109 protein-coding genes, 22 tRNA genes, 3 rRNA genes, 10 pseudogenes and 1 riboswitch (2 of these 145 cut by a window edge) are annotated in these 115,343 nt (G+C 36.7%); of the genes and pseudogenes, 42 read left to right on the forward strand and 102 right to left on the reverse strand.

Translation table 11 applies throughout. The annotated features are described in order from the left end of the window. A protein-coding gene (locus tag NSQ69_RS23540) for an ATP-binding protein (protein ID WP_243514043.1) crosses the window boundary here: on the reverse strand, positions 1 to 1,181 show its 5' portion. It extends 49 nt beyond the left edge of the window; only the first 1,181 of its 1,230 coding nucleotides appear in the window; its start codon is at positions 1,179 to 1,181; the stop codon falls past the left edge of the window. 172 nt (positions 1,182 to 1,353) lie between these two features. Between NSQ69_RS23540 and NSQ69_RS23545 the strand changes: the two genes are divergently transcribed. Further along, positions 1,354 to 3,381, forward strand: coding sequence for a catalase (locus NSQ69_RS23545; RefSeq protein WP_003193647.1), 2,028 nt, complete (start codon positions 1,354 to 1,356; stop codon positions 3,379 to 3,381). A gap of 21 nt (positions 3,382 to 3,402) precedes the next feature. Next, a complete protein-coding gene (locus tag NSQ69_RS23550) occupies positions 3,403 to 4,212 on the forward strand; it encodes an alpha/beta fold hydrolase (protein ID WP_341099737.1) in 810 nt (269 codons plus the stop codon). Positions 4,213 to 4,261: 49 nt separating this feature from the next. On the opposite strand, the gene NSQ69_RS23555 is transcribed toward NSQ69_RS23550, so the two are convergent. Further along, complete coding sequence (locus NSQ69_RS23555; RefSeq protein WP_307838869.1) at positions 4,262 to 4,546, reverse strand: ABC transporter permease subunit; 285 nt, start codon at positions 4,544 to 4,546, stop codon at positions 4,262 to 4,264. A gap of 152 nt (positions 4,547 to 4,698) precedes the next feature. Continuing rightward, positions 4,699 to 6,765 (reverse strand): LTA synthase family protein, encoded by a 2,067-nt coding sequence (locus tag NSQ69_RS23560; protein WP_002129556.1) that lies wholly within the window; start codon positions 6,763 to 6,765, stop codon positions 4,699 to 4,701. Positions 6,766 to 7,055: 290 nt separating this feature from the next. Between NSQ69_RS23560 and NSQ69_RS23565 the strand changes: the two genes are divergently transcribed. Beyond that, positions 7,056 to 8,309, forward strand: a complete 1,254-nt coding sequence (locus NSQ69_RS23565) for a glycosyltransferase family 39 protein (RefSeq protein ID WP_063226024.1) — start codon at positions 7,056 to 7,058, stop codon at positions 8,307 to 8,309. 43 nt (positions 8,310 to 8,352) lie between these two features. On the opposite strand, the gene NSQ69_RS23570 is transcribed toward NSQ69_RS23565, so the two are convergent. From NSQ69_RS23570 to NSQ69_RS23580, 3 genes are all read right to left on the reverse strand, one after another. After that, positions 8,353 to 8,970: a YwbE family protein gene (locus NSQ69_RS23570; protein WP_050000947.1), complete on the reverse strand. Its 618-nt coding sequence runs from the start codon at positions 8,968 to 8,970 to the stop codon at positions 8,353 to 8,355. 193 nt (positions 8,971 to 9,163) lie between these two features. Next, the gene (locus NSQ69_RS23575; RefSeq protein WP_048517045.1) at positions 9,164 to 9,451 is read right to left on the reverse strand and encodes a hypothetical protein; all 288 of its coding nucleotides are present in this window, start codon (positions 9,449 to 9,451) and stop codon (positions 9,164 to 9,166) included. After that, on the reverse strand, positions 9,406 to 9,702 hold the full coding sequence (locus tag NSQ69_RS23580) for a DUF3986 family protein (protein ID WP_002089138.1): 297 nt from the start codon (positions 9,700 to 9,702) through the stop codon (positions 9,406 to 9,408). Before NSQ69_RS23580 ends, NSQ69_RS23575 begins: the two co-directional genes overlap by 46 nt. A 120-nt stretch (positions 9,703 to 9,822) precedes the next feature. Between NSQ69_RS23580 and NSQ69_RS23585 the strand changes: the two genes are divergently transcribed. From NSQ69_RS23585 to NSQ69_RS23595, 3 genes are read left to right on the forward strand one after another with little or no spacing between them, the layout of a single operon-like run. Next, complete coding sequence (locus NSQ69_RS23585; protein WP_002089139.1) at positions 9,823 to 10,830, forward strand: ABC transporter substrate-binding protein; 1,008 nt, start codon at positions 9,823 to 9,825, stop codon at positions 10,828 to 10,830. Between the two features lie 11 nt (positions 10,831 to 10,841). Beyond that, the gene (locus tag NSQ69_RS23590) at positions 10,842 to 11,606 is read left to right on the forward strand and encodes an ABC transporter ATP-binding protein (RefSeq protein WP_002015726.1); all 765 of its coding nucleotides are present in this window, start codon (positions 10,842 to 10,844) and stop codon (positions 11,604 to 11,606) included. Further along, on the forward strand, positions 11,599 to 12,405 hold the full coding sequence (locus NSQ69_RS23595; protein ID WP_002129566.1) for an ABC transporter permease: 807 nt from the start codon (positions 11,599 to 11,601) through the stop codon (positions 12,403 to 12,405). Before NSQ69_RS23590 ends, NSQ69_RS23595 begins: the two co-directional genes overlap by 8 nt. A 34-nt stretch (positions 12,406 to 12,439) precedes the next feature. Here the strand turns inward: NSQ69_RS23595 and NSQ69_RS23600 are convergent, their stop codons facing one another. Both NSQ69_RS23600 and NSQ69_RS23605 read right to left on the reverse strand, forming a co-directional pair. After that, positions 12,440 to 12,667, reverse strand: a complete 228-nt coding sequence (locus NSQ69_RS23600; RefSeq protein ID WP_002129567.1) for a hypothetical protein — start codon at positions 12,665 to 12,667, stop codon at positions 12,440 to 12,442. A 226-nt stretch (positions 12,668 to 12,893) separates the two neighbouring features. Then, positions 12,894 to 14,012, reverse strand: a complete 1,119-nt coding sequence (locus NSQ69_RS23605; protein WP_002129569.1) for a hypothetical protein — start codon at positions 14,010 to 14,012, stop codon at positions 12,894 to 12,896. A 93-nt stretch (positions 14,013 to 14,105) separates the two neighbouring features. Here NSQ69_RS23605 and NSQ69_RS23610 point away from each other — a divergent pair, with 93 nt between their 5' ends. Beyond that, entirely contained in the window at positions 14,106 to 14,780 is a 675-nt protein-coding gene (locus NSQ69_RS23610) for an HAD family hydrolase (protein WP_002143495.1), read from the forward strand. 108 nt (positions 14,781 to 14,888) lie between these two features. On the opposite strand, the gene NSQ69_RS23615 is transcribed toward NSQ69_RS23610, so the two are convergent. The 3 genes from NSQ69_RS23615 to NSQ69_RS23625 all read right to left on the reverse strand — a co-directional run bounded on the left by NSQ69_RS23615 (position 14,889) and on the right by NSQ69_RS23625 (position 16,415). After that, complete coding sequence (locus tag NSQ69_RS23615; protein ID WP_050000943.1) at positions 14,889 to 15,425, reverse strand: DUF3267 domain-containing protein; 537 nt, start codon at positions 15,423 to 15,425, stop codon at positions 14,889 to 14,891. Positions 15,426 to 15,533: 108 nt separating this feature from the next. Further along, the gene (gene mutTA, locus NSQ69_RS23620; protein WP_002015736.1) at positions 15,534 to 16,013 is read right to left on the reverse strand and encodes an antimutator 8-oxo-(dGTP/GTP)ase; all 480 of its coding nucleotides are present in this window, start codon (positions 16,011 to 16,013) and stop codon (positions 15,534 to 15,536) included. Positions 16,014 to 16,097: 84 nt separating this feature from the next. Continuing rightward, positions 16,098 to 16,415, reverse strand: a complete 318-nt coding sequence (locus NSQ69_RS23625; RefSeq protein ID WP_002089150.1) for a hypothetical protein — start codon at positions 16,413 to 16,415, stop codon at positions 16,098 to 16,100. An 83-nt stretch (positions 16,416 to 16,498) separates the two neighbouring features. Between NSQ69_RS23625 and ytzI the strand changes: the two genes are divergently transcribed. From ytzI to NSQ69_RS23650, 5 genes and pseudogenes are all read left to right on the forward strand, one after another. After that, the gene (gene ytzI / locus NSQ69_RS23630) at positions 16,499 to 16,648 is read left to right on the forward strand and encodes a YtzI protein (protein ID WP_002129575.1); all 150 of its coding nucleotides are present in this window, start codon (positions 16,499 to 16,501) and stop codon (positions 16,646 to 16,648) included. Further along, complete coding sequence (locus NSQ69_RS23635; RefSeq protein WP_048517047.1) at positions 16,641 to 16,871, forward strand: DUF3953 domain-containing protein; 231 nt, start codon at positions 16,641 to 16,643, stop codon at positions 16,869 to 16,871. The genes ytzI and NSQ69_RS23635 overlap by 8 nt, the downstream gene beginning before the upstream one ends. A gap of 13 nt (positions 16,872 to 16,884) precedes the next feature. Next, positions 16,885 to 17,115 (forward strand): DUF3953 domain-containing protein, encoded by a 231-nt coding sequence (locus NSQ69_RS23640; RefSeq protein WP_002089156.1) that lies wholly within the window; start codon positions 16,885 to 16,887, stop codon positions 17,113 to 17,115. 340 nt (positions 17,116 to 17,455) lie between these two features. Continuing rightward, on the forward strand, positions 17,456 to 17,689 hold the full coding sequence (locus tag NSQ69_RS23645) for a hypothetical protein (RefSeq protein WP_002129577.1): 234 nt from the start codon (positions 17,456 to 17,458) through the stop codon (positions 17,687 to 17,689). 29 nt (positions 17,690 to 17,718) lie between these two features. After that, positions 17,719 to 17,941, forward strand: a pseudogene (locus NSQ69_RS23650) (hypothetical protein). A 31-nt stretch (positions 17,942 to 17,972) separates the two neighbouring features. On the opposite strand, the pseudogene NSQ69_RS23655 reads toward NSQ69_RS23650, so the two are convergent. From NSQ69_RS23655 to NSQ69_RS23665, 3 genes and pseudogenes are all read right to left on the reverse strand, one after another. After that, positions 17,973 to 18,443 (reverse strand): annotated as a pseudogene (locus NSQ69_RS23655) (DMT family transporter); the annotation flags it as partial. A gap of 127 nt (positions 18,444 to 18,570) precedes the next feature. Next, entirely contained in the window at positions 18,571 to 20,001 is a 1,431-nt protein-coding gene (locus tag NSQ69_RS23660; RefSeq protein ID WP_341099459.1) for an IS4 family transposase, read from the reverse strand. A 128-nt stretch (positions 20,002 to 20,129) separates the two neighbouring features. After that, on the reverse strand, positions 20,130 to 21,302 hold the full coding sequence (locus NSQ69_RS23665; protein ID WP_341099458.1) for an MDR family MFS transporter: 1,173 nt from the start codon (positions 21,300 to 21,302) through the stop codon (positions 20,130 to 20,132). Between the two features lie 84 nt (positions 21,303 to 21,386). Between NSQ69_RS23665 and NSQ69_RS23670 the strand changes: the two genes are divergently transcribed. Beyond that, positions 21,387 to 22,199: a MerR family transcriptional regulator gene (locus NSQ69_RS23670; protein ID WP_000440177.1), complete on the forward strand. Its 813-nt coding sequence runs from the start codon at positions 21,387 to 21,389 to the stop codon at positions 22,197 to 22,199. Between the two features lie 233 nt (positions 22,200 to 22,432). Here NSQ69_RS23670 and NSQ69_RS23675 read toward each other — a convergent pair. The 3 genes and pseudogenes from NSQ69_RS23675 to luxS all read right to left on the reverse strand — a co-directional run. Beyond that, positions 22,433 to 22,564, reverse strand: a pseudogene (locus tag NSQ69_RS23675) (DMT family transporter); the annotation flags it as partial. After that, a complete protein-coding gene (locus tag NSQ69_RS23680) occupies positions 22,561 to 23,322 on the reverse strand; it encodes a MerR family transcriptional regulator (protein ID WP_002034457.1) in 762 nt (253 codons plus the stop codon). The gene NSQ69_RS23680 and the pseudogene NSQ69_RS23675, both read right to left, overlap by 4 nt. 236 nt (positions 23,323 to 23,558) lie before the next feature. After that, positions 23,559 to 24,032: an S-ribosylhomocysteine lyase LuxS gene (gene luxS, locus NSQ69_RS23685; protein WP_001141371.1), complete on the reverse strand. Its 474-nt coding sequence runs from the start codon at positions 24,030 to 24,032 to the stop codon at positions 23,559 to 23,561. A 128-nt stretch (positions 24,033 to 24,160) separates the two neighbouring features. On the opposite strand from luxS, the gene yidD reads away from it, so the two are divergent. Then, positions 24,161 to 24,397, forward strand: coding sequence for a membrane protein insertion efficiency factor YidD (gene yidD, locus NSQ69_RS23690; protein ID WP_002112460.1), 237 nt, complete (start codon positions 24,161 to 24,163; stop codon positions 24,395 to 24,397). Here yidD and NSQ69_RS23695 read toward each other — a convergent pair. Beyond that, positions 24,394 to 24,957 carry a beta-class carbonic anhydrase gene (locus NSQ69_RS23695; RefSeq protein WP_002015742.1) on the reverse strand — a complete coding sequence of 188 codons (564 nt, stop codon included), beginning with the start codon at positions 24,955 to 24,957 and terminating at the stop codon, positions 24,394 to 24,396. The two genes, yidD and NSQ69_RS23695, sit on opposite strands and share 4 nt — an antisense overlap. A gap of 224 nt (positions 24,958 to 25,181) precedes the next feature. Between NSQ69_RS23695 and cydA the strand changes: the two genes are divergently transcribed. Both cydA and cydB read left to right on the forward strand, forming a co-directional pair. Continuing rightward, positions 25,182 to 26,531, forward strand: a complete 1,350-nt coding sequence (cydA, locus tag NSQ69_RS23700; protein ID WP_002129584.1) for a cytochrome ubiquinol oxidase subunit I — start codon at positions 25,182 to 25,184, stop codon at positions 26,529 to 26,531. After that, positions 26,521 to 27,549 (forward strand): cytochrome d ubiquinol oxidase subunit II, encoded by a 1,029-nt coding sequence (cydB, locus tag NSQ69_RS23705; protein WP_002129586.1) that lies wholly within the window; start codon positions 26,521 to 26,523, stop codon positions 27,547 to 27,549. Before cydA ends, cydB begins: the two co-directional genes overlap by 11 nt. 169 nt (positions 27,550 to 27,718) lie before the next feature. Here the strand turns inward: cydB and NSQ69_RS23710 are convergent, their stop codons facing one another. Together NSQ69_RS23710 and NSQ69_RS23715 are read right to left on the reverse strand one after the other, a co-directional pair. Continuing rightward, positions 27,719 to 27,952, reverse strand: coding sequence for a spore germination protein (locus tag NSQ69_RS23710; protein WP_276569564.1), 234 nt, complete (start codon positions 27,950 to 27,952; stop codon positions 27,719 to 27,721). 84 nt (positions 27,953 to 28,036) lie between these two features. After that, positions 28,037 to 28,849: an S-layer homology domain-containing protein gene (locus tag NSQ69_RS23715; protein WP_341099741.1), complete on the reverse strand. Its 813-nt coding sequence runs from the start codon at positions 28,847 to 28,849 to the stop codon at positions 28,037 to 28,039. Positions 28,850 to 29,594: 745 nt separating this feature from the next. On the opposite strand from NSQ69_RS23715, the gene NSQ69_RS23720 reads away from it, so the two are divergent. Together NSQ69_RS23720 and NSQ69_RS23725 are read left to right on the forward strand one after the other, a co-directional pair. Continuing rightward, positions 29,595 to 30,629, forward strand: coding sequence for a YdcF family protein (locus NSQ69_RS23720; protein WP_002129589.1), 1,035 nt, complete (start codon positions 29,595 to 29,597; stop codon positions 30,627 to 30,629). Between the two features lie 202 nt (positions 30,630 to 30,831). Further along, positions 30,832 to 31,704 carry a YitT family protein gene (locus NSQ69_RS23725; protein ID WP_000738210.1) on the forward strand — a complete coding sequence of 291 codons (873 nt, stop codon included), beginning with the start codon at positions 30,832 to 30,834 and terminating at the stop codon, positions 31,702 to 31,704. Between the two features lie 143 nt (positions 31,705 to 31,847). On the opposite strand, the pseudogene NSQ69_RS23730 reads toward NSQ69_RS23725, so the two are convergent. The 5 genes and pseudogenes from NSQ69_RS23730 to NSQ69_RS23750 form a co-directional block, all read right to left on the reverse strand. Continuing rightward, a pseudogene (locus NSQ69_RS23730) lies at positions 31,848 to 32,060 on the reverse strand (hypothetical protein); the annotation flags it as partial. 97 nt (positions 32,061 to 32,157) lie between these two features. Then, positions 32,158 to 32,976, reverse strand: coding sequence for a DUF4247 domain-containing protein (locus tag NSQ69_RS23735; RefSeq protein WP_002129590.1), 819 nt, complete (start codon positions 32,974 to 32,976; stop codon positions 32,158 to 32,160). 13 nt (positions 32,977 to 32,989) lie between these two features. Continuing rightward, entirely contained in the window at positions 32,990 to 33,496 is a 507-nt protein-coding gene (locus tag NSQ69_RS23740) for a DUF4178 domain-containing protein (RefSeq protein ID WP_002015752.1), read from the reverse strand. Positions 33,497 to 33,517: 21 nt separating this feature from the next. Next, on the reverse strand, positions 33,518 to 33,922 hold the full coding sequence (locus NSQ69_RS23745) for a DUF350 domain-containing protein (protein WP_002015753.1): 405 nt from the start codon (positions 33,920 to 33,922) through the stop codon (positions 33,518 to 33,520). An 80-nt stretch (positions 33,923 to 34,002) separates the two neighbouring features. After that, the gene (locus NSQ69_RS23750) at positions 34,003 to 34,668 is read right to left on the reverse strand and encodes a PspA/IM30 family protein (RefSeq protein ID WP_002015754.1); all 666 of its coding nucleotides are present in this window, start codon (positions 34,666 to 34,668) and stop codon (positions 34,003 to 34,005) included. Between the two features lie 403 nt (positions 34,669 to 35,071). Here NSQ69_RS23750 and NSQ69_RS23755 point away from each other — a divergent pair, with 403 nt between their 5' ends. After that, on the forward strand, positions 35,072 to 35,650 hold the full coding sequence (locus NSQ69_RS23755) for a lipoprotein BA_5634 family protein (protein ID WP_002129594.1): 579 nt from the start codon (positions 35,072 to 35,074) through the stop codon (positions 35,648 to 35,650). Positions 35,651 to 35,685: 35 nt separating this feature from the next. On the opposite strand, the gene NSQ69_RS23760 is transcribed toward NSQ69_RS23755, so the two are convergent. The 3 genes from NSQ69_RS23760 to NSQ69_RS23770 are packed head-to-tail and all read right to left on the reverse strand — an operon-like array spanning position 35,686 to position 38,082. Then, on the reverse strand, positions 35,686 to 35,853 hold the full coding sequence (locus NSQ69_RS23760) for a FeoB-associated Cys-rich membrane protein (RefSeq protein ID WP_000989601.1): 168 nt from the start codon (positions 35,851 to 35,853) through the stop codon (positions 35,686 to 35,688). A gap of 16 nt (positions 35,854 to 35,869) precedes the next feature. Continuing rightward, positions 35,870 to 37,858 (reverse strand): ferrous iron transport protein B, encoded by a 1,989-nt coding sequence (feoB, locus tag NSQ69_RS23765; RefSeq protein ID WP_002129597.1) that lies wholly within the window; start codon positions 37,856 to 37,858, stop codon positions 35,870 to 35,872. Beyond that, positions 37,855 to 38,082, reverse strand: coding sequence for a FeoA family protein (locus NSQ69_RS23770; RefSeq protein ID WP_000060512.1), 228 nt, complete (start codon positions 38,080 to 38,082; stop codon positions 37,855 to 37,857). The genes feoB and NSQ69_RS23770 overlap by 4 nt, the downstream gene beginning before the upstream one ends. Positions 38,083 to 38,276: 194 nt before the next feature. After that, positions 38,277 to 38,378, forward strand: a riboswitch (TPP riboswitch). A gap of 85 nt (positions 38,379 to 38,463) precedes the next feature. Between NSQ69_RS23770 and NSQ69_RS23775 the strand changes: the two genes are divergently transcribed. Then, the gene (locus NSQ69_RS23775; RefSeq protein WP_002015759.1) at positions 38,464 to 39,135 is read left to right on the forward strand and encodes an energy-coupled thiamine transporter ThiT; all 672 of its coding nucleotides are present in this window, start codon (positions 38,464 to 38,466) and stop codon (positions 39,133 to 39,135) included. A gap of 208 nt (positions 39,136 to 39,343) precedes the next feature. On the opposite strand, the gene NSQ69_RS23780 is transcribed toward NSQ69_RS23775, so the two are convergent. The 6 genes from NSQ69_RS23780 to NSQ69_RS23805 form a co-directional block, all read right to left on the reverse strand. Further along, positions 39,344 to 41,197 (reverse strand): sensor histidine kinase, encoded by a 1,854-nt coding sequence (locus tag NSQ69_RS23780; protein ID WP_341099742.1) that lies wholly within the window; start codon positions 41,195 to 41,197, stop codon positions 39,344 to 39,346. Next, positions 41,194 to 41,883, reverse strand: a complete 690-nt coding sequence (locus NSQ69_RS23785; RefSeq protein WP_016130401.1) for a response regulator transcription factor — start codon at positions 41,881 to 41,883, stop codon at positions 41,194 to 41,196. Before NSQ69_RS23785 ends, NSQ69_RS23780 begins: the two co-directional genes overlap by 4 nt. A 53-nt stretch (positions 41,884 to 41,936) precedes the next feature. Continuing rightward, complete coding sequence (locus tag NSQ69_RS23790) at positions 41,937 to 42,557, reverse strand: class D sortase (RefSeq protein WP_341099743.1); 621 nt, start codon at positions 42,555 to 42,557, stop codon at positions 41,937 to 41,939. Between the two features lie 89 nt (positions 42,558 to 42,646). Continuing rightward, positions 42,647 to 43,141 carry an LPXTG cell wall anchor domain-containing protein gene (locus NSQ69_RS23795; RefSeq protein ID WP_341099744.1) on the reverse strand — a complete coding sequence of 165 codons (495 nt, stop codon included), beginning with the start codon at positions 43,139 to 43,141 and terminating at the stop codon, positions 42,647 to 42,649. A 186-nt stretch (positions 43,142 to 43,327) separates the two neighbouring features. Beyond that, positions 43,328 to 43,660: a hypothetical protein gene (locus NSQ69_RS23800; RefSeq protein WP_000410949.1), complete on the reverse strand. Its 333-nt coding sequence runs from the start codon at positions 43,658 to 43,660 to the stop codon at positions 43,328 to 43,330. Positions 43,661 to 43,844: 184 nt separating this feature from the next. Next, positions 43,845 to 44,060 (reverse strand): hypothetical protein, encoded by a 216-nt coding sequence (locus tag NSQ69_RS23805; RefSeq protein WP_002129607.1) that lies wholly within the window; start codon positions 44,058 to 44,060, stop codon positions 43,845 to 43,847. 161 nt (positions 44,061 to 44,221) lie between these two features. Between NSQ69_RS23805 and hpt the strand changes: the two genes are divergently transcribed. Beyond that, positions 44,222 to 44,749 (forward strand): hypoxanthine phosphoribosyltransferase, encoded by a 528-nt coding sequence (gene hpt, locus NSQ69_RS23810; protein WP_000687586.1) that lies wholly within the window; start codon positions 44,222 to 44,224, stop codon positions 44,747 to 44,749. Positions 44,750 to 44,833: 84 nt separating this feature from the next. Beyond that, positions 44,834 to 45,736 carry a diacylglycerol/lipid kinase family protein gene (locus tag NSQ69_RS23815; RefSeq protein ID WP_341099745.1) on the forward strand — a complete coding sequence of 301 codons (903 nt, stop codon included), beginning with the start codon at positions 44,834 to 44,836 and terminating at the stop codon, positions 45,734 to 45,736. Positions 45,737 to 45,814: 78 nt separating this feature from the next. Here the strand turns inward: NSQ69_RS23815 and NSQ69_RS23820 are convergent, their stop codons facing one another. Next, complete coding sequence (locus NSQ69_RS23820; RefSeq protein WP_002034480.1) at positions 45,815 to 46,495, reverse strand: DUF7003 family protein; 681 nt, start codon at positions 46,493 to 46,495, stop codon at positions 45,815 to 45,817. Between the two features lie 192 nt (positions 46,496 to 46,687). Here NSQ69_RS23820 and NSQ69_RS23825 point away from each other — a divergent pair. The 3 genes and pseudogenes from NSQ69_RS23825 to NSQ69_RS23835 all read left to right on the forward strand — a co-directional run. Next, positions 46,688 to 46,936 (forward strand): annotated as a pseudogene (locus NSQ69_RS23825) (Rpn family recombination-promoting nuclease/putative transposase); the annotation flags it as partial. 603 nt (positions 46,937 to 47,539) lie between these two features. Beyond that, positions 47,540 to 49,366 (forward strand): group II intron reverse transcriptase/maturase, encoded by a 1,827-nt coding sequence (gene ltrA / locus NSQ69_RS23830; RefSeq protein WP_341099888.1) that lies wholly within the window; start codon positions 47,540 to 47,542, stop codon positions 49,364 to 49,366. Between the two features lie 73 nt (positions 49,367 to 49,439). Beyond that, positions 49,440 to 50,186 (forward strand): annotated as a pseudogene (locus NSQ69_RS23835) (Rpn family recombination-promoting nuclease/putative transposase); the annotation flags it as partial. A gap of 39 nt (positions 50,187 to 50,225) precedes the next feature. Here NSQ69_RS23835 and NSQ69_RS23840 read toward each other — a convergent pair. The 3 genes from NSQ69_RS23840 to NSQ69_RS23850 form a co-directional block, all read right to left on the reverse strand. Further along, entirely contained in the window at positions 50,226 to 50,990 is a 765-nt protein-coding gene (locus NSQ69_RS23840; protein WP_341099747.1) for a hypothetical protein, read from the reverse strand. 422 nt (positions 50,991 to 51,412) lie between these two features. Then, complete coding sequence (locus NSQ69_RS23845) at positions 51,413 to 51,592, reverse strand: hypothetical protein (RefSeq protein WP_033709536.1); 180 nt, start codon at positions 51,590 to 51,592, stop codon at positions 51,413 to 51,415. Between the two features lie 75 nt (positions 51,593 to 51,667). Further along, positions 51,668 to 52,015: a YxeA family protein gene (locus tag NSQ69_RS23850; RefSeq protein WP_002129615.1), complete on the reverse strand. Its 348-nt coding sequence runs from the start codon at positions 52,013 to 52,015 to the stop codon at positions 51,668 to 51,670. A gap of 217 nt (positions 52,016 to 52,232) precedes the next feature. Here NSQ69_RS23850 and NSQ69_RS23855 point away from each other — a divergent pair, with 217 nt between their 5' ends. Together NSQ69_RS23855 and NSQ69_RS23860 are read left to right on the forward strand one after the other, a co-directional pair. Beyond that, entirely contained in the window at positions 52,233 to 52,691 is a 459-nt protein-coding gene (locus NSQ69_RS23855) for a helix-turn-helix transcriptional regulator (protein ID WP_002191017.1), read from the forward strand. Positions 52,692 to 52,715: 24 nt separating this feature from the next. Then, positions 52,716 to 53,099, forward strand: coding sequence for a hypothetical protein (locus NSQ69_RS23860; protein ID WP_002129618.1), 384 nt, complete (start codon positions 52,716 to 52,718; stop codon positions 53,097 to 53,099). Positions 53,100 to 53,149: 50 nt separating this feature from the next. On the opposite strand, the gene NSQ69_RS23865 is transcribed toward NSQ69_RS23860, so the two are convergent. After that, positions 53,150 to 53,749 carry a DedA family protein gene (locus NSQ69_RS23865; protein ID WP_002191018.1) on the reverse strand — a complete coding sequence of 200 codons (600 nt, stop codon included), beginning with the start codon at positions 53,747 to 53,749 and terminating at the stop codon, positions 53,150 to 53,152. Then, the gene (locus tag NSQ69_RS23870) at positions 53,749 to 54,327 is read right to left on the reverse strand and encodes a class I SAM-dependent methyltransferase (RefSeq protein ID WP_341099748.1); all 579 of its coding nucleotides are present in this window, start codon (positions 54,325 to 54,327) and stop codon (positions 53,749 to 53,751) included. The genes NSQ69_RS23865 and NSQ69_RS23870 overlap by 1 nt, the downstream gene beginning before the upstream one ends. A gap of 308 nt (positions 54,328 to 54,635) precedes the next feature. Here NSQ69_RS23870 and NSQ69_RS23875 point away from each other — a divergent pair, with 308 nt between their 5' ends. Further along, positions 54,636 to 55,094, forward strand: coding sequence for a hypothetical protein (locus tag NSQ69_RS23875; protein ID WP_001064712.1), 459 nt, complete (start codon positions 54,636 to 54,638; stop codon positions 55,092 to 55,094). Positions 55,095 to 55,159: 65 nt separating this feature from the next. Here NSQ69_RS23875 and NSQ69_RS23880 read toward each other — a convergent pair whose 3' ends face one another. Together NSQ69_RS23880 and NSQ69_RS23885 are read right to left on the reverse strand one after the other, a co-directional pair. After that, positions 55,160 to 57,109 (reverse strand): ABC transporter permease, encoded by a 1,950-nt coding sequence (locus NSQ69_RS23880; RefSeq protein WP_033731526.1) that lies wholly within the window; start codon positions 57,107 to 57,109, stop codon positions 55,160 to 55,162. Continuing rightward, a complete protein-coding gene (locus NSQ69_RS23885; RefSeq protein ID WP_000859658.1) occupies positions 57,096 to 57,866 on the reverse strand; it encodes an ABC transporter ATP-binding protein in 771 nt (256 codons plus the stop codon). The genes NSQ69_RS23880 and NSQ69_RS23885 overlap by 14 nt, the downstream gene beginning before the upstream one ends. Before the next feature lie 305 nt (positions 57,867 to 58,171). On the opposite strand from NSQ69_RS23885, the gene NSQ69_RS23890 reads away from it, so the two are divergent. Next, positions 58,172 to 59,044, forward strand: a complete 873-nt coding sequence (locus tag NSQ69_RS23890; protein WP_243514074.1) for an AraC family transcriptional regulator — start codon at positions 58,172 to 58,174, stop codon at positions 59,042 to 59,044. 65 nt (positions 59,045 to 59,109) lie between these two features. Here the strand turns inward: NSQ69_RS23890 and NSQ69_RS23895 are convergent, their stop codons facing one another. From NSQ69_RS23895 to NSQ69_RS23915, 5 genes are all read right to left on the reverse strand, one after another. After that, entirely contained in the window at positions 59,110 to 60,684 is a 1,575-nt protein-coding gene (locus NSQ69_RS23895) for a putative ABC transporter permease subunit (RefSeq protein WP_341099749.1), read from the reverse strand. Further along, a complete protein-coding gene (locus tag NSQ69_RS23900) occupies positions 60,674 to 61,390 on the reverse strand; it encodes an ABC transporter ATP-binding protein (protein WP_002167491.1) in 717 nt (238 codons plus the stop codon). Before NSQ69_RS23900 ends, NSQ69_RS23895 begins: the two co-directional genes overlap by 11 nt. A 168-nt stretch (positions 61,391 to 61,558) precedes the next feature. After that, positions 61,559 to 62,197 (reverse strand): SdpI family protein, encoded by a 639-nt coding sequence (locus NSQ69_RS23905; protein WP_002167490.1) that lies wholly within the window; start codon positions 62,195 to 62,197, stop codon positions 61,559 to 61,561. A 24-nt stretch (positions 62,198 to 62,221) separates the two neighbouring features. Then, positions 62,222 to 62,860, reverse strand: a complete 639-nt coding sequence (locus NSQ69_RS23910) for an SdpI family protein (RefSeq protein ID WP_341099750.1) — start codon at positions 62,858 to 62,860, stop codon at positions 62,222 to 62,224. Then, positions 62,857 to 63,129 (reverse strand): autorepressor SdpR family transcription factor, encoded by a 273-nt coding sequence (locus NSQ69_RS23915; RefSeq protein ID WP_002089211.1) that lies wholly within the window; start codon positions 63,127 to 63,129, stop codon positions 62,857 to 62,859. The genes NSQ69_RS23910 and NSQ69_RS23915 overlap by 4 nt, the downstream gene beginning before the upstream one ends. 208 nt (positions 63,130 to 63,337) lie before the next feature. On the opposite strand from NSQ69_RS23915, the gene NSQ69_RS23920 reads away from it, so the two are divergent. The 6 genes from NSQ69_RS23920 to NSQ69_RS23945 all read left to right on the forward strand — a co-directional run bounded on the left by NSQ69_RS23920 (position 63,338) and on the right by NSQ69_RS23945 (position 71,909). Further along, positions 63,338 to 64,033, forward strand: a complete 696-nt coding sequence (locus tag NSQ69_RS23920) for a response regulator transcription factor (protein ID WP_000276730.1) — start codon at positions 63,338 to 63,340, stop codon at positions 64,031 to 64,033. A gap of 2 nt (positions 64,034 to 64,035) precedes the next feature. After that, on the forward strand, positions 64,036 to 65,058 hold the full coding sequence (locus NSQ69_RS23925; protein WP_341099751.1) for a sensor histidine kinase: 1,023 nt from the start codon (positions 64,036 to 64,038) through the stop codon (positions 65,056 to 65,058). 94 nt (positions 65,059 to 65,152) lie between these two features. After that, a complete protein-coding gene (locus tag NSQ69_RS23930) occupies positions 65,153 to 67,123 on the forward strand; it encodes an ABC transporter permease (RefSeq protein ID WP_341099752.1) in 1,971 nt (656 codons plus the stop codon). Positions 67,124 to 67,202: 79 nt separating this feature from the next. After that, positions 67,203 to 69,161: an FtsX-like permease family protein gene (locus NSQ69_RS23935; protein WP_098632316.1), complete on the forward strand. Its 1,959-nt coding sequence runs from the start codon at positions 67,203 to 67,205 to the stop codon at positions 69,159 to 69,161. 19 nt (positions 69,162 to 69,180) lie between these two features. After that, positions 69,181 to 69,933: an ABC transporter ATP-binding protein gene (locus NSQ69_RS23940; RefSeq protein ID WP_000393251.1), complete on the forward strand. Its 753-nt coding sequence runs from the start codon at positions 69,181 to 69,183 to the stop codon at positions 69,931 to 69,933. Further along, positions 69,930 to 71,909, forward strand: a complete 1,980-nt coding sequence (locus NSQ69_RS23945) for an ABC transporter permease (protein ID WP_341099755.1) — start codon at positions 69,930 to 69,932, stop codon at positions 71,907 to 71,909. The genes NSQ69_RS23940 and NSQ69_RS23945 overlap by 4 nt, the downstream gene beginning before the upstream one ends. Positions 71,910 to 71,963: 54 nt before the next feature. On the opposite strand, the gene NSQ69_RS23950 is transcribed toward NSQ69_RS23945, so the two are convergent. From NSQ69_RS23950 to NSQ69_RS24030, 17 genes are all read right to left on the reverse strand, one after another. After that, entirely contained in the window at positions 71,964 to 72,155 is a 192-nt protein-coding gene (locus NSQ69_RS23950) for a YjcZ family sporulation protein (RefSeq protein ID WP_002167484.1), read from the reverse strand. Positions 72,156 to 72,334: 179 nt separating this feature from the next. After that, on the reverse strand, positions 72,335 to 73,660 hold the full coding sequence (gene gntP / locus NSQ69_RS23955; RefSeq protein WP_002167483.1) for a gluconate permease GntP: 1,326 nt from the start codon (positions 73,658 to 73,660) through the stop codon (positions 72,335 to 72,337). A 65-nt stretch (positions 73,661 to 73,725) separates the two neighbouring features. Next, a complete protein-coding gene (locus NSQ69_RS23960) occupies positions 73,726 to 74,451 on the reverse strand; it encodes a GntR family transcriptional regulator (RefSeq protein ID WP_002015828.1) in 726 nt (241 codons plus the stop codon). Continuing rightward, entirely contained in the window at positions 74,451 to 75,467 is a 1,017-nt protein-coding gene (locus NSQ69_RS23965) for a sugar kinase (protein ID WP_002129637.1), read from the reverse strand. The genes NSQ69_RS23960 and NSQ69_RS23965 overlap by 1 nt, the downstream gene beginning before the upstream one ends. Further along, positions 75,460 to 76,215 (reverse strand): 2-dehydro-3-deoxy-phosphogluconate aldolase, encoded by a 756-nt coding sequence (gene dagF / locus NSQ69_RS23970; RefSeq protein ID WP_002129639.1) that lies wholly within the window; start codon positions 76,213 to 76,215, stop codon positions 75,460 to 75,462. Before dagF ends, NSQ69_RS23965 begins: the two co-directional genes overlap by 8 nt. A 1-nt stretch (position 76,216) precedes the next feature. Next, entirely contained in the window at positions 76,217 to 77,320 is a 1,104-nt protein-coding gene (locus tag NSQ69_RS23975; RefSeq protein WP_002184764.1) for a DgaE family pyridoxal phosphate-dependent ammonia lyase, read from the reverse strand. Further along, complete coding sequence (locus NSQ69_RS23980) at positions 77,298 to 78,398, reverse strand: amidohydrolase/deacetylase family metallohydrolase (protein ID WP_341099756.1); 1,101 nt, start codon at positions 78,396 to 78,398, stop codon at positions 77,298 to 77,300. Before NSQ69_RS23980 ends, NSQ69_RS23975 begins: the two co-directional genes overlap by 23 nt. A gap of 276 nt (positions 78,399 to 78,674) precedes the next feature. Continuing rightward, the gene (locus NSQ69_RS23985) at positions 78,675 to 79,535 is read right to left on the reverse strand and encodes a D-Ala-D-Ala carboxypeptidase VanY (RefSeq protein ID WP_002167478.1); all 861 of its coding nucleotides are present in this window, start codon (positions 79,533 to 79,535) and stop codon (positions 78,675 to 78,677) included. A gap of 82 nt (positions 79,536 to 79,617) precedes the next feature. Then, a complete protein-coding gene (locus tag NSQ69_RS23990; protein ID WP_002164874.1) occupies positions 79,618 to 80,724 on the reverse strand; it encodes a HAMP domain-containing sensor histidine kinase in 1,107 nt (368 codons plus the stop codon). Next, positions 80,717 to 81,415: a response regulator transcription factor gene (locus tag NSQ69_RS23995; protein ID WP_002015820.1), complete on the reverse strand. Its 699-nt coding sequence runs from the start codon at positions 81,413 to 81,415 to the stop codon at positions 80,717 to 80,719. The genes NSQ69_RS23990 and NSQ69_RS23995 overlap by 8 nt, the downstream gene beginning before the upstream one ends. 246 nt (positions 81,416 to 81,661) lie before the next feature. Further along, the gene (menC, locus tag NSQ69_RS24000) at positions 81,662 to 82,768 is read right to left on the reverse strand and encodes an o-succinylbenzoate synthase (protein WP_016120967.1); all 1,107 of its coding nucleotides are present in this window, start codon (positions 82,766 to 82,768) and stop codon (positions 81,662 to 81,664) included. Next, positions 82,769 to 84,214 carry an o-succinylbenzoate--CoA ligase gene (locus NSQ69_RS24005; protein WP_063226033.1) on the reverse strand — a complete coding sequence of 482 codons (1,446 nt, stop codon included), beginning with the start codon at positions 84,212 to 84,214 and terminating at the stop codon, positions 82,769 to 82,771. 212 nt (positions 84,215 to 84,426) lie between these two features. Next, on the reverse strand, positions 84,427 to 84,585 hold the full coding sequence (locus NSQ69_RS24010) for a hypothetical protein (protein ID WP_033713152.1): 159 nt from the start codon (positions 84,583 to 84,585) through the stop codon (positions 84,427 to 84,429). Between the two features lie 243 nt (positions 84,586 to 84,828). Continuing rightward, the gene (menB, locus tag NSQ69_RS24015; protein ID WP_305926800.1) at positions 84,829 to 85,647 is read right to left on the reverse strand and encodes a 1,4-dihydroxy-2-naphthoyl-CoA synthase; all 819 of its coding nucleotides are present in this window, start codon (positions 85,645 to 85,647) and stop codon (positions 84,829 to 84,831) included. 68 nt (positions 85,648 to 85,715) lie between these two features. After that, positions 85,716 to 86,528 carry a 2-succinyl-6-hydroxy-2,4-cyclohexadiene-1-carboxylate synthase gene (gene menH / locus NSQ69_RS24020; protein ID WP_002129651.1) on the reverse strand — a complete coding sequence of 271 codons (813 nt, stop codon included), beginning with the start codon at positions 86,526 to 86,528 and terminating at the stop codon, positions 85,716 to 85,718. Then, the gene (menD, locus tag NSQ69_RS24025; RefSeq protein ID WP_002129652.1) at positions 86,525 to 88,279 is read right to left on the reverse strand and encodes a 2-succinyl-5-enolpyruvyl-6-hydroxy-3-cyclohexene-1-carboxylic-acid synthase; all 1,755 of its coding nucleotides are present in this window, start codon (positions 88,277 to 88,279) and stop codon (positions 86,525 to 86,527) included. The genes menH and menD overlap by 4 nt, the downstream gene beginning before the upstream one ends. Then, positions 88,276 to 89,670 (reverse strand): isochorismate synthase, encoded by a 1,395-nt coding sequence (locus NSQ69_RS24030; RefSeq protein ID WP_002191042.1) that lies wholly within the window; start codon positions 89,668 to 89,670, stop codon positions 88,276 to 88,278. Before NSQ69_RS24030 ends, menD begins: the two co-directional genes overlap by 4 nt. Before the next feature lie 193 nt (positions 89,671 to 89,863). Here NSQ69_RS24030 and NSQ69_RS24035 point away from each other — a divergent pair, with 193 nt between their 5' ends. Both NSQ69_RS24035 and NSQ69_RS24040 read left to right on the forward strand, forming a co-directional pair. After that, complete coding sequence (locus NSQ69_RS24035; RefSeq protein WP_341099758.1) at positions 89,864 to 90,817, forward strand: 1,4-dihydroxy-2-naphthoate polyprenyltransferase; 954 nt, start codon at positions 89,864 to 89,866, stop codon at positions 90,815 to 90,817. Positions 90,818 to 90,941: 124 nt separating this feature from the next. Then, entirely contained in the window at positions 90,942 to 91,673 is a 732-nt protein-coding gene (locus NSQ69_RS24040; protein ID WP_002129658.1) for a yteA family sporulation protein, read from the forward strand. A 43-nt stretch (positions 91,674 to 91,716) separates the two neighbouring features. Here NSQ69_RS24040 and cspD read toward each other — a convergent pair whose 3' ends face one another. Then, the gene (cspD, locus tag NSQ69_RS24045) at positions 91,717 to 91,917 is read right to left on the reverse strand and encodes a cold-shock protein CspD (protein WP_001193051.1); all 201 of its coding nucleotides are present in this window, start codon (positions 91,915 to 91,917) and stop codon (positions 91,717 to 91,719) included. Positions 91,918 to 92,238: 321 nt separating this feature from the next. Here cspD and NSQ69_RS24050 point away from each other — a divergent pair, with 321 nt between their 5' ends. Then, positions 92,239 to 93,021 carry a TIGR00266 family protein gene (locus tag NSQ69_RS24050; RefSeq protein ID WP_002015806.1) on the forward strand — a complete coding sequence of 261 codons (783 nt, stop codon included), beginning with the start codon at positions 92,239 to 92,241 and terminating at the stop codon, positions 93,019 to 93,021. Positions 93,022 to 93,044: 23 nt separating this feature from the next. Here the strand turns inward: NSQ69_RS24050 and NSQ69_RS24055 are convergent, their stop codons facing one another. Next, positions 93,045 to 93,815, reverse strand: coding sequence for a MerR family transcriptional regulator (locus NSQ69_RS24055; protein ID WP_002167472.1), 771 nt, complete (start codon positions 93,813 to 93,815; stop codon positions 93,045 to 93,047). Between the two features lie 141 nt (positions 93,816 to 93,956). Here NSQ69_RS24055 and NSQ69_RS24060 point away from each other — a divergent pair, with 141 nt between their 5' ends. Then, complete coding sequence (locus NSQ69_RS24060) at positions 93,957 to 94,679, forward strand: lipase family protein (protein ID WP_002089241.1); 723 nt, start codon at positions 93,957 to 93,959, stop codon at positions 94,677 to 94,679. 72 nt (positions 94,680 to 94,751) lie between these two features. Here NSQ69_RS24060 and NSQ69_RS24065 read toward each other — a convergent pair whose 3' ends face one another. The 6 genes from NSQ69_RS24065 to glgB form a co-directional block, all read right to left on the reverse strand. Then, positions 94,752 to 94,874: a hypothetical protein gene (locus NSQ69_RS24065; RefSeq protein ID WP_003192091.1), complete on the reverse strand. Its 123-nt coding sequence runs from the start codon at positions 94,872 to 94,874 to the stop codon at positions 94,752 to 94,754. Between the two features lie 54 nt (positions 94,875 to 94,928). Then, complete coding sequence (glgP, locus tag NSQ69_RS24070) at positions 94,929 to 97,337, reverse strand: glycogen phosphorylase (RefSeq protein WP_002129667.1); 2,409 nt, start codon at positions 97,335 to 97,337, stop codon at positions 94,929 to 94,931. Between the two features lie 18 nt (positions 97,338 to 97,355). Beyond that, entirely contained in the window at positions 97,356 to 98,786 is a 1,431-nt protein-coding gene (gene glgA, locus NSQ69_RS24075; RefSeq protein WP_002167471.1) for a glycogen synthase GlgA, read from the reverse strand. A 137-nt stretch (positions 98,787 to 98,923) separates the two neighbouring features. Continuing rightward, on the reverse strand, positions 98,924 to 99,958 hold the full coding sequence (gene glgD / locus NSQ69_RS24080; RefSeq protein ID WP_078203714.1) for a glucose-1-phosphate adenylyltransferase subunit GlgD: 1,035 nt from the start codon (positions 99,956 to 99,958) through the stop codon (positions 98,924 to 98,926). Positions 99,959 to 99,976: 18 nt separating this feature from the next. After that, complete coding sequence (gene glgC, locus NSQ69_RS24085; protein ID WP_002129671.1) at positions 99,977 to 101,107, reverse strand: glucose-1-phosphate adenylyltransferase; 1,131 nt, start codon at positions 101,105 to 101,107, stop codon at positions 99,977 to 99,979. Then, positions 101,055 to 102,992, reverse strand: a complete 1,938-nt coding sequence (glgB, locus tag NSQ69_RS24090; protein WP_341099760.1) for a 1,4-alpha-glucan branching protein GlgB — start codon at positions 102,990 to 102,992, stop codon at positions 101,055 to 101,057. Before glgB ends, glgC begins: the two co-directional genes overlap by 53 nt. A 470-nt stretch (positions 102,993 to 103,462) precedes the next feature. Between glgB and NSQ69_RS24095 the strand changes: the two are divergent. Then, a pseudogene (locus NSQ69_RS24095) lies at positions 103,463 to 103,582 on the forward strand (TasA family protein); the annotation flags it as partial. Further along, positions 103,576 to 103,929, forward strand: a pseudogene (locus NSQ69_RS24100) (dockerin type I domain-containing protein); the annotation flags it as partial. The pseudogenes NSQ69_RS24095 and NSQ69_RS24100, both read left to right, overlap by 7 nt. A 173-nt stretch (positions 103,930 to 104,102) precedes the next feature. Here NSQ69_RS24100 and NSQ69_RS24105 read toward each other — a convergent pair. The 30 genes and pseudogenes from NSQ69_RS24105 to NSQ69_RS24250 all read right to left on the reverse strand — a co-directional run bounded on the left by NSQ69_RS24105 (position 104,103) and on the right by NSQ69_RS24250 (position 114,770). Next, entirely contained in the window at positions 104,103 to 105,047 is a 945-nt protein-coding gene (locus NSQ69_RS24105; protein ID WP_002129674.1) for an L-lactate dehydrogenase, read from the reverse strand. Positions 105,048 to 105,470: 423 nt separating this feature from the next. Further along, positions 105,471 to 105,727, reverse strand: a pseudogene (locus NSQ69_RS24110) (IS4 family transposase); the annotation flags it as partial. A 170-nt stretch (positions 105,728 to 105,897) separates the two neighbouring features. Next, positions 105,898 to 106,926 carry a DUF4179 domain-containing protein gene (locus tag NSQ69_RS24115; protein WP_012261906.1) on the reverse strand — a complete coding sequence of 343 codons (1,029 nt, stop codon included), beginning with the start codon at positions 106,924 to 106,926 and terminating at the stop codon, positions 105,898 to 105,900. Continuing rightward, positions 106,919 to 107,449, reverse strand: coding sequence for a sigma-70 family RNA polymerase sigma factor (locus tag NSQ69_RS24120; RefSeq protein WP_012261907.1), 531 nt, complete (start codon positions 107,447 to 107,449; stop codon positions 106,919 to 106,921). The genes NSQ69_RS24115 and NSQ69_RS24120 overlap by 8 nt, the downstream gene beginning before the upstream one ends. A 309-nt stretch (positions 107,450 to 107,758) precedes the next feature. Further along, positions 107,759 to 107,821, reverse strand: a pseudogene (locus NSQ69_RS24125) (RNA polymerase sigma factor); the annotation flags it as partial. A gap of 137 nt (positions 107,822 to 107,958) precedes the next feature. Beyond that, positions 107,959 to 108,030: transfer RNA gene (locus NSQ69_RS24130), tRNA-Glu, on the reverse strand. Positions 108,031 to 108,036: 6 nt separating this feature from the next. Then, positions 108,037 to 108,127, reverse strand: a tRNA-Ser gene (locus NSQ69_RS24135). A gap of 6 nt (positions 108,128 to 108,133) precedes the next feature. Then, positions 108,134 to 108,208 (reverse strand) — tRNA-Asn (locus tag NSQ69_RS24140). Positions 108,209 to 108,215: 7 nt separating this feature from the next. Next, positions 108,216 to 108,292: transfer RNA gene (locus tag NSQ69_RS24145), tRNA-Ile, on the reverse strand. A 10-nt stretch (positions 108,293 to 108,302) separates the two neighbouring features. Further along, positions 108,303 to 108,373, reverse strand: a tRNA-Gly gene (locus NSQ69_RS24150). Positions 108,374 to 108,386: 13 nt separating this feature from the next. Then, positions 108,387 to 108,462 (reverse strand) — tRNA-Lys (locus NSQ69_RS24155). A 10-nt stretch (positions 108,463 to 108,472) separates the two neighbouring features. Then, positions 108,473 to 108,548, reverse strand: a tRNA-Thr gene (locus NSQ69_RS24160). Positions 108,549 to 108,562: 14 nt separating this feature from the next. After that, positions 108,563 to 108,638, reverse strand: a tRNA-Phe gene (locus NSQ69_RS24165). Positions 108,639 to 108,652: 14 nt separating this feature from the next. Next, positions 108,653 to 108,728 (reverse strand) — tRNA-Asp (locus NSQ69_RS24170). A 3-nt stretch (positions 108,729 to 108,731) separates the two neighbouring features. Further along, positions 108,732 to 108,808, reverse strand: a tRNA-Met gene (locus NSQ69_RS24175). 27 nt (positions 108,809 to 108,835) lie between these two features. Beyond that, positions 108,836 to 108,928 (reverse strand) — tRNA-Ser (locus tag NSQ69_RS24180). A 17-nt stretch (positions 108,929 to 108,945) separates the two neighbouring features. Then, positions 108,946 to 109,022: transfer RNA gene (locus NSQ69_RS24185), tRNA-Ile, on the reverse strand. Positions 109,023 to 109,026: 4 nt separating this feature from the next. Continuing rightward, positions 109,027 to 109,103 (reverse strand) — tRNA-Met (locus NSQ69_RS24190). 20 nt (positions 109,104 to 109,123) lie between these two features. Then, positions 109,124 to 109,196: transfer RNA gene (locus NSQ69_RS24195), tRNA-Ala, on the reverse strand. 14 nt (positions 109,197 to 109,210) lie between these two features. Then, a tRNA-Pro gene (locus NSQ69_RS24200) sits at positions 109,211 to 109,284 on the reverse strand. An 11-nt stretch (positions 109,285 to 109,295) separates the two neighbouring features. Further along, positions 109,296 to 109,369 (reverse strand) — tRNA-Arg (locus tag NSQ69_RS24205). A 3-nt stretch (positions 109,370 to 109,372) separates the two neighbouring features. Then, positions 109,373 to 109,461: transfer RNA gene (locus tag NSQ69_RS24210), tRNA-Leu, on the reverse strand. A gap of 16 nt (positions 109,462 to 109,477) precedes the next feature. Continuing rightward, a tRNA-Gly gene (locus tag NSQ69_RS24215) sits at positions 109,478 to 109,552 on the reverse strand. A gap of 29 nt (positions 109,553 to 109,581) precedes the next feature. Then, positions 109,582 to 109,662: transfer RNA gene (locus NSQ69_RS24220), tRNA-Leu, on the reverse strand. Positions 109,663 to 109,686: 24 nt separating this feature from the next. After that, positions 109,687 to 109,762 (reverse strand) — tRNA-His (locus tag NSQ69_RS24225). A 10-nt stretch (positions 109,763 to 109,772) separates the two neighbouring features. Continuing rightward, positions 109,773 to 109,848: transfer RNA gene (locus tag NSQ69_RS24230), tRNA-Thr, on the reverse strand. A gap of 4 nt (positions 109,849 to 109,852) precedes the next feature. Then, positions 109,853 to 109,928, reverse strand: a tRNA-Val gene (locus NSQ69_RS24235). A 5-nt stretch (positions 109,929 to 109,933) separates the two neighbouring features. Continuing rightward, positions 109,934 to 110,049: ribosomal RNA gene (gene rrf / locus NSQ69_RS24240) — 5S ribosomal RNA — on the reverse strand. Positions 110,050 to 110,150: 101 nt separating this feature from the next. Further along, positions 110,151 to 113,072 (reverse strand): 23S ribosomal RNA (locus tag NSQ69_RS24245). Between the two features lie 146 nt (positions 113,073 to 113,218). Then, a 16S ribosomal RNA gene (locus NSQ69_RS24250) occupies positions 113,219 to 114,770 on the reverse strand. The 16S, 23S and 5S rRNA genes sit together here with 22 tRNA genes alongside, the layout of an rRNA operon. Before the next feature lie 552 nt (positions 114,771 to 115,322). On the opposite strand from NSQ69_RS24250, the gene NSQ69_RS24255 reads away from it, so the two are divergent. Continuing rightward, positions 115,323 to 115,343 carry the 5' end (the start) of an MgtC/SapB family protein gene (locus NSQ69_RS24255; RefSeq protein ID WP_002034530.1) on the forward strand. Its footprint extends 663 nt past the window's final position, so only the first 21 of its 684 coding nucleotides appear in the window; the start codon lies at positions 115,323 to 115,325; its stop codon lies off the right edge, out of view.

A 115,343-nucleotide genomic window follows, 5' to 3' on the forward strand; every position in this document is an offset into this window, starting at 1 on the left:
ACTCTCGTTCCTTTCTTTACTTCACTAGAAATGTGTAATTCTCCAAGGTGCTCTGTCACAATTCGCTCTGCTACCGTAAGACCTAATCCAATTCTATCTTGCTTCGTTGTATAAAAAGCATCCTTAACTCGTCCTAAATTATCCTTTTTTATCCCAAAACCACTATCTACTATACTTACTATTACATAATCTCTTTTTTTATTTTCAACTTGTATTTTTAATGTTCCGCCATGTTCCATTGCCTCTAAAGCATTTTTAATAATATACAAAAATACTCCTTTTAATTTGCGTTTATCACATTCAATTTCGCTTCTATTTTGCTCTTCATTAAAGGTACAATTTATATTTAACTCGTTCATTTTTCCGCGCATGTTTTCTACCGCTTGTACTAAAACATCACTTACAATGTGTTTTTCATAAACAGAAGGTTTACATGCAGCAACCTCCATTAATTCACTAATCATATTATTCATATTTTCGATTTCAAGAATCATTTGTTCATATGTTGCATCTTTTTCGTGTTTCTCTTTTTGTAATTGCGTAAACCCTTTTAATGAAGCAAGTGGGTTTTTAATTTCATGTCCGACTGTCGCTGCCATTTTTCCGATAACCGCCAATTTTTGTGACTGACTTGCCTCTGCAATACGTCCCTTTACTGCTGAAAGATATTGTAAAAATCGATTTAAAATAATAAATGACACGAAAAGTAACACCATATTTATAACAAGAGACATAAACAGGTTAAGTTCTCCAAATACAAATAGGTATATCATATATTTCCCTATAAGGAATGGCGCTAAGACAAATAAATATCTTTTACTCAAAAAGATCGGTACGAAGAAAATGAAAATATATTCAATTACATTCCCTTCATCAAATGCTATTGTATTATGAAAAGCATACCATCCAATATTAAAAGTCTCTGCGATCATGTATGCAAATAAATATGTATATTTAACTAAATATGCTTTTTCTCTCTCAAATAAGTAAACACTAATACCTAATATAGCCATAATATATGCAAGCTTCCATATCCCTTTATGCCAATTTGCTAAAGGCATTGTATCTTCTAATATAATCGCGTATGCAACCTCGTATACAATTAACATAACATGTATTACCCATAAGAAAATCTTAGCGTTTTTCTTTTCTTCTTTAGCTGATAGAAAACTCTCTTCCACTTCAACACCCCTTCAAAAGAATACCATTTATTATAATAAATGATTTTCATAGACAAACAAAGATAAATTGAACAAATGAGGAAAATCAATCCATAGATAATATACTTCCCCATACCATATGTAAGCATAAAAACCATGAACAATAATACGTATAATATGGGAGGTGCTTTATATGGACGGTCGTGAAAATAAGAAGATAGAACAGTTACAATCCTTTACGAAAAACAATGAAGGAAAAGAGATGACAACGAATACGGGTGTCAAAATTTCAAATGATGAAAACTCTTTAACCGCCGGCGATCGTGGTCCTACACTTTTAGAAGATTTCCTGATGCGAGAAAAACTCGCTCATTTTGACCGTGAACGAATTCCTGAAAGAGTCGTTCATGCCCGCGGTTACGGAGCACATGGTGTTTTTGAGCTATATGATTCTTTAGAAGACTTAACAATGGCTCATTTTTTACAAGACCCATCTAAAAAGACACCTATTTTTATTCGTTTTTCTGAAGTTGCTGGATCAAAAGGTGCAAATGAAACGAACCGAGATGTACGAGGATTCGCTGTTAAGTTTTATACAGAGGAAGGAAATTTCGATTTAGTGGGTAATAACATTCCGATTTTCTTCATTCAAGATGGTATTAAATTTCCGGATCTTATTCATGCTCTTAAACCAGAGCCACATAATGAGATTCCCCAAGGACAAACAGCACACGATACTTTTTGGGACTTTATCGCCAATAATCAAGAATCAGCTGCGATGATGATGTGGATTATGTCGGATCGCACAATTCCGAGAAGTTTTCGAATGATGCAAGGGTTCGGCGTTCATACATTTCGTTTAGTTAATAAACATGGGAAGTCACGATTCGTAAAATTCCACTGGAAGCCAAAGCTTGGCGTTCACTCGTTAATTTGGGATGAAGCTCAAAAACTAGGTGGCGCTGATCCAGATTATCATCGCCGTGATTTATGGGAAAATATTAATGCCGGAAACTACCCTGAGTACGAACTTGGCGTTCAAATTTTAGAAGAAGAGGATGAATTTAAATACGATTTCGATATATTAGATGCAACAAAAATTTGGCCGGAAGAAGACTTCCCTGTTAAGATCATCGGAAAAATGACGTTAAACCGAAACGTTGATAACGTATTTGCGGAAACAGAACAAGTCGCACTGCACCCTGGAAGCATCGTCCGCGGTATCGATTTTACAAATGATCCTCTCTTACAAGGTAGACTCTTTTCTTATACAGATACACAATTAGCACGCGTCGGTACAAACTATCAAGAGTTACCGATTAATCGTCCGGTATGTCCTTTTCATAACAATCAAAGAGATGGTGCGTCTAAATATATAATTGATAAAGGAAAAGTCGCTTACCATAATAACTCTTTAGCTAATAACTCTCCCTTTACTGTACCTGGTACGAAAGGCGGTTTCGTTACATATCCTTCTACTGTTTCTGGACATAAAACAAGAGAAACAGCCGCTAGTTTTAAAGACCATTTCTCACAAGCCCGTTTATTTTGGAATAGTATGAGCCACGTCGAAAAAATCCATATTATGCAGGCCTTTTCCTTTGAATTAGGAAAAGTAAAAAGTAAATCAGTTCGCCAACAAGTCGTAGGTATGATTGGTCATATAAGTACAGAATTAGCTACTTTAGTAGCTGAAGCAGTCGGGGCAACAGTGCCAAATGTTCAAGAATCAAATGTTACAAAATCCTCACCAGCACTAAGTATGGAACATACAACATTCAGCCCAAATACATTACGAGTAGGCGTCATTGTCGCAAACGGATATGACGGTCAAAACGCACAATATATTATAAATCAATTCAAACAAGCCGGTCTTCAGCCCGTTATTATTTCCGAACGATTAGGTTTTGTGCAAGGCTCTCAAAATGGACAGTGGGAAGTGAATGATACTTTCTTAACAGGATCACCACTTCTTTATGATGGGCTACTTCTTATTGGCGGAAATATTAATGATCATTTTCTTAACAAGGCAAGTTCATTCGTCGTAGAATCGTATAATCACTTTAAGCCAATTGGCGCTTTCCAAAATGGAACTACTATTGTTCAATCTTTAAACATCGAAGGAAAACCTGGCGTTATAACAGAACAAAATCCTATCTTACTTGCGAATGAATTTATTCAGGCAATGACAAAACAGCGATTTTGGGAGAGAGCCTACTAAAATGCATGAGGAGGATACATCATGTTCGTTACAGTGGAAAAAGATGTACACATTTTTGTTGAGGATATTAACCCAGGCCCTGGAAGTAAACCTGTCTTCTTCGTTCATGGCTGGCCTTTAAATCATCAAATGTACCAATATCAATTTAATATCTTACCACAACATGGTTTCCGCTGCATCGCCATGGATATACGAGGAAACGGACAGTCTGATAAACCATGGACTGGTTACACTTATGATCGTTTAGCTGATGATATCGCAATTGTATTAGATGCACTTCAAATAGAAAATGCTACGTTAGTCGGCTTCTCAGTCGGTGGCGCTCTCTCTATTCGGTATATGTCACGATATAATGGGCGTCGTATTTCCAAACTTGCATTAGTGGATGCTGTCTCTCCTTCTTTCGTGAAAAACCAAGAATCCCCTTACGGCGTACCGAAAGAACAAGCAGATGCTCTGATTGCTCAAATGTATGTAAATTCACCTAAGTTTCTAAGTGATGTATCTTTATCATTTTTTAATAGAAACTTAGGCGCTGCCACGTTAGAATGGTTTTCTTATCTCGGTATGCAGTCCGCTTCTTATGCTCTCATCAAAATTTTGCAAGCTGCTGCAAACGAAGACGTAACGAAAGACTTAAGTAAAATTAACGTCCCAACAAAAATATTCCACGGTGTTCACGACCAACTCATCCCTTATAAAAGTGCTGAGCTAACAAAAGAGCGAATTAAAAACTCTGAACTATATCCTCTTACAAATAGTGGCCACGGCTCTCCAATCGATCAAGCGGATGAATTAAATAAGGAACTGATAAAATTTTTAAATTCATAGTTCCTTTACAGTAAAAAAAGAATTTGCCCTTACGGCAAATTCTTTTTTCTTAACTACCTTTTGCACGAGCAAATTCCACATATGACTTATTCTTCTCTTCCATTAAAAATAAAACGATAATGCGGAAAAAATGAAGAGTTGGAACAATAGTCATACAAAGAATAGATAAAAAATAAACACGCTCATCGTTAAACGTATAAATACTAACAACTCGAAATCTTGTTTGTTTATAAATCCATACAACAAATAATTGCAAACTAAAAATTAATAACAAATCTGGAACTGATTCTATTAAAATTAAACAAATTGTCCAATTATATACTAGATGAAAAATTCACATACTTCTCACAAATCAATTATTAAAACGACTCTATTTTAATTTATACTAAATGTACAAGTAATACTCCCTAAACCTAGCTTGTCTGGTTATCCCGTTAAATACTATGAAAAAAGAACTTGTATCGTATACAAGTTCTTTTTTGTCGCCTATTTAAATAATATATCCTTACTATATTGCTTTCCGATGAGTAAGTCATATTGAATAAACTCATATTGCTTTAACATTTCTTTTTGTTTTTCTGTTAAACTTTTTATTGCTTCTCCGTCTTTTCCTATCTTCAATTCATCACGAAGTACGGGAATTTCTCCATATAACTTCGATAAAAATTGATAGAACGGTACCTTATTTAATCCAGCATAATCAAAGACAAGATTTGAAAAATAGATTGGACTTACTAAACCTAAATTGTCATTTGGCATATCAAAATTTGCATACATTAATAACGGCGTTTGCGCCATCGCTAATCGTTCACTTGGCGTTTTTTCATTTGTTATATAACCAGTCTCTTTATAAAGAGATTTATTTGTTCCTAGTGATGGGAGATGGTCCCCAAAGAATACTAATAATGTAGGTCTATCTAAATTATCTAGCTCCTCTATTAAATATTGAAGAGCTTCATCTGAACGTCTTAACCCTTCTGTATAAGTCTCTAATTCAGCCTTCGACTCTTCATTTTCTAATCCACTAATCTCTATTTGATTTTCACCAAATCTTCCTTCTGTAAATGGAAAATGATTTTGCATCGTAACTGCATGAACAAACGTAGGTTTCTTTTGCTTCTCTAATTCAGCTATTATCTCTTTACTCATAGATAGATCGCTAATATAATCTCCATCAACTTCTACATTTTCCATCGTATCTTGTGCATTAAACTTATCAAATCCTAACACTTTATATACATCATCCCGTTTAAAGAATGAGCGACCGAACGAATGAATTGCACTTGTATAATACCCTTCTTTTTTCAATGCTCGAGGAATTGATGGAATTTCTTTCTTATTTGTAACGACTTGCTGATATGGTATAGAGCCTGGTTTTAACAAACTCATTGAATAACTCGTTAATGCCTCAAATTCAACGTTTGCAGTATTTCCTCCAAATGCAGGAGAAATAGTTTGTCCACCAGGAAAACTTTCTATATAATGATGCAAATTAGGTAAAGGATCTTCACTAAAGGACAGGTTCGTTAACTTCGTTGGATCCCAAAACGATTCACTCATTACAAAAATAATATTCGGTTTCTCTTTTTGCTTCTGCGCCCCTATATTGCTACTATATTGTTTCTTTATATCGTTTGCTATTTGAAGCATATTTTCTTTTGAATAATCTTTCGGCTTTTCAATGACTGTCGTATCTAAATTACTTATAAATCCTAGCACAAAACCATTTGAAGCATAATTTTCATTTTGATTCCACAAAACGAACTCTATACCTGACTTTTGAAACCATTTATTCATAAACGTATTCGTAAAATTACCATACACATATAAAATAAAAACGGATCCTATTATAAATAGAACTCGTACGCCTGCATGAACTTTTACATTTTGAATATACTTCCTCACATACATACCCGCCAAAATACAGACAACAACACTTACAATAACGAGAAGAATATAACCCCAACTAAAATAATCCATCACCATTGGTATAACAGATTGCATATGTCCAATCTGTGTAAAATCAGAAGGATATAGTGGGTCTCCCCTAAAAACAATTTTGAAGTGATTTACAATAACCAAAATGATTAGCAAAATGCTTGTCAAAATAGTACTCAAAAAAACTTTCCCAAGCACGTTATACACCAAAACATATATCGCATAAATTACAATTAAACTAAATATAAACTGTGCGTTATAATTGTAAATCCAATTCAGTGTATTTACGAGATTCATATTATTTTGCGTGAAGATAAAAAGCAAAGTAACCACATGCGCTACTAAAAACATTCTAATATAAATCCTAATAATCCGTTTAAATTTATTAACAATATCTTTATTCAAATGCGCAACATACAATAGTACAACCCACATCAAAATTGTCATTATACTTAAAACAATTTTTTGATTTAACATATCTTTCATCGCATCTAAACTAAAATATTTTAAAATCAAGAAAAGTGTGGGTACAATATATAAGGTTACTAAACCACTTAAAACCGCCGAAATTAATATACTTCTTCTTGGCTGATGAAATGAATAATTATCCCTCAATTCACTCCCTCTTTTCTGTTTATTAATTTCACCCCGCACCGTAAAAACAGTTTCTATTAAGATAACATACTTCATGCATTTCGTCTTCACACTGGATTCTACTATAACTGTAGTTTCTTAATTCTCCCTTAATCAACAGTTAATTTTGGAATACCAACTATCCATTCTAAAAAAACTAAATTCCTTCATTCCACTTTATGATATAATAACTATGTTTTGGAAAACCTTAATGCTATTAGGGTTTTATCATGAAAATAAGAAAGAATTAATAAAAAAGGAGCTGCTCATTTTTGTTAAATAAGTTTAAAAATTTGCCTAAAGCGGTATATGTAATTTTGGCGCTTTCTTTCCTGTTGCACGTTTTTTGTCTAGTAAAACAACCAGGATTAAATGGAGAGGTAGTCAAAGTAACATATGGTGCAAATGATGCGTTCAACTATTCGTTAACAGCTGAACAGTTACTAAAACACGGTGTCTTCGGATATGTTTATTTGGAGCCTAGTGAAGTTCCTGGAAAAAATGCATACATCACACCAGGTCAGCCGCTATTATTAGCTGGCGCTATGATTATTTCTGATGTTACATCACTTCCTTACTATTACGTGGCAACTGTTATTAATATGATACTGAACCTCGGCACAGTGTTATTAGTATTCTTAATAGGGAAAGAGTTATTTGAAAAGAATATTTATGGAATTGTCGCAAGTATTTTATATGCTATTTATCCAAGTAACTATACATACTTCCGTACATTACTAACAGAAGTTCCTTCAATATTCTTATTATCGTTAAGCGTGTATGTATTTGTTCTCGCATGGAAATACAATAAAGCAAAATTCCATATATGGTTTGGAATTGTTGTTTCCATTTTACTTATGTTCCGCCCAAATCCAGCTCCAATGATGCTCATTCCTGTTCTTGTCGTCTTGTTCACATATGGATTTAAAGACTCAATTCGAATTGGATTATTATGGCTCATTGGCCCGTTCTTTATTATCGGTGCCTGGGTTGTTCGTAACTATTTAGCGTTCAATCAATTTATTTTATTCTCAACCCAAGGTGCGGACCCATTAATTGCCGGTGCAGATCCATTTAACAAAATTGGCTATGAAAATGTAGTTAACCAAATGAAAGCCCAGGGCTTAGATGATAAAAATGCATATGCAAAAGATTTAATCAAAAATGGATTTAAAACGGACTTCACATATTGGTTCTCTTGGTTCACTGTCGGTAAAACAATTGAGTTATTCAAAACAGCTCCTGCTGTAGACCAATACCATATTCATAAATTTATGCAAATGTGTCATAGAGTCTTCATCATAGGCACATTCTTGAGCAGTTTCTGTTTCATGCTAAATTCATTTAAGCATAAGCGCGTTATGATGCTAGTAGCAAGTTCTGTTATTTACATCATCTTCTCAAACTTATTCTTAGCGATTAATCGCTACGGATTTTTCATTAACCCTCTTATGTGCTTAATTCTTGCATACGGGTTAGTTTACGCTGTGCAGAAGCTTCCATTTTTCCGCACTAGTCAAGCATAATAAAAAAAGAGGTCGTCCAAAAATGGACGACCTCTTTTTTTATTTATCCAACACTTTGAACACGGCCAATTTGTCCATCTTGTAATCGGACTTTAATTCCGTACGTATGTGTTTCCGTGTTTGTTAAAATATCTTTCACAACACCGCTCACTGTTTTACTATAATCTTTATCTAATTGAATAACTACATGTGAACCAACCGAAATTTGTGATCTTGTCGGTTTCCCACCTCTTGCTTCTGTTGTTTTTTCTTGTTTCTGTGTTCTCTCTTGTTGTGCCGACTGCTGTTGCTGAGCCTTCTGCTCTTCTTGCTTACGTTTCTCTTCCTCTACTCTTTGCTGCTCTTCTTGCTTACGTTTTTCTTCCTCTACTCTTTGTTGCTCTTCTTGCTTACGCTTTTCTTCTTCTATTTTTTGTTGCTCTTCTTGCTTACGTTTCTCTTCCTCTACTCTTTGCTGCTCTTCCTGCTTACGTTTTTCTTCCTCTTCCTTTTGCTGCTCTTCTTGTTTGCTTTCCTCTTCTACCTTCTTATCTTCTTCAACTTTCTTCTCATCTATTTTCTGTTCTTCCGCTACCTTCAGCTTTTCCTCTTCATCTTTACAAGCTGTTAAAACAACTACACATAAGCCCGTAAGTAAAAATAATAATAATTTTTTTAACATTAAAAAATCCTCCTATATATACATTACAAATAATGACCTTTAATAGAATAACAAATATGTATGAATCCCTTTGTCGTAATTTGTCGTATATATTGGATTTTCCATGTAACACTACATGCTCCAAATAGAGAAGAACCTGTCGTGTGACAGGTTCTTCTCGTTATTTATTAGGATACGATGATTAGCATGTTTACTATACAAGAGGAAGCATCCATATTTTCCATATGATACTTACGATTACTATAAGTACAAAATCAAACAAATCTAATCTCGGACCCTTTTTCATAGTCATGTCTAGCCACATATAAATCCATTTCATTTCCTTATATTTATGAATATTTTTCTTTGCGAATCGGTAAGTAAGCACTTGCATGATGTAAATTCCAATTACGCAAATAAGCAATAAGATGAGAAATTCAAATACAAAATTCCTCCCTATTTTTGAAGCGTTCTTTCTACTATACGGTTCTTCAAAACCCATTCCTCAAACTGAGCACTTCCAAATTCCCAGCTCAAATCACGAGCATGTACAGAAAAAACGTAATAACCAGCATATTCGTCCATAAACCGACCTGTCTCTATCTCCTCTTTCTGAAGACCGTATACTCCAAAATTAAAATACACATCCCACACGTCTTCATGCTTCCTCTTATAAGCAATCGATTCCATATCACATTCAGTTCCGAAATAATCAAGATGTAAATGTACGCTATCATCGTATTCGTAATCCATTTTATCACCCCTTATATTTGTACTTCTTTACTACCCAAAAAATTCCTGCTATATATACTCACATATGGGCACTTACCTACATATTATGCTTGTAGATTGACTTCTAGGAGGTGTCATATAGTGAAAAAATTAATAACCGTTTTTTGCATCATGTTACTAGCTGTTTTCACATTCGCTGCTTGTAGTAGTACAAAGGAAAGTACGAAAGAACAAGCTCAAAAAATTCGCGTTGGCGAAGTTACACACTCTCTTTTCTACGCACCATTATATGTTGGAATTGAAAAAGGATTTTTTAAAGATGAAGGCTTAAATATTGACTTACAAACAACAGCTGGCGGAGATAAAACGATGACCACCCTTTTATCTGGCGGAATTGATATTGCTCTCGTTGGTTCAGAAACGTCTATTTATGTTCATCAACAAGGAGCAAAAGATCCTGTCATTAATTTTGCACAGCTTACACAAACAGATGGCACATTTTTAGTTTCCCGTAAAAAATTAGACTCTTTTAATTGGAACGACGTAAAAGGCGTTACGTTTTTAGGACAGCGTAAAGGCGGCATGCCGCAAATGGTTGGTGAATACGTTTTAAAGAAAAATGGCATTGACCCTCGCAAAGATACGAACTTAATTCAAAATATCGAGTTTGCTAATATTGCAAATGCCTTTGCATCTGGTACGGGAGAATTTGTACAGCTCTTTGAACCGACTGCAAGTATACTTGAAAAAGAAGGAAAAGGTTATATCGTCGCGTCTTTCGGAGCTGAATCTGGTACTGTCCCTTATACAACGTTTATGGCAAAAGAAAGTTTCTTAAAGAAAGATAAAGCTGCTGCAGAAAAATTCACGCGCGCACTATATAAAGCACAGCAATGGGTTGATACACATAGTCCAGAAGAGATTGCCGATGCCGTTTCACCACTATTTAAAGACACTTCAAAAGACATTTCAGTAAAAGTAATTGAGCGCTACAAAAAACAACATTCTTATGCGACAAATCCATTATTAGATGATGCAGAATGGAAACAACTCCAAACGATTATGAAAGAATCTGGTGAATTACAAAAAGAAGTTCCACATGAAGCGCTCGTCAATACAAAAATTGCCGAAAGCGTTATTAAGAAATAGAGGCGAAGTGTATGAGCTTTTTACAAATACGTAACGTTTCTCACTGCTTTTTTGCAAAAGAAAATGCCAAACTTATTCTTGAAGATATGAGTTTGCAAGTAGACGAAGGCGAATTTATTTCAATCCTTGGTCCAAGTGGTTGCGGAAAAACAACGCTCCTCTCCATCATCGCAGGTCTACTCGATCCAATTGAAGGTATCGTATTTTTAGATGGTGAACCGATTACAAGTAAGACCCCCTCTATGGGCTATATGCTCCAGCAAGATTACTTGTTTCCGTGGAAAACAATTGAAGAAAATATTATGCTCGGACTTCATATTCGGAAGGTTTATGATGAAAATACGAAAGAACATACATTAAAGCTTTTAAAACAAGTCGGCCTATATGATATAGAACAGCAATACCCTCGTGAACTATCCGGTGGTATGCGCCAACGTGCTGCACTCGTTCGAACATTAGCGACCGACCCAAAAATTTTATTGTTAGATGAACCATTTTCCGCTCTTGATTATCAAACAAAATTAAAACTAGAAGATCTCGTCTTCACATTACTACGTAACTATAAGAAAACATCCCTACTTGTGACACATGATATTGAAGAAGCAATTGCGATGAGTGATCGTATTTATTTACTGCAGGCGAACCCTGGAAAAATCGCAAAAACATTCATCGTCCCAGAAAGTATCCGTTCCTTATCGCCGTTAGAAGCACGCCACCACCATGACTTCCCATCCCTCTTCCAAGAAATATGGAAGGAGCTGGAACGACTTGGATAATATAAAACAACTACATGAACAGTTTCGAAAAAAAGAAAGACAACATGCATGGTTAGCTCGCTCTTTACAACTTGTACTTCTTGTTCTTTTCTTTGCACTATGGGAAATAGCTAGTAAAAAAGAATGGATTGATCCTTTACTCTTTAGTTCTCCTTCAAGTATTTGGGATCTCTTTTTAACGAAATGGATTGACGGTTCACTTTTGGTCCACATATGGACGACATTACTTGAAACAGGAGTAGGTTTTATTCTCGGAACTGTACTTGGAGCTATTATTGCTACTCTCCTTTGGTGGATGCCACTTTTGGCCCGCGTACTTGATCCTTATCTCGTCGTCCTAAATGCAATGCCAAAAGTTGCACTCGGTCCAATCATCATTGTTATTTTCGGTCCAAATATTTCATCCTCTATCGCAATGGGGGTAATCATCTCTATCATCATTACCATTCTCGTTATTTACAGCGCATTTCAAGAAGTCGATTCCAACTATATTAAGGTCATGGACACATTTGGCGCAAATAAATGGCAATGCTATAAGCACGTTATTCTCCCTTCATCTTTCCCTGCAATTATTTCAACGTTAAAAGTGAATGTTGGCTTATCATGGGTCGGTGTTATTTTCGGGGAACTCCTCGTTTCTAAACAAGGACTTGGCTATTTAATTAGCTACGGATTCCAAGTCTTTAACTTCACACTCGTCTTGCTCAGTGTATTGCTCACTTGCGTCCTCGCAACTCTTATGTATGTATTTGTCGAGGCATTTGAAAAACTCCTTATTGGAAAACGAAAAAAAAGCTGACTTAGAGCGATATGCTAGAGTCAGCTTCTTTCTCTTACCTTTTATCACACATTTTCGAATCGTCTGCAATATTCCCATTAGCAACCGTAACTGTATGGAAACAATCTTTCACACGCACCGTAACGACATTATCTTTTCGATCAATAATATGATAATCATTAAACTCTTTATTTAATGCACTACGAATTTGCTCCCCTTCAAAAATCGGAAAACCGTGAGACATTACCCAAATGAGACCAGCAACAGCAAGAATCGTTTTCATACGTTTCATTACCTCCTCGAGAGTAAACTTATAGCCCCTATACTATGCGCATTATAATTGTGTCTAATTTGTGACGTTTTTATACTAATTCTATTTTAATGATTCAGTTCCTTCTTCTTTTTTTAAAAAAGACAGAATTTTCAATTTTATCAACATGAAGAAACGCAAAGAACTACAATTCTTCACGTTTTCCCTTGGCTAAAATATATCGAACACATAATTCGCATTAGTGTCCACTTGGTTGTTCCATCGTTTTCGACACATTATATAACCCAGCTAACACTTCCGCTCTCATTTTTACAAGCTCGGAGAATTGATAGAAGAAGGCAATTTTTTTATATTTTAATTCTGTTCCTTCTTTCACCTTTTTTGAATCTTGTAAAATAAACGCTGTAAATGTATCCGCAATATCCTCTGCTACATTTGTCGTCCCATACAGTGAAACAAACTCACCATGCTTTTCCTTAAAAAATTCAATTTGAGCTTCTTCGCTTTCTTCCACTTTCTTTTCTGTCCACTCCTGGTCAATTGGTTTCCAGAAAGAATTATAAAATTGATTTATATAAGAGCTCTCCTTCGCACATCCTTCTTGTAAGAAAAGAGATTTACATTTATTTTGGTATGATGAAATATCTTTATCTTCTTCAAAAGCCTTTAAGTACTTTTCATTTACTGGTATTTGTTTATGTCCCAGTGTCAATACGTGAGCCGTCTCATGTATTAATGTTTTCATCACTTGATCGATATTTACTGCAGAATCAAGCGTATCTAAGCTAATGGTCCACTCTTTCGGATACTCCATACTCGGCATAACATGAGCGACAATTCCATCGTATCCATCTGTTACCATATCAAACTCTTTTATGTCAGTGCGATACTTAGCAGGAATAAGCGTGCTATACATCTCCCATAACGATTCATGATAATCCCTATCTTGACGTTGCTTTAATACTTCTTCTTTCGCGTCCTTATCCTCCGCAAAAGCCTTATTCAATCGTTTGCGATCTAGTTTATCGAAATAAGGATCTACAATTTCATCACCATCAATATAATAAGAAGCTAAAAAGAAATAATTTTCATCATCCTTTTTTTTCATTTCTGCTTCTTTCATATCGTTACTTGAATGTCCTTCTAAATCATAATCCTCTAGTACTTCAAGTTCTGAAAGTCCATCTATCTTTTTATATACTTTTTGAAGTGTTTTATCACCTATTTGTGTGCATTCTTCTGTCGTTTCGCACACATCTTTTTTCTCTCTTTTCGAAGTTTGCTCCGACATATCACATCCAGCTACTAAGCCCATTGAAATCATAAAACACATTAACTTGCCATACAGTTTCTTCATACGTCCCTCCATTATTCCATTCTACAAAAATATCATAATCATTTTTTAACGAATATGCGATAATTAATTATAAAAACTGTATGGAGGTTTCCCATGATTCGAGCAGTCTTATTTGACTTAGATGGAACACTATTAGATCGTCGTCAATCTTTAGAGCAATTTATTCGTGATCAATATAATCGCTTCGCCTTTCATTTGATAAACATAGAAAAATTCGAGTATTGCTCTCGTTTTCTCGAACTCGACAATAATGGTTACACGTGGAAAGATAAGGTATATTCCACTCTCCTTTGCGAATACAACATTACCACTTTAACGCAAGAGCAACTGCTGCACGACTACATTACAAACTTCCAACATCATTGTATTCCTTTCCAAAACATGCATGAACTACTTCAACAATTAAAACAGCGAAACATTAAAATTGGTATTATTACAAACGGCTTTACTAAATTTCAGATGAGCAACCTTCGAGCACTAAACATACATACGTATACAAGCACGATTCTTGTTTCAGAAGCAGAAGGAATTAAAAAGCCTCACCCTGAGATTTTCGAACGGGCTTTACAAAAGCTAAACGTAAAAGCAGAAGAATGCCTTTACGTTGGGGACCATCCAGAAAATGATGTGCTTGGTTCTGAACAAGTAGGGATTCTTGGCGTTTGGAAGAGAGATTCATTTTGGGGTGACTTTGAACATTCACGTGTGGTGGATGATTTGTTAGAGGTGCTTTCGTTTTTAGAGGTGGAGAGAAAAACAAGACGATAGTAAATGAAATTTCACTTTATCAGCGATTCAACAAGAAACATCGGCTTACCGACAAAAGCTGACAAACAAAAAAGAGGCCATTTTTCAAAAATGCCTCCTCTTCCTTTATTATTCATATACTGTAAACTGCGGTTTGCTCGGATGATCTTTAACTAGCGCATCATCTGGAAACTTTGAAACTTTTTTATATAAAGCAATGTCACCGATACAACCTGCTGTTAGTAGAATCCCTAAAAATGAGAGTGGCTCCAGATTCATAGCTAATCCCAATACAATTGGTAAAATTCCAGTTGGTAAAAACGGAAGCATTAACACTGTCTTCATTTTCTTTACTGTAATCACCTGTTTAGAATGAGCATATGCAGCACCTAATTTCCAATTGACGCCCCATTTTAGTTCACTCCACGGAACACCTCCGATATAACGAAATCCAATTAAATGTATTGCCTCATGAATACAAACGAGAATAATCATTCCAATAATCAAAAGAAACATAATCGGCAATGTAATTTCAATTTGAAACTCACCTGAAAAAAGCGCATGTAAATAACCAATTCCAATCGCCAGAGCAAATATTATAAAAAATGAATAAATATTTAATTTAACCATTGAAACAGAGACAGTTGTTTCTTTTCTGTTATCCACCTTTTCACCTCCTAAAATGTAAATATATCTTTACAAAATTGTATAATATACCCAAAATAATATAAAGATATATTTACATTTTGAACATAAAAAAAGAAACCGGCCATTTTACTTCGTAAAACAGCCGATTTCTTCTATATGTTTCATCGTACGCGCTAATACATCATCGCGCATAATAAAGCTAAATTTTCTATCAGTTTTAATATTATCAGGAATGTCTTTTAATAACACAGACCCTTTCGTTTCTTCGTAATGCGTATGTTGCTCTACCGCACTAATTGTTGCAAAATAAATGTTTTTAATGATTATTTTGTCTTTTCCGGATACTTTGTATTGCCCTAAGTAAGTTAAATCAGAAACTATGCCGCCGGTTTCCTCATGAACTTCTCGAACTGCCGCTTCTTCCGGTGTTTCCCCGAGTTCTACTTTACCACCTGGAAATTCAAGACCACGGCGTAAATGATGCGTTAATAACCATTGATCCCCGTACCGGCATACAACCCAAACATGCTTTGGCTCAGGAGAAAATGGGTAACGTTCAAACGATAATTGTACAGTGTTGTGGTAATAATCTTTAAATTTGTACATGCCATTACTCCCCTATTGATGATTACAAGTTTTTCCTACCACAAATTGTAGCATATTCTCGCTTTTCTGCATAATATTATCCAATTACAATCCATTGATTATTCCCATTTGTGCGACTAATTCTTTCGTTTCATGATTCCCTAGATCATAAATCATTTTATATGCTTTTTGTAGTTGTTCATCATATCGATCATTATTCGAATCGTGATGATACTCAACGAATGGAACGTGAGAGCGTACATACGAACCTAAGTCCTCTTCATACGCTTGATCAAAATACTCTCTTAACTCCGTAATCTCTTCGTCATTTGCATAAATTTCAAAATTATACGTATCCGCCGTCTTCACTTGCGAAATTTGACCATTTCCAACTGATATATAATATGTTTTTTTATTCTCCATGTAACACCCTTCTTTCATCCTTTTAATTTCTATTGTTTTCATCAATTACAAAATTATGTAAAATAAAGAAAAGGAGGGATTTCATGCTCAAAATATTAATTATCGGCATTATAATCGTACTGATCGTATTAGTACTCTCCGTTATGACGATTAATAAAGGCTATTCTTACAAACATTCGATTGATAAACCAGAAGATAACCCTTATACAAAAAACAGTAAAGAGCATTCATAATATACTACGCATTTTAATCGCACTCAGTGTCATCATCATATCCGCTATTAGTTTACTGACAGGTCAAAATAACTTTCTACCACTTTCACAATTTCTATTAGGAGCTTTAATGTTTCTCATCGCAATTGAGCAAATAAAAAAGAAGGATTCAGGAACCGGATTTATTTGCATTGTTGCTGGTGCTTTCATTTGGCTTGTTTTTATCATTACCTACATAAAATAGAGGAGGGTCTTTTATGCTGAAAGGATTACGGATTACTTTATCACTTATTGCTTTATCTATAGCAATCTATAGCTTTTTTACTGGTAATAGGGAAATCATGCCTTATATGTTCATCTTTTTAGGGGGGATGGCTTTCATTATTAGTATAGAGGAAATCTTAAAACAGCAAAAAGGTGGTAGCATACTTGCTCTGTTAGCAGGAGCTGTTGCTTTATTTCTTGGCTTCTCAGAAATATTTCGATAAATAGTCTCTTTAAAGGAGGAATTCGATGCTAACTGGAATACGCTATTTTTTCATGCTTCTCACAATCTCTCTTTGCACTTATTCTCTTGCTACCGATAATTTCACACTTCTCCCATACATGCAATTTGCTCTCAGTTGTTTCTTTATTCTTCTAGGAATTAATGAACTGAAATCCGGAAGAAAATCAATGGGTATCTCGCATTTTTTCGTTTCTATTCTTATGCTCTTCATTGTAATATCGAACTACCTTCGTTACATGTAGAATGAAACTTTAAATACCAACTACGAACTGTTATTACATTGAAGGCTAATTTAAAACTACAAGAAGATAGGTGGTAGTATGCTAAAAACATTTCGCATCATATCCGCTCTTATTGTCATCTCTCTCGCTCTATATGGAATATCTACAAACCCGCTTGTTACGATGCCCTATATGCTTATTGCCTTATCTATTATGACTTTCATCATGAGCGCAGAAGAAAAACAGAAAGGAAAGAAAGTACATAGTACACTCTCCTTCTTTTCTGGCGTATTTACTTTAATCGTCGCTATTATAATTATTATCTCCAGGTAACTAACTCTTTCTACTTAAAAGGGGCTAAAATGCACATAAAACAAATACAACTAATCATCGTTTTTATTACTTTGATTCTATGTTTATACAGTACATTTACAATGCCATACAAATCTTTTCACCTACCATTTGTATGGCATTTTAGTAGGAATTGAGACGATTCAAAAACAACAAAAACAAATTGGAGCTATTAGCATCGGTTTAAGTCTTTTTACGATTGTTTTTGTTATTCCATTTATACTGTTCTTCTAAAGGAGGATTTCATGTTAAAAAACATTCGAATTATAATAGCGACTACTATCGTTCCCACTGTCCCAATTCCAGTAAATACTGCATATGCCGTTCCAATTGGGATTCTTTTAGTTGCTTCAATTAATAGATGAAAGCTAGATAAAATTGCAATAAGTGTCAAAATACTCATCGAATTTGTTTTTAATCCTGTTGCCCAATATATTTCGATTAAGCCTCCAAATACTAAATACAGCCACGCCCTATTTGTACTAATCTCCTTTTTCTTTTTCACTTCTTCTTTTACCTCTTGTCGCATTTCTTGTTTTGAAGAGCTACGTTTCTTTTTCGGAAAAAGAATGTAAGACATCGCCCATATAAAATGAATCATAAGTACCGATGTCCAAACACTGACAATGGTATTAATAGTTTCATTTTTATAAAAGCCTATTTGTTTATTCAAAATCCATTCTTTCATATGAAGAATATAAGATCCACTTGGTAACTCTTGAGCTGGTACAAGCCCATCGCTATCAAGCTAAGCTTATGCAAAGTCAATTTTAGGCGAGATTGTTTCTTTTTCTAAAGGGCAAGTGTAGGTGATTGAAAGATTTGCATACGAAATAAACCCTAACGGGTTTCACTTTTTTGAATTAAGCGGCTTGATTATCAGACATGGTACAATTGTAAACGACACCTAATATATCAAAGACCGTTTTTTTCTCATATCGATGAGATTTCCGCCCGTTTTGCTGTAGGAGATTGAACAGGCGGAGTAACACCTTTGATAGCTCTTGGGTGTTTTTTTGTATAGTTTGGAATAGAAGAAGAAAATAGTCTTTAATCATATATATGGCTTTATACTCACTAAGCTCTCGTTTTTTCTTCATGAGGAGCAATTGGCGCATTTGAAACATGATAGAAGAACAGAGTAGAATGGCAATCAATTGGCCATATAAATGGCACTCCAATCGTTCTGATTTTATCTTTTTACAATGATGGATTTGAAAGAATGACTTCCACGTTTTAAATAAAATTTCGATTTGCCAACGCAAAGAATACCAGTCATGTACCTGTCCCATCGGGACAATATCTGTAGAAGTGTTTGTCATATATACATTGATACCACTGAGTCGTTTACTACGAGGAGAATACTTCATTCCTTTCTTTTTTTCTCTTACAGCTTGATCTTGTAATCGTTTTTGTTGCTGTTGTTTTGTTAATCGATGGACAATTACACGAGCTGACACTTTATCAATCATTCCTACATAAGCATTAGCTATTTCCCATGTTTGTCCTGGCTGAAGGGAGTTCATTACCGTCTCCATATCTAACTGTATATACTCTGTACCTTTCTTAATTCTTCCATCTTGAAAATAATCAGGGTTAGGATTTTTTTGATAAATACGTGTATTCGACTTGATACGAGAAATATAGTAGGCCTCTTGATCTTGTATATATTGAAGGTCTTTTAAATGAAAATAACCTAAATCTCGGATACATAAATCATTCGCTGCCACAGTTGGGGCACACAGAGAGCCGTAAGTGCGATCATGTTGTTTACCTGGACCTGTATGAATATGTAGGAACTGTCCGCTTAACAAATCATACTCAAGCTGAATTTTTATCCGAGCTGTATGGCTGCATCCTCCTGCACCTGGATAAACCGATGAAAATACATCCGGGAGTTGAAATGCAGTTGAATCTAAGATACGAATACGCTTGAAAATAGAAGTATATGGAGAAGAAATTAGCTTAGCTGAAGATAACTTTTGGTTTAGAAGTTTGGCTAAAACTTGTTGTAGAAACTGGACGGCTGCGGCGTTAAATCTTTGATTTAGTCCTTCAGGACTGATGAGTACTTCTGTTGATACTTCTAAACAACTACATAACTGGGTTAAGGAAGTTTTTGCTACACTTTGGCTTAGCCATACGCATAAAGCTACTAACTCTTGTGCTTGATACTTACTTGTTCGCTGTACAAATCCAACATCTCTAGCTAGATTCTGTAAGGTATTTGGGGATAAAAGACTCTTTATCTCCTGTGCAAATAATTGTAAGTCGTCAGATACAGAATTAGACATACAAAAAACGCCATCCTTTCCTATAATTCTACAGTAAGAATAACGTCTTTTTTGCTTAATGAATAGTGTGAAACCTTAGCTTTATGGTAATGTGACCGTACCTCATGTAGTCACAGTTTTTATTTGTATTAAGACATTCGAAATGATTTGCCACGTAAAGCTGCTATGTAGCAAATAATAACTACTAAGCATAGGCTAACCATCACCAAATACAATTGTGGTGCAAAATGGATAATCAACCAGCCACCAAGCACTGGGCCTAAGAAGCCACCTAAGTTTTGAAATTGCATAAAACCAAGATATGTTGCTTTTTGATGCGCGGGTGCAATCATTTCGACTATAGCACTCGTCATTGGGAAAACAAAAATTTCACCAAGTGAGAACACAACCATACCGACAATAAAAAGTGTCCAATTATCAGCGAAGTGGAAGATTAACATACCAAGTGCTAATAGTCCGCCCCCGAAAATAAGACTTGTTTTGATTGCTACTTTTTCGCTTAAAATGCCGAGTGGCAATTGAAGAATTACGATTGTTGCAGCATTAATCACAATTAGAACTGAATATAATGCTACTCCGTCTGCCATAGTTAAATTAAGCAATTGTGGCATTGTTGCCTCTGTTTGCATATATACGAAATTGCAAATAACACTCGCAATAATGAGCAACATAAGTGTGCTATCTTGTAAAAGAACACGCATCAAGTCGCCAATATCTTGCGTAACATTGACCGTATTCTGCTCCTCTATAAGTCGTAAAGTGATGACTAAGAAAATCGCATACAATAAGTACATCGTTGCAGTAATAAGGAATGGAAAACTTATTGATGATGCTTTTGAAATGACAATACCGAGCAAAAGGCCGATCACAGCTGATAAATTGATGGCAGTATATCGAATTGAAAATAGGCGACGACGCCTATCTTCGTCAGTATAGTCAATCATCAAAGCTTGTGAAGCTGGTTCAAAAAATGCACGACAGATACCGTTGAGAGCATTGCATAGAACGAATATCCAAACAGAGTTTGCGAATGCAAAGCCATAAAAGACTATACTCCAACAGAACATCGATATGATGATAATTTTTTTTCGGCCAAACCGGTCAGTAAAGAAACCACCGAAGAAGCCACCAAATGTCGCAGTCAATTGTGAAATACCGACTGCTAAACCAATCATAATTGGTGAGGCATGTAAATCATTTTGTAAATAAAGTGCTAAAAATGGTATCGTCATAAAGCTAGCTGTGCGGGCGAAGGTCGTACCACCGAGCAGCTGCCAGACGAGGGGGTGAAAATAATCCATAATAAAAACCTCCTGTATTAACATGCGTTTGCTTATGCTAGTATGAAGTGTGGAGTTAGTCTATAGTCAAGAGGAGTTTTTAACTTGGAGAGAAAAAACCTTAAAACCTTAAGTACAGGAGAATTTGCTAGTTATTTTGGGGTGAAAAAAGACACCTTGTTTTATTATGATAGAATCAATCTTTTTAAACCTGCCGGTAAACTTCCCAATGGTTATCGATATTATACCTACGATCAAATTAATACATTCTCAACACTCCAATCTCTTCGGAAAGTGGGAGTTTCGATTGAGGAACTAAAAGAATATCTTAATTCTCCCAACACTTACAAACTTGTTGAAATGGCAAAACAGCAGACAGTTCTGGTGGAAGAAGAAATTGAGAAATTAATTCAAATTCGTCGTTTCTTTAAGGGTATTATTTCAATGGAAGAAGAAAGAAAAAACGTTGAAGTTGGGAAGGTTTATATCCAAAAGACACAGAAAAAATCTATTTTCTTAAGCGATGTAAATTCGAAAAATAGCATGACCGATTTCGATTGGGTAAAACATTTTAGCAAGCAAATAGGCTTGTTTGTTCCTGCTCCTATTGGATCTGTGATAACAAGAGAGAGCCTGATTCAAGAAAGATATGAGGAGGTAGATCACTTATTTTGTTATAGTGATTTAGAAACAGGTCAATCAAAACCAGGAGGAATTTATGTCATATATTATCACCAAGGATCTTATAAAGATATTGAATCCGCATACCACAATATCACGGAATTTATCAAATCAGAGGGCTATGTTATTGAAGGAAATGCCTATGAAGATTACTTCTACAATCCATTAAGAACTAATAATAAGGAGGAATATCTTACTAAAATTAGTATACAGGTAACAAAGTGTTTAAAGAGTTAAAGCTATAATGTTATCTTTGTTTAGTAAAAATTAAAAATAGGAAAAACAATTGCAGCGAGTACTTTTAAAAAAAGTGATAAAAAGAGAATCGAACTTTATGTTTAGTAGGGCATACCCCATCATCAAGTTGAAATTTTAAAATACCCCTAGAACGAAATTTTGTGCTAACTTTTAACAGAAAAGCTCATTTTTTCGTTTTGGGGTGAATCTATTTTCTTAAGTTGATGGGCATGTGGTACAAGCCCTATTACAAAAATAAATAAAAGCTGTGCAAGAATGAAAATGCTCACATGTTTATAAAAGTATTGCCGCTCTAATCGTGCGTGCTCCTTTCCATATAGCTTCTCTTTTTGCATAGCTGTCATTTATCTTCCTCCTTTTTCAAATAATACTCTACCATTTCATCTATATACTCCATTGTTTCCGAATCAAGTCCATATACTTTTGCAATCTCCCCCTCTTCAGGTCTAATTAATTCCCAATACTTATTTATTAATTGTTCATCCTCTTGAAATACGTGCATGGAAAAATCCACTACTTTTTCCGCCAATTGTTGAACTTCTGGTGAATCTACTGGTTCATTTATACGCTCACGAATTTCTCTTAATACTTGCAACCACTCTTTCGTTCTTTTATCGTTTTCTTCAAATGTTGGTAAGCCCTGAATAATCTGCTGCTCTTCCTCATTAAAATACCTTTTCCAAAATTTCTCCCTCTGATCAATTCCCTGTACGGATTTTATAAATAACATTAAATCCTCTGTTTTAAGCTCCCCTGTTAATTCAATGGAATGAAATGTTGTATATAATAGTTTTTCTAAGTCCTGTAATCTTTTTACTTCTGCTTGTATTGTTCGAATCTCATTTTGAATTGCACTTTTCCATCTTTCTTCTGAATTTCCCTTTTCCTCTTTTAACACTTTTTTTATTTCCGAAAGCTTAAAACCAAGCTTTTTAAACGTTGTTATTTGTTGCAATGTAATTACATCATCTTTTGAATAGTAACGATATCCTGACTCGGCAACGTACGACGGTTTTAATAATCCAATTTCCTCATAATATCTAAGTGTTCTCGTCGTTACATTCGTTTCTTTTGAAATTTCACCAATGCTATACTTATCCATCGTTTCCTCCTCACGCCTTATTTATCTTCACTATAAACTTTGACGTATACGTTAAAGTCAATACTCCATTCACACAAAAAACTCCTGTTTTTTAAACAGGAGCTTTCATTAATATATTCACCTACTGCCTTTCATTTCTTAAAAATGCTCATAAGTGAAACTCATTGTTTTTATATAAAATCTGTACCTTTCTCTTTTACAAATAAAAAAACTGCCCTTTCACAGGCAGTTTTTCTTTATCCAAATACTTTTTCAAGTTCATCTTTATCTTGGCTTAGCCAGAAGTTCATTAAGCGTTGTGCTCCTTCTAAGTCGTGAAGCTTCGCTTGGCCACATTGTGTTTCATTTGCAGCTGGAATTTCTGTAATTTGAACCGCATCTTTTAATGTTAGTTCTAATAAATCAATGATTTCTCGAACCGTCGGTGTTCCGCTTACTACAAGATAATATCCTGTTTGGCAACCCATTGGTGAAATATCGATAATATCAAAATGCGGATAACGATCAATATATTTACGTAAATTAAATGCTAATAAATGTTCTAACGTATGAATAACATCTGGTTTCATTGCTTGTTTATTCGGTTGGCAAAAACGAATATCGAATTTATTTACAATACCGTCGCTACCTACGTTGTGAACTCCGCAATGTCTTACATAAGGTGCCTTTACAATCGTATGATCTAATTCAAAGCTTTCTACTGATGGCATACAACATCTCTCCCGCTTTTAATTTAATTCCGTTATATCCAATATGATATAACGGAAATGCACATTAGTAAAGTATTATGTACTGTCGTGCTATAATACTTTAAGACTATGCTGAAAAGGAGACCATTATGAAACAGATTTTTATCGGTATTATACGCTTTTATCAAAAGTTCATTTCTCCGATGACACCGCCAACGTGCCGCTTTCATCCGACTTGCTCTCATTATGGATTAGAAGCGTTTCAAAAACACGGTGCCTTCAAAGGATTTTGGCTTACATGTAAGCGTATATTAAAATGTCACCCTTTCCATCCAGGAGGATTTGATCCTGTCCCAGATAAAAAGGATGACAAAGTAAATTCTTAATTGTCGTAACCATTTACAACTAAATCTAATTTTCCTGTGTCAGGATCTATAACAAGACCGTGAACAGGTACTTCTTCCGGAAGTAACGGATGGTTGCGGAGTATTGACACACTATGTTCTACACTTTCTTCTACACTAGAGAACCCTTGTAAGAATCTTTCTAAATCGATTCCAGAATAACGAAGTGTATCTAATTTCTCTTCTGTTACGCCGCGCTCTTTCATTTTTTCAATTGTACTGCTTGCTTGAATTTTTGCCATACCACAATCATGATGACCGACAACACATACTTCATCAGCTCCAAGCTCATATACAGCGACTAAAATACTACGCATAATACTTCCGAATGGATGTGAAATAACAGCGCCTGCTACTTTAATAATTTTCACATCACCGTTACGCATATTCATTGCTTTCGGTAATAATTCAACAAGACGAGTATCCATACAAGAGATAATTACCATTTTTTTATTTGGAAATTTTCCTGTTTCATACTCTTCGTATTTTTTCTCTTCAACGAATTTTTCATTGTATTGTAAAATCTCTTCTAATGACTTCATAGTAAAGAACCCTCTTTTCTCTCATTTACATTACATATGTAGTGTACCAAAATTTGAAAAACTCAAAAAGGATATTGCTTTATAGTAAAAATAGGATATTTTCAGATAATCGACATAATTCTTTCAAAATATACACACACCTTTGTAACAAGTCTCACATACTTTAAACGTTTTTTCACTATAAACTGATTGTAGATAATGTAAAAAAGGAGTGAATATTTATTATGTCCGACGTTCTGTTACTAAGTCGTTTTCAATTTGCAATTACTATTTTTTATCACTTTTTATTTGTACCTTTGACAATCGGACTTGTTATTTTAGTAGCATGTATGGAAACTCAATACGCCCGCACATTGAATCCAACATACCGCAAAATGGCAAATTTCTGGGGAAAACTTTTTACAATTAACTTCGTAATGGGGATTATAACTGGGATTACGATGGAATTCCAATTTGGAACAAACTGGTCTGAGTACTCCAAATATATGGGGGATATTTTCGGATCACCTCTCGCAATCGAAGCACTCGTTGCCTTCTTCTTAGAATCTACTTTCATGGGAATATGGTTATTCGGTAAAGACAAAATCTCACCAAAATTCCGTGCTTTCTGTATGTGGATGGTTGCACTTGGAACAAATATTTCTGCCCTTTGGATTATTACTGCAAACGGATTCATGCAAAATCCTGTTGGGTACGTAGTACGTAACGGCCGCGCTGAATTAAATGACTTCTGGGCACTTGTTACAAATCCATATGCATGGAATATGTTCTTCCACACTGTAATTGGTTGTTATATTGTCGGTGCTTTCTTCGTTATGGCAATTAGTGCATATCACTTACTACGTAAAAACGAAGTGGAATTCTTCAAAAAATCATTTAAATTTGGTTTAATGTTAGGTTTATTCGCCGCAACAATTACACCATTTATGGGCCATCAATCCGGTGTATCAGCTGCTAAATATCAACCAGCAAAAGGAGCTGCGATGGAAGCTGTTTGGGAAACCGGAAAAGGACAAGGCTTCTCAATCATTCAAATTCCTGATGTGAAAAATGAAAAAAACTTTGAACTACTTACTATTCCAAAGCTCGGAAGTTTCTTCTATACAAACTCATTTGATGGAGAAATTGTTGGTTTAAAAGATATTCCAAAAGAAGATCGTCCAAATGTTAACCTCGTGTACTATAGCTTCCGCTTAATGGTTGCACTTGGCATGTTCTTTATGGCATTAACTTGGTACGGTTTCTATTTAAACCGAAAAGGAAAACTAGAAAACTCAAAACGTTATTTAAAAATTACAATGTGGTCTGTTTTACTTCCATATATCGCAATTAATGCTGGCTGGATTGTCGCTGAAGTAGGTCGTCAACCGTGGACAGTTTATAAACTAATGCGTACAGCAGAATCCGTGTCACCTATATCAGTTCCACAAATTTGGTTCTCATTAATCAGTTTAATATTGTTCTACACTTTACTCTTAATTGCAGACGTATACTTAATGCTGAAGTTCGCGAAAAAAGGACCCGCTGCATTAGAAGAACCTGCTACTGAAGGAGGTGCGGCTCATGTCTCATGATATGCTTGCAATTATCTGGTTCGGTTTATGGGGCGTAATTTGGACAGTGTACTTCATTCTTGATGGCTACGCACTCGGTAACGGAATGATTTTCCCATTCGTTGCGAAAGACCGACAAGAACGAAATCAATTACAAGAAGCTATCGGCCCGTTCTGGGGTGGTAATGAAGTATGGTTAATTACAGCTGGTGGTGCAACATTTGCTGCCTTTCCAGTCACATATGCAAATATGTTTAGCTACCTATATACACCACTATTTTTAGTATTACTTGCACTATTTGCTCGTGCCGCTGGACTTGAATTTATGCATAAAGACGATTCACCAATTTGGCAAAAAACTTGTAAATGGGCATTTACAATTGGTAGTTTCCTAATCGCCTTCTTATTCGGCGTTACATTCGCTAACCTGTATTACGGGCTGCAAATCGGAAAAGATGGTTATGAAGGAACTTTACTTAGCTTACTAAACCATTATGGTATTTTAGGTGGTCTTTTCTTCACTGCTATATTCGTCGTATCTGGTGCCCTTTGGATTATGATTAAAACAACTGGCGAAGTATCTGATCGTGCTTATAAAATTGCAAGACCATTTTCAATGGCAGCTGCTATCATTTTAGCTATCTTCTATGTCGCAACTGCAAATCGTACAAATTTATTCCAAAACTTCACGGAATATCCTGTACTATTCATTCTTCCAGTACTTGCAATGTTAATGAGTGTACTCACACTTATTATGGTGTACAAACATAAAATCGGCCTTGCATTCACATTCGTTTGCTTAACAATCGCAATGTTTATGACAACTGGTTTTGCAGGTATGTTCCCAAGAATGTTACCATCTCGTATTAACGACGCTTATAGTACAACGTTATACAACGCAGCTGGTAGTCAATTAAATTTAAAAATTATGTTCTTCGTTGCAATCGTCATGGTACCAATCGTTATTGGATATCAGCTTTGGAGCTACAGCATATTTAAAAATAAAATTCATAAAGACTCTGCTAAAGGATATCACTAAAATAAAAAAGACACTTCGAGCGAAGTGTCTTTTTTATTTTACGTATGATTTTCGATAAGATGTTACATTTCTAATCTAACAACTATGATAAAGAAGAATCACTAACAGCTCACAACTAAATTGTATCACAGGGCAAGCACATCATTTTATGCAATTTTACATATAAAAATTATAACGTAGATTGAATTACTTGGTCATACACATCGTTATCCGTTACATCTGCCGTACTAATACCACTGAATGTCCTCACATTTAATCCGGTATTTGAAGATCCCGATCCATTATAAGCTTTCGTTTTTTCAATTGGATTTACGTTATATTTATCACCTAAGTTAATTGTCCCATTACAGTTCTCAATAATAACCCCTTCCACAATAGCTGGCATTTTATCACCTACTTTCATTTCGTTACTCCCATTCTATGAGAATCGCCTAAAAAAATAGCATGTGTGAATAAGAAAAAAGCACTCAGGCTGAGTGCTTTTTTCTTATTTACCGCTCTTCTTTCTCTCACAAGCAATTCCATCGCCATCACGATCTAAATGCTTACCGTAATACGGACTATCTCTTGTAATATCGTAAACTCCAGCATCATTTGCTTCTTTACAGTTAGCAAAGCGTTTTGGTTCTGGCTTTTGTTCCGGCTTCACCTCTGGTTGTGGTTGTTCTTGTCTTGCTCCTGGTCTTTCTTCAAGTGGTAATGTCGCGTTATATAAGAACTGAACATATTGCTCACGACTTACATGCATTCTAGGTGCGAATTTACCATCACCAGTTCCAGCTGTAATATAATTTGATTTAACTGCAGTAATCGCAGGATTCGCCCATCCATTTCTATCTACATCCGGGAAATTATGATCCCCTCTAATTTGCAATTGAAACCCTTTTGTTAAAATTTGTGCCATTTCATCGCGAGTTAACGAATCTTTCGGCCTAAAGTTCCCTGTGTCATCTCCAGCAAATACACCGATCTCTGTTAAAGCAAGAATCTCTTTTTTAAACTGAGTCGAACGATCAGTAACATCTTTATACGGATTATTATACTGTTCTTTTACTGCTGGCTTTAATTGACGGAACATAAGGGCTGCAACTTGCTCACGAGTTACATCATCACCAAATCCAAAAATCCCATTTCCATATCCAGCAACAATGTTTTTATTTGCTAAATCCATAATTGCCTTATAAGCCCAATGATTGTTTGGAACATCTTTAAACTGAGTACTTGCCTGCGCTGTCCCGATTGAAGTAAATGCTGTAGTTACAACAATTGCACCTGTTAAAAGTAATTTTTTAAATCCCATACTTAAGTCTCCTTCTCTTTTCCATAATAACCATTTAACAATATAACAAATTATATAAATTCATTTTGTCATATTCTGTCGAATACAAAAAAAGAACCCCGAAGGATTCTTTTTTTGCTAAGCACAAATGGCAATTTTGGAGACAGTTGACTCTTTCAAAATTTATTAGGGGTAATATTTTGAAAAAGAAAGCCTTTCATATGTAGCTTAACACCACTGGAATATATAGTAAATTGATAATCTTTATACGGAAGATTGCTAATGTTTAGTATAGATAGTTTGCACTACGTTAATAGTGGAAATTATCTATACTAAGAAACAAAAAGACGCCTTTCAAGAAGACGTCCTTTCCCCTGTTTATATATACCCCATCCCGCTTTTTGTAAACACACACTAGAAAACAGAATCATGAATTGTTACAAGATTGTTAGGTACAAAAAGAGTAGAGGTAAATATTAATATAAAATTCTGCTTTATAGCGTGTATCCACAACTTATATTTTAATCCTCTTCCCTTGAAAATAAACATAATATGCATAATTACATACCAAAAAGAAAAAGACACTCCACAGAGTGCCTCTTCAACCATTTTACTTTTAATATATCACTTTGAATACATTTTACCATATTTAACTATATCGATTGTTGAGAAAATTCGAAATCGTTATTTTTTTATCAACATCTTCAAAATCATGTAATATTAAGGATGCAATAAAACATTATACAAATTGAGGTGTACTATATTTATGTTTTTCGGAATCATTCCTCTTATATTGTTTATTATTTTTCTTATCTCTTACTTAAAAGATCCACGAAAAATAATAAATGGCTTTTTATTTAATGCCTTTTTCTGTTCATTTCTATTATTTTGTGCAATCGCCTCGTTTGCATCTGGTAGTAACACTTTACATTTCATCGTTATTCTACCCATGTTAGCTCTACTTTTCATGATACCTTTTGGCATCGTTGCTCTAATGTTTGGACTATTTCTTAATGCGAGAATCTTGATGAGGCGTGAAGGAAGACGCTTTACAAACTCTTTAACTTTAATTGCTGCTTTAGGGATTTTATTCTGTATACTAATCCCTATCATAAATCCAGCAAGTTTATTCTCAGAGCATTTTCAATTTATTTTTGCTGCTATTTCTCTTGTAACTATGTATTTCTTTATACATTTATCTAACTTCTTAAGCGCTTATTTTCTATACCAATTCAATAGACCGAGACGTAATCAAGATTTCATCATCGTTCTTGGTAGCGGCTTAATTAATGACAAAGTGCCACCCTTACTTGCAAGTCGCATTAATAAAGCAATCGACTTTTATTGGAAGCAAGCCGCTGTGAATACACCACCAACAATCATTTTCTCTGGTGGGCAAGGGCCTGATGAAGGTCTTCCGGAAGCAGAAGCGATGCAAAATTATGCTGTTGAAAAAGGCATTCCGCTTGAACATACGGTACAAGAAAATCGTTCTGTAAACACATATCAAAACATGTCGTTCTCTAAAGAAATTATGGATTCTTTAAAACCAGAAGGTAAGTATAAAAGTATTTTTACAACGAATAATTTCCATCTTTTCCGTGCTGGCATATATGCAAGACAAGCTGGCCTTAATAGCCAAGGAATCGGATCAAAAACAGCCTTTTATTACTGGCCTAATGCAATGATTCGCGAATATGTCGCAATTGTCGTTATGGGGCGTAAGCGCCATATGAAAATATGTGGAACTATTTTAGGTTTCGCTTTATTCCTAACAGTCGTTAGTTTTATACTTTCTTAACAACATCCCATCCTTTAAAAGGATGGGATTTCTTATACGAATTTCAAAAATATTTTAATGGTACTATGGTGATAATATTCCCTGCATACATCCATTAAAGGAGAATTTTTTCAAATATAATGTTAAAATGGTTGTTAGGCATGAATCGAACTGATTAGCAAACATGTAAGAAAAAGAAACTAGTTTGAAACGAGGAAATTATATGAAAAAAATGATCAAGAGTAAGCCCAATAAGCTGAAAATTGCTTCAAAAGCTTTGATGATTATTATTGGGGCATTTATCACAGCGTACGGATTAGAAGCTGTCTTAATTCCAAATAACGTATCCGACGGTGGTGTGACTGGTTTAAGTATCGTTAGTTCAAGATTATTTGGATTGCCATTAGGAGCTCTAATCGCAGTTATTAACATTCCTTTCGTTTGGTTAGGATATAAACAAATCGGTAAAAGCTTTGCAATTTATTCCATCATCGGGATTGCTTCATTAGCAATAGGTACCGTTGTCATGCACGGAATACCAACTATTATTGAAGGCGATACACTACTCGTTACAGTTGTTGGTGGTATTATTATCGGTTTCGGTATGGGACTAGCCTTACGTAACGGCGGCGCATTAGATGGAATCGATATGCTAGCTGTATTACTTTCTCGTAAGTTACCTTTTGGAACAAGTGACCTTATTTTATTCTTAAATATGTTTGTCTTTATTTTTGTTTCAACAGTATTTGGTCTTCAAGGGGCTATCCTTTCGGCAATTGCTTACTTTATCGCTTCGAAAGTGATTCATATCGTTGAAGTTGGTTTAAGTGGTTCGAAAACATTTAAAATCATCACGAAAGAGCCTGAATTAATGGTAGAAACAATTCGCGATCGTTTAGGCCGAAGCGCAACGTATAACGAAGTATATGGTGGTTATTCAAGAGAGAAATTCAAAGAAATTTCTTGTGTAATTAACCGTTTAGAAGAAAGTAAAATGAAGGATCTGATTAATGAAATCGATCCTAATGCCTTTATTACAGTTTATGACGTAGCTGAAGTAAAAGGCGGTAACTTTAAGAAACGTGATATTCATTAATCATTATGAAAAAAGAGGGTGTGCCAAAATATTGGTGCAGCCTCTTTTTATTATGAAGTTGGTAAATCGATATTCCTTTTCGAATCGTTGATATATTTTGAGCTACGATAGATATAATCGAAAAACCGTTGATATATTTTACTCCCCCATCTTCCCCCGCTTTTAATCCAATCGACGTACTTTTGAAAGGCGGGCACTTCATGCTGAAAGCGAAGCGGAACATATAGAAAGAGAGTACATGTACACAGTATCCATAGAATACCTACTATAAAGTGAAATTTCATCGTTGTGCTAATAAACAAACTGAGGAATAAGACGAGGAACATAATCAAACTAAACCTTTTATATATACTCATAATAAACTCCTCCTTATAACTTAATTGTACCAGCTATAAGGAATTAATTCCCATAATAAAAAGACCGAAAAGCAAATTCCACTTTTCGGTCTCTATACTATCTTCTCTTCATAATTTTCCCTGAACCGCCAACCCTTGTTTTCGGGGGCGACGTATTCTTTGGTGGGGTTTTAATGGATGATTTCGGCTTCACATCAGATCCACTCGAGCCACCCGGGTTTTTCGTAATTTTCCCTTTGCTTCCGGTAGAAGGCGGTGGCGTCGTTTTACTTCCTTTTTCCGTAATACTTCCTTTATCACCTACAGATGATTTCGGATCTACATTATCGCCTCGCTTAATAATAGATCCTTTCCCTTCCTTCGTAATTGGAGGCGGGGTTTTCTTTTCCTCTTTCGTAGGTGGTCTTTCCGGGATCACCGGTTTATGATTTTGTCTGTCATTATATCCGCGATAATCACCGTATGATGATTTGCGTGAACCGAATATATCGTTTAATATACTCCCCATGATATATCCTTGTAAGAAGGATGGTTGGTAATTTTGACGGACAAATTCTTCATTGCTTATTTCAATTAACGTATCAGATGGTTTCTCTTTATCCTTTTGTAAATTATACATTTTATCAGAATAAACGAGGAACATTTGATTTTCGTCTTCTTTAGATGCTTGCTTCGGTTTCCTTTCGGCTATAAGTTCCTTTGCAACTTCAGGAACTGACCGATTGGCGGCCCTATACACGTAAGATTCTTGTTTACCATCCTTTGCGACAGACTCTAGTGGGTAACGGTCCTGAATTGACTTCGCCTGACCACTTTGACAGCCCGATAAAGCATAACCGGCAATAACAAGTAATGTAACGATAGCAAGTATAGGGATCACGAACGATTTAATCATGGTAAACAATCGGTTTGACATGATTACGCCCCCCTTATGTTGCTCTTATGATTTGTACATCAGCAGGAATAATTACTTCTCCCTCATACATCATTGTGCGACCATTTTGCCATTCAACACGTAATAATTTGCGGTTATCAGATTGGAATTCCCATACGTACTGTTCTTCTGAAGCAGCGAATGGTGTTTTCCCCATAACAACAACACGTCCATTATATTGTTCTTCCATATGATACTCTATATCATCCATTTCAATCGTCGTCGGAATTTCATCGATTGAATCTAAACGACCATCAATCGGTGTATACAATTTGTAATACGTATTTTCACGGTCTTCAATTTTCAAATAACGAATATCTTTCCCATCCTGCAAAGTTAAAATAATCTCCTTGCGAGAATGCATGCTCGTTTTCCCAGTTAATTCGTACATGACTAACGAGACTTCAATCATATCGCCAGGAGCCAACGTTAAAAGACTCTTTTCTGGCTTCGGCGGCTCCGGACTCTTCATTATATTTTTAATACGTTTAAATAAACTCACAATCTACCCCTCCTTTTCTCTTTATAAACAAGCACCTAAAATAAGTGCACCAACGATATGTAATGAACCAGCTAACAACGCATGTGCTAAGCTGCCTTCTTTCGTTCCTTCTTCTAAATCTAAACCAGACATTTTCTTTAACACAAACTCAATGAACATTTCTACAATTAATAAAATAACGAATGAAACTGCTGAGGCAAGAAGCGCTTGCCATAAGTCATTCGCTTTCGTTATAGATTGAGATAAAATGTACCCTTGCGCAAATAATTTCATAACGAAACGCGTTGTCACTGCTGTATTTCCATTTTTCATTTCTTTTAAATCATTGTATTTTGTAAAAATCGAATCAACCCACATAATTGCAAATAAAAGTACTGCACTCGCCCCAGTCCATACAAGCATAGCTAAAACATTCATCCACGTCATTACAAAACCTCCTCTAAAAAAGTAATAGAAAACCGACATGAATTCTCTTCAGACATGTCGGTTTCTTTGTCTATTCTATATTATTTCTCATACTGCTTCATAATACGAGCTAATTCATCGTCAACAACAGAATTTTTGTTTAAGCTTGCGAATTCATCATCTAACGACTTTTCTTTCTTGTAAATTTCACCGCTTGCTTCTGCTTCAGCCTCTAATTGAAGTGCTTTCTCTTCCATACGGCTTAAACCAGCTTTTGCTGAATTTGAATCAAATCCAGACATCGCCTGATTAATATTCTTTTGTGCTTTCGCTGCATTTACACGTGCAACAAGTGTTTCACGTTTATTTTTCAGCTCTGTTAATTGCTTACGCATTTCTTCTAGCTTCAGACGAAGGTTATCAGCAGCTGCTTTGTTTTGCTCATAGCTCGCTTTATACTCATTCATCTTTTGCTCTGCATTTTGTTTTTCTTCAAGAGCACGACGCGCAAGGTCAAGATTGCTTGCTTGAACAGCCATATGAGCTTGCTCTTCACGTTTTTTCACAAGTGCTTCTTGCTCTTCAAATAATATTTTGAATTTCTTCTCAAGTGCAATTTGAGCTGCTACACTTTTCTCAGCTTCTTGTACATCCGCTTGCATATCGCGTAAATATTGATCCGTCATCTTAACTGGATCTTCCGCTTTTTCAATTAATGAATATACATTCGACATTGTTAAATCTCGTAATCGTTTAAATACAGACATTCTAATTCCTCCTATGACTTACCTCATATTTCAAATTCACTACTTGGAAAACTGAAAAATCTCCCTTAACAGTAAAGAATATTCATTTTTACAGCCTATGTGTTTATTATAACAAAACTAATATGTCCTTACATGTTATTTCCAAAATACAGCCAATATAATATGACATTCTAGATAAAACATTGTATTCCTAATATATTCTCATTAATCCTCTTCAGAATTGACATATTTTTATGCACTTTCACTAAATTACATTATTGTAATGTTACTGTAAGCTAACTCGATAGTTACGTTTCAATATTTCTTATACACTAATACCAGAAGCAACAAACAAGCTTCTCATAATTTCAGGACTAATACAAAAAATGTATTTACTATAAAACATATAAAAGGAGCAATCATCATGAAAAAATTAGTAGGAATCGGATTAGCAGCAGCAATTTCATTCGGAGCATTATCAGGTTGTTCTTTATTAGGAGAAAAAGCGAACGGCTTTGTACTATACGGAACAGATGAGCAAATTCAACAAGTTACAGATAAAAATAAAAAAGAAGTGAAAGAAAAAGACTTCTATAAAATGAAAATGACAACATTAGAGGGTAAAAAAGTTCTTGTAATGGATAAGAAAACTGGTGAAGAACTGGTGAAAAAAGAATTACTTAGCAAAGTTGATAAAAACGACGATACAAAACCACTTGATAAATTACCAGCTGTAACAACAGAAGAAGGCGTGTTATTTGCAAAAGAGAAAGTAGAAAATGCTACACTTGATGGGGCAAAATTAAAATACGAAGGCAACACAATTATCGGAAGTGGCCGTGCATATGCAGACATGTTCGCAATTGTTGACGATGCAACTTATGGAAATGTAAAAGGTGATGAAAAATCTGTTGGTGTATTAAAATTCGATAAAGACCCTAGTAAAGAATTCCCTGGTTACAACGGAGTAGAAGCTTCTCAGCTTGTAAAAATTAAAAAGTAAACAAAAAAGCTTTGCGAAATTCGCAAAGCTTTTTTCTATTTATGAGCAATTTGCTCCATATCTGGACTACAAGTTTGCGACTGACATGACTTACTTAAAGAGCATGCTGCGCATTTTCCCTTTTTACTTCTCTTTACAAAATTAACTAACGTATATGCTGCATAACCAAAAATGATAGCTCCAATTATAATATTGACCATCACCGCGATACATCTCCTTCTAGAATCCGAGTAAGGACCCAACTTGGTATATAATGAGCGTTAATACATAAGCAACAACGAGCGGATAAACGACAGAGAAAACTGTCCATTTCATCGATCCTGTTTCACGTTTAATAACAGCTACTGTCGCTAAGCACGGAACATATAATAAAATAAAGAACATAAATGCATAGGCTGATAGCGCAGTATAATGTGCTCCCATTACATTTCCTAGCACATCTTCTTTAACCGCATAAATAATTGCCATCGTAGAAACGACAACTTCTTTCGCTAAAAATCCTGTTAAAAGGGATGCTGCAGCTTGCCACGTTCCAAAGCCGAGCGGTGCAAAAAGTGGTGCAATAAATCCACCAATCATCGCTAAGAAACTGTCTCCCATATCAACACCAAATCCTGATGGACCTGCATAGTTTAATAACCAAATGACAACAGAACCACCGAAGATGAATGTACCCGCTTTACGAACAAATCCTTTACCTTTCTCCCACGTGCTCAGCCATAACGTTTTCGCTTGCGGCACACGGTAAGGTGGTAGTTCAATTACAAAAATAGATTTTTCTGCTTTTAAAATAGTAAGAGACATAATTTTTGTAACGAGTAATGCAAGAACAATCCCTGCGATATATAAAGAGAACACAACAGTCGCCTGACTATGAGGGAAGAAAACTCCCGCAAATAGTGCATATACAGGTAAACGTGCCGAACAAGACATAAACGGTGTTACAAGAACTGTAAGTAACCTTTCTTTTTCTTGTTCAATCGTTCTCGCTGCCATAATACCTGGAACGTTACATCCAAAGCCGATAATCATCGGAATAAATGCTTTTCCGTTTAAACCGAAAAACTCCATAATTCTATCCATAACAACTGCAATTCGTGCCATATATCCTGAGTCTTCTAATAATGAAATGAAGAAGAATAGTGCAAAGATTTGTGGAACGAATACTAATACCGCACCAACACCAGCAATAATACCTTCTGTAACGAGTGCTTGAATAAAGTCAGAAGCCCCAACACTTGTGAGCCCAGCTGTAACCCAATCAGTAAGTTGTCCGCCAAAAAATCCATCAAGCATATCAGATAAAGGTGTACCAATCCACGTAAACGTAACCTGAAAAATAAAAAACATAACTGCTAAAAAGATTGGAAGTCCTAAAATTTTATGTGTAATTAACCTATCAATTTTTTCTGAAAAAGGAATTTTTCCTTCTTTCTCATGTTGCATAACATTTGTTTTTAACTTTTCAATATACGCTTCACGAGTCTTGTAAATGTGCTCTTCCAACGTACAATCAAGTTTTCCATCTAAACGAGATCGAATGGCTATAAGTTCCTTATAAATTGGTAATGCTTTCATTTCTTTTTCTACTACTTCGTTATTGCTTAAAAATTGAAGGGCTAACCATCTCGGATGCTCATAATTCGCTGTCTCTAAAAGAGCGATTACCTCTCCAATTCCTTCATCCATTTGTACACCATATGAAATAATGAATGGCTTTTTCTCTTTTTGTTTCTCTTCATGAAGAGTAGTAAGTAATTCTTCACAGCCTTTTCCGGTTCTTGCGATGACAGGAACGACTGTTACACCTAATATTTCTGATAGCCTTTTTACATTAATCACAATTCCTCTTTGCTTTGCCACATCAATCATATTTAAACCAATTGAAACGGGCTTACCAAATTCAAGTAATTGCAATGTTAAATGCATATTTCGCTCAAATTGAGAAGAATCCACTATATTTAACATATGATGAAATTCATCTGTTAGTAGAAAATTCGTAACGACACCTTCATCACGTGAAACTGGATTCAAATCATAAACGCCTGGTAAATCAATTAATGTTCCTTGCTTATCTTTTAATTTACCAACCTTCTTTTCTACTGTTACACCGCTCCAGTTTCCTACATATTCATAAGAACCAGTAAGTGCATTAAATAATGATGTTTTCCCTGTATTCGGATTCCCTAGCAAAGCAACCTTATTCACGCTAATTCCACCTTTATCATTTTCGCGTCACAATGACGAATACTAATTAACTGTCCACGACACTCCAATGTACAAGGACCTTTAAACATCGCTTTCTGTTTCAAGCGAAGTTCGCTTCCTTCCGCGAGACCGAAAGCAGCTAGTCTACGCTTTAATAACTGATCTAAAGACTGAATACTTTTTACTAACACTTTCTCGCCAATTTTAATATCTACTAAGCTCATAACCTTCCCCCTCAGAAGAGAATGATAATTATTTTCAGAAAAATTATATCATACTCTATTTCAATTGGACTATACCCTTTTGCTTCATATTTATTAACATTTCAATACAATTATATTTCAATAATTATCATACAAAGTATGTTTGCCATTCTCATCCATTTCGCTTACAATGAACAATAGCAAATAAAGAATCTCGTTATCACAGGGGGAGCCTTACCGCTGAGAGGGAACAATTCGTTCCGACCCTTTGAACCTGTTAGTTAATGCTAACGCAGGAATTGTGCAAACGTCCGAAATACATACCTCTTTTTCATTTACGTATTTCGTATCCTCCTATGATATCTATTCTTTTTTTGCAACTTGGATTTAGGGGGAGACAACATGCGTAACACCAATTTACAAGCGATGATCGAATCTGCTATTCTTGCAGCCTTCGCCTTGGTCATCGATATTTTACCACTTTCAATCAAAATATCAGCAACAGGCGGTTCCATCTCATTCGCTATGATTCCTATCTTTATTATCGCATACCGCTGGGGCTTCAAAATGGCTTTCTTAGGAGGCTTAATTTGGGGATTATTACAAATTGTCGTAGGCGATGCCATTATCGTCACACCAATTCAAGTAATCATTGAATACTTCGTTGCTTTCGCATTCATTGGATTTGCTGGTTTATTCTATCGTCCAATTCAAAAAGCACTTCTAGCATCTAATAAGAATGGAAACGAACAATCAAACTTAAGTAGCCGTAAAGATAAGCCTTCATCAAAACAAAACCAAGGAAAGAAAGTAATTGGATACATTATCATTGCTACTTTTATCGGTAGTCTAGCTCGTTACTTCTGTCACTTTATTGCCGGTATTATTTTCTGGGGACAATATGCACCGAAAGGTCAATCAGCTATTCTATATTCTTTAATATTTAACGGTAGCACAATGATTGGTTCCTATATTCTATGTACCGTTTTACTTATATTTTTATTTATCACTTCACCAAGATTATTCAAAAGCATGAGTGCTTATCAAATAAATTCACAAAAAAAGGGCGCTTAACTTAGCGCTCTTTTTTCACATCGTAATATCAATTAAAAATACAATAAATGCACAAAAGAAAATAAATACCATTATACTTAGCCAATTGCTATGCACGGTTCATCGACTCCTTACATAACCTCATTTTCTATTCAAAGTATACTGCTCCAAAATAAAGATTAGGTAAAGATAATATGAAAATAAATTAAAAAAGCGTAGATAGTATTGTCTACGCTTTTTTCGGTAAATAGAAGTAAAATAAAACACCATCTTCGGTATTCTTCACCCCATATTCAGCATCGTGCAATTCTAAAATATTCTTTGAAATTGCAAGACCAAGCCCTGTTCCACCTTGTGAACGTTTCCTTGCCGCATCCACGCGATAAAAACGATCCCAAATTTTATCTAATTGTTCTTCTTCAATGTGAGCACCTTTATTTTCAATACATACTTTTATATGATCCTTCCCGTCTATTGTGGAAATAATAATATCTTCTTTTTCTGGTGTATAACGTATTGCATTCGTAATAAAATTCACAATTACTTGTTCAATTCTATTTTGATTCCCAATCACTTCTGCTGGACATATATGTTTGTGCACACTCAGTTCTTTTTTCTCTATCTCCGCTGAAAGCTGTTCACATATTTCTTCAATCACTCCATCGATATAGAAAGAATCCATCTTCATGTTATATGTGCCAGACTCAAATTTAGCTAATTCAAGCATATCCAAAATTAGTATATCCATCTTGTCTACTTCTTTTTCCATCGCCTGAAAATAGTAGTCTTTCTTATGTTCAGCTACCCCATCTTTTAAAATGGAAATACAGCTTTTCATAATACTCAGCGGCGTTTTTAGTTCATGCGATACACCCGCAATAAATTCTTTCCTTGTGTTTTCTAACTTTCTTTCTTTTTCAATATCTTGTTCTAACTGTCCAATATGTGAATGTAGTTTATTAGATAATGTATTAATATTTTGCGATAAATCACCAATTTCATCTTTTGAAGTAATCGGAATTTTTTCTGTGAAATCCAAATGAGCTATTTTCTTCGTTGTATCATTTATTTTTAGTAGCGGTTTTGCAATTTGTTTTGAGTAATAAAACGAAGCTAGAAAAATTAGAACGACTACAAATGCAACAATATAGATGTAATAATCTTGCACCATTTGTACAGCCTCATCTACAGGCTGTAAAGAAGCCATCGCATATATATATGTTACCGATCCGTCTTTTTCTTTTTTTGGTTTAATTAATAATTTATATTTTATATCATTTTTTTCATAGTCCATTATTTGTGTTGAATACTGTATATGATTATTCTCTTTTAATAATAAATCAGTTTGAAATTCCTTTATGCTATCTAAGAATAAACTATTTTTATAAATTGGATTCACAGGACCTTTTACATCGGGGAACTGTACTTTCGTAACACGTCCTACTATAGGAGCATTTAATTCCTGAGCAGCTTGCTCCTGAACGGCCGGCTTCTTTTCCTTAACAACTTGTTCCTCATCTGCTTTCTTTTTCTCCTGATCTAATTTAATCATTTTCTCATTAAATGCTTTTTCTAACGGTTTATTAGATCCACTTAAATTTTGCTTACCTAACGAGAAAGAGAATGGAATAAAACTTTCTTCTTTTTTCACTCCAGAAAAATAAATTTCTTGTCCTAAAAACTTCTCTGATAATTTATTATCAATCTCCTCTATATTGACGAGATTACCTAAGGGAATCTTGAATATTTGTTGTCCAAAGCTCTTCTGTTGCTTACGGTCTATCGTTACTTCAAAATAAAAATCATCCACATGTTTTAAATTCCCATTCTGATCTAATATCGTAATCCACGTATTATTTTCTCTTAAAAAATCTTGCTCCAGCTTCTGAATTCCTTCTGCATTTCCTACATAATTCAAATAATTCTTCTCAAAGGAATTTAAATTCACTTTAATATCTTCTACTTTTCGGTTCGCATAATATTGTTTAAAAAATATCGTTTGACCAATAAATATCGTCGCTAAAATCAACATACATAGAGCTGTTGTAAGGGTAAATAATTTAAGTACAATCCCTTTTCTCATATGTTCCCCTCGAATTTATAACCGGTTCGCACTACAGTTGTAATGTACTTTGCTTTCTCTCCTAATTTATTTCGCAAATTACGAATATGACTATTAACCGTTCGATCATCGCCAGCAAATTCGTACCCCCAAATTCTTGAAATTAACTGTTCTCTCGTTAAAACAATCCCTTGATTTTTCATGAAATAAGCTAATATTTCAAATTCTGTATGTGTTAAAGTAATGTCTGCCTCATCAACAGTAACAGTACGTGACGGAAAATGGACGTGAATGCCATGAATTGATAATGTATCATCTTCATTTTCCAAAGGTTTCTTTGATGCTTGTCTACTTTCTAATAATCGTTTCGCTCTCGCTAATAAAATAGGCGGACTATATGGTTTCGTAACATAATCATCTGCCCCAAGCTCAAACCCAAGTAACGTATCATCTTCATCTACACGTGCCGTCAGCATAATAATTGGGACCCCGGACGTCTTACGGATCCTTCGGCAAACAGACCATCCATCAAGTTCCGGCAACATAATATCAAGTATAACTAAATCGACCTCTTCTTCTTCAAATAAGACTAAAGCTTCTTTTCCATCTCTCGCTTCAAGCACTTTATATTGTTCACTCAAAAAGTAATCCTTTAATATTTCGCGTAAAATATCTTCATCTTCAACAATTAAAATGTTTTTTGACATAATCTATGTCTCCCCCTCTCGCTTTAAGAAATTATTATTCAAAGCTCTATAATTTATTTTGAATTACTCGTAATTAACTTTGCCTCGATAATATATCGATCCGGTGCATCCCCTATATAATCAAATGGATAACAAGTCGTCAGTGTTAATGTCGGTTCTTCTTTTTTTACAATAACAGTGCGATCATCCGCATGTGTAATCCATATCTTTTGAATTTCATATGTGTACATTGTATTGTCATATTCTACAATGAGATTATCTTTTTCTTTAAGCTCCCCTAATTCTGTAAATACAGTATCTCGATGCCCACTCAGTACAGTATGTCCTCCTCCAGATGGTGTTGTCGTTAAATCACTAACAAACATACCGACTCCTTTTTTCAATGTTGCATCATTTGCTCCCCAATATATAGAAAACTTCTTCTTTATTTTCGGTATATTTAACATTGCTACCTTTTCTCCTTCTTTATGCTCGGTTTGAGAAGAAGGTACTTGAGAAGTTACATGTGTTTCATGTGAAAGTTGATTATCTTGTATATTTTTAAGGCTCTTTATTTCTTCTTTCGTTAATTCTTGAGCAGAGCTTTTTCCTTTATACCATTCCACAGCGTAATACGATCCCATGAATAGCCCTATGGCCATCAATATGATACCGATATAATTGAGTAACTTCATGTTCCATCCCTCCATGCAAAAAATGGTAGGAATAACCTACCATTTTTAATATATGAAATTATCCCATTCTTTATAGAAAAATATTTTATTTACGCCTTAACTTTATTACGACGCTTCAAACCAAATAATGTCCCTATCCCTACAAGACATGCGCTTAGTGCCATCATTGCTACATTATTTGATGCTGTGTTTGGTAATTTTTCACCTTGTACAGCTTGTTTCGCTACTTCTTGTTTCGCTGCATCATTCTTTTGCCCTGCCTTAATTGCTGCTTCTTTTTTTGCAAGAGCTTCCTTTTCTTGCACTTGTGGTGTTACTTCTTGTTTCGCTGTATCATTCTTTTGCCCTGCTTTTATTGCTTCCTCTTTTTTAGCCATATCACTTTTTTCTTGTACTTGTGCTGCTTCTTTTTTCTCTACTTCGCTCTTTTGCTGTTCCTTAATTGCTTCTTCTTTTTTAGCTTTATCTTGCTGCATTTGCGCTGATTCTTCTTTTGTTAATGTTCCAGTATCCGCGCTCGCTACTGAAGAATATCCTACTGTTAAAAGTGCCATTGCACAAATTGGTAATAGTTTTTTTTTCATTTTATTTCTCTCCTTTTATACTTTATTCTAGTAACACATCACGTCGCACCGGATGTATTACTAGAATAAACAAGAGATGTAAATATAAGATGCAGATGAAATGGAATTCTGTTAAAGATTTCATTTTAGAAAAATAAAAAAACACCGTAATATATACGATGTTTTTTCGGGTGTGTGTCTCGATATTTATTTGTTACTTTCGCGTGATTGAGAAGTAGAAAGGGCCGGAGTGATAACTAATTGTCTCGGCTCAGTTTTCTTGAAGTGATTTTTGACGTTACACTTACGACATTGAACGACCCATGCTTTAATAGGATTTGTTAAAATAATTTTTTGCCTTTCGTTAGGGGCCTCTTCTTCCAATTTACAACTATCGCTCCACTTACTCCATTTCATTGTAAATTTAGAAGAAGAATGATCGTCTTCTCGATCAAACGTATGCAAAAAATCCATTTCTCCAGCTAGCATTACGGTGTTACTAGTTGCTAAAAAAGAAAAGGTCGTCCAATGTTTCTCCATGCCCTCCTACTCCTTTTTCACATATAGAGTGCCTAAAACTTAATTTACCTAAAATATGCTTGCCTTTACCTTACACTTATAGTTTATCCAAAACACTACTATGCAACTATCGATTTGTCTTACAAATCACCTTACATTTTTGTAAGAAACGAAAAAACCTTCACTCTATATACGTGAAGGTTTCTCATTTCTTATCTATATGATCTTTCATATCATCAAGTCCAACTTCTTGCAGCTGTGACATCATACCGTGGGAAATTGCGCCTAATACTAAAGTCATTCCAATTAATGAAATCCGAATTGCAGGTACATCAATTATGTAAGCCAACATACCAAGAACGATTGTTAAAAGCAATGCTTTTATAAATGTTACACTTGTATACTGTTTCTTTTTCATCATAATCACCCTTCACGGAAGCGTTTTCTTAATATGATCAGTATATCATATCATCTGACTATTTTGTGGGCATTTCTGTAAAAACCTTATATCTTCTTTGACTTTTTTCTTTCTATCCTTTACAGTCGAAATGTTCACAAGTTTTACACTGTAGGAGGATTCAAATGAAAATTGAAATAAAAGACACTTTAATTTCTGAAGAACAATTACAAGAAAAAGTAAAAGAACTAGCACTTCAAATCGAACGTGATTTTGAAGGAGAAGAAATCGTTGTAATCGCTGTATTAAAAGGATCTTTCGTATTCGCTGCTGATTTAATTCGTCATATTAAAAACGAAGTAACTATCGATTTTATCTCTGCATCTAGCTACGGGAATCAAACAGAAACAACTGGAAAAGTAAAACTATTAAAAGATATCGATGTAAACATTACTGGAAAAAACGTAATTGTCGTAGAAGACATTATCGATTCTGGTTTAACACTTCACTTCTTAAAAGATCACTTCTTCATGCATAAACCAAAAGCATTGAAATTCTGTACGTTACTTGATAAACCTGAACGCCGTAAAGTGGACTTAAAAGCTGAATATGTTGGCTTCCAAATTCCAGACGAATTTATCGTTGGCTACGGTATCGACTGCGCAGAAAAATATCGTAACTTACCATTTATCGCTTCAGTTGTAACGGAGTAATATAAATAGAGTAAACTTCCATCAATTATTGATGGAAGTTTATTTTCTATCACGATTCGTAAAAGACAAAGGGAGAGAATAAAAATGACAAAGACAAAATTTGAAAAAGTACTCCTCATCGTAAATCCGAAAGCAGGACAAGGCGATTTACATACGAACTTAACAAAAATCGTACCACCTCTTGCTACGGCTTTTCCTGATTTACGCATCCTACATACGAAAAGGCAAGGTGATGCAACAAAATATTGCCAAGAGTTTGCTAGTAAAGTAGATTTAATTATCGTCTTCGGTGGTGACGGAACTGTATTTGAATGTACTAATGGCTTAGCCCCTCTTGAAACTAGACCTGCACTTGCAATCATTCCAGGCGGAACTTGCAACGACTTCTCTCGCACACTCGGCGTTCCGCAAAATATTGCAGAAGCAGCAAAACTCATTACAAAAGGACATATAAAACCAATTGATGTCGCAAAAGCAAACGGACAGCACTTCTTAAACTTCTGGGGCATTGGACTCGTATCTGAAGTATCAAACAATATTGATGCAGAAGAGAAAGCAAAGCTTGGTAAAATCGGTTACTATTTAAGCACCATTCGAACTGTTAAAAACGCTGAAACATTCCCAGTAAAAATAACTTACGACGGACAAGTATATGAAGACGAAGCTGTCCTTGTTATGGTTGGAAACGGTGAATATCTCGGGGGTATCCCATCCTTTATTCCGAACGTAAAATGTGATGACGGAACACTTGATATTTTCGTAGTCAAATCAACAGGCATTCAAGCGTTTAAAGATTATATCGGAAAGAAACTATTTGAAGACTCAAATGAAAATGACATCTTCCACGTCAAAGCTAAATCCATTCATATTGAAACAGAAGAAGAAAAAGAAGTAGATACAGATGGTGAAAGCTCTCTTCATACACCGTGTCATATTGAGTTGTTACAAGCGCACTTTACGATGATTTATAATCCTGCGGTTGTTTAATGAAAAAAGACTATCCGATTTTTAACATTTCGGATAGTCTTTTTTAGTAAAAATGCGCTTTGATCTACTCTTTCATTTTTAATATGAGTTTTCGTAATCAAACTCCACCCAATTTTTCCAATGCGTATTAGCATCCTTATCTACAATAACACTTGGATCTTGCTTCTCTATCGCTGCAGCTACTGATTGGAAGAATTCATTTTCACTTACTTTCTCTTCTTCAACATGTTGCCACTCTTCCGTTTCATAAGCTACTTCCCAATCACCTTTTAAACCGAACTCTTCTAAAATTTCTTCTTTATCCCACCATAATAACTTTCTAGCTTCGTCATTAGCAGCAAGCATACGCATGAAATATGTCGGATAAGACTCTTTCGTTTTCACTTCTATTCCATTATTCGCATAATCTTCTTCTGTAAATTGATATTCAAAATGATGATCGCGAATTTTTAAACTACCGTTATGAATATCCGGCATAAATTCACCTTTATTATCAAATAATTCATAATCTCCATCTTTTACTTGCAAAATACCGTCATCACCAATTGAATGATTCATTCTATCGCCATATACTTGAATATCATTAAATACGCCTAATGAACCTACACCGACAATTTGAAACACCATTAACCAATCCTTAGTATCTTTAAAGAAAAGAGAAAATTTCACTTGCGAAATATCCATATATTCATTATCAAAGGCAGGAAAGTCATAGTTACTTTGCTTTCTATCTAATAGCTTCAAAATATCTTTTTGCATATGTATCACCTTTTCCTCAATATAAACAAAAATTTTTTTTTTGATTTCACTAGAGTATAACATAGACATACTTGCCTTTTATTTTCTAATAATACTACTAATAAAATAGCAGAAGGGTCTGTTTGCATGCCCCAGTTCTTTTTAGATACAATGAAGGAAAGAAGCAACCTGATACAAGGGAGAGAAAAAACTGTGTTCAACCAACAGTTAGTTAATTTACGCATTGATTTTGCATTTAAACAATTGTTTGGTACGAATGGTAGTGAAGATATTCTAATTGCATTTTTAAACGCTATGTTACAAGAGTCTTTAGAGTCGCCCATTGCTTCTCTACAACTAGAAGATCCACATTTACATCGGGAATATGAAGAGGATAAGTTATCTATTTTAGACATTTCAGCGACATTAAACACAGGAACAAAAGTAAATGTAGAAATACAGGCGCGACAAGAAGTCGCTTCATAATAGTGCGTATCCATAGGGATACGCTATTCTAGTTGTCAAGAATATTTCCACCCGAAACAGCGTTGCTAGTAATGGCAGGGTTGGTTGCATGAGGGGATGCATAAGGAAGCGATGAACGTACATTCAATCCGTGCTAGGGAAAGATGAGAAAGGTAAACGACAGTGAATTTTCTTAAGCTTCGTTACTATGAACCTAATGAAAGACGTTGATACATTGGGATTGCGGATGAGAAAAGTGGACTTTGTATGCCGCTGAGGGACAACCTACATATCCGTCGGAGTAGTAGAAGATACCTTCCCTCATCGTATCTATTAGAAGTGGAACTTGGTAAGCCCTATATAATCTGTACGTTGTACAGTAAGGATGTCGTAAGGCAGAATGACGTTATAGAGGGTATGGGATGTTGGAAAAAGCGAAAGTCGCAAAGTCGAAAGATAACAGGAACTCATAACTGTGCGAATAGCATTCAAGGAAAAAAAAACCTTAATGATGCAACCCGAAAGGGTGCAGACTTCCAACAGGTCTTCAACACGAAAAAAAGCGGAAAGAAACTTTTGCGGAAAGGAAGGAATCTAGTTATGGATACAGCTCACAAGGCGTCGGCTATTCCTTCACTTACAGATTGGTTTACAATCCAGTGGAAAGAAATCGAAAGGTATGTAAGGAAGTTACGACAACGAATTTTTCGTGCCAAACACCAAAATCAAAGTAGAAGAGTGAGAAAATTACAACGCCTTATACTTCGAAGCAAAGCGAATCTATTGTTATCAATTAAAAGAGTTACACAAATAAACCGTGGGAAGCGCACAGCGGGTATCGATGGAGAACGTATATTGACAACTAGGTCTAGGATCGCATTGTTTCAGAAAATGAGCCACCAAAATATTTCATCACATCGTCCAAGAGCAGTAAAGCGTATACACATTCCAAAGAAAAATGGGAAATTACGCCCGTTGGGCATTCCAACAGTTAAGGATAGAATTTGGCAAAATATCGCCAAAAACGCTCTGGAACCAGAGTGGGAGGCAGAATTCGAATCCATTTCGTACGGATTCCGTCCGAAGCGTAGTGCACATGATGCCATAGCGAATGTCTTTAACAAACTAAACTCCAAAAGTAAAAAAGTTTGGGTATTTGAAGGAGATTTTGCCGGATGTTTCGATAATTTAAACCATGACCATATCTTAGAGAAAATTCAAAACTTCCCAGCAAAAGAGGTTGTTAGAAGATGGTTAACATCCGGGTATGTAGATAATGAAGTGTTTCATCCTACAACATCGGGTTCTCCTCAAGGAGGAGTGATTTCACCTCTCTTGGCTAATATCGCTTTACATGGTATGGAGAAAGAGCTCGGTATTAAATACAGTAAGAGTAACACAAAAAGACAAGGTACTACCTATAATATTCATGTCAAATGCACAAAGGCAATGGTTCGTTACGCAGATGATTTTATCATCACTTGTCAAACAAAAGAAGAAGCGGAAGCTTTGTATCAAGAATTAGTACCATATCTTGAGAAACGCGGAATTACATTAGCAACAGATAAAACCCGTGTTACTCACATTACTGAAGGTTTTGATTTTCTAGGTTTTCACATTAAACAATATGTGCAAGACAAGAATAAATTGTTAATTAAACCGTCAAAAACAAGTATTCAAAAAGCCAAAAAGAAAATAAAAACAACTTTCCAAAAATTGAAAGGAAAATCTGTTTATACGCTATTAACAAACCTAAATTCAGTAATCCGGGGGTATGTGTATTACTGGAGGCATGTAGTATCGAAAAGGGTGTTCTCATCCATGGACTACTTTATATGGGGAAATGTTGTACGACATGTAAAACATTTGCATCCAAAGAAAAGTTGGAAATGGATTGTAAAACAATATTTTCGAAAGCCCAAACATGGAGGACATGATAAATGGGTTCTCACCTGTCCAAAGACACAGTATCAAATCTATAAAATGATTTGGACTCCTATTGCAAGACATATTGGAATAAAATATAAGAACAGCCCAGACAATCCCGAACTCTCTGATTATTTTGCTAAACGAGATAAAAAAGATTTTGATAACAATAATACGCTAACTCGAATTAAAATCGCAAAGAAACAGAAATATATCTGTTCAATGTGTAAAGAGGCTTTACAAAACGGAGAAGCATTAGAAGTACATCATAAAGTTCCTAAAGCTTATGGGGGGACAAATGAATATAGTAATCTTCAACTTCTACATACATCTTGTCATATTCAACTCCATCAAAAGCATCCTATCTGCCGAGAGAGAGCATATATTTACAAGAAAGTGAACAAGCATATTTCATTAACGCCTCGAGAAAGAATTCAGGTAATAGAATGGCGTATGATGGATGACGAACGACTAGCTGTTTGGAATAAAAAGAAGGCTTGAGCCGGATGTTTGGAAACGGACAAGTCCGGTTCTTAGGGGAGAAAGAGTCCGTGAGGACTCCGACTTACCCGACCTCAATAATAATCACGATATGATAAAACGTAGTTTATATTATTGGGGAAAATTATACACATCCCAATTACAAAAGGGCATGCCATATAGCTCACTGCATAAAACCATCACCATAAATTTATTAAACTTCATAATGTTTTCAGAACAAAACGCCTTCCATTCAACGAGTATATTATGGAATACACAACAACAGAAACTCCTAAGTGACGACATAGAAATTCACATTGTAGAAATCCCAAAGTTAACAGAACAATGGCATGAAGAAAAAGTAAATCCGTGGAAAGATCCATTTGTTCGTTGGCTTTTATTACTTTCAGCAAATGAGGATGAGCACTTAACTAAAACATTGGAGGATATTGCTATGAACCAAGATCCTATTTTACAAAAAGCGATAAATAAATGGGAACGTATGAGTCAAGATTCTTCTTTCCGACAAGCCTATGACGCAAGGGAGAAAGTTTTAATGGATGAAGCAGCAAAATTCGCCCACGCAGAGACAGAAGGAATAAAAAGAGGAATGGAACAAGGAATAAAAAAAGGGATTGAACAAGGCATTGAACAAGGCATTGAACAAGGCATTGAACAAGGCATTGAACAAGGCATTGAAAAGGGTCGAAAAGAAGGGGTTCAGCAGGGGAAAATTCAAATGATTAAAAATATGTATGATCTTGGTATACCACTTGAAACGATTACTAAGGCAAGTAAATTAAGTGTGCATGAGGTTGAGCGTATTTTAGGACATAAATAGTAATAAAAAAGAGCTTGAATGGTTTCAAGCTCTTTTTTATCAACTTTCCTCAATTCTTTCCATCTTCCAAACTAAATTATCTGGATTGTTTTTCTCTAAAAAGGTTAACATCCACATAGTTTTTCCTTTGTCGTTCATCAACATCACTTTATGGTTTAACTTCCAAGCCACGTCACTAACATAATTAGACATTTTATACATATCTTCTTCTCTCATAAGCTTTTCCTTTTTGATTAATCGTCTCGTTCTATACTCCCTTATTTCTAAGTATATATCAGCATAAACCACTTCATGCTGCCAAATTATACTACATACATATTTTTTATTCGGACTACTCTTCTTTATATATACAAGTTCATTTTTATAATCCAAATCCAGTACCTTATTGTATGCCTTTTCTAACATCTCTATATCCCAATCACATTCCACAGCTAAACTCTTCATTTCAGTATGAACGATTTGAAGTGCTAATTCTTTTTTCTCTCTATCTGATAAATATGGAAAATCCTTTACACTCCCACACTCTACAAACACATTCATATATTCAGGAAAAATTCGATATTTCTTCTCCCACTGATTTAATAATGAAATATCATCCACACAGTAAATCAAGATAACTTTTTCATAGTCTGTTCTTAACTTTGACATATGTCGCTCGTATAAAGAAGTAATACAGCTCGTTTCTTTTAAAAAAGATATCTCTTCCTCATAGTTACTCGAGGATGTTGATTGTAATATCTCTAGACTGCTTATATTCTCTTTTCTCTTTAGAAAACTTAATCGGATATCTCTTATAATCGGCATTTACTCTCTCCTTCTTAATTCTACGAATATATAATTGATTCTCTAGCGCCAACTAATCAATTTCAACCCATCCCATTCCCATATAGAGAAATAAAAGCCCCACTACAAAAAAGAGCGCACCAATTAAAAAGTAGAACGGTGCACCTCCCTGCAGCGTATCACAAAATAGCCCTAGAATGTTTTGTGCTACTACTGTCCATTTATCTTTTTTTGAATCTTTTTCTTTTATTTATTTTACAAACCTATAAATACTTAGACCAATAAAAATGATGCCTATTAATAGGCACCCTACTATGATAAGAATTTCCAAATATAACACTCCATTTAAACCTTGCTATGTACACCCTATTTTAAATAAAAAAGCGAAAGAGAACATCATTTTCTCTTTCATTTTTCTGAAATCGCAATGTGATTTTTTATAGTTAAAATGTTACATTGCATTTCGAACAAAAAGGAGCAGAATTGCCTCTCCTAATTTTCGCATCACATTTTGGACAATATACATATCGTTCTTCTATCTTTTGTCGCTCTATCCTATGTAAGGATACTATTCTCATACTACACATAAATCCAATTAAAATAAGACTAACAATGAGTAGCATCATTCTTGCCCCCTCCCACTACACTTTACCATAAAATAACAAAACCGATTCCTTCATTAAGAATCAGTTTTATACTTACAGTCCTAACTTAGCCTTCGCCCCATCAGGAATTTTATCTATCGTTACTTGCACTTTATCACGCAAGAACTCGCCTCTAGTAAGCACATGCCAGTACGAACCTTTTTGTAATTCATCTACTCCATCAATTGTAACTTCTTTTTCCTTACCATTTTCATCATAAGCTTTCACTTTATATTCACGACCTTTATCTCCACCTAACTCTTTGCCATCTGTATCAATTATTGCATAATGATCCTCTATATCAAGAAAGGGATTCATTTGATCTAGCTTAGCGCTCCCATTTAATAAATATACCGCTCCTGCCATGATGACAAGTAACGATGCAAGGATAAATCTTTTCATCTATATTCCACCTTTCATTATGTTTTTCTATAGGACGTTTCTAAATATAGAGTGTATTTCTTAATAAAAACTTGTACGGTTTCTTAACATTTTCTTAAACTAAAAGGGAACTATTAATTAGCAAGATCAAAAAAATAAAAAGTGACCCTTTACACCATTATTGACATTTTTACACCTATAGTGTAATTTTACACCATACAAGAGAGGGAGATGTATGATGGACAAGCAAGAATTTATTGGATTAGTCAATTCAAAATTAAAACTCATTCGTGTTGAGAGCGATTTATCACAAGATAAAATGTCAGAAATTATTGGTTTATCAAAGAAAACATTAGTAGAAATTGAAAAGGGTAGACGCACGCTAACATGGGCAGGCGCAGTTTGTGTCGTAACACTCTTCGAACAGAGCGATACAGTTCAAATGACCTTCGGGGATGATGTGAATGAAATTATAAAAACGATCGCTTTTACACACTACAATACGAACTTCCCGAAGACTTTAGGAGGAAAAGTATGGTGGCGACAAATAAAAGAATTAAACGGTTACCAAATCCAACAAAATATTTTATCACAACATTATAGAATTTTAGATACAGAAGACCGCAGAATATGTCATTCATTCGAATTGGATGAAATTGAACAAAGATTTACGGAAATGGCAAACTCGTCTCAATAAAATAAATTTCGGAGTATAATTCAAATGAAAAAACAGACAAATATCACGATTTTAAATACGTTAATCATTAGCACCTTAGTATTTAATTTGTTTATTTTCACATCGAGAATGAGCTTTTTACCTTGGTATATTGAAGATGGATGGGGATATTTAGGATTATTATTTACATCCTTTATTTTCTTACTTTGCTTCTTTCAATCTTCGAAGCTTCATAAAGATGGAAAGTTAACTACGCTACAAAAGTTCATTCCACTTGCTTCTGCCGCACTTTCAATCTTTGTTCTTATCACTCCATCAAGTGATTTTATGACTATATTAGCCAATCTGATCAATACAATCATATTAACAATTTATATAATTGTATTTCAGACAATGCCTAATGTAAGCAATAAGAAGCTATTACATTAAAGGGGAGAGTTATTCTACAAAATAACTCTCCCTAAGTATAAACCTCTATTCTACTTACTCATCACTGTATTTCTTCTTTGCTTATACAAATAAGCACCACTCGCAATAACAAAAACAATCCCGCCAAAATACGCGCCATACTTTATCGCAACTGCTACAATACTTTCAATATGTTGTCCAAATAAAGAACCGAGCACAAAATAAACAAGTGTCCAAACGAACCCTGTCGTATAGGAATATAAAGCATACGTCTTAAATGACATGTTATTCATTCCAACTAAATACGGCACAATATGTCTTACAACAGGTATGAAATAACTTGTAACTAACGCATAATGACCGTATTTTTCAACCATCTGTTGCGATTTTAAAAGATATTTTGCTTTTTTCTTTTTCATTAGCTTATCAAGTACTTTCGTACCAAATACTTTTCCTATTATATAACCTAAAGAAAGCCCTGATACAACGCCTAAATATGTTAAGACAAAAGCGGGAATTACATTTAATATGCCTAATGATGATACGAATCCACCACTCATTACAATCATTTCATCTGGAATCGGCATACCGATAATACCAAGCCATAAACAAAAAAATAGTGCCCAATAACCATACTGCTCAATGTATGACATTAATTCATGTAGCTCCATTATGCATATGCTCCCCTTAGCTCTTTTTTACAGCTAAAGACGTAAGCTGGCGGGAAATTGAACCACACTTTTTCTAGTGTAATTTCAGGGAAGAAATGCTGTATAAATCCTTTTTTCACAAGTGAATATTGAAATGTAATAAATTCTCCATTCTCATGTATCGTTTCCATTACACTGTTTAAAATGCGCTTTGAAACCTCTTCTGGTAAAGAAGTGAAAGGCAATCCCGATAAGACGTAATCAATACATTCTATATTCAATTGTTCCATATACTTCTTTATATTTTCCGCTGAGCCGTGTATAACAATCACGTTCTGCTCATCTTTAAATTTTCTCTTTAACTCTTTGAAAAATACTTCATTAATTTCAATAAGAAGAAATATTGTCTCCTTCTTCTTTCTCTTCATAATTTCTTTCGTAAAGGCTCCTGTACCAGGCCCTAGCTCTACAATGCATTTCGCTCTATTAAAATCAATTACATCTACCATTTTCTTTGCTAATATCTTTGAACTTGGCGCAATCGCACCAGTATGTTTCGGATGTTTAATACATTCATTTAAGAATGTTATGAGCTGCATGTAACTTCTCTCCATTCGTTCAATAGTTTTTAACTTGTGTTTAAGTATAACTATCGTTTCTTAACAAATATTGAGGAGATTTCTTAAGATTTTATGAAGATGAAGGAAATCTTCATCTTTACTATAAACAAACATAAAAAATTGAATTCCAAAGATAAGCGAATCAAACATATACAAATAAGTCAGCTTGTTTATTTACCATGAATGATCATGTTCCTACTCCGATTTTGTATAGCGAAGTTACTATTTTTATGTTAGAATCCTCTAAGATATTTGAAATTAGTATAGAAATCATTTTTGGAGGCTTTATGAATAATCAAAACGATAATAAATCAAATGCATTATTTGCAGCTATACAAATAGTGCTACCACTTTTATTACCTATTCTTGTCCCTACATTTTTAATAGTGGGAATGAAAAAGTGGATGCCCGATGAAGTTAAGTATCCAAGCATAATATCATTGTTCGCATTATGTATGGGATTTTTCATAGTAGGAATTCTCTTCTCTATTGTTTTACGTTTATGTAAATTATCTGAGGAAAAATTAAAGGAATTAGGATTTTTAGGATTTACACTTTCGGCTGTTAGCACATTTCTAAGTTTTTATGTAGGTTACTTTTGGTTGGCAGACCTTAACTTCACATCAGTTGAGTTATCACCTCATGCCGTATTAATTTTCGCTATTCTATGTACCTTGCTATTGGAAGGTATTTTTAAAGTAATGGACATGTTTGATAGTTCGGACGAAAATAAAGCTCACGTATAGACAAAAAAGCATTCGACTAACATGTTAGTCGGATGCTTTTTTACTAAGATAAAACAACTCTTTCATTACTTCGCGCTCACAATCTTATAATAAGAGCGAACTGTTAAGAAGTAATATCCGATATAAATAACGCTGTATACTCCGATACTAATTAGAAGCGGAATCATAATTTCAAATGGTAGTATGTTCCCTAAACCTTTTAATGCAAACAAACTGTGTAGAATTCCGATTACTAGTGGAATTGCAAAGATAAAGCTCACTTGTTTTGCAATAGCTTTTTTCATTTCTTGTTTCGTTACACCGACTTTATGAAGGACAACGTAACGCTCACGATCTGCACTTGCTTCTGTTAGCTGTTTGAAGTAAATAATAGAACCTGTTGCTAGTAAGAATACAAGTCCTAAGAACATTCCGATGAACATCATTAGTCCAGTTGCTTCAAGTCCCATATGGAAACCAGTATAGAAGTCTCTAAATGGTGGTGCCATTTCTGATTCACTAGCTGGCATCACTTTTGTTAATTTTTCTGTTAATACTTTACTGTTTCTTTCATCTTTTACATCAATATTTTTTACAACACGTGTTCCAAATGCTTGCTTCGCCTGTTCATACATTTCATCTGAAACGACAACAACTAATTCACCTAAGTTCGTAATTGCATTATTATTTGCACCTTGGATCGTCAATGTCTTCGTTTCATTTCCAATTTGGAATACCGCTTTATTTCCTTTATATTCAGGGCTAAACTCATACCCTTCAATATAAGAACTATCATATATAAATGCTTCGCCAGTAGCTATATTCACTGTTTCCGCATCGATTTTTTTCGCAAGTTTGTTGAATTCAGATTGAGATATAAATTGATATTTCTCTGAGATACTGTAGTTCATATTAAAGATGAAATCGACTTTAGCTCCTTCAAACTTTCCTTTTACAGGAACCATCTCAACTTCAAATTGATCTTTTACAGGGTGATTCTCTTTCTCTTCAGCAAAAATCGCATTTACTTTCTTATCTAGTTCTACATCTTTCTTCTCATAAGAGTAGCTGTATGGTGCAACTGCTTTTGATTGTGTAAATGTGTTGTAATACATCGTAACTGACGTACCAACCGCCGTTAATGTTACTGCACTTAAAATAGAAATTGTCGCAAGTGACTTTGCATTTCCTTTAATACGATATAGTAACTGTGACGTCGTTATCATATTCATACCGTTATAAAACGATGATTTATTATTTCTTGCACGTTTCAATACGAATACTGTAAAGAACATAAATAGTAAATACGTACCTAATACTGTCGCAAGTAATATATAAAGTGCGACTGCCATAAAGTTTGCATACATAACTGCCTTCATAAACATTAACGCTAAGAAATAACCTGAGCCGATTAAGAAAACTGAAATTAACGCCATAATTACGGATCCTTTTGGCATTGCTTCTCCTTCACGCTCTGCGCGGAAAAGTTCAATTAACTTAAAGCGATAAATTAAACGATACCCTTGAAGTGATGTATATAAAATAATCACAAAGAAAATAATTGCTGTATCAATAATCGCAGCCATCGGTACTTCAAAATGAACATTTAAGTTTAATCCCATCATACTTACTAGTAGTTCAAGGAATAGTTTCGAAAGGACGCTACCGATCGCAATCCCGATAATTAAAGACATTAATCCCATTAACATATTTTCATAAAAGAGCATTTTACCGATCTGTCTTTTTCGGATACCAAGTAACGAATATAGCCCAACTTCTTTTTTACGTTTTCTTGTAAAGAAACCGTTCGAATATATAATAAACACTGCTACGAAAATGATTAGCATTACACTGGAAACTTGGAATGCACCGCTAATCTTTTTTGATGCTTCCGCTGCTTTTTCCATTTGTGAATTATATTGCAGTGCTTTAAATGTAAAGTAAATTACGATACTAAATATCATAGATGCAAAATATACAAAGTAGTCTTTAAAGTTCCGCTGTATGTTGCGGAGGGCAATGCTAGATAAGGTCATCGGCCATACCTCCAGAAATGGAAGACATTACGTCAACGACTTTTTGGAAGAACTGTTTACGTGTTAATTCACCACGGTGTAATTCTTTATATAACTCACCATCTTTAATGAAAATAACTCGTTTACAATAACTAGCCGCAAACGCATCATGCGTTACCATTAAAATTGTAGAATTATCATATTCATTTAACGACTTCATACTTTCTAATAAATCTGTCGCTGATTTAGAATCAAGTGCTCCAGTCGGCTCGTCCCCAAATATCATACTAGGACTTGTAACGATCGCACGCGATGCTGCACAGCGCTGCTTCTGTCCACCGGATACTTGATATGGGAACTGACTTAAAATATGATCAATACCGAATTTCTTTGAGATTTCAAGAACGCGGCGATCAATCTCACTCGCTTTCACCTTTGATAACGCAAGAGGTAACGCAATATTCTCTTTCACCGTTAACGTATCTAATAAGTTATAATCTTGGAAAATGAACCCTAAATGATCACGGCGGAATAACGCTAGCTTATCATCGTTCATCTTCACGATGTCTTTTCCATCAATTAAAATCTCACCGTTCGTCGCATTATCAATTGTAGAAAGAACATTTAAAAGAGTCGTCTTACCCGAACCAGAAGGTCCCATAATTCCAACGAACTCACCTTCTTTTACTTGTAAGTTAATACCTTTTAAAGCTGCAAATTTATTCCCACCTGTGTCATATACTTTTTCAATATTTTTTGCTTCTAACACTGTTTTCATCTCGACATCCCTCATTTCTTCTATTCTCTATTTTCAACTATATACACTCTCTACTCTTGCCACTATCGATGTTTCTTACACAAACATGACAGTTATGTAAGGCACATAAGTAAAGACATCAGAATTTAACCTAATGTACTAAAGTACTTTGTTACTATAACATTGGGATATCATGCCATCCATTCATTCTCCTTACAGGAACATTACAATTTTGTAAGGTTAAAAATGCCCCCACAAAGTTGTGCATGAAATGTCGGATGGAGCTATTTCGTTCCTGATATTCTATATACAAAGGAGGTCATATAATGGATTCACTTAAAAATATGAATGCGGCAATGCAGTATATTGAAGACAACCTTACACACGAAATTGATTTTAAAGAAGTCGCAAAAATAGCTTTCTGCTCCGAATATCATTTCAAAAGAATGTTTTCTTTTCTAGCTGGCATATCACTATCAGAATATATTCGCTGTAGACGTCTTACCCTTGCTGCCTTTGAACTAACAGATAGCAATGCAAAAGTCATTGATGTCGCTATAAAATATGGCTACAACTCACCAGATTCATTTACACGTGCATTTCAAAATTTGCACGGAATAACGCCTTCAGAAGCTCGCAGTACTAGTCGTTCTTTGAAAGCTTATTCACCAATGACCTTCCAACTATCCATTCAAGGAGGAAATGAAATGAACTATCGAATTGAAGAAAAAGGGCCATTTCAAATCATTGGTATACAAAAACGAGTACCGATTGTTTTTAATGGGGTAAACGAAGAAATTGCTTCTATGTGGAAAAGTTTAGACAGCCAATCAATCGACATATTAAAGTCCCTTTCAAATATTGAACCTACAGGCATTATTAGTGCTTCTACGAATTTTTCTGAAGGAAGAATGGAAGAAAAAGGCGAACTCGATCACTACATTGGAGTTGCCACAACGAAAACTTGTCCAGAGCAATTCACACAACTTGAAGTATTAGCTTCAACATGGGCTATATTTGAAGCTGTCGGTCCATTTCCTGATGCATTACAAAATGTGTGGGGACGTATTTATTCCGAATGGTTCCCTTCTTCGAACTATGAACTAGCGGAAGGACCGGAAATATTGTGGAATGAAAGTAAAGACGTATCATCGCCGAATTTCAGAAGCGAGATATGGGTACCTGTTTTAAAAAAGTAATATAAAGGTCTAAAATTTTTCAAAATAAAGAAGCTGCTCTTCCTCTTTAAAGGAAAAGCAGCTTTTTATTTTATACTTCTTCTCGACTCGTTCTTATACAAGAAAATAGTAATAATCGCAAGCACTATAATAACTACCAAAGTAAATACTCTATAGTTCGAGATCGTAGCAGTACCGATTAACAAGGCAGGTATAACAGCCGTAATTAAGCCACCAAACATACCGACAAACGATCCTACACTTTGTTTTACTATTTGAGTTTCTGATACCCAATCATAATAACCAAATCGATTATTAATAAAAATCCCCCATACTGCCGAAAAGAATGAATATGTTATCGGTGTTATTACGATGAAAAGAGAACTCCAAACATCTAGTTTTAACCCTATTATCAGTAATACAGCACTAATAAGTGATGCAGGTATACTTAATGAAAGATTCATAAGAATTTTACTGTCATAAATCATCTTTGGCGCTATAGGCAACGACTTAATAATCCATACATTTTTTCCTTCTAATGACAATGATACACATGTTGTACACGTCATCGAAATCGCTGCTGCAATAGCAAATGGCGCAACCTTTTGCAACAGGGTCTCAATTCCAGGGTACGCTATTAATTGACTTGGTCCTACTACAACTATAGCTAGCGAGAAAGCTATCGCCATCACGACTCCCATTCCACTATTTATGACATACACTGTAGAAGAGAAGAAACGTTTCAGCTCTTTTTTATACAATGCGACCAATACACTTTCTTTTCTCATGCCATGAATCTCATAATTTGAAAGCATATGATAAGTGGTAATCTCTGTATTTATTTGCTTATATTTTAACGAAAGTATTTTTACAAAAAGATAATACCAAATAACTGATATCCCAACGAATAGGATGAAAGCTACAATATCAGCATGAACAATTGCTTGTTGAAACATGTTAGCTAGTGGATACACTTTAGTTAATTGCTCCGAAACAATTGCACCAATCCCGTTCATATCATTAAGGCTATATTGAGCATTTCCGTTTTTTAGCATAAAGAAACCGAATGTAATAATTACTATGAAACTTAAAATCGTAGTTATTTTATTCGTATTTTTAAATTTAGAAGCGATTGCCGTAATCGCAGCTCCAAAGACCGCTGCGATTGTTGTTGGAATTAAAGATGCTATAAACATACTGACGAACCACATAAAGTAAAAAGAAACTGATGGCTTCTCATGTATGCCATAAACAACCCCCATCGGTAGCATGATTATGATTGAAAAGATCGTATTCAGCAAATATAAATACAAAAATCTACTTGTAATAATAGTACTTACACGAATCGGTAATGACATTAAAAGATCGTAATCCTTAAAAGCAAAAATTTCTCCATTTGCCTTAAATATAGTGAAAAACAACGTCAATACACTGCTAATAACTAGTGCATAAACTGGGATAATTTCACTTATTCCTAGTCTCACCAACCCATATGCCGAGGCCCCACAATATAGCATTAACATGACACCAACTAAGGCAATAGATGCTGACAGTAAAATCTTATTCTGCTTCTTCTTTTTATCTTTTTCGTATTTAAAAGTATTTAAACCAAGCTGCGTTATCAAGCGGATTTTTAAAAGACCTAGACTACTAATATTCATTAGCAAGCTCCTTCATAAAGAGCTCTTCCAATGATCCTTCCTTTATTAAAGAATTCACTTCCCCTGAAAGTGCTAATTTCCCTCTATTAATCATCGCTATTTTATTACATAACTTCTCCGCCACATCTAAAACATGCGTAGAAAAGAAAATCGCACTTCCCTTTTCACAAAGCTCCTTCATAATACCTTTCAATACTACAGCAGCCTTTGGATCAAGACCAACGAAAGGTTCATCTAAAACTAATAATTTCGGTTTATGCAAAACCGCTGATATAATCGCCACTTTTTGTTTCATACCATGTGAATAAGAAGATATTAAATCACCTAGGTACGGTGTAATCTCAAAAGCATCTCCATACTTTTGTATCTCCTTTTCCCGATCTTTTGCAGACACTTTAAACACATCCGCAACAAAGTTTAAATATTGAATTCCTGTTAATTGCTCATATAAATCTGGATTATCGGGAATATACGCCACTACTCTCTTACATGCAATCGGATCCTTTTTTACTGAATATCCATCAACAAAAATTTCACCCTCTTCAAAATCTATAACTCCAACTAACGACTTAATTGTTGTACTTTTCCCCGCACCGTTATGCCCAATAAATCCAAAGATATCTCCTGCTTGAACAGTAATATTTAACTGATCTACTGCTTTTTTGCCACCTTTGTATGTCTTGCTAAAATTTATAATTTCTAACATGTGATTTCCCCCAAACTATCTCTCGGATAAAAACAAAATATTCAGATTATCAAGCTTTTAATTTTACTCAGCAAGTTTTGTTTGTTATCCTCACTGAGTATTAGAACCTGTTAACACATAAAAACTATAAATATATAATTTGATTAGTGTAGTTCAATCGCTTATTGCTTACAATTGCATTTCTTTTTTATAAATAACATATGACTTTATCGTTGATATGAAGATGCATACTAATATTATTCCAATCCCCACAAAGATATTGAATGGATCTGGAAGTAACGCTCCCGCATATATACAAAGTGCACCTATTACAAATACCTTCGAAGCAAATCTGTGTGTTTTTCTCCAAACTACAGGATTTTCTAAGGTCCAGTCCATTCGAATGCCTACTAAACCATTTGGCTTCGTTTGTTGCATGTGATTACCTAGTACAAGAAACAACGTTCCAAGTCCGAAATTAAAGGCGATTGAGCCTGAAGCAATATAATTAGACGCTGCTAATAACGCAAATATGTTACAGCCGAATCCTATAAAAAGAATGGCATAGTTAATTGCAGAAAGGACTTTAGCATGCTGTTTATACTTATCTTTTGTTACATCAATATACCCCATAGCTAGCCATATCAAATACAGCAACACCATACTACCTATTGAAAATGAACTTGCCTCTACTTTAGAAAAATATCCATCTACTATTCCCGCAGCATTATAATGACGCGGAATTTGTTCCGGTAAATATGGCCATACAATGTACCATCCCATTGCAATTGCAATAATTAAACTCCATGGTAATACGTGTCTTTTCATCCTCTCTCCCCCATAAAATTTCTATTAAGCTCCTATCTCTTTCTTATAAGCAACATAGGAATACACCATCGTACCAACAACCATTACAACAACAACACTTAACAAACAAATCATCTTCCACATTCCCGGTAGAAACGAGGAAAATATGATTACAATACCGCCAATCATCATGATCTTTGATCCTATCCTATGCGTTTTTCTCCATACATTTTCACTACTTAACGTCCATGGCGTCTTAATACCTATGAAGAAATTTGGTTTACATTGCTGCATATAATTGCCGAGTACGATGAAAAGGATACCGACCATTATGTTCACAACGATTCCAATTGGAATGTTATACCCTAAAGCATTTGCTAGTGTCATCATATTAATAGTAAATAAGAAAAATAAAATTGCTCCATTTATCATTCCAAGTGCTTTAGGAAATCTTTTGTAGTTGTCGTACTTCGGATCTATCTTAGGCAATACAGTAACTAGTGCATATATGAAAACCATAATTGCTACATCAAAAATCAGCATTCCCATTTTTGACATATGTCCATCTACCTCACCATTAATATTCCAATGACTTGGAACTTCTCCCGGTAAATAAGGCCACGCGATGCACCATGTAATAATCGTTAAAGCAATTAATAATAACGGAAATATATGCTTCTTCATTTCCCCTCTTCCCCCTTATTCGTAAACGTAAACACCCAAGTCAATAAATCTTGAAATACAGTTGTGTTTAAAGAGTACATAACAAATTGTCCTCTTTTTTCATCTTGGATAAGTTCAGCATTTTTAAGTGCATTTAAATGATGAGAAATACTTGGCTTTGTCATGTTGAACTGTTCAGCAATTTCCCCAGCTGTTAAATCGCCTTCTTTTAATAAATCTAAAATTTTTCGCCTTGTTGGGTCTGCTAATGCTTTGAATGCTTGATTCAATGTCTTTCTTCCTTTCACTAATTAGACATTTAGATATTTATCTAAATGTTAAAATGATTTCAGTTAATTGTCAATTGTATCCCTAGCCCTTTTTACTTTTTCCACTTTTGACCTATACTGTTTACTAGCTTATATTTCAACATAATGAAAAGACGAGAAACACATGGTACACTATAGCTACAATTGTTTTTTTAGGAGGAATATACATATGTATAAAATTTTAATCGTTGAAGACGATCCAAATATTTCATCATTATTACAATCTCACATTCAAAAATATGGCTATGATGCTGTTGTTGCGGAGAACTTCGATGATATTATGGAATCGTTTAACGCCGTGAAACCACATCTTGTTTTACTTGATGTAAACTTACCGAAATTCGATGGTTTCTACTGGTGCCGTCAAATTCGTCATGAATCTACTTGTCCAATTATTTTCATTTCAGCTCGTGCTGGTGAAATGGAACAAATTATGGCGATTGAAAGCGGTGCGGATGATTATATTACGAAGCCGTTCCACTACGACGTTGTAATGGCGAAAATCAAAGGTCAATTACGCCGTATTTACGGTGATTATGCACCAAATATTTCTGAACGTATCGTTGAGGTTGAAGGACTAAAACTATTCCCTGAGCGTCCAGAAATTCATTTTGGAGCTGAGCAAGTTCTTTTAACGAAGAAAGAAGCAATTTTAGCAGAAATGCTATTATCTAAATTCCCGCGTACAGCGAGTCGTGAAGATTTACTAGCCGCTCTTTGGGACGACGAAAGCTTCGTTGAGGAAAATACATTAAACGTAAACATCACGCGTCTTCGTAAAAAGTTCAATGAGCTTGGTATTGAAAATGCTATTGAAACAGTACGTGGACTTGGGTATCGTTTTAACGCAACTTGGAGTGAATAAACATGAAGCTATTTTTACGTGATCATTTTGCATTTTTCCTACTATATGTATTAAACTTCGGAATCATTTTCGTTCTTTATGATGCAGTAGACGGATTTCAAAATAATAAGTTTTACTTCATCGTTTTAAGCTTATACTTATTCATCTGTTTCCTCGCTTATCGTTACGTTCGTAACCGTAGAATGTACCACAGATTAAGTGAACCACCAGAGAAAATGGAAGATGCGTTTATTGAAAGAGCGACTGCTCCTATGCCCCACAGTGTAAACGAGCTCGTTCGTACGCAATATCGCCTATTCCAAAAAGACCTACAAACATTCGAAGTAAAACAGCAAGAACACCAATTATTTATTAACCATTGGGTACATCAAATGAAAACGCCTGTTTCTGTTATGCAGCTTATGGTGCTTGAAATGGAAGATGAGCATTTAATCCCTAAATTCAAAAAAGAGCTAGAGCGATTAAATCAAGGGCTCGATATGGCTTTATACATGGCAAGATTAAATAACTTCCATGAGGACTTCCATGTTGAGACGATTTCATTAAAAGATGCTGTAACAAAAAATATTAACGGATTAAAAGAACTATTCATTCGAAACGGAGTCTTCCCCGTTTTAGAAGTTCATTCAGATTTAAAAGTTGCTTCTGATGCGAAATGGCTAAAGTTCATTATTTATCAATTAATGACAAATGCAGTTCGCTACTCTGGTGAGCGCGGAAAGAAAGTTTTCTTATCAGCTTATCGCAATGGTAAAGATATTATTTTGGAAGTTCGTGACGAAGGCGTTGGTATTCCGCAAGAAGATATTCGAAGAGTATTTGAACCTTTTTACACTGGAAAAAACGGTCGTGCATTTGGAGAATCTACTGGTATGGGGCTTTATATTGTAAGTAAAATTTGTGATTATTTAAGTCACTCTGTGAAACTAGACTCTGAAGTTGGTAAAGGAACGACGATTAAAATCATCTTCCACAACGCTGCCAATAACCAAGCAGAAAACACGGAGAAGGTGACCGAAGCATGACCATAACATATGCTAGCAAAATGTATGAGAATTTACTCTCATACATTTTTTGCAATAAAACTACATATCAGCCTTCTATCGGGAGGTACTTATTATGACATTTTGGCAATTCGCATTCAAAAATGTAACGCGCAACTCAAGAGCTTATTTTGCTTACTTTATAAGCAGTTCCTTTTCCATTGCTGTTTTCTTTTCATTCGCTGTTTATTTGTTTCATCCAAAATTACAAAATTCCACTATGATCTCTGAAATTTCAGGATTAATGATTTTTTCAGAAGTTGTTATTGTTTTGTTCTCGTTCTTTTTTTTACTCTATTCAATCGGATCGTTTTTAAAGGTTCGTAAAAAGCAATTTGGGATTTTAACTGTTTTAGGTATATCAAAAAAGCAATTACATCGACTCGTTTTCACTGAAAATATGCTAATTGGTATTTTATCTATCTTTTTCGGTATGCAGTTTGGATTTGTATTTTCACAATTTTTCTTATTAGTGACAGCGAAAATTACACACCTACCAGGGATATATTTATATATACCTACGAATGCTTTCATTTTAACAACGATTGTGTTTCTTGGTCTCTTTATCGCTGTATCTGCATTCACACCAATGCTTATTCGAACAAAAAAAGCAGTGCACCTTTTAAAAACAAACAATGTAAAACAAAAAGAAAGAAAACCATCCATATCCATTTCTCTATTTGGTGCTATCTGTTTATTAGGTGGTTATATTTTAGCTGTAAACCCTAAATATTTTTTCTCAATAAACCCGCAAGTAGGCGTTATATATATGGTTTCAAGTATTTTTGTGATTCCAGCACTTGTTACAATTGGGACATATTTTTTCTTTTCTCAAATTAGTTTCTTACTTATTTATATTTTAAAGAAAAGAAGAAATTTTTATATGAAACGTATTAATATGCTTTGGATTTCGGATTTAGCAAGTCGTATTCGCACGAATATCAATATGCTTTTTATTGTAGCGATGCTATCTACAATAGCCTTCACAATGATTACATTTCTATATGGATTTGGAAAGTTTACAAAGCTAGATGTTACGAGAAGTTCACCTTTTCCATTTTCTTATTTTTCATATGCCGCAAATCCTTTTGCTAACAAGCATTTAACTTGGCTTGAACAGCAGTTACAAAAAGAAAATTTCTCTTATAAAAAGATAGAAGCTGATTTATATGAAACACCACTGAAAGAAGATGAAGGTATAACGGCTTACAATGACGTCTATGCAATGAAACAAAGTGACTATAATAAACTTGCAGCTTCCCTACGAATGAAACAACTATTCATGAGCGATAACGAAGCATATGTCTTAAGCGATAGCGCTTATTTCACCTTATTTAGCCAATTTGAGCCAAGCTTCAATAGAAAATCCATTACACTTTCTAGCACAAATACGATATTACAAGTAAAGGGCTATGAACAAGCAGGGGCCATTCCATCTAACTTTTCATATCAAACTTTAATTTTACCTGATGTTGTTGTAAACAACTTACCAAGTACAACAAAGCATATATCAGCGTACAATTATAACGTACAAAATTGGGAAAAGACGTATAAAATTGCTAATGATTTTATGAAAAAAATACAAAAAGATCGACAGGAATTCCAATACGAAGGCCCCCTTATCCGCCCCTATGAATCAGCAGACTCATTATATAGAATCACATCAGGAAGTGCTGCATACTTCCTAATCGGGACATTCTTAGGTGTCATTTTCTTTATTGGAGCAGGTAGCGTTCTTTACTTCAGAATGTATACAGATTTAACAAACGAACAAGAAAAATATGTAGCAATTTCAAAAATTGGTGTAACAAATGCAGAGATGAAACGATCTGCAACCATTCAACTTAGCATTTTATTTTTCGTTCCATATGTTATGGCATCCATTCATACAATGTTCGCAACAAAAATGCTTCAAGATGTAATTGATTTATCACTATTCAAAGAAATTTCAGCCGTTCTTATTATTTTTGGCATAGTTGAAATCGTCTTTTTCTTATTCATTCGTTCCTTTTACATGCAAAAGTTATCAGAGTATACGAATGGTTAAGTTTTATGAATATATTAGTACAGGAAAAGGGTATCTCTTATATCCTTTTCTTCTTCACTCTATTAGGAGGTTTAGGTGAATGACATTTTGGCAGTTTGCCTTTAAAAACGTAACAAGGAACGCCAGAGCTTATTTCGCCTATTTTGTAAGCAGTGCGTTTTCCATTGCAATTTTCTTCTCGTTTGCAGTTTATTTATTTCATCCTAAATTGCATATGACAGGCGTGAATGCTGCTCTGAACATATTAATGACAATCTCAGAAGTTGTCATTGTATTCTTTTCATTTTTCTTTTTACTATATTCAATCGGTACTTTCTTAAAAGTACGAAAAAAACAGTTCGGGATTTTAACAGTACTTGGCATATCTCCAAAGCAGTTAAAGAGGCTTGTATTTCTAGAAAACATGTTAATTGGTGGCCTATCCATATTTTTCGGCATTCAATTTGGCCTTGTCTTTTCACAGTTCTTTTTATTAGTTACCGCCAAAATTACGCATGTGCCTGGTTTATATTTATATTGGTGGCCTACAGGTGCTATCATTTTAACTATAATTATCTTTCTTGGACTCTTCATTCTCGTATCATCTTTTACACCGATGCTAATCCGTACGAGAAAAGCTGTACGTCTTTTAAAAGAAGGAACAAAACAAAAAGAAAGAAAAGCATCCGTACTCATCTCTCTATTTGGTGCGATATGTTTAATATCTGGATATGTTTTAGCAGCAAACCCGCTATATTTTATTTCACTAGGAGATATCGCTGGGCTTTTGTACGCTGCCTCCTGTATATTTGTCATCCCATCACTTGCTGCAGCTGGGACATATTTTTTCTTCTCACAAATTAGCTTCTTACTCATTCGCATATTAAAGACGAGAAGAAAATTTTATATGAAACGTATTAATATGCTTTGGATTTCTGATTTAGCAACCCGTATTCGGACGAATATTAACATGCTCTTTATTGTGACGATGTTATCGACACTCGCTTTCACAATGATTACATTCTTATATGGGTTTGGGAAATTCACAAAGTTTGATGAAATAAGGCAAAACCCTTTCCCGTTTACTTATTTATCACATACTGAAAATACGTTAGCTGATGAACATTTAAATTGGTTAGAACAAAAATTTAACGAAGAGCAGTTTACTTATAAGAAATTTAAAACGGATATATATGAAGTATCTTCGGCGGAAGAAAGCCCGCAGCTCTATTATGCAATTAAACAAAGTGACTATAATATACTGGCTAAGGCGTTAAATTGGGAAACTCTCACAGTGAATAAAGACGAGTCTTATATATTAATTAAAGATTTAGATGCTCAAGTCATTGGAACGCTTCATAATAAGGAAAAGAAAAACACTCTTACACTTACTCAAAACTCTTTACCATTGCAGGTTAAAGACTATACAAGTTATAGCCCGTTCCCAATTGGTTTAGTACCTCAATTAATCGTACTATCTGATGAAAATGTAGAAGCATTATCATCTATTTCGAAACAAATGAGTGTATATAGCTTCAAAGTTATGGATTGGGAAAAAGCATATAATATTGGTTCAGCATTTATAACAAAAATCGCTAACGACAATGCGGCGATTCAAGCAGAACATCCACCGTTCCACGCAAGTGAAGCAAGTGACTCTTTATACAACAAGAAACTAAATGTTGCTTCCTTTTTCTTAATCGGAACTTTCCTTGGCGTTATTTTCTTTATTGGTGCTGGCAGTGTTCTTTACTTCCGAATGTATACAGATTTAACAAATGAGCAAGAAAAGTATATAACGATTACAAAAATTGGTTTAACAGAAACTGAGATGAAGCAATCTGCTACAATCCAACTTGCTATTTTATTCTTCGTCCCTTACATTATGGCATCCATCCATACGATGTTTGCGACAAAGATGCTACAAGATGTATTAAATCTCTCGTTCTTCGCTGAAATTACAGTCGTGCTTATGATTTTTGGAACGGTTGAAATTCTCTTTTTCCTTTTAATTCGTTCCTTTTATATGCAAAAGTTATCACAACATATTAAGTTTTAAAAATAGAAAGGTGATTATTATGGAAGAAGTATTACACATAAAAAACGTCTCAAAAGTGTATGAAGGAAAAGTCCCTCATACTGCTTTAAAAAATATAAATTTACATGTAGATAAAGGAGAATTTGTTGCTATCATGGGACCATCTGGTAGCGGTAAATCTACATTTTTAAACGTTATCTCTACAATTGACTCCCCTACTTCTGGTGATGTCGTGATTAATGGAAAAAAACCGCACACATTTCGTAGAGAGAAACTAGCTATTTTCCGCCGCCAAGAGTTAGGGTTTGTTTTCCAAAACTTTAACCTATTAGATACACTAACAATCGGTGAAAATATCGTACTGCCTTTAACTTTAGATAATGTTCCTTTAAAAGAAATGGACGAAAAGCTCGATAACATTTCAAAGAAACTTGGAATTGATCATATTTTGGACAAGCGTATTTTTGAAGTTTCTGGAGGACAAGCACAGCGTACCGCGGTAGCACGCGCTGTTATTCATCATCCGTCACTTCTACTTGCGGATGAACCGACAGGAAACTTAGATTCTAAAGCAGCAATTGATGTAATGGAGCTATTTACGAAATTAAATAAAGAAGAGGATGCCACAATTTTAATGGTTACTCATGATCCGTTTGCAGCAAGTTATTGTAACCGCGTTATTTTCATTAAAGATGGTGGGCTTTACAATGAATTACACCGCGGACTATATCGCGAGAAATTTTATCAAGAAATATTAGATGTTTTAGCATTATTAGGAGGAAGGCGTGGATGACGTTTTGGCAATTTGCATTTAAAAATGTCTCGCGTAATTCTAAAGCATATTTTGCTTATTTTGTAAGTAGTGCTTTTTCTATTATGGTTTTCTTTTCATTTACTGTATACGCGTATCATCCACGCTTACAAAATGTACAAAGCTTTCAAGAACGGGATCCTCTAATGAACTTAGCGAGTACAGCACAGCTTGTGATTGTTATGTTCTCGTTCTTCTTTCTCTTATATTCAATTGGAACATTTTTAAATGTACGGAAGCAGCAATTCGGGATACTCACGATTCTCGGTATCTCACAGAAACAATTAAAAAGACTGTTATTTACTGAAAACATGATAATCGGGATATTGTCCATCTTTATCGGTATACAAGGTGGCCTAGTGTTCTCTAATTTTTTCTTATTAGTCACTTCAAAATTAACAAGTGCGAAAGGTCTCTATTTATATTGGCCAACAGAAGCGATTATCGTGACAACCGTAACGTTTATCATTTTATTTTTAATCGTTTCTACATTTACACCTATGTTTATTCGGACTCGTAAAACAGTCCATCTTATTAAAGGGAACAAGAAAGTGACAGCCGAAAAAAGGCCGTCTATACTCATTTCGATATTTGCTTTAACTTGTTTAGGGTTATGTTATTATATTGCTGGTTATCCACAAGGCTACGTAACCGAAAAAAATGTGCAAAACGGATCTGTCTTCTTTATTATATTATCTATTTTGCCACTCGTAGTAATCGGAACATATTTTTTCTTTTCACAAACATTTCTTCTTTTTATCTATATTTTAAAGAAGCGTAGAAAGTTTTATTTGAAACAAATAAACATGTTATGGATTTCAGACTTAGTTGCTCGTACCCGTAGTAATATTAATGTACTCTTTATCGTTTCTATGCTATCTGCGCTTGCATTTACGATTATTATCGGACTATTTGCTGCGAATAATAATACAAAAGCGTCGATACTAGAGCGATATCCTATTCCCTTCACATACAAATTAGAAGGGGATCATTCCCTTGAACGAAAGCACGTTAATACTATTGAATCCGAACTTTCCAATGCTCATTTTCAATATAAAAAATATAAATTTACGCTTTTAAAAGATAATGCTTCAAAAGAAGAGATTGCAATTATGAAAATGAGTGATTATAACGAAATTGCTAAGCAGTTAAAGAGACCTACAATCACCCTTGATTCAAAAGAAGTTTACATTATTTCTGGCTATTCACCAGAGCTATTAAACCTTGTATCAAATCCATTTGTAAAACAAAATACAATTACGCTTGAATCCAATAAAAAGGAGTTTTATATAAAGGGATTTATTAACAAAGGAATAGCACCACCATTTGCATTAGCAAATTTAGTTATTATGCAAGATTATGCAATCGATACTATGATTCCTCATATTGAAACCATTACAGTTTATAACTACTTCGTGGATAATTGGGAAAATGCAATTATTCCAACGAAAAATATATTAAAAAGTATTAGTAATGACACCGAAAAATATTATGAGGCACATAAAGATGATAAGCATGCATCTCCCGTCCCTTTTAATATTTATACAGCTACTGATGAGTTACTCCATAATAAAGAAAATGCAGTTGCTCAATTCTTTATTTGGGCATTTCTTGGCTTTATCTTCTTTATCGGAGCGGCTAGCGTTTTATACTTCCGTATGTATAACGACTTAACGAATGAAAAACAAAAGTACATTACGATTACAAAACTGGGCTTAACTGAATCAGAAATGTTTCGCTCCGCAACGATTCAATTAGGAATTTTATTTTTCGTTCCTTACATCGTTGCTGGTGTTCACACGTTATTTGCGGTTAAGTTTTTACAAAGCATGTTTTCTTTCTCGTTACTAAAAGAGTTACTGATTGTACTCACCTTTTTCGGGATTATCGAGATTATTTTCTTTTTCTTAATCCGCTCTCTGTACATTAATAAATTATCACAGCATATAAAAATATGAATAAAATGGCCTTGTGCATATTGCACAAGGCCATTTTCAATAGTTTTTAAATAATTAGCAGTATCCACCATAGCCGCCGCCATAGCCACCATAACCGCCGTAACCACAACCACCGCCGCCTCCGCCGAAGCAGCTAGCACCGATGATAATTAATAAAATAAACAATACGATTAGAAGCGCAAAACCGCCTCCGCACCCACGTCTGCGGTCGCAATCATCATGTCTGTGTTCACACTTTTCGCTCATTACTCTATTCCTCCTTTAGTATCATTCATAACAAGTTCAACTTGCTCTAAATGAGGGGATTCCATTTATATTATGTTTTCAGGGCAAATAGGAAGCTTGGCACTCCTAAAAACGGGCTTGTTTCATGAAAAGAGCCCCAACACAAAAAGAGGATACCTTTAAATAGGCACCCCCTTCTTCTAAACAAACATATTAAGTAAAAGCGCAAAGCCGAATGCAATAAATGATAACAATGTCTCCAGCACCGTCCACGTTTTAAACGTTTCTTTTACTGTCAAACCTAAATACTCTTTTACAAGCCAGAATCCTGCATCATTTACATGAGAAAACATTAATGAACCTGCACCGGTTGCAATAACGAGTAATTCTAAATTTACACCCGACATGTGCTGAATAACCGGTGAAACAATTCCAGCTGCTGTCGTTAATGCTACAGTAGCTGAACCTGTTGCAATTCGGATTAATCCCGCTACCATGAACGCTAAGACGATTGGTGATAATGAAATATGTTCTGCCATTTGAGCGATGGCTGTTCCAACGCCGCTTTCAATTAATATTTGTTTAAATCCACCGCCTGCACCAATTATTAAAATAATGGAACCGACAGGTAGTAAACTTTCATCTGTTAATTTTTTAATCATCTTTTTATTAATTCCTTGTTTTATACCAAGCAAATAAAACGCTGCGAAACATGAAATAAGTAAAGCGATTACCGGACTTCCTACAAATACTAAAAATTCAGTTATTTTTTTCGGTAATGAAATATATGGTGCGACTACTGATAAAATCATTAAAACTACTGGCAGTAAAATAATAAAAAATGAAACTTTACGACTCGGTAAATCAGTTGATACTGTCGTAACTCGAACAAGCTCCGGTTCATTTTCAGGTATAACCCTCTTATGTACCCACTTTGCAAATACCGGTCCTGCGATAATTGCTGTTGGTAACGCGATAATTAATGAATACAATAGTACCTTTCCTAAATTCGCGTTATAAATCCCGATTGCTGTCATCGCACCTGGATGCGGCGGCACTAGCCCATGTACAATCGATAATCCAGCAATAACAGGTAACGCAATTAACAATATATTTTGTTTCGTTGTTTTTCGAATTGAAATAACAAGTGGTAATAAAATGACGATTCCCACTTCAAAAAACACTGGAATCCCTATAACAAATCCGGCGAATAACATAGCCCAAGGTAATTTTTTCACCCCGAAGAATCGAATGAAGAAATCTGCTACTTGCATGCCAGCCCCTGAATCGGACATCATTTTCCCTAAAATTGTTCCGAGAGCCAAAATACCAACTAAATGCCCTAGTACACTACCAACACCAGTTTCATAGGCAGTAACAATTTTGGTCAAGTTCAACCCAGACATAATAGCTAAAAATAGACTAGCAACTGTTAGACTAATAAACGCATGCCATTTCCACCATGATACCCCTAAAATAACAATTGCGATCGCAATTAACGTGACGATTAATAAGTATATATCCATATCCCATTCCCCTTCGATATGAAATTTTTTTACAAAAAAAGAGGGAATTGGTCCCTCTTCACTTTTTACACATCATAATTTACAACGTAATGCTGCATTTCCGTATTGTAGTAGCCTTCACTATATTCAATTACTTCGCCAACTTCATCGTAAGAATAGCGCATACGTTTTAATAACGCTGTTCCCTCTTTTTCTCCTAACGCTTCTGCAACGAAATTAGGCGCAAATCCAACAGCGAATTCATCTCTGAAGTTTTCTAAATGTATACCACGGTCCTCGACTAGATCATAAAGCGATTGTAAGTCAAAGTCCGCTAAGTCTGTACTTGCCATTTGTGCTGAGAAATAGTGCGTATAATGAATGTACGGAGTATCATTTAAAGCATATAGACGCTCAATACGAAAACTCTCTTTACCAAACAAACGAAATGGTACTGTTCCTTCTTCATTATGAACCACTTCTGCCTTTAGCAATTTCTTTTGTACTTTATAGCCTTCTTCCACTAACACTTCTGTAAATTTCTTTCCCTTTGAAAGCTTTGTCGCAGAAGTATTTCGAATGACTTTCGTTCCTTTACCACTTTTCTTTTCTAAATATCCTTCTTGAACGAGTTCTTTAATTGCGTTTCGCACTGTAATTTTACTCACTTTGAACTCTTCTTCTAATTGTGGTTCAGAAGGAATATTTGTATGAATGGCATAAACACCATGTAATATTCGATCACGAATAATATTTTTAATTTGTAAATATAATGGACCTCTTTTTCTCGTTACGTTCACCGTTACACCCACTACCTTTCTACATCACCTACTGATGCCGTCATTGCCCGAAGTATATCTTTCTCTGATGACATTGGCGTATCACCGACGATTGTATGTGCAAGCATTCCAGCTGCTGACGCAAATGAAACAGCTTTCTCTGGTGCAAACTCTTCTATCTCGCCATGAATAATTCCGCTCGTATAAGCATCTCCAGCACCTATTCTATCATATACAGAAAACGTAAGTGTTTTGGCAAAAGTGAACGTCCCATCTTTACATATGAATCCGCGAAGTGAGTGTGTATTATCGCTATTAATAGAACGATGTGTCCCAGCAATTGTAGCGATATTATATATTTCAGCAACTTTTGGAATAAGATCAACAAGCTGTGCTTCTCGCTCCGTCTCTTCCGTTTTCATTCCGAGAACAAACATCGCATCTTTTTCATTCATCATTACAATATCGGCAAGGCCTAGCATTTCTTCATAATGAGGTTTCGCCTGTTCATACCCATCTTCTCCCCAAAGCGATGGACGATAGTTGCAATCGAAAACGACAGTGCCTCCATTTTCTTTAACTGCCTTCGCCAAAGATTTCATATGATGGCGCACAGTATCATTCATCGCAAGGGTAATCCCGCAAAAATGAACGATATCAATTTCTTTTGCGATTTCTTCAAATTGGTACATCTCTTCACATGCCGTATTGAAACTACTTTCTAATCGGTTCGAATATGTAACGCGGCTTGCGCGTGCGCCAAATCCATTTTCTAAAAAGTACATACCAACATATTTACCGCCTCTTGAAACAAACGGTGCCTGAATGCCTAACTTTTGAATATGTGATACCGCAGCATCCCCAACAGAGTTTTCCGGTAAAGTTGAAATAAGAAAACCTTCATGCCCTAGATGAGAAAGTGCTGCTGCAACGTTCACACCTGTACCAGAAAATGAGTAATTTAAGGTGTTTGCTTGCGATAGCAATTCATACCCTGGCACTTGCAGGCGCATCATAACTTCACCGAATGCTGCAATTTTCTTACGCATATTGATCAACTAACTTCTTCACGACCGCTAGTAATTCACGAACATCTTCTGTTTTCGTATTGCCAGTTTCTTTATCAATAATAGAAGAGTACACGTGCGGGATAACTTGCTCTACGTTTGCTTCTAATGCAATACGTACAATTGTTTCAAAGTTTTCTTTATCAATTCCGCCTGTTGGCTCTAATGCAAATCCTTCTTCCGCACATGCTTTCGCAACAGCGCGATATTCTTCTTCATGCGCTAAACCTTTCATTGGGAAGTATTTCAATGAATTCCCGCCCATATCACGTACAAGTGCGATTGCTGTTTTAATTGGAACGATTGCTTTTTCTTCCCCAGCCGCACTAACTGGGCCAGTAGAAATATTTACGTAACCTACTTTTCCTGTTGGTGATACTAAACTATTAATCCAGCTATCTTTGCCGCCAAGATTTGCGCGCGTCGCTCCTACTGAAGGGAACACTTGGTTAATATGACTACCAGGATAATGCTTCGCAATTTCAGCTACAACTGCCGCTTGGCGATTATCTCCTGCTCCTAGTCCGATTGATACAGCGTCATCAATTTCTTTTCCGTATGCTTTCATCGCTGTAACTGCTTCTTCTACTGTTGGATAATCTTTTGATAACACTCCGACTACTACATAACCTTCTGCGGCTTCAAAAATATCTTTCGCATTTCGGGTATTGTTCGCTAATACATTTAATGCTACGCGGCCTTTATAAAAACGTTTTTGAATGTTTGTCATTTTAGTTTCCCCCTACAATTTCTCTCATTTTTTCTTCAATTACATGTATGTCATCACCTTGAAGTGGACGTGGATCGATATCAAAGAATCCTTGTCTTACTCCGTAATCACGTGTGTAAATTGCGATTTCCCCTTCGCGTAACGCGGTCACAACATCTTTTGCAGTTTTATTTAATTCGTTCTCGTTAATATGAATACGCGCTCTAAAAATTGCTCTTCCAGCTTCATCTTGAACGATTGTTACATTTACACCGTTTAACTCTTTCAGCGGCATAAGTACTTGTAACAACTCTTTTTCTTGTTCACTCTTATCTTCTTTTACTCCGTACTCATCAAGCGCTTGAAGTAAACCGAAAGTTGTTTCTTTCCCAACTTTCATACTTCTACCGCTGCAATGTAATTGCACTTTTAGCCATTCAATATATTTTCGTTTACCGCCGACAATACCAGAAGTAGGTCCTTCAATCGCCTTTGAACCGCTATAAATGGCTAGGTCTGAATACTTCACGTATTTTTGAATGTCTTCTTCAGCTGCCGCATCAACGATAAGTGGTACATTATTTCGCTGCGCTACTTCCCACGCTTCTTCAACAGAAATCATATTTTTTTGCACTGCATGATGCGATTTCACATAAAGAATAGCTGCTGTATTTTCGCCAATTGCATCTTCAATATGCTCCGCTTTCCCTTCATTTGCGTAACCTACTTCAACGAGCTTACCGCCGCCTAAATAAATCATCGTTTCAACAGGAGCACCGTATTGAACGTTATGACCTTTTAACATAATCACTTCGTTTTTCGCGATTACTTCTTGATGAAGTCTTTCACTTTTACGGCGATTTCCTTCTGTAACGATACCAGCGATAGAAAGCGCAATTCCACTCGATGCTGAGTTCACAACGACCGCTGCCTCTGAATCTAAAATTCTTGCAATATGGTCTCCTGCTTTATCTACTAAATCGGCAATTTCTACATAATTTTGTCCACCATGTTTCATCGCATCCATAACTGTATCTGTAGGAGCGGATACACCTAAAATACTCATTCTACCGCTCGCATTAATAACTCTTTTTAATCCGTACTTAGCATTCAATGAATAACCCATTGATTACAACCCCTTTCGTATCAATTCTTCTTTCAGCAACGCGCTGATCCCCTTCTGAATCAATTAACGTAATCGATTCATCTTTCACCGTAAATAAAGTTAAGTTTGCAATATCCCCTACTTGAATACGGCCAAGCTCTGGTCTCTTAAGCCACTCTGCCGCATTTTTCGTAACTGCATCAATTACTTCTTCTAGCGGATACCCTAAGTAAAGGAATTTCGAAAGAACGTTAGCCATACTGTAAACTGGACCGTGTATACGATTCTTCCGGTAAATATCTGTACTAATCGTATTAAGGGCAATGCCGTAACACTTCGCTGCCTCTGCTACTTTAAAAGAAAAACTAGCATTACCATGCCCAACATCTAAATGAACACCGCGTTTCACTGCATCTAATAACACAGATAGCGGTTTGCCTTCTTCATCAAATAAATTATTTTCTTTCCCGTTTAAGTAATGTGTAATGACATCATCTTTTTCTAAAAGAGGTACAACTTCCTCAATACGCGGAGGAGCTGAACCGATATGTACCATAATCGGTAATGATGTTTCACGAGATAAAGAACGCGCTACGTGCAGCGGTTCAATTCCGCTATCACAAACGACACTTTTACTCATTCTCGCTTTTAATCCAACGATTACATCTTTATACTTTTCTACTGCATCTATTACTTTCTCTTTATCTATCCATTCCATATTGGATAATTCATCAATTCGTTTCAAACCGATGCGAGAAATATTTAAAAAGGCAAATAAATTCGTTTTTGCCTGTTCTCTACTTAATACTAAATCCGCAATACGATCAGCCCCGCAGCTGCCCGCATCAACAATTGTCGTTACCCCTTGCTTAACGCCAATTTCATCTACCTCATCGCCATACGGATCAAACTCTGGAAAAGCATGAACGTGCAAATCAATCCATCCACTCGATACGTAAGTACCTGCGTAATCAAGAACCTTTTCACCCTCGCCAAAACCAGCTTTCGTCACCTGTGCGATTTTATTATTTTCAATTACAATGTCAATCTCTTCCCCGTTCACACGCTTCACATTACGTAGCACGAATCGTTCTGTCATTGTATTTCCACCCTTTTCTATAAGAAGCCATAAGAATACGCTTACATTAAAGTTTCATTTTATATCTCTTTCACATATTTAGAGTATCACGAAAAAAAAGAAAAGTAAATATAACGTTATAATGTTTAATGGTAAATAAAAAAACAATCCACAAAATGTTGAGAGTACAGGAAATTATATCAATGATTCGACAAGGAATATCGATTTACCGACAAAAAACGGCAATCCATTTCTTATATGCCAAAAGACTGACCCAAAATGGACCAGCCTTTTTCTCTATTCTTGAACAGTCACAATAACCCCGTCCATATTGTTCCCCGAAATTTCATACTGCTTATTCACCGGAACATTCACGTTCATACGATCTGAAACTTTATAATAAGAAACCGTATATTTCTTACCTTCAACCTCAGTTGAAACTTCTTTTTCCTCTTTTAAGAAGTCCAAATATTCCTCTAACGTAATCTTCTTTTTTTGCATAATTGCGCTATGTGGTAAGCCGACATAACGTATGTGCCACGGCTCATATTGAATGCCCGTAATGTTACTTTTATTTTTCGGATAACGTAAAACAAATCCGTGCTTCCATACGTTCTCTTCAATCCATTTTCCTTCAGGAGCTTTCTCCATTTTCTTTTGAGTAGACCCAACGTCGAGTGATAAACCTAAATTATGTTCACTATATCCTGCTGGAAGTGCATAATCAGATCCCATTTCTTTATATAATTTACTTTGTTCTTGAAAATCTCGGTAACCGCTACTCATTAAGAAATGCTGTACTCCATCTTTCCCAGCTGCATCGACAACGTTCAAAAACTTTTTTACAACACCCTTTGATAAGCGAAGATTTCTATCAAATATTACATAGCCTCTTACTAATTCACTATTGTGATTTACATTTATAATATCGGACCTAACACTATCTTTTTTAACCGGGTAATCTTTATTAACTAATAATAGATCACCTTTATAAATTTGTTCCTCTGTAACCTCTATCTTTTCAGTGTTCGCGGCTTTTACTTTGTTATCTTTTTCTGCAATTTTAACATCGATCTCCTTTTGAAATACTGGTAATATATAAAAGCCTACACATGCTGTACATACTATAAAAAGAGAAATAAATACCCACTTTTTCATTTCTAGTTCCTCCTTAACGTAACTTACGTATAGAATAGAAAAAACTATTAAAATAAAAAGTGGGGTAAAGTTTAAATTTTTATTAAATTGCTTTGCTCTCTTCTTTTGGTAATCTCACTTCAAATATCGTTCTAATTACGTTACTTTCAGCAGAGATTGTCCCATCATGCTGTTCGATAATATTTTTTGCGATAAATAGCCCAAGGCCTGTTCCGCCCTGTTGCTCTGACCTGGCCTTATCACCTGTATAAAACATATCAAATAAATATGGTAAATCCTCTTCTGGAATGCTATCTCCGTAATTAATAATTTGTACAACTACCTCTTCATGATCAATATATCCGTTCACATCAACAAACTTTCCATCGTATCCATAGCGAATCGCATTCGTTAAAAGATTTTCAAATACTCGAGCTAACAATTTCCCGTCACCGTTAATAGGTAAATGCGAATCCATATTCAATCTCGCTTCTAAACCTTTTTTTTCTAATAACGGATATAATTCTTCATCTAACTGTATAAGTAATTCACTTATATCAATTGGTCTTTTTTCAATTTGCAACATGCCATAATTCATTCTCGTTATTTCAAATAATTCATCAATTAAGATTTCAAGCCTTTCGGATTTCGTAAAAGCAATTGTGGAAAAATGTTTAATTTGTTCCTTCGTCAAATTCTCATCTTTAAGAATTAAATCTAAATACCCTAAAACAGATGTTAGCGGCGTTCTTAAATCATGAGCTAAGTTGACAATGAGCTGATCTTTACTACTTTCCGCAAAGTCTCCTCGTTCAACCGCTTCTTTTAATTTTTCACTCGCTACATTAATTTCGCGTGCGATATATCCAAACTCATCATTTGATGAAACACGAACTTGATTTGAAAAATCTCCGTTCGCAAGATGATGAATCCCGTTCGAAATCTCATCAAAATATTTTAAATACGGTCTAGTAAGAAAGAAGAAAAACATAATGGACAGAGGAATAAATACAATTAAAAAGAAATTAATGTCCCCAATTTGTCTTACCATTGAACGAAATTGGGCTAAAGGATCCTCATAACGAACTGCTAATTTATAATAGAGACGTAGCCCCTCATAAATCAAATACGTTACGCCACCAGCTAATATCATACTTAACGCAAATAGCATAATCATCTTCGAGCGAAAGCTTCTCATCGTTTTAGCCATTGAAAGTATAACCTACCCCCCACACTGTTTTTATTAACTTATCCTTTCTTTTATCTTCCCCAAGCTTTTTTCGCAAAGTACGGATATGTACCATAACTGTATTTCCACTTTCGTAATACCCTTCAGCCCATACTTGCTGAAAAATATTTTCCACACTGTACACTTTCTTCGGATGACTTGCTAATACATATAAAATATCAAATTCTTTTGGTGTTAATTCAATTGGCTCTCCGTACACATTTACTGTTCTTCGCTCAGGATCAATAGCGACTCCGCCTATTTCTAAAGCAGATTTATTCTCCGCTACTTTCGGCTGATTTAACGTAAGAAATCTACGCAGTTGTGCATTTACACGTGCAACTAATTCAATCGGTGTAAAAGGTTTCGTCATATAATCATCTGCGCCTAATACAAGACCTGTCACTTTATCAAAATCAGATGTTTTCGCACTTAAGAAAATGATTGGCATGTGGTGCTTGCCGCGAATCTGCCTCGTCACTTCATATCCATCCATTTTCGGCATCATAATATCTAAAACCACTAAGTCAATTGGCTGCGTTTGAATAATATGCATGGCTTCTTCTCCATCAGCTGCTTTAACGACGTGGTAACCCTCTTTTTCTAAATGTATCTCAATTAAATCAGCAATTTCCGCTTCATCATCAGCTATTAAAATTGAAATGCGCTTCATTTTAGTCCCCCTACTTTATTCTGTTTTCATACGCTCGATTTTAAACTAGTCTATCCAATTTGTACAATAAGAAAAGGCTACCCGTAAGAGTAACCTTGATAAATGAAATTATATCGGCGATTTTCAAAATATATCAACTGTAATTTAAATTATATCAGCGATTTTTTAAATATATCGACTTACCGACAATTAACGACAAAATCATCCCGCTATTTGCAGGTAGTCAGTACTAATAAAAGCTCCCATTCATCGCTCAAAAATAATCCGCTGCTTTGTTATTTCTTCCAACCTGCCTCGATCTACTTCATACTCACGTTCAATACTTTGCGGTACCCTTACTTTTCCGCCTTCAAGCATCACTTCCGGTGAAATAATATCCCTCTCCCAATGTCTACTAGAAGCAGATATATCTCCAGGAATCGTAAAGTTTGGCAATGAAGCGAGTGCAACATTTTGAGCTCGTGAAATCCCCATTTCTACCATGCCACCGCACCAAACTGGTATGTTATGCTCCATACAATAATTATGGATTTGAACGGACTCTGTTAATCCGCCCACTCGCCCTGGTTTAATATTAACGACGCGGCAACTGCCAAGCGTAATCGCAACACGTGCGTCTTCTAAACTATGGATGCTTTCATCTAAACAAATCGGTGTTTCAATTTTCTTTTGCAACTGTGCATGATCCAGAAAATCGTAATCCGCTAACGGTTGTTCAATCATCATAAGTTGGAATTCATCTAGTCGTTTCAACTTCTCCGTATCCGCTAATGTATAAGCTGAATTTGCATCAGCCATTAACGGGATATTCGGAAACTCTTTACGAATTTCTTTCAGCAATTCGTAATCATGTTCTGGCTTTATTTTCACTTTAAAGCGCTCGTATCCTTCTTCCGCGTACTCCTCGATTTGTTTTAGCATAACTGGAATTGTATTGATCCCAATCACAACGCCGACTTCAATTTCAGACCTATTTCCGCCAAGCAATATCGCTAACGACTGCTTTTGACGCTTCGCATATAAATCCCAGACAGCACCTTCAATTCCGGCCTTTGCCATTCGGTTTCTCTTTATATGTTGGAACAAAGACGGTACTTCATTCGGATGAGAAATTTCAGCTTTCAATAAATCTGGTAATAAAAAATCCTGAAGTACATGCAGCGCTGTCTTCACCGTTTCTTCCGTATACCACGGTTCAGAAAATGCAACGACTTCACCAAAACCAATGTATCCATCTGTATCTTCTAATTCAATGACGATACTTTCACGCTTTTCATAAGTCCCGTAACTTGCCGCAAACGGGATAATGAGCGGCATTTCCGTTATATAAAGTGTCGCTTTTTTTATTTCCACCTACATCTCCTCCACTAATTGTCTTAACTCTCGTCTTAACAATTTCTTCGAAGCATTTCGTGGTAATTCCTCTAAGAAACATGCTTTCTTCGGCACTTTATATTTCGCTAATTTCTCTTCGCAAAAACGAAGAATTTCTTCTTCTGTTACCTCTCCACTTTTTACAACAAAAGCAGCTGGTACTTGTCCCCAACTTTCGTCAGCCATACCGACAACACCCGCTTCTGCTACCGCCGGATGAGAGAGCAATACTTCTTCAATTTGAGCTGGATATATGTTTTCTCCGCCAGAAATAATTAAATCACTGCGTCGATCTAATACGTATAAAAATCCTTCCTCATCTAAATAACCGAGGTCACCAGTATGAAGCCATCCATTTCTGATCGCCTCATGCGTCGCATCTTCACGGTTAAAGTAGCCACCTGTTACGTTCGGTCCTTTTACTACAATTTCTCCTTCAGCACGGGGCGGCACAACTACGCCGTCTTTTTCAATACGAAGCTGACACTGAAATAGTGGTTTTCCGGCTGATCCTACTTTCGTTAACATGTAATCTGCTGTTAACGTACAAATTTGCGATGATGTTTCTGTCATACCGTACGTTTGATACACAGGAATTCCTTTTTCCACACATGTTTCTAATAACGGCTTCGGTGCTGGTCCTCCCCCAAGTAACATGCATCGTAAAGAAGATGGATATGTACCTTCGCCAAGTCGTTCTAATAAATCTGTTAGCATTTTAGAAACGACAGAAATAATCGTAACGCCTCTCGTTTGAAGTGCTTTATGAATAAAATTAGCATCATATTTTGGAACGAGTAAAATGCGCATACCGTACATAATATTTTTCATTAAAAGAGATAACCCGCCAACGTGGAACATTGGCATACAAGCTAACCAACAATCATCATCACGAAGCCCTAAATTAAGCGAAGAACCGACTGCACTTGCCCAGTGGTTACCGTACGTTAAAACAACGCCTTTCGGTTTCCCTGTCGTCCCTGACGTATAAATAATTGTCATCGCTTCTTCTAAAGAGAATTCTTCTTGTATAAATGCTTCCGCCTTCGGTCCTTGCATCACTTCAGCAAATGAACATACTGGAACATTTTCCGTCTCAAACTCTTGATCCGTCACTAAACAAACAACTTCCGCATCATCCATTTGCCAAAGTAGCTCTTCTCTTGAAAGACGCGTATTTAAAAGCACAGCTACTGCACCTATGTAAGATAGGGCGTGAATAACTGTAATCATCTCCATACCATTTTTCATCAGAACAGCCACCTTTTGCGCCCGCTTCACTCCTACATGCGTGAGGTGTTCACAAACAGATACTACTTTTTCATGCAGCTGCACGAAAGTAACCTTCTCCTCTTCAATTTCAATTGCAGTGCGATCAGGTGTTAAAAATGCACGTTGCATTAACCAATTCGGCATCGTCTCCATCACTCATTCTCCTTTCATGAAAGAAAGAGACCTGATATGACATCAAGTCTCTTAGTTGTTTTGTTTCCGGTGTGATCTTTTGGTTGCGTCTCACATTGTGTGCGAGCTGCTTCCGCTTTTCATCACATCCAGCTGCGCCTCCTAGCCCCTTCCGTCTAAGAACCTTCCGCACGAGAAAGTAAAAAACACTTTCTGTGCGAAAGAACCTTAGCCTACGGGGCTAAACAGTCGGCTCCGCTTTTAAAACATCCAGCTACAGCAGCTAGAACAGTCGGTCGTTTCACGCCTTCCTGCGAGGCAAAAAGCGCCTCTTTTTCAGGAGTTCCAACGCCCTCTTGTTCTGAACGAGCTGCTTCCGCTTTTGGTTTCATCCAGCTACAGCGGCTAGAATGTTCGGTGGCTTCACTTCTTCCTACGAGGCAAAAAGCGCCTCTCTGTCAGAAGCTCCATCCCCCTCACATTCTAAGCGAGCCGCTTCCGCTTTTGGTTTCATCCAGCTACAGCGGCTAGAATGTTCGGTGGCTTCACTTCTTCCTACGAGGCAAAAAGCGCCTCTCTGTCAGAAGCTCCATCCCCCTCACATTCTAAGCGAGCCGCTTCCGCTTTTGGTTTGATCACGGGAAACGAGGGAATTGACCGAAGTCCGGAGTGCGTTTTTCTTTGAACGCGTCGCGGCCTTCTTTTGCTTCGTCAGTTGTGTAGTACAATAACGTTGCGTCTCCAGCTAGTTGTTGAATACCAGCTAGACCGTCTGTGTCTGCGTTGAATGCAGCTTTTAGGAAACGAAGTGCCATTGGGCTGTTTGCTAAAATTTCTTGTGCCCATTGTACTGTTTCTGCTTCAAGTTCTTCTAATGGTACTACTGTGTTTACTAAGCCCATATCAAGTGCTTCTTGTGCACTATATTGACGGCATAGGTACCAAATTTCACGAGCTTTCTTATGGCCTACCATACGAGCTAAATAACCAGCTCCGTATCCACCGTCAAAGCTTCCTACTTTAGGACCTGTTTGTCCGAATACAGCGTTGTCTGCAGCGATTGTTAAGTCACATACGATATGAAGTACGTGTCCACCACCGATTGCATAACCTGCTACCATTGCGATAACCGGTTTAGGGATTGCGCGAATTAGACGTTGTAAGTCTAATACGTTTAAACGTGGGATTTGGTCGTCACCTACATAGCCACCATGACCGCGAACTTTTTGGTCGCCGCCAGAACAGAATGCACGTCCACCTTCACCTGTTAAAATGATAACGCCAACATTTGCATCATCACGAGCGTGTGCAAAAGCATTGATTAACTCCATTACCGTTTTAGGACGGAATGCATTATGTACTTCAGGGCGGTTAATCGAAATCTTTGCGATGCCATTGTATGTTGAATAAATAATATCTTCGTAATTGCCTTCTTTTACCCATTCAATAGTCATTACTATTACCTCCTTTTATATTTCTGATCTCCGCTATAAGTGCAACTTCCTTCTTGCTGAAAAAAGTATCACTGCATAGTTTTTAGAAATCCCTTTACTATTGTATCAAACTTTTCCGGTTGTTCCACATGAATTGCATGGCCAGCCCCATCAATTTTGACAAATTTCGCATGAGGGATGCATTTTTCGATGTTTTTTAATAGGCGAAAGAACTTTTCATCGCTTTCTCCATTCAGTAAAAGGACAGGCATTTTTAGGTTTTGCAATTCGTTCCACCATGAAGGTTGAGCCCCTGTTCCCATGCCACGAAGACTATTTGCAAGTCCTTTTGGATTATTAGCAAGTCGTTCTTTTCGCACCGCTTCTTTTACGTTTTGCACTAAACGTTTTTGCGTTTCAAATAGCGGAATATTTTCCCACATCGATACAAAACTTCGGATGCCTTCTTGCTCAATTTTATCGGCAAGTCGTTCATCTTTTTCCTTGCGTTCTTTTCGCTCCTTTGCACTCTCAAGTCCAGCTGTACAGTTTTCTAAAAGAAGCGAACGCACATATTCTGGATATAAGCATGCCATCGTAATCGCAAGTCTACCACCCATTGAATAGCCAAGTATGTGCGCATTTTCAATATGAAGATGATCCAGTAGTTCTTTCATTTGCAGTGCCACATTTTGAATATCATAATGCATCACATCTTCAGGACTTTCCGTTTTCCCGTGTCCAACAATGTCTACTAGAATGACTTGAAACTGCTCGCTCCAAGAAGGAATAAAGGAACCCCACGTTTCCATGCTTCCCGTAAAACCATGAAGAAGTAGAAGTGGTTCCCCGCTTCCGGCTACTTCATATTCATACGATACACCTTGCAATGTTACTTTCATTTTGATTCACCTTGCAAAGATGTAGTAATAACGTCCATTGTTTTTGCCCATAGTTCACGATGTAATTTCAAGTTTTCTTCGCGATTCGTACAAATTTCCACGACGTGTAATCCATTCGTTTTCGTTCCAGTTTGTACTTCTTCTCGGAAGTTTTCCCAACCATTTACACGGCTAAATGAACCACCATACATTTTGACAACATGTTCATAATCAAGCCCAATTGGTGTTCCAAATAATGATTCGAAATGTTCCTTTTTCTCGTATTGTGGTAAGAATGAGAAAATACCTCCACCATCATTATTTACAACAACAATCGTTATATTTAACTCATGTAGTTTCGCGGCTAATAGTCCGTTTAAATCGTGATAAAATGATAAATCACCGATTACTAATACGAGCGGATCACAAATAATACTCGCTCCTAAAGCTGTTGAAATGATTCCATCAATACCATTTACACCCCGGTTCGCCATTACTTGAATGTTTTTATCCGATGTGAAGAAAAATGAATCGGTATCGCGAATTGGCATACTATTACTCGCAAATAACGTTGCCCCTTCTGGTAATACACTTACAATATCCGTAATTACTTTCCCTTCAAATGCCGTTTCATATGTTTCCATCTCACGAAGCGTTTCTCTCGTTTTCTCGTTTATTTGTTTCCACATTCCGAACCAATCATTCTTTTTCATAACTGGCATTTTCTCTAGTAATGCTCTGCAAAATTCACTGTCACTAGCTTGTACAACTTCTGTCGCAACTAGAGCTGGATCTCTCCATTGTCCAGATTCATCGACAACGATATGAACAGCTTTCGTTTGTTTTTTGATGAACTGCGTTAATGCTTTAGAGACAGGCATTCCTCCGAAACGAATTAAAACATTCGGCTTCCACGTTTCTTTTAACAATTCATTTCGTAAAAATGTATCGTAACAATCTATAACCATCGTTTTATCATGATTACCACTACGGAGGTTAGAAAGTGGATCTGCTAAAATTGGATACCCTGTTTTCTCAGCTACTTTCATAACAACTTCTGTTATTTCTGGATGACTGCCGTCTCCACAAATAATAAGCCCCTTTTCCATATGTGAAAGGCGCCCTACAAGAGAATCTACATATTCACTCGGCATCGTCACGTTCCCTTGCTGAACTACTCCTGTATATTCACCACGCCCTTTATCCCATAAACTTTCTAATGAGAAATCCGGTATAAGCGGCTCGCGAACTGGAAAATTAAGATGAACAGGTCCTTGCGGGGCTAGAAGTGCACTTGCTATCGTACGCTGCGTTGTCATTCGAGCGTAATGATACATTGCTTCACTCGCTTCAGGAAGTGCCATCTCTGTAAATTGCTTCACAAAAGTACCGTATAAATTAAATTGATTCATCGCCTGTGGTGCACCCACATCTCTTAATTCATGCGGTCTATCCGCTGTTAATACGATAAGCGGCACTCGTGAATGAAACGCTTCACATACAGCTGGATAATAGTTCGCTGCTGCCGTCCCTGACGTACATAATAGCGCAACAGGACGTTTTTTTGCTTTCGCAATACCGAGCGCAAAAAATCCTGCTGATCTTTCGTCTACATGTAAATATGTTTTCATTCCTTCATGTTGTTCCATTAGTAAGGCAATCGGCGTTGACCGTGAGCCAGGACTAATGACAACATCACATACATTTAGACGCGTCAGTTCGTCCACGAACGCGCCTAAATAATATGATAATGCTTCTATATGATTGTTCATTTCATTAATTCCTCCAAAGCACCAAGCATCGGTCTAAACTTCAAACTTGTTTCTTCATATTCAAGCTGCGCTACTGAATCAATTACGATACCACAGCCGGCAAACAAGGATGCCTTCTCGCCATTTAATAATCCGCAGCGAAGTGCAACCGCAAATTCACCATTTCCTTCATCATCTATAAAGCCAATTGGTGCACCATATAATCCTCTATCTAAAAGCTCTACATCACGAATTAATTTCAACGCCTCATGACGAGGTGTACCACCAAGAGCTGGTGTTGGATGTAATTCTTCTACCATCGTTAAAAGACTTGCATCACCTTTTGCTTCTACTGGCGTATATAAATGGATTAAATTTTTCGTCGTTAATAAGCCTGGGCTCTCCGGAATATTAACAGATTCGCAATGCTCACTTAGCACACCTCGAATCATGTTAACTACATAACCGTGTTCAGCCAAATTCTTTTCATCATGAAGAAGCGTCTCACCATTTTGTTTACTTTCTTCTATAGAATTGCCATGACCAATTGAACCAGCAAGGCACATCGATGTGAACTTCTCGCCTTCTTTTCGAATCAATCGCTCAGGTGTCGCCCCTAAGAAGCATGCTCCTTTATAATCAAAAGAAAATACGTAACAATCCGGTTGCCCAATGCGAAGCGCTTCTAAAACAAGAACGGAATCAATATGCTGATCCATCGTTAATTTTAGCTCCCTTGCTAATACAACCTTCTGCACGTTCCCTTGCTTCATTTCATCTTGCACTTTTCCAATCGCGTTCATCCAGCCACTCGGATCAACTTCTACTTTAGAAGTAACTGTTAATTTTGATCCTACTAGTGCACATTTACTCTCTTGTAAAATTCTCTCTTCTACAGAAATAATTTCGTTATAAAGAGTTTCTGCACAATCTTCGGCTGAAACGAACTGATTAATCGTTAACCACGCCTTTTCATTTTTTACAGTTAATAAAAATGCTGGTAGTGAAAATGTGGTATCATCAAATTCTTTCCAAAGATTCGTTTTTTCTTTTTCTTGGTCAAATGAAAATCCACCAAATAAAAGAGGACCTGTTCCAAATTCGTATCCTTCTCTTTGTACGAATGCTTTCTCTTTTACTTTATCCCACTCGTCACGAGCAGTTTGAAAGCGTTTGTGAGAAGAATTTGCTATAGTGAAAACAGAGCCAATTCCAGCAAATATTACATGCTGAGCTGGGTCTGCAAAATAACATCTATTTTCGAATGCGATCCTTTTTCCTGCTGCATAAAACAGAAGTGGATCCACCCAATCTATTTGTTTTACAAAACTAACTAATGTTTTTTCATCAGTCGTACGCTTAATAGCTGTAACAAGAACTTCTTGTAAGCCTTTTCGTTTCGTTTGAATCACAATTGTCTCCCCCCTATGGGCGAAAAATAGTCATAATTACGCTTGATTTTAAGATACACCTCAAAGGAAAGGCCTGTCAACGTTTAGCATTTCTGAGAAATTCACCTTCTCTTCCTAGAAAATAAACGTTGACACTAAATGATGCTTTTTCTACACTTAATTGTGTACAATATGTGACCAAGGAGGATTCAACATGGAAATGAACGTCGAAACGAATTCCTCTCCTACGTCGCCAAAGCCAAGTAAACAAACAGGCTGGCGAATTTGGTGGAGTTTATTACGTCCCCATACATTAACAGCAGCTTTCGTTCCTGTTTTCATCGGAACAGCTTTTGCAATGCATGTCGGAGGTATAAATCAAATACATCTTCCTCTTTTCTTTATGATGCTTCTTGCTTGCCTTCTCATTCAAGCAGCAACGAACATGTTTAATGAATACTTTGATTATAAAAGAGGACTCGATCATGAAGGTTCAGTTGGAATAGGCGGTGCTATCGTCCGCGATGGCATTAAACCAAAAACCGTTCTTAACTTAGCATTCGGATTTTTAGGCATCGCAACGCTATTAGGTGTTTATATTTGTATGAACTCTAGCTGGTGGCTTGCTGCAATCGGTCTTGTTTGTATGGCCGTTGCTTACCTTTACACTGGTGGCCCTATTCCAATTGCGTACACACCATTTGGAGAGCTAACAGCAGGATTATTTATGGGTATCATTATTATTGGTATTTCATTCTTTATCCAAACAGGCGCAGTAACATCAGAAGTGATTTTATTATCTATTCCAAGCTCCATTTTAATTGGTGCAATTTTACTATCTAACAATATTCGTGATTTAGATGGTGATAAAGAAAATGGTCGTAAAACGTTAGCAATTCTCGTTGGACGCGAAAGAGCCGTTGGTGTACTTGCTTCTATGTTTATCGTTGCCTACATTTGGACAATCGCTTTAATCATCGTTAACATCGTATCACCATGGATGCTTATCGTATTCTTAAGTGTACCGAAAGCATTTAAAGCGACGAAAGGCTTTATCGGCAAAAGCATTCCAATGGAAATGGTACCTGCGATGATTTCAACAGCAAAAACAAATACAATTTTCGGTCTCCTAATGGGAATCGGATTATTGCTTGGATACTTCCTATAGAAAGGAGCTGCTTATGCGGCTCCTTTTTTCATATACCGACTTCCCGGCTGAAATTCATCTCATAATTCCTACTCTCAACGCTCATACTATGTAAAGAAACTGAATTGTAGGAAGGTGGACGACTATGTTAACTCCACAACAAATAAATCAATTTAAATCTATTCTAGAAAAACAACAGCAAGAAGTTGAACAAACGATACAAACTCATGAAGATGAAAACCGTGCATCTGAACGTGATTCAGTAGGAGAATTGTCTAGCTATGACAACCATCCAGGTGATATGGCTACAGAATTGTACGAACGTGAGAAAGATTTCGGACTCATCGAATTTTGGCATAAACAGTTAGAAGATACGAAACATGCTCTGCAAAAAATTGAAGCTGGTACGTACGGAATTTGCGAAGTGTCTGGTGAGGAAATTCCATTTGAAAGATTAGAAGCAATGCCAACTGCTACAACGTGTATTCAGCACACTACAAATAAATTAGATATGCAGACGCGCCCAGTTGAAGAAGAGGTGCTAGATCCTTCGTTTCATAAGCACGACGAAGATCATTCTGTAGAGTACGATGCTGAAGATGCTTGGCAAGACGTCGCAAATTATGGAACATCAGAAACACCATCCGATTTAGAAAGACAGGATTCAAAAAACTATAATGGCATGTACGTAAATAGTGAAGAAAATGTTGGGTATGTAGAGGATTTCGAAAACTTTATTGGAACAGATATGTATGGAAAAAACCCACAAGTTTTCGCAACAGAAGAACATGAAGAATATGAACAATTGCTTGATGACTTTGAAGAACGCACCTTTAAAGGTGAATTATCTTCAGATGAGTCTGGTTCTAAAGCATAAAAAAAGCATTCCGAAATTCGGAATGCTTTTTTTCGCTAGCTAATTAGTTTTTTGTAACGTTAGCTGCTTGTGGTCCGCGGTTTCCATCAACGATTTCGAAAGAAACTTCTTGACCTTCTTCTAAAGTTTTGAAGCCGTCGCCTTGAATAGCTGAGAAATGTACGAATACGTCTTCTCCGCCTTCAACTTCGATGAAGCCAAAACCTTTTTCGCCGTTAAACCATTTAACTTTACCTGTTTGCATGTCATGTACCTCCTAAATAAAAATGAAACTATGAATCCACATGAAAAGGTGGATATAAAGGACATGAATGTATAACAAGCTTACAGCCTTTAATACAACGTGCTTTATTTCCGTACCACATTATGTAGCTCAATAGTGTTTTCACTATATCATGCTATATCAAAAACGTCAAATGAGAACACTTTCGTCCCATCGTTTTTTATAATTCTAGTATAACCTTAAATTTTTATTCTATTTTTATTCAAAAATTAATAAAACTACAGTATTCTAATTCCTTTGATTTCTGTACAATATAATTACTACATATGATGAGGTGAAAAAATGCAAGCACATGAAATCGAGTATAAATTATATGGCGATGATATGCAGTTTGTTGAAATTGAATTGGATCCAGAAGAAAGCGTTGTCGCAGAGGCTGGCGCAATGATGATGATGGAAGATCATATCGAAATGGAAACGATTTTCGGTGATGGTTCTGGACCATCTAATGGTCTATTCGGTAAATTAATGGGCGCAGGTAAACGTCTCGTTACAGGTGAAAGTATGTTTATGACTGTATTTACAAATACAGGTCATGGCAAACGACACGTATCATTCGCCGCTCCTTATCCTGGAAAAATTATTCCTGTTGATTTAACAGAATATCAAGGAAAAGTAGTCTGCCAAAAAGATGCATTTCTTTGTGCCGCAAAAGGTGTTTCTATCGGAATTGAGTTTACTAAAAAAATAGGAACTGGCTTCTTCGGTGGTGAAGGTTTCATCATGCAGAAACTTGAAGGTGATGGTCTAGCTTTCATGCATGCAGGCGGAACTGTATATAAGCGTGAATTAAAACCTGGTGAGAAACTTCGCATTGATACAGGTTGTCTCGTTGCAATGACAAAAGACGTTAACTACGATGTTCAATTCGTTGGAAAAGTAAAAACAGCTCTATTTGGCGGTGAAGGTTTATTCTTCGCAACGCTAGAAGGTCCTGGAACGGTTTGGATTCAGTCCTTAACACTTAGCCGCTTAGCAGCACGCCTTACAAGCCCAGCAGCTCAAAACAGCGGTGAAGGTAGCGTTTTAGGCGGACTTGGTCGTTTATTAGATGGAAAAGAGTAAGAAGTGCCCTTATAGGGCACTTTTTATTTAGGTGGACTATACAAACCATTTTGGATCATAAAGTATTTCATCGCTTCATTAAGCCACGCCCCTTCTTCTTCCGTATAAGGAAAAGGCATCATATTATTATATTGTTCTTCTACATTCTCTAATTTACCTAGAGAATACATTGTCTCTTCACCGACATACTTAAGAGTCGCTTTCATATGTTCATCAACCAATTTTTGCACTTCTGAATCCTCAATTTGTCTTCCAAATAACCTTTTCACTTCTTTTGCTAAACGCATAAACTCTTTATCAAGTGCTATGTCCTCTTCTTCCGGCTTATTATATAATCCATCAGCCACTTCTTTTGATACATATTCTTCAAGCCATAAACGTTGTTCGTTTTCTTTTTGGATACTATTAATTAAGCTCATTAATATGTTACTATCTACCTCTTCATCTTCCTCAAGGTATACCATTGTTCGTTCAATCGCCTTTATCGAAACTTCAAGTTGTTTTTTCTTTTCTTCAAAGGCTACTCTTTGATTTTGTAATGTTTCTTTTAAGCTTATATTCAAACTTTTCACATTGAGCATGACACGAATTTCTTCTAAACTATATCCTAATACTTTAAGACTCACTATTTTTTGGAGCGCTAATATATCTCTATCTTTATATACACGGTGTCCTGAACTTATATTTTTTTCAGGTTTAAGCAGGCCAAGTTCATCGTAATACTGTAGTGTTCGTATTGATATACCTGTTCTCTTTGAAAACTCACCAATTGAATAGCCTTCCTTTTTGCTCATCCTACACTCCTCCTAACAATATGTTTACAAAAATCATACTCCCTCACGTAACTGTAGGTTCAAGCCTTTTTTCAAAAAGAATGAATCAAGTCCCTCACTGCATATATTGAACTATACCTTTTCTTAAGGAGGGCTTTCTTGATGCGTACTCCTTTATCCTTTGATAAAGACACTGCCATATTGTTAGCATCTTGCTGCGATCTAACGTATGAACAATATAAACAAAATGGCATTTTCGAAATACCCGATGGGTTCCAATATGTACAAGGGTTTCAAGGAAAGGCCATTCAAAAGACAGAATGGTTCGGATTCATATTAGAATCTGAGGATACAATTATTGTAGCTTTTAGGGGCACACAAACAGATACAGATTGGATTATCGATTCACTCGTTAACCAAAAGCCATACCCATATGCTTTAAATAGTGGAAATGTCCATAATGGCTTTCTTTCAATTTATGAATCTTGCCGGGATTCCATTATGGATATGCTCGTGTCATTACCAGCCCATAAGAAACTTCTTGCAACAGGCCATAGCTTAGGCGGTGCACTCGCTACACTACACATACTAGATGCACGTATAAATACTGCCTTCGCACAGTACGGTCTTTATACCTTTGCCTCTCCAAAAGTTGGAGATATCGCCTTTCGAAATTATTATAAACTGCAAGTAGCTAGTAGCTTTCGTTTTGTCAATTTATTCGATGTCGTTCCTCTTCTCCCTCCAAGAAATGTCCATTTTAATGATAAAGACTGGGAATATGCACACGTCCATCACAACATGACATTTACGAAAAATACAAAATCCATTACGAATAACCATTCCATTACAACATACAAAACATGTCTGACCTCTCATTTTTAACCAGTAAACAATTGGAAATTTAATATTTGTATACTATAATAATCTATGAAATTACTTTCGGATGAGGGGACCTTACATGCTAAAATTTTTCTTTGCACTTTTTCTTATAATAATTTTTTCGTTTACAGGTTTCTTTACATTTTCATACTTTGCGACAGGCGAATATGGCGGAACAGGTATAATATATACGTTCATGCCTTACCTTTCTTAAGCAAAATAAATAAAAGCCCCTTCAAAAGGGGCCTTCATCTAAAAAAGTTTAACAGTATTACCAATACCCCAAATTTCATTACTGTACTGCAAAATTGTTCGATCACTCGCAAAATGCCCCGATTGTGCAATGTTCAAAATCGACATTTCCAGCCATTTCTCCCTATTTTCGTAGGCTCTTCCGACAGCTTCTTGTCTTTCAGCATATGGGCTAAAATCTCGAAGAACGAAGTATTCATCATTTTGAATAACGAGAGAATCATAAATCGCTTCAAATTCAGCTCCCGACTGTGCAAAGAAACCATTCGTTAACTGATCTACTACTTTTTTAATGTGCATATTGTGGTGATAATAGTCACTTGCACGATATCCACCGTTTTGGTAGTAATGAAGAACCTCATCCGCTGTTAAGCCGAAAATGAAGCAGGCATCATCACCGACCCGGTCTTTTATTTCAATATTAGCTCCATCTAACGTTCCGAGTGTAATTGCACCATTCATCATAAATTTCATGTTACCTGTTCCCGATGCTTCTTTACTTGCAGTTGAAATTTGTTCACTTACATCTGCCGCCGGGAATATATCTTCCGCTAAAGAAACTCGGTAGTTTTCTAGAAAGATAACTTTCATAAATTGACTTACGTACGGATCGGTATTCACTTTTCTTGCAAGCTCATTTATTAATTTAATAATTTTCTTCGCATAATAATAGCCAGGTGATGCTTTCGCTCCAAAAATAAAAGTACGCGGGTAAAATGAAAAACTAGTATCCTCTTTTAAACGGTTATACAAGTACAAAATATGAAGAACATTTAATAACTGTCGTTTATAAGCATGTAGCCTTTTCACTTGCACATCAAAAATAGAATTTGGATCAATAGTGATCCCCATTTTATTATGAATGCTCTCCGCTAAAATAATCTTACGCTCTTGTTTTACCCCTGCAAGCTTTTCTTGAAAACTAGTATCATGTATGAAGTTTTGCAGTGCTTGCAGCTTAATTGGCTCTTTCTTCCATTCTTCTCCAATCGCTTCCGAAATAAGATTCGTCAGCTGTGGATTCGCCTTCATTAGCCAGCGCCTATGAGCAATTCCATTCGTTTTATTATTAAACTTATCTGGATAAAATTCATAGAACAATCGCATTTCACGCTGCTTTAAAATTTCTGTATGAATTTTCGCCACACCGTTAACGCTATGGCTACCAACAATCGCTAAATGAGCCATTTTCACAAGGTCATGCGCAATAATGGCCATGTCCTCAATACGCTTCCAATCGTACGAATAACGGTCCCAAAGCTCATGACAGAAACGTTCATTAATTTCTTCAATAATCATATAAATTCTCGGTAATAACGGTTTAAAAATGCGAATTGGCCATTTCTCAAGCGCTTCTGATAACGTCGTATGATTCGTATAGGAAATCGTCTGCGTTGTTATGTGCCAAGCTTCTTCCCATGTCAATTTTTCTTCGTCTAATAAAATACGCATAAGTTCTGGAATTGCTAGAACCGGATGTGTATCGTTTATATGAATCGCGATTTTTTCATGTAACTGACGAAGACTACCGTGTCTCTCCCTATGCATACGAACGATATTTTGCAAACTTGCTGATACGAGGAAATACTGTTGTTTTAAACGAAGTATTTTCCCCTCATCATGCGTATCATCTGGATATAAAAACTCCGATACGGCCTCTGTTTCACGCTTATATTTCAAAATATCTTTACAATTTTGCGGGAAAGGAACTGGCTCCGCATTCCAAAGCCGAAGCGTATTTACAGTACTCGTTTCATACCCTACAACTGGAACGTCATATGGTACTGCCATAATAACTTCTGCATTTGTATGCCTGAACTCTAAACGTCCATCAATTTCTAGTGGTTCAACGTTTCCAAAATAACTTACTTCTACCGCTTGGTCATACCTTCTTACTTCCCAAACGTTTTCATGAAGAAGCCACTGTTCTGGAAATTCTACTTGATAGCCATCAACAATTTTTTGATCAAACAGACCATGCTTATAACGAATACCACAGCCATGTCCTGGTAAGTTTAAAGAAGCGAGTGAATCGAGAAAACAGGCTGCTAAACGTCCAAGTCCACCGTTACCAAGGCCAGCATCTGCTTCAATTTCTTCTAACTCGTGCAAAGAAATTCCAAGTTCAAAAAGTCCTTTTTCACATACATCTCGAATGCCTAAATTTAATATATTACTGCCTAGTAAACGCCCAAGTAAAAATTCAATGGATAAATAATACATTTGTTTTTGATCTCCAGAACGATACCTTTCATTCGTTGCAATCCATTGACTATTCATATACTCACGTACCATATGACCGAGCGTATTATACTGATCACGAGTTGTAGAATCTTTGAAACTTTTCCCATACATCGTTTCTAATTTTTCTAGAAAAGCGGATTTGAAGCTTTCAACATGAGTAAACATTTTTTCACCACCTCAATGTTATTCCATGAGACTTTTATACAATTTCTTGTATGCAAGAGCAGATTTCCCCCAGCTATAATCTTCAGTCATCGCTTGCTTTACAAGCTTATCCCATACCGGTTTATCTTGATAAAACTCAATTGCACGAAGAATCGTATGTAACATGTCATGCGCATTAAAATTCGTAAAGCTAAAGCCATTCCCAATTCCAGTGTCCTCATCGTAAGAATGTACAGTATCATTTAATCCGCCTGTTTCTCTTACAATTGGAATCGTGCCATATGCTAGCGCAATAAGTTGTCCAAGTCCACACGGTTCAAACAGCGATGGCATTAAAAACAAATCGCTTCCCGCGTACACTTGGTGCGCTAACGCTTCATTAAACCCAATATATACTTTTACCTTTTCTGGATACTCGTATGCCATCCATTCAAAGAACTGCTCGTATTCAGAATCGCCTGATCCTAAAATAATACATTGTACATCTTCTTCCATTATTTCACGGAATACAGTACGTACTAGATCAAGCCCCTTTTGTTTCGTTAATCGTGTTACCATCGAAATAACTGGTGTATCTTCTTTTTCTGGTAAACCAAAATAACGCTGCAATGCGCGTTTATTTTCATTCTTTTCATCTAGCGATTCTGCACTATACTGAGCCGTAATATATGGATCTGTTTCTGGATTATATACGCTCGTATCAATTCCATTTACAATGCCACTAAGCTTATCATTATATTTTCGTAGCAATCCATCTAACTTCTCACCGAAAAACTCATATTGAATCTCTTCTTTATATGTCGGGCTAACCGCTGTAATTTGGTCAGATGCGATAATACCGCCTTTCATAAAGTTCACGTTTCCATAAAACTCAAGCTGTTCACTATGAAAATATTCATGACCAAGCTCCAGTAAGTCGTACATCACTTCAGGAGGAAATACACCTTGGAACTGCAAGTTATGAATCGTATATACCGTTTTAATATGCTCATATAACGGGTTATCTTGATACTTTTCACGAAGTAAGAAATTAACCATAGCTGTATGCCAATCATGGCTATGAAGAACATCTACTTCGAAATCAAGATGCGGAATACACTCTAAAACTGCTTTTGAAAAATAAGAAAAACGCTCCCCATCATCATAATGGCCATATAGAGAATCTCTCTTAAAATAATATTCATTGTCTATTAAGTAATACGTAATCCCGTCCTGCTCACCTTTTAAAATCCCGCAATATTGATTTCTCCATCCAAGGGGAACGCTAATTACTTTATGAAGCGTACATCCTTCTCTTAACTCTTTCGGGATAAGACTGTAGTTTGGAAGTATAATGCGAACATTCACTCCTAATTTTTTTAATTCTTTTGGAAGCGCTCCTGCTACATCAGCTAGACCTCCGGATTTAATAAACGGTACACATTCTGATACTGCAAATAAAATATTCACCTGTTGTTCCACTGCACGAAAAGCGTATACATCATAAATCGCTCTTCTTACAGCTTCCTCCCTTCAAGTTTTCATATAGAGTAAAACCATAATTAGTGGGGGTTTTCTAAATCCCCCACTAATTATGCACCTGCTATTTACGAATAACTGTTGATTGTACTATTTTGTACACTACCTTTTTCTACAACATATGGCTCATCGGCATTTCCTTTTAACACTACGCCGTCGCCAAGTTTCACATCTTTATCGATAATAACACCGTCTATTATGCAATTATCTCCAATTTGGCTCTTTTGCATAATAATACTATTACGAACAATTGAACCTTTTCCAATTTTAACAGAACGGGAGACAACACTATTTTCTACTTCACCCTCAATAATACTACCGTTTGCAATCATCGTATTTTTCACTACTGCACCCTTCATATAACGAGTTGGTGGCTCATCTTTTACTTTCGTAAAGATTGGTGCTTCTTTCTTAAATAATTGCTTCCAAATAGAAGGCTGCAAAATTTCTAGGCTATGTTTATAGTAACTTTCAATAGAATCAATACTAGCTACATATCCTGTATGTTCGTACGTAGTAATATGCAGTGATTTCCCGCTCTTTTCTCTCACTACATCAAATAAACTGTATTGCTCCACATCTTTATATGCCTCAAATAAGTCTAGCAATAATTGTTTCTTTAACACATATGTTTGAAGCGAAACCCCTTCATGACAAACTTCAGTAATATCTGCAGACGTATGTATATGTCGCTCTAACACCGCTTGAAAGTTTAACGCTGTTACAAGATGGCTATTCGTAATAACAACATATTCTTCTCTGCTTCTTAGAAAATAATCAATATGTCTTCTAAAATGTGCAAAAGATCCAAATTCGTCATGATCACATTGGCAGTTCGGTGGGAATAAAAACAGTCCATCACGCTTTCTATCTAAATCCCACTGTTTTCCTGAACCGACATGATCCATTAAAGAACGATTTTTATGACTTGTAAAAACCGCCACGCTATGAATATTAGAATTCACCATATTTGAAAGCATGAAATCAATGAGGCGGTAACGGCCTCCAAACGGTAACGCCGCTAATGAACGATGCCCTGTTACTTTCTTTAAGGAAGGAAAACTTCCCGTTGCATTAATAATTCCTAACATTTTTTCTCCCATTCATTTCATCCCCCTTTTCTATTTTCCTTCAGCAATTAGTACTACATCATCCACATTTTTTTCTGGACGAATTATTGTCCCATCTTCAATAACCATTTCCGATCCAACGATCGCTCTTTCAATCACAACGTTTTTACCAATCTTTGCCCCCGGCATAACGACAGAATCGATTACCATACTACCTTCTTCCACCGTCACTCCTTGGAATAAAACAGAATGCTTCACGTCCCCTTCAATGACGCACCCTTCATTAATAAGTGACTCTTCTACTTTTGCCTTTTCTGCAATATATTGAGGTGGCTCGTTTGGATTTACAGAATAAATGCGCCAATTACGATCGTTCAAGTTCAACGATGTTTCATCGCGAAGTAAATCCATATTCGCTTCCCATAAGCTTTTCACCGTTCCAACATCTTTCCAATATCCTTCAAACGGATACGCCATCAACTTCTTCCCTTCATCTAATAAAAGCGGAAGTACATCTTTTCCGAAGTCATTACTAGATTCAGGGTTTCTTGCATCCATCTCTAAATATTCTTTTAAAATAGCCCAGTTAAAAATATAAATTCCCATTGATGCAAGATTACTTCTTGGAAATTGCGGTTTCTCCTCAAATTCAACAACTTCCATCTCTTCATTTGTATTCATGATGCCAAAGCGACTTGCTTCATCCCACGGCACTTCAATAACAGAAATCGAAACGTCCGCTTCTTTCTCAATATGGTAATCTAGCATTTTGCTGTAATCCATTTTATAAATATGATCGCCTGATAAAATAAGGACATATTCTGGTTCATACTGACTTAAATAGTTTAAGTTTTGATAAATAGCACTTGCCGTACCTGTATACCACTTCACACCTGAAGACTCCGCATAAGGAGGTAACACAGTGACTCCACCGTTTACACGATCAAGATCCCAAGCATTTCCGATTCCAATATAATTATGAAGTTCTAACGGTTGATATTGTGTTAAAATCCCCACCGTTTCAATACCGGAGTTTGCACAGTTACTTAACGTAAAATCAATAATGCGATATTTACCACCAAATGGAACAGCTGGCTTAGCTAAATTTTTTGTTAATGCACTTAAACGACTACCTTTTCCCCCTGCTAGTAACATTGCTACGCACTTTTGTTTTTGAGCCATCTTGTTTTTTGCTCCCCTTTCTCGTCTTCACTGGTCGTAATATGGATACGCCAAATGGTGGAATTGTAATTTCTACATGTGCCGCTTGATTATGATATGGCTCTAGAATCGTCTTGAGACGTTTCTTATTAACTTGCCCCGATCCGCCATATTGCGCCGAGTCACTGTTTAAAATTTCGTTATAGTACTCGAAATCTGGTACACCTACTTTATAGTTTTCATATGTAGCTTTCGTAAAATTACATACGACAACTAACGCATCTTCCTGCTTATCCCCTTGGCGGATAAACGAGAAAATACTTTGCTCATTATTATTAGCATCAATCCACTGAAATCCTTCAGGCGAGTGATCTAACTGCCAAAGTGGTTTTGAGCGCTTATACAATGCTATGAGCTCTTTAAAGTAATCATGCATATTACGATGCATTTCAAAATCATGTAAATTCCAATCTAAATCTTCAAGGTCTTTCCACTCATCAAATTGCCCGAATTCTCCACCCATAAAGAGTAATTTCTTACCTGGATGAGTAAAGAAATATCCATATAATAAACGAAGCTGAGCAAACTTATCCCAGTAATCTCCCGGCATTTTATTTAATAACGACTTTTTCCCATGAACGACTTCATCATGAGAAAGCGGCAATATGAAGTTTTCAGAGTGAGCATATATTAAAGAGAATGTCATTTTCTCATGAATGTATTTCCGGTACTCTGGCGCACATTCCATATATTTCAGCACGTCATTCATCCAACCCATATTCCATTTATAATTGAATCCAAGTCCACCCTCGTATGTTGGAGCTGTTACAAGTGGCCAAGCTGTTGAATCTTCCGCTGTCATAAGAAACTCTTCATCTTCTGCAAACACGGCTTCATTTAACTCTCGTAAGAAAGAAACGGCGTGTTCATTGCTTTGCTCTTTTCCTTCTTTATTCCAGTACAGCATATTCGCAACTGCATCTACCCTGAAACCATCAATATGGAAATACTTCATCCAAAATAACGCATTTGAAATTAAGAAATTACGTACTTCTCTCTTCCCTAAATCAAAATTAACAGTTCCCCATACAAGGTTTTCTTGTACGTCTCTATCTTTATATTCATAAGTCGGTGTCCCATCAAACAAATATAAACCGTGAGCATCTTTACAAAAATGCCCCGGTACCCAATCTAAAATGACACCGATTCCATATTTATGACATTCATCGACAAAATACATCAAATCATGTGGCGTGCCGAATCTACTTGTCGCTGCATAATATCCTGTTCCTTGATATCCCCAAGAACGATCATATGGATGCTCAACAAGCGGCATAATTTCAATATGTGTAAATTGATGTTCCACCACATACGGAATGAGCTCCTCGGCCATTTCTCTGTAAGAATACAGAGCGCCATCTTCTTTCTTTTTCCAAGAACCGAAATGTAATTCATAAACTGTCATCGCTTCTTTATAAATCGATCTTTTCTTTCTCTTACGAATCCAGTTTTTATCATTCCATTCATATCCCTCTATATCAAAAACTACAGATGCCGTATTTGGTCTTACTTCTGCATATACTGCGTAAGGATCCGCTTTTAAAATAACGTCACCATCCATCGTTTCAATCGCATACTTATATATATCATTCTCTTCAATATGCGGTACAAACAAGGACCAAATCCCCTCTTCTGTCACTTGTAGCATCTTATGTTGCTCATAATCCCATTCATTAAAATCCCCAACAACACTCATTGCTTTCGCATGAGGAGCCCATACTGTGAATCGTACACCTCGCATCCCATCTTCCGTCACAATATGTGCGCCAAAGATGTTATAACTGTCATAGTACTTTTCTGTATGAAACTCATCTCGTTTCACTTCTTCACAATTTATTACATCCAATATGTTCACCTCACTAAGATGACAGAAATTTTTTACTCTTTATCATTTCTGCGAAAAACTGAAATATCCTTGTTATTTTTTAAAAAATATTCGTTTTTTTCTTAAATTTCACTTAAAATTTTCACGTTTTCCGTGTAAATTATCGAATTTTGACGAATATTCATTGCAAACGCTTCATTTCCTACTAGCCTTTCATCCTATTATTTATTTCTCAACCTTTATTTCATAAGATTTATCCTATTTTACTCGCTATTTATCACTTAAAATCGTAACAAAATAATCTGTCATAAAAAAATGTTTCTCAATATTTTTTGTCACAATTTTATTGAAATGGAAAATTCATAAGCATATACTCATTCTCAATAAAGAACATTGAACCTTCGCAAATATAATTCATACTGAAACACTATGTTTACTCTACCGATGCTCCAGGCGAAAGTCTGATAAAAATTAAATTAGGGGGCTTTCTTATGTCATTAAAACAAAAGGTTGGAATGGGAGTTGTCACAGCTTCACTTGGCTTATCCCTTACATTCGGCGGTGTATTCGCCTATTTCAGTGATTCTGAAACATCGGGTAATTCATTTCAAACCGTCTAACAACGAAATTAGGTACTGAAAAAGATGGTAAGCTACTCGGTCAATATTAATATGCTCGTCCAGATGAAAACCTTGCAGGCGACGTAAATGGCGATAAAATAATTGATATTAAAGATGCTGAAATTATCGCTAATAACTATGGTAAAAAAGGAGTATCTGTAAAAGATGGCGATCTTAATAATGACGGCATCGTCGACGAAAAAGACATTCGCTTCGTAGAAAAGAAATTCTTGAAAAAAGGACCAGATGCAGCAAAATCACAAACACCTGTAGAAAAATCAAAAAGCGGTACACTGGCAGATATTTTAAAGAAATTAGGATTAACACCTAAAAAATAATAATAAAGAGCACTCTATATAAAGTAGAGTGCTCTTTTCTATAAACGACCCTTATCCAGCAAAAGGGGTATATTGGGGATATACAAGGGAAACCGGAAAAGGAATTTATATTAAATTATATAAAAACTCAGAGGTAGGAAGCAGTTTCCCGCCTCTGAATTATTTAGCAATTATTATAGTACTGGTGCCATTGTTTCTTTTAATACTTTTACAGAATGAGCGAATTTCGCTTTTTCTTCTTCATTTAGCTCAAGTTCTACGATTTCACGTACACCTTCGCGGTTAATAACAGCTGGAACACCTACGAAAGCATCTTTCTCACCATATTGACCTTCAAGGTATGCCGATACAGTTAATACGCTGTTCTCGTTGCTTAAGATTGCTTTAGTTACACGAAGTAGTGACATACCGATTCCGTAGTAAGTTGCGCCTTTACGCTCAATAATGTGGTAAGCTGCATCGCGTACATTTTCAAAGATTTTATCTAAATCTTCTTGGTTATACTGTTCGTTGTTCGCTAAGATTGTTTCTAGTTTTTGTACACCTACAGTAGCGTGGCTCCATACTGGAAGTTCAGTGTCACCGTGCTCACCAACGATGTAAGCATGAACGTTACGTGGATCTACATCTAAGTAGTCACCTAACATGTAACGGAAACGAGCAGAGTCTAAAGTAGTACCAGAACCGATTACGCGCTCTTTCGGTAAACCAGATTCTTTCCAAGTTACGTAAGTTAAAATATCAACTGGGTTAGTTGCGATTAAGAAGATTCCATCGAATCCGCTATCCATAATACCACGAACAATTTGTTTAAAGATCTTTGTATTTTTCTCAACTAAGTCTAAACGAGTTTCGCCTGGCTTTTGTGGTAATCCAGCAGTGATAACTACTAAATCTGCATCTTTACAATCTGCATAGCTACCGCTCCAAACTTTTGTTGGTGCTGGAGAGAATGGTACCGCATGGCTTAAGTCCATTGCTTCTCCTTCTGCTTTTGCTTCATTAACATCTACTAGTACGAATTCTTCAGCTACACCTTGGTTGATCATTGAGTAAGCGTAACTACAACCTACAGCTCCTGTTCCTACTAATACTACGCGATTGATACCTTTTTTCATGTTAATTTCCCCTTTCAATTGTTTATATCTATTTTTTATTATTGTTTAAGTAATTAATTAAAATACTAATTTAATGTTGTTTAACTTCTTTACATACATATTGTAGCACGGATTATTGTGAATTCCTTCACAAATTATGACCTATTTGTGAACTTTTTCACATAGAGTGTAAAGTTATTAGAGTGCGGGTGAAATCCATCTCAATGGAGGCGTTTTCTTTAGATTGTGAAAGGGTTTTTCTTAGGTTTTTTGTCGGCAAGTGAAATTATATCGACGATTATTTAAATATATCAACGATTTTTAGAATATATCTACCGTAACTCAAAATATATCAACGATTCGACAAGGAATATCGACTTACCGACAAAACCCTATAATAATAACAGCATAAAGAAGCTGCCTTCAGTAGATCACCTATTGAAAGACAGCTTCTGGATTAAAGCGTTGATTCAGTCCTTCTGAGCTCATAAGTACACCTATAGAAACTTCTAACTGACTGCACAATTGTATAAATGATGTGCTAGCAATTTCTTGACTGAGCCATACGCAAAGGGCAATGAGTTCGTTTGCTTGATACTTGCTAGATCGCTGTATAAAACCAACTTGTTTGGCGATCTCTTGTAGGACTACTGGAGCTCTTGTGCGAAAAGGTCCAGTTCATTTGAAATGATAGACTTCATCAAAAACGCCATCCTTTCTGTATAATTCTACAAAAAGAATAGCGTTTTTTTGATTACATGGATACAAATTTATCTTAGCTTGATAGTGATGTTTTTTCCATACACATCAAGTTAACACAACGTCACTTATTAACAGTCAATAGACATGGAAACCTAGCAAAGCCCTTCAATTATTGTAGTAAAACAGTCATTTTTAAATCTTCAGAACCTCCATTTTTTAAAGTATCATTTTGACCACTAAGATACGTAGGTTTAATTGTTAAGGATTTTGGAGGATTATCCATTGGTGGAAGAGCTAAAACAATATGGTGTCCGTATAGTCCCGTGCTACCAACTTGCAAGCTGACTCCTTCGTAGATTTTTCCTTTATCATCAGTGACAGTATAATCAAGTGCTGGCCAACTATCATTAGCTTCCATTTCTTTTGGATAATCAAAGGTCAAATCAATCCTCGTTGAAAGTGAAGAAAAAGTTACTTGATCTACTGTTAATGCATACAGATTATCTTTCGTTAATGTTTTTATATTAGGAGTAAATTTACGAATCTCACCTTCAACTTTTGTAAGAGGAAATGCTACATTCCATGTTCCTGCTTTTCCAAATAAATCTTCTCCATGGACGGAAACATCAATTTTATCACCAAATTCACCGTAATTAGCCAGAGTGAATTCATGCTGCTCAATAATGGTGTTTCGTCCTTTTGACTTCTGTGAAGTAGAACTAATTGCAGCTCTGACTTCTTTCCCATTAATGGTTACATAACTAAATCCAGCTTTCTCTTCATTGCTATTGGAAATAGTATTTTCTCCTTTGTATTCCACCGTGATCACTAAACGTCCGCCATCGTAAACAGCTTCTTTCACATTCATCGTTAAACCACTATGGTTATCTTGTCTTTCAATTGATGTAGCAAGCTCATCCTTTTCAATTTTATCAGAAGCAATATCATTAAATTGTGCATAAATGGGGCCTATAACTGGAACACTCGATAAAGTCTTTGCCATAGCAGGAGAAATGAATCCAAAACCTAAGAGAGAAACACATATTCCACAAGCAACAAGACTAGAATACTTGATTGTTTTTTTTCTACGGTATTGATTTTTCTTAGCTTGAAGCATGGCTGTTTTTTCTCTTTGAATTAACCGGTCTTCTGGTATAGGAATATCATTGATATGGTGATTAAATTCTTCTTTATTCATAACTATATCCCTCCTTTAAAATGGGGCGTAAGGCTTGCTTTGCTCGATGTAATTGAGATTTTACCGTTCCTTCTGGAGAGTTAAGAACCTCAGCAATTTCCTTAATAGATAAATCGTGATAATACCTTAATAAAATAATAGTTTTGTAAGTAGGATCTAAGAAATTAAATGCCTCGGTTAAATCCAATGATTGTTCTAATTTATTCATGCTTTCTTCTGTACATAAATTAGCAAATATTTCATCATTCGCAACAAATTGTCTAGAGGATTTTCTTACAAAATCAATGGATTTAAAAACAAGAATTTTGGTAATCCAACTTTGAAATTTCTCCGGCTTTTTTAATTTTCTCAGTGAAAGATATGCTTCATAAATTGTTTCTTGGTATATATCCAGTGCATCTTGTTCATTTCTTACATAAGAATAGGCTGTTCGATATAATTTCGGGCGAACAAAAGTAATAAGTTGTTCAAATGCTTGATCATTTCCTCTTGTTGCTTGTTTTACTAGATAGGCTATGTCCATTTTTATTTCTTCCTCCCTTTACTAATATAGTCGAATGAGAGAATAAAAAGGTTGCAAAAATAAGTACATATACATAAATCTCCTACAACTTATTGCAATGATTAATATCCAGCATTAAAGAAAAGACACCAGAAATCCAGATAGAAATAAGAGCCAAATATATAGCTTGTTCATACCAAATTTAAAGTAAAAAAGATCTCCCAAAACGGAAAAACGAGCTGAATTCTCATAAATAACTGTAAAAAAGGTAAAATTCTCGTTATGGGGGTGTCTTAAAATCTTAGCTTGATGGGCATGTGATGTTAGCTCTATTTTAAGCAAATATCTATAAATACTTTTTGATGTTTCTATAATAAGCTTTTCATACTCCATCGCTCTCTCTTTTCTATTAGTTAGACGATTCAAATAGAAAAAAGTATACAAGAAATCCATAAAAAAAAAGCAGACTATTCAAAGTCCACTTTTATACAACAAAAAAGAGATAGCAGATTATGCTATCTCTTTTAGTATGACCCGTACGGGATTCGAACCCGTGTTACCGCCGTGAAAGGGCGGTGTCTTAACCACTTGACCAACGGGCCAAAATCTGGCAGAGAAGAAGGGATTCGAACCCTCGCACCGCGTTCGCGATCTACTCCCTTAGCAGGGGAGCCCCTTGAGCCACTTGGGTACTTCTCTATAATATGGCTCCGCAGGTAGGACTCGAACCTACGACCGATCGGTTAACAGCCGATAGCTCTACCACTGAGCTACTGCGGAATAATTATGGTGGGCCTAAATGGACTCGAACCATCGACCTCACGCTTATCAGGCGTGCGCTCTAACCAGCTGAGCTATAGGCCCATAATAGATAAGCGGGTGAAGAGAATCGAACTCTCGACCAGAGCTTGGAAGGCTCTTGTTTTACCACTAAACTACACCCGCATTAAATTAAAAATGGTGAGCCATGAAGGATTCGAACCTTCGACCCTCTGATTAAAAGTCAGATGCTCTACCAACTGAGCTAATGGCTCATTTTGAAAGTGGTGCCGGCTAGAGGACTTGAACCCCCAACCTACTGATTACAAGTCAGTTGCTCTACCAATTGAGCTAAGCCGGCTTGCGATTTCAAAATGGTGGCTCGGGACGGAATCGAACCGCCGACACGAGGATTTTCAGTCCTCTGCTCTACCGACTGAGCTACCGAGCCTTTATGTAAAAAAATGGCGGTCCCGACCGGGGTCGAACCGGCGATCTCCTGCGTGACAGGCAGGCATGTTAACCACTACACCACGGGACCATTTGGTTGCGGGGACAGGATTTGAACCTGCGACCTTCGGGTTATGAGCCCGACGAGCTACCGTACTGCTCCACCCCGCGATGATATAATATTTAATTTAGAAAAAATGGAGGAGGTAGAGGGATTCGAACCCCCGCGCGACTCTCGCCGCCTGTCGGTTTTCAAGACCGATCCCTTCAGCCGAACTTGGGTATACCTCCGAGATATGAACTTTGAGTGGTGGACCTTGTAGGACTCGAACCTACGACCGGACGGTTATGAGCCGTCTGCTCTAACCAGCTGAGCTAAAGGTCCTTTATGGTAGCGGCGGAGGGGATCGAACCCCCGACCTCACGGGTATGAACCGTACGCTCTAGCCAGCTGAGCTACACCGCCATAAGTTATATTCAAATAAGTGGAGCCTAGCGGGATCGAACCGCTGACCTCCTGCGTGCAAGGCAGGCGCTCTCCCAGCTGAGCTAAGGCCCCATATTTTGAAAATATCGGGAAGACAGGATTTGAACCTGCGACCCCCTGGTCCCAAACCAGGTGCTCTACCAAGCTGAGCCACTTCCCGTTAATAAAAAACGCGCCCGAGAGGAGTCGAACCCCTAACCTCTTGATCCGTAGTCAAACGCTCTATCCAATTGAGCTACGGGCGCATATGGTGCCGAGGGCGGGGGTCGAACCCGCACGGTGGTCACCCACCGCAGGATTTTAAGTCCTGTGCGTCTGCCTGTTCCGCCACCCCGGCATGTCATACTGAAAATTGGAGCGGAAGACGGGATTCGAACCCGCGACCCCAACCTTGGCAAGGTTGTATTCTACCACTGAACTACTTCCGCAAGACATGTTTGAGTTATTTTATTAAAAGTGCGGGTGAAGGGAGTCGAACCCCCACGCCAAAGGCGCTAGATCCTAAGTCTAGTGCGTCTGCCAATTCCGCCACACCCGCATATTATAATTTAAAAAGAAAAAATGGGGCGACTGATGGGAATTGAACCCACGAGTGCCGGAGCCACAATCCGGTGCGTTAACCACTTCGCCACAACCGCCATGATTTTCTGGTGCCGACTAGAGGACTTGAACCCCCAACCTACTGATTACAAGTCAGTTGCTCTACCAATTGAGCTAAGTCGGCTAAATGGTGGAGGATGACGGGATCGAACCGCCGACCCCCTGCTTGTAAGGCAGGTGCTCTCCCAGCTGAGCTAATCCTCCGAATTGCCTGGCAACGTCCTACTCTCACAGGGACAAGGTCCCAACTACCATCGGCGCTAGAGAGCTTAACTTCCGTGTTCGGTATGGGAACGGGTGTGACCTCTCTGCCATCATTACCAGACTGTATTCATTTAAGACAAGAATTATCATAACTTATTCGACATTTAAAGTCAACAAGTTTTTTATATTCTTTCAAAACTAGATAACATTGCTTCATATTATATGGTTAAGTCCTCGATCTATTAGTATTCGTCAGCTCCACATGTCACCATGCTTCCACCTCGAACCTATCAACCTGATCATCTTTCAGGGATCTTACTAGCTTACGCTATGGGAAATCTCATCTTGAGGGGGGCTTCATGCTTAGATGCTTTCAGCACTTATCCCTTCCGCACATAGCTACCCAGCTATGCCCTTGGCAGAACAACTGGTACACCAGCGGTGCGTCCATCCCGGTCCTCTCGTACTAAGGACAGCTCCTCTCAAATTTCCTGCGCCCACGACGGATAGGGACCGAACTGTCTCACGACGTTCTGAACCCAGCTCGCGTACCGCTTTAATGGGCGAACAGCCCAACCCTTGGGACCGACTACAGCCCCAGGATGCGATGAGCCGACATCGAGGTGCCAAACCTCCCCGTCGATGTGGACTCTTGGGGGAGATAAGCCTGTTATCCCCGGGGTAGCTTTTATCCGTTGAGCGATGGCCCTTCCATGCGGAACCACCGGATCACTAAGCCCGACTTTCGTCCCTGCTCGACTTGTAGGTCTCGCAGTCAAGCTCCCTTATGCCTTTGCACTCTACGAATGATTTCCAACCATTCTGAGGGAACCTTTGGGCGCCTCCGTTACACTTTAGGAGGCGACCGCCCCAGTCAAACTGCCCACCTGACACTGTCTCCCGGGTCGATGAGACCCGTAGGTTAGAATTTCAATACAGTCAGGGCGGTATCCCACCAGCGCCTCCACCGAAGCTAGCGCTCCGGTTTCAATGGCTCCCGCCTATCCTGTACAAACTGTACCAAAATTCAATATCAGGCTACAGTAAAGCTCCACGGGGTCTTTCCGTCCTGTCGCGGGTAACCTGCATCTTCACAGGTACTATAATTTCACCGAGTCTCTGGTTGAGACAGTGCCCAAATCGTTACACCTTTCGTGCGGGTCGGAACTTACCCGACAAGGAATTTCGCTACCTTAGGACCGTTATAGTTACGGCCGCCGTTTACTGGGGCTTCAGTTCAGAGCTTCGCTTACGCTAACCCCTCTCCTTAACCTTCCAGCACCGGGCAGGTGTCAGCCCCTATACTTCGCCTTACGGCTTCGCAGAGACCTGTGTTTTTGCTAAACAGTCGCTTGGGCCTATTCACTGCGGCTTTCCGTTAAGAAAGCACCCCTTCTCCCGAAGTTACGGGGTCATTTTGCCGAGTTCCTTAACCAGAGTTCTCTCGCACACCTTAGGATTCTCTCCTCGCCTACCTGTGTCGGTTTGCGGTACAGGCACCTTTTATCTCGCTAGAAGCTTTTCTTGGCAGCGGGGAATCAAAGACTTCGCTCCATAAGGAGCTTCCCCATCACAGCTCAGCCTTCACGATAAGCGGATTTGCCTACTTATCAGCCTAACTGCTTGGACGTGCACAACCAATCGCACGCTTCTTCTATCCTTCTGCGTCCCTCCATTGCTCAAACGATAAAGAGGTGGTACAGGAATATCAACCTGTTGTCCATCGCCTACGCCTGTCGGCCTCGGCTTAGGTCCTGACTAACCCTGAGCGGACGAGCCTTCCTCAGGAAACCTTAGGCATTCGGTGGACGGGATTCTCACCCGTCTTTCGCTACTCATACCGGCATTCTCACTTCTAAGCGCTCCACCAGTCCTTCCGGTCTGACTTCACTGCACTTAGAACGCTCCCCTACCACTGATACCATTGGTATCAATTCGCAGCTTCGGTGGTGTATTTAGCCCCGGTACATTTTCGGCGCAGAGTCACTCGACTAGTGAGCTATTACGCACTCTTTAAATGGTGGCTGCTTCTGAGCCAACATCCTAGTTGTCTAAGCAACTCCACATCCTTTTCCACTTAATACACACTTTGGGACCTTAGCTGGCGATCTGGGCTGTTTCCCTCTTGACTACGGATCTTATCACTCGCAGTCTGACTCCTAAGGATAAGTCATTGGCATTCGGAGTTTGACTGAATTCGGTAATCCGATGAGGACCCCTAGTTCAATCAGTGCTCTACCTCCAAGACTCTTACACTTAAGGCTAGCCCTAAAGCTATTTCGGGGAGAACCAGCTATCTCCAGGTTCGATTGGAATTTCTCCGCTACCCACACCTCATCCCCGCACTTTTCAACGTGCGTGGGTTCGGGCCTCCATTCAGTGTTACCTGAACTTCACCCTGGACATGGGTAGATCACCTGGTTTCGGGTCTACGACCACGTACTAAACGCCCTATTCAGACTCGCTTTCGCTGCGGCTCCGCCTCTTCAGCTTAACCTCGCACGGGATCGTAACTCGCCGGTTCATTCTACAAAAGGCACGCCATCACCCATTAACGGGCTCTGACTATTTGTAGGCACACGGTTTCAGGATCTCTTTCACTCCCCTTCCGGGGTGCTTTTCACCTTTCCCTCACGGTACTGGTTCACTATCGATCACTAGGGAGTATTTAGCCTTGGGAGATGGTCCTCCCAGATTCCGACGGAATTTCACGTGTTCCGCCGTACTCAGGATACATTCAAGAGAGAACGAAGTTTCGACTACGGGGTTATTACCCTCTGTGACGGACCTTTCCAGGTCGCTTCGTCTACCTCGTTCCTTTGTAACTCCGTATAGAATGTCCTACAACCCCAAGAGGCAAGCCTCTTGGTTTGGGCTAGATTCCGTTTCGCTCGCCGCTACTCAGGAAATCGCATTTGCTTTCTCTTCCTCCAGGTACTTAGATGTTTCAGTTCCCTGGGTCTGTCTTCCATACCCTATGTATTCAGGTAAGGATACCATACCATTACGTATAGTGGGTTTCCCCATTCGGAAATCTTCGGATCAAAGCTTACTTACAGCTCCCCGAAGCATATCGGCGTTAGTCCCGTCCTTCATCGACTCCTAGTGTCAAGGCATCCACCGTGCGCCCTTTCTAACTTAACCAAACTAAAATTAAAAAAATATGAGCTACACTGTTATCTAGTTTTCAAAGAACATACATTTAAACTTGAGAGATAGTTCTCTCAAAACTGAACGAAACAAAACAAGTCAACGTTTATTGATGAACTGCGTTCATCAATTCTCCATAGAAAGGAGGTGATCCAGCCGCACCTTCCGATACGGCTACCTTGTTACGACTTCACCCCAATCATCTGTCCCACCTTAGGCGGCTGGCTCCATAAAGGTTACCCCACCGACTTCGGGTGTTACAAACTCTCGTGGTGTGACGGGCGGTGTGTACAAGGCCCGGGAACGTATTCACCGCGGCATGCTGATCCGCGATTACTAGCGATTCCAGCTTCATGTAGGCGAGTTGCAGCCTACAATCCGAACTGAGAACGGTTTTATGAGATTAGCTCCACCTCGCGGTCTTGCAGCTCTTTGTACCGTCCATTGTAGCACGTGTGTAGCCCAGGTCATAAGGGGCATGATGATTTGACGTCATCCCCACCTTCCTCCGGTTTGTCACCGGCAGTCACCTTAGAGTGCCCAACTTAATGATGGCAACTAAGATCAAGGGTTGCGCTCGTTGCGGGACTTAACCCAACATCTCACGACACGAGCTGACGACAACCATGCACCACCTGTCACTCTGCTCCCGAAGGAGAAGCTCTATCTCTAGAGTTTTCAGAGGATGTCAAGACCTGGTAAGGTTCTTCGCGTTGCTTCGAATTAAACCACATGCTCCACCGCTTGTGCGGGCCCCCGTCAATTCCTTTGAGTTTCAGCCTTGCGGCCGTACTCCCCAGGCGGAGTGCTTAATGCGTTAACTTCAGCACTAAAGGGCGGAAACCCTCTAACACTTAGCACTCATCGTTTACGGCGTGGACTACCAGGGTATCTAATCCTGTTTGCTCCCCACGCTTTCGCGCCTCAGTGTCAGTTACAGACCAGAAAGTCGCCTTCGCCACTGGTGTTCCTCCATATCTCTACGCATTTCACCGCTACACATGGAATTCCACTTTCCTCTTCTGCACTCAAGTCTCCCAGTTTCCAATGACCCTCCACGGTTGAGCCGTGGGCTTTCACATCAGACTTAAGAAACCACCTGCGCGCGCTTTACGCCCAATAATTCCGGATAACGCTTGCCACCTACGTATTACCGCGGCTGCTGGCACGTAGTTAGCCGTGGCTTTCTGGTTAGGTACCGTCAAGGTGCCAGCTTATTCAACTAGCACTTGTTCTTCCCTAACAACAGAGTTTTACGACCCGAAAGCCTTCATCACTCACGCGGCGTTGCTCCGTCAGACTTTCGTCCATTGCGGAAGATTCCCTACTGCTGCCTCCCGTAGGAGTCTGGGCCGTGTCTCAGTCCCAGTGTGGCCGATCACCCTCTCAGGTCGGCTACGCATCGTCGCCTTGGTGAGCCGTTACCTCACCAACTAGCTAATGCGACGCGGGTCCATCCATAAGTGACAGCCGAAGCCGCCTTTCAATTTCGAACTATGCAGTTCAAAATATTATCCGGTATTAGCCCCGGTTTCCCGGAGTTATCCCAGTCTTATGGGTAGGTTACCCACGTGTTACTCACCCGTCCGCCGCTAACTTCATAAGAGCAAGCTCTTAATCCATTCGCTCGACTTGCATGTATTAGGCACGCCGCCAGCGTTCATCCTGAGCCAGGATCAAACTCTCCAATAAAGTTAGTTTGTCTAGCATCTAAAAATAAAAATTGACGTTCACGTTGTTTGTTTCGTTCAGTTTTCAAAGAACTTATCTGCCGCTTCAGAAGCGACTTCATCATATTAACATCTTCATTTTTCGATGTCAACTATGTTTTTCAATTTCTTTTTTGTCGTTTTCTGCGTTTCTGCATCAGCGACGTTTATTAATATATCATGTGAAAAAATGAAATGCAACACCTTTTGAAAACTTTTTTGAAACCAACTACATTTCTTTTTTAATATCATATACTTAAACGAAACATCTCTTTCATTTCTAAGTAATTCCTACATATATTCTATAGAAAGTCACTCTGTCAAAAAACGTTTCTTTCTATATAAAGTGAAACTTTAATCAGTGGGGGGGATTCATCCCCCACTGATTATTAGCCTTCACCAATCGGGCATGTACGGGCAGTCGTCCCCCACCTAACTTTCTCGCATTCGGCGAATTTTGAGGCGGGGCTTACTGCCCGCAAATAGTGGGATAAACGTTTTATTCATATACCATATCATACAAGGAGGAATATACATGGACTACACCGACTTATTA

This window comes from Bacillus sp. FSL R10-2201 (assembly GCF_038008665.1).
GTDB lineage: Bacteria > Bacillota > Bacilli > Bacillales > Bacillaceae_G > Bacillus_A > Bacillus_A mycoides.

Excerpts from the sequence above, each read along its gene's own strand:
- mutTA (WP_002015736.1), bottom strand. The coding sequence starts at position 16,013 with ATGTACAAATTTAAAGATTATTACCACAACACTGTACAATTATCGTTT.
- NSQ69_RS23985 (WP_002167478.1), bottom strand. The coding sequence starts at position 79,535 with ATGAAAAAGTGGGTATTTATTTCTCTTTTTATAGTATGTACAGCATGT.
- NSQ69_RS23925 (WP_341099751.1), top strand. The coding sequence starts at position 64,036 with ATGAAGCTATTTTTACGTGATCATTTTGCATTTTTCCTACTATATGTA.
- NSQ69_RS24055 (WP_002167472.1), bottom strand. The coding sequence starts at position 93,815 with ATGAGCAAAAAGGAAGGCTATTCAATTGGTGAGTTTTCAAAGAGAACA.
- NSQ69_RS23855 (WP_002191017.1), top strand. The coding sequence starts at position 52,233 with ATGGACAAGCAAGAATTTATTGGATTAGTCAATTCAAAATTAAAACTC.
- NSQ69_RS23815 (WP_341099745.1), top strand. The coding sequence starts at position 44,834 with ATGACAAAGACAAAATTTGAAAAAGTACTCCTCATCGTAAATCCGAAA.
- NSQ69_RS23800 (WP_000410949.1), bottom strand. The coding sequence starts at position 43,660 with ATGGAGAAACATTGGACGACCTTTTCTTTTTTAGCAACTAGTAACACC.
- luxS (WP_001141371.1), bottom strand. The coding sequence starts at position 24,032 with ATGCCATCAGTAGAAAGCTTTGAATTAGATCATACGATTGTAAAGGCA.
- NSQ69_RS23580 (WP_002089138.1), bottom strand. The coding sequence starts at position 9,702 with ATGGATTACGAATACGATGATAGCGTACATTTACATCTTGATTATTTC.
- menD (WP_002129652.1), bottom strand. The coding sequence starts at position 88,279 with ATGAACAATCATATAGAAGCATTATCATATTATTTAGGCGCGTTCGTG.
- NSQ69_RS23980 (WP_341099756.1), bottom strand. The coding sequence starts at position 78,398 with ATGACAGAACGATTCGTGCTACGTAATGTGAAGCGTGTGAACGGGGAA.
- NSQ69_RS23930 (WP_341099752.1), top strand. The coding sequence starts at position 65,153 with ATGACATTTTGGCAATTCGCATTCAAAAATGTAACGCGCAACTCAAGA.
- NSQ69_RS23940 (WP_000393251.1), top strand. The coding sequence starts at position 69,181 with ATGGAAGAAGTATTACACATAAAAAACGTCTCAAAAGTGTATGAAGGA.
- NSQ69_RS23885 (WP_000859658.1), bottom strand. The coding sequence starts at position 57,866 with ATGAAAACAGTGTTAGAAGCAAAAAATATTGAAAAAGTATATGACACA.
- NSQ69_RS23710 (WP_276569564.1), bottom strand. The coding sequence starts at position 27,952 with ATGAAAGTAGGTGATAAAATGCCAGCTATTGTGGAAGGGGTTATTATT.
- ltrA (WP_341099888.1), top strand. The coding sequence starts at position 47,540 with ATGGATACAGCTCACAAGGCGTCGGCTATTCCTTCACTTACAGATTGG.
- gntP (WP_002167483.1), bottom strand. The coding sequence starts at position 73,660 with ATGGATATATACTTATTAATCGTCACGTTAATTGCGATCGCAATTGTT.
- NSQ69_RS23575 (WP_048517045.1), bottom strand. The coding sequence starts at position 9,451 with ATGGGTTTTGAAGAACCGTATAGTAGAAAGAACGCTTCAAAAATAGGG.
- NSQ69_RS23965 (WP_002129637.1), bottom strand. The coding sequence starts at position 75,467 with ATGCGTAAGAAAATTGCAGCATTCGGTGAAGTTATGATGCGCCTGCAA.
- NSQ69_RS23900 (WP_002167491.1), bottom strand. The coding sequence starts at position 61,390 with ATGTTAGAAATTATAAATTTTAGCAAGACATACAAAGGTGGCAAAAAA.
- NSQ69_RS23895 (WP_341099749.1), bottom strand. The coding sequence starts at position 60,684 with ATGAATATTAGTAGTCTAGGTCTTTTAAAAATCCGCTTGATAACGCAG.
- menB (WP_305926800.1), bottom strand. The coding sequence starts at position 85,647 with ATGACTATTGAATGGGTAAAAGAAGGCAATTACGAAGATATTATTTAT.
- NSQ69_RS23660 (WP_341099459.1), bottom strand. The coding sequence starts at position 20,001 with ATGTCTAATTCTGTATCTGACGACTTACAATTATTTGCACAGGAGATA.
- ytzI (WP_002129575.1), top strand. The coding sequence starts at position 16,499 with ATGCTCAAAATATTAATTATCGGCATTATAATCGTACTGATCGTATTA.
- NSQ69_RS23550 (WP_341099737.1), top strand. The coding sequence starts at position 3,403 with ATGTTCGTTACAGTGGAAAAAGATGTACACATTTTTGTTGAGGATATT.
- NSQ69_RS23720 (WP_002129589.1), top strand. The coding sequence starts at position 29,595 with ATGTTTTTCGGAATCATTCCTCTTATATTGTTTATTATTTTTCTTATC.
- NSQ69_RS23725 (WP_000738210.1), top strand. The coding sequence starts at position 30,832 with ATGAAAAAAATGATCAAGAGTAAGCCCAATAAGCTGAAAATTGCTTCA.
- glgD (WP_078203714.1), bottom strand. The coding sequence starts at position 99,958 with ATGGGAGAAAAAATGTTAGGAATTATTAATGCAACGGGAAGTTTTCCT.
- NSQ69_RS23820 (WP_002034480.1), bottom strand. The coding sequence starts at position 46,495 with ATGCAAAAAGATATTTTGAAGCTATTAGATAGAAAGCAAAGTAACTAT.
- glgC (WP_002129671.1), bottom strand. The coding sequence starts at position 101,107 with ATGGCTCAAAAACAAAAGTGCGTAGCAATGTTACTAGCAGGGGGAAAA.
- NSQ69_RS24035 (WP_341099758.1), top strand. The coding sequence starts at position 89,864 with ATGGAAATGAACGTCGAAACGAATTCCTCTCCTACGTCGCCAAAGCCA.
- NSQ69_RS23870 (WP_341099748.1), bottom strand. The coding sequence starts at position 54,327 with ATGCAGCTCATAACATTCTTAAATGAATGTATTAAACATCCGAAACAT.
- NSQ69_RS23570 (WP_050000947.1), bottom strand. The coding sequence starts at position 8,970 with ATGTTAAAAAAATTATTATTATTTTTACTTACGGGCTTATGTGTAGTT.
- NSQ69_RS23805 (WP_002129607.1), bottom strand. The coding sequence starts at position 44,060 with ATGATGAAAAAGAAACAGTATACAAGTGTAACATTTATAAAAGCATTG.
- NSQ69_RS23755 (WP_002129594.1), top strand. The coding sequence starts at position 35,072 with ATGAAAAAATTAGTAGGAATCGGATTAGCAGCAGCAATTTCATTCGGA.
- NSQ69_RS24115 (WP_012261906.1), bottom strand. The coding sequence starts at position 106,926 with ATGAATAAAGAAGAATTTAATCACCATATCAATGATATTCCTATACCA.
- NSQ69_RS23890 (WP_243514074.1), top strand. The coding sequence starts at position 58,172 with ATGGATTCACTTAAAAATATGAATGCGGCAATGCAGTATATTGAAGAC.
- NSQ69_RS23780 (WP_341099742.1), bottom strand. The coding sequence starts at position 41,197 with ATGAGAAAAGGGATTGTACTTAAATTATTTACCCTTACAACAGCTCTA.
- NSQ69_RS23785 (WP_016130401.1), bottom strand. The coding sequence starts at position 41,883 with ATGTCAAAAAACATTTTAATTGTTGAAGATGAAGATATTTTACGCGAA.
- NSQ69_RS24060 (WP_002089241.1), top strand. The coding sequence starts at position 93,957 with ATGCGTACTCCTTTATCCTTTGATAAAGACACTGCCATATTGTTAGCA.
- NSQ69_RS24120 (WP_012261907.1), bottom strand. The coding sequence starts at position 107,449 with ATGGACATAGCCTATCTAGTAAAACAAGCAACAAGAGGAAATGATCAA.
- NSQ69_RS23905 (WP_002167490.1), bottom strand. The coding sequence starts at position 62,197 with ATGAAAAGACACGTATTACCATGGAGTTTAATTATTGCAATTGCAATG.
- NSQ69_RS23920 (WP_000276730.1), top strand. The coding sequence starts at position 63,338 with ATGTATAAAATTTTAATCGTTGAAGACGATCCAAATATTTCATCATTA.
- cydA (WP_002129584.1), top strand. The coding sequence starts at position 25,182 with ATGTCCGACGTTCTGTTACTAAGTCGTTTTCAATTTGCAATTACTATT.
- NSQ69_RS23945 (WP_341099755.1), top strand. The coding sequence starts at position 69,930 with ATGACGTTTTGGCAATTTGCATTTAAAAATGTCTCGCGTAATTCTAAA.
- yidD (WP_002112460.1), top strand. The coding sequence starts at position 24,161 with ATGAAACAGATTTTTATCGGTATTATACGCTTTTATCAAAAGTTCATT.
- NSQ69_RS23625 (WP_002089150.1), bottom strand. The coding sequence starts at position 16,415 with ATGGAGAATAAAAAAACATATTATATATCAGTTGGAAATGGTCAAATT.
- NSQ69_RS23865 (WP_002191018.1), bottom strand. The coding sequence starts at position 53,749 with ATGGAGCTACATGAATTAATGTCATACATTGAGCAGTATGGTTATTGG.
- NSQ69_RS23695 (WP_002015742.1), bottom strand. The coding sequence starts at position 24,957 with ATGAAGTCATTAGAAGAGATTTTACAATACAATGAAAAATTCGTTGAA.
- NSQ69_RS24010 (WP_033713152.1), bottom strand. The coding sequence starts at position 84,585 with ATGAAACCAAAAGCGGAAGCAGCTCGTTCAGAACAAGAGGGCGTTGGA.
- NSQ69_RS23935 (WP_098632316.1), top strand. The coding sequence starts at position 67,203 with ATGACATTTTGGCAGTTTGCCTTTAAAAACGTAACAAGGAACGCCAGA.
- NSQ69_RS23880 (WP_033731526.1), bottom strand. The coding sequence starts at position 57,109 with ATGACCTTATCTAGCATTGCCCTCCGCAACATACAGCGGAACTTTAAA.
- NSQ69_RS23860 (WP_002129618.1), top strand. The coding sequence starts at position 52,716 with ATGAAAAAACAGACAAATATCACGATTTTAAATACGTTAATCATTAGC.
- NSQ69_RS23850 (WP_002129615.1), bottom strand. The coding sequence starts at position 52,015 with ATGAAAAGATTTATCCTTGCATCGTTACTTGTCATCATGGCAGGAGCG.
- NSQ69_RS23770 (WP_000060512.1), bottom strand. The coding sequence starts at position 38,082 with ATGAGCTTAGTAGATATTAAAATTGGCGAGAAAGTGTTAGTAAAAAGT.
- NSQ69_RS23665 (WP_341099458.1), bottom strand. The coding sequence starts at position 21,302 with ATGGATTATTTTCACCCCCTCGTCTGGCAGCTGCTCGGTGGTACGACC.
- NSQ69_RS24065 (WP_003192091.1), bottom strand. The coding sequence starts at position 94,874 with ATGAACGTATATATTATACCTGTTCCGCCATATTCGCCTGTCGCAAAG.
- hpt (WP_000687586.1), top strand. The coding sequence starts at position 44,222 with ATGAAAATTGAAATAAAAGACACTTTAATTTCTGAAGAACAATTACAA.
- NSQ69_RS23605 (WP_002129569.1), bottom strand. The coding sequence starts at position 14,012 with ATGAAGAAACTGTATGGCAAGTTAATGTGTTTTATGATTTCAATGGGC.
- NSQ69_RS23600 (WP_002129567.1), bottom strand. The coding sequence starts at position 12,667 with ATGAAAACGATTCTTGCTGTTGCTGGTCTCATTTGGGTAATGTCTCAC.
- NSQ69_RS23750 (WP_002015754.1), bottom strand. The coding sequence starts at position 34,668 with ATGTCTGTATTTAAACGATTACGAGATTTAACAATGTCGAATGTATAT.
- NSQ69_RS24005 (WP_063226033.1), bottom strand. The coding sequence starts at position 84,214 with ATGGAGACGATGCCGAATTGGTTAATGCAACGTGCATTTTTAACACCT.
- NSQ69_RS23590 (WP_002015726.1), top strand. The coding sequence starts at position 10,842 with ATGAGCTTTTTACAAATACGTAACGTTTCTCACTGCTTTTTTGCAAAA.
- NSQ69_RS23840 (WP_341099747.1), bottom strand. The coding sequence starts at position 50,990 with ATGCCGATTATAAGAGATATCCGATTAAGTTTTCTAAAGAGAAAAGAG.
- NSQ69_RS23990 (WP_002164874.1), bottom strand. The coding sequence starts at position 80,724 with ATGGCTAAAACGATGAGAAGCTTTCGCTCGAAGATGATTATGCTATTT.
- NSQ69_RS23610 (WP_002143495.1), top strand. The coding sequence starts at position 14,106 with ATGATTCGAGCAGTCTTATTTGACTTAGATGGAACACTATTAGATCGT.
- NSQ69_RS23975 (WP_002184764.1), bottom strand. The coding sequence starts at position 77,320 with ATGGGTTATTCATTGAATGCTAAGTACGGATTAAAAAGAGTTATTAAT.
- NSQ69_RS23795 (WP_341099744.1), bottom strand. The coding sequence starts at position 43,141 with ATGAAAAAAAAACTATTACCAATTTGTGCAATGGCACTTTTAACAGTA.
- menH (WP_002129651.1), bottom strand. The coding sequence starts at position 86,528 with ATGAAAGTAACATTGCAAGGTGTATCGTATGAATATGAAGTAGCCGGA.
- NSQ69_RS23995 (WP_002015820.1), bottom strand. The coding sequence starts at position 81,415 with ATGAAGCGCATTTCAATTTTAATAGCTGATGATGAAGCGGAAATTGCT.
- NSQ69_RS23775 (WP_002015759.1), top strand. The coding sequence starts at position 38,464 with ATGCGTAACACCAATTTACAAGCGATGATCGAATCTGCTATTCTTGCA.
- NSQ69_RS23645 (WP_002129577.1), top strand. The coding sequence starts at position 17,456 with ATGCTAAAAACATTTCGCATCATATCCGCTCTTATTGTCATCTCTCTC.
- cydB (WP_002129586.1), top strand. The coding sequence starts at position 26,521 with ATGTCTCATGATATGCTTGCAATTATCTGGTTCGGTTTATGGGGCGTA.
- NSQ69_RS23950 (WP_002167484.1), bottom strand. The coding sequence starts at position 72,155 with ATGAGCGAAAAGTGTGAACACAGACATGATGATTGCGACCGCAGACGT.
- NSQ69_RS23680 (WP_002034457.1), bottom strand. The coding sequence starts at position 23,322 with ATGGATAAGTATAGCATTGGTGAAATTTCAAAAGAAACGAATGTAACG.
- NSQ69_RS24105 (WP_002129674.1), bottom strand. The coding sequence starts at position 105,047 with ATGAAAAAAGGTATCAATCGCGTAGTATTAGTAGGAACAGGAGCTGTA.
- NSQ69_RS23875 (WP_001064712.1), top strand. The coding sequence starts at position 54,636 with ATGAATAATCAAAACGATAATAAATCAAATGCATTATTTGCAGCTATA.
- cspD (WP_001193051.1), bottom strand. The coding sequence starts at position 91,917 with ATGCAAACAGGTAAAGTTAAATGGTTTAACGGCGAAAAAGGTTTTGGC.
- NSQ69_RS23640 (WP_002089156.1), top strand. The coding sequence starts at position 16,885 with ATGCTGAAAGGATTACGGATTACTTTATCACTTATTGCTTTATCTATA.
- NSQ69_RS23745 (WP_002015753.1), bottom strand. The coding sequence starts at position 33,922 with ATGACGTGGATGAATGTTTTAGCTATGCTTGTATGGACTGGGGCGAGT.
- NSQ69_RS23790 (WP_341099743.1), bottom strand. The coding sequence starts at position 42,557 with ATGAAGTTACTCAATTATATCGGTATCATATTGATGGCCATAGGGCTA.
- NSQ69_RS23545 (WP_003193647.1), top strand. The coding sequence starts at position 1,354 with ATGGACGGTCGTGAAAATAAGAAGATAGAACAGTTACAATCCTTTACG.
- NSQ69_RS23715 (WP_341099741.1), bottom strand. The coding sequence starts at position 28,849 with ATGGGATTTAAAAAATTACTTTTAACAGGTGCAATTGTTGTAACTACA.
- dagF (WP_002129639.1), bottom strand. The coding sequence starts at position 76,215 with ATGACAAACATTCAAAAACGTTTTTATAAAGGCCGCGTAGCATTAAAT.
- glgP (WP_002129667.1), bottom strand. The coding sequence starts at position 97,337 with ATGTTTACTCATGTTGAAAGCTTCAAATCCGCTTTTCTAGAAAAATTA.
- NSQ69_RS23845 (WP_033709536.1), bottom strand. The coding sequence starts at position 51,592 with ATGCTACTCATTGTTAGTCTTATTTTAATTGGATTTATGTGTAGTATG.
- NSQ69_RS23735 (WP_002129590.1), bottom strand. The coding sequence starts at position 32,976 with ATGTCAAACCGATTGTTTACCATGATTAAATCGTTCGTGATCCCTATA.
- NSQ69_RS24050 (WP_002015806.1), top strand. The coding sequence starts at position 92,239 with ATGCAAGCACATGAAATCGAGTATAAATTATATGGCGATGATATGCAG.
- NSQ69_RS24040 (WP_002129658.1), top strand. The coding sequence starts at position 90,942 with ATGTTAACTCCACAACAAATAAATCAATTTAAATCTATTCTAGAAAAA.
- NSQ69_RS23910 (WP_341099750.1), bottom strand. The coding sequence starts at position 62,860 with ATGAAGAAGCATATATTTCCGTTATTATTAATTGCTTTAACGATTATT.